The organism is Staphylococcus sp. 231237_7MaSpsaltlick (assembly GCF_043107035.1).
Genome location: NZ_JBICNX010000006.1, coordinates 1 through 115343, shown reverse-complemented (window position 1 = coordinate 115343; position 115343 = coordinate 1). Strand labels below are relative to the sequence as shown.

At 34.1% G+C, this 115343-nt stretch carries 93 protein-coding genes, 1 tRNA gene, 1 rRNA gene, 1 other RNA gene, 1 pseudogene and 2 riboswitches (1 of these 99 running past the window's edge); of the genes and pseudogenes, 57 read left to right on the top strand and 40 right to left on the bottom strand.

All coding sequences use genetic code 11. The annotated features are described in order from the left end of the window. The 5 genes from ssb to rpsR form a co-directional block, all read left to right on the top strand. On the top strand, window positions 1-384 hold the 3' portion of the coding sequence (ssb, locus tag ACF91D_RS13355; protein ID WP_042737620.1) for a single-stranded DNA-binding protein. The gene continues 132 nt to the left of window position 1, outside the view; only the last 384 of its 516 coding nucleotides appear in the window; its start codon lies beyond the left edge, outside the window; the stop codon is at window positions 382-384. Between the two features lie 498 nt (window positions 385-882). Continuing rightward, window positions 883-17682 carry a non-ribosomal peptide synthetase gene (locus tag ACF91D_RS13350; protein ID WP_392437173.1) on the top strand — a complete coding sequence of 5600 codons (16800 nt, stop codon included), beginning with the start codon at window positions 883-885 and terminating at the stop codon, window positions 17680-17682. Window positions 17683-17755: 73 nt separating this feature from the next. Further along, on the top strand, window positions 17756-18388 hold the full coding sequence (locus ACF91D_RS13345; protein ID WP_107527004.1) for a 4'-phosphopantetheinyl transferase family protein: 633 nt from the start codon (window positions 17756-17758) through the stop codon (window positions 18386-18388). Window positions 18389-18399: 11 nt separating this feature from the next. Further along, window positions 18400-19095, top strand: coding sequence for a thioesterase II family protein (locus ACF91D_RS13340; protein ID WP_042737619.1), 696 nt, complete (start codon window positions 18400-18402; stop codon window positions 19093-19095). 287 nt (window positions 19096-19382) lie between these two features. Next, window positions 19383-19625: a 30S ribosomal protein S18 gene (gene rpsR, locus ACF91D_RS13335; RefSeq protein ID WP_042737618.1), complete on the top strand. Its 243-nt coding sequence runs from the start codon at window positions 19383-19385 to the stop codon at window positions 19623-19625. Window positions 19626-19736: 111 nt separating this feature from the next. On the opposite strand, the gene ACF91D_RS13330 is transcribed toward rpsR, so the two are convergent. The 8 genes from ACF91D_RS13330 to ACF91D_RS13295 all read right to left on the bottom strand — a co-directional run bounded on the left by ACF91D_RS13330 (window position 19737) and on the right by ACF91D_RS13295 (window position 25368). After that, window positions 19737-19985 carry a winged helix-turn-helix transcriptional regulator gene (locus ACF91D_RS13330; RefSeq protein WP_158262818.1) on the bottom strand — a complete coding sequence of 83 codons (249 nt, stop codon included), beginning with the start codon at window positions 19983-19985 and terminating at the stop codon, window positions 19737-19739. 45 nt (window positions 19986-20030) lie between these two features. Beyond that, complete coding sequence (locus tag ACF91D_RS13325) at window positions 20031-21182, bottom strand: ATP-binding protein (protein WP_107589734.1); 1152 nt, start codon at window positions 21180-21182, stop codon at window positions 20031-20033. A gap of 167 nt (window positions 21183-21349) precedes the next feature. After that, window positions 21350-22558, bottom strand: coding sequence for a tyrosine-type recombinase/integrase (locus ACF91D_RS13320; protein WP_107589733.1), 1209 nt, complete (start codon window positions 22556-22558; stop codon window positions 21350-21352). 28 nt (window positions 22559-22586) lie between these two features. Beyond that, the gene (locus ACF91D_RS13315) at window positions 22587-23024 is read right to left on the bottom strand and encodes a GNAT family N-acetyltransferase (RefSeq protein ID WP_107527888.1); all 438 of its coding nucleotides are present in this window, start codon (window positions 23022-23024) and stop codon (window positions 22587-22589) included. A gap of 22 nt (window positions 23025-23046) precedes the next feature. Then, window positions 23047-23187, bottom strand: coding sequence for a hypothetical protein (locus tag ACF91D_RS13310; RefSeq protein ID WP_182475106.1), 141 nt, complete (start codon window positions 23185-23187; stop codon window positions 23047-23049). A gap of 18 nt (window positions 23188-23205) precedes the next feature. Beyond that, window positions 23206-23412, bottom strand: a complete 207-nt coding sequence (locus ACF91D_RS13305) for a hypothetical protein (protein ID WP_107527889.1) — start codon at window positions 23410-23412, stop codon at window positions 23206-23208. A 319-nt stretch (window positions 23413-23731) separates the two neighbouring features. Further along, a complete protein-coding gene (locus ACF91D_RS13300) occupies window positions 23732-23881 on the bottom strand; it encodes a helix-turn-helix domain-containing protein (protein ID WP_392437169.1) in 150 nt (49 codons plus the stop codon). A gap of 878 nt (window positions 23882-24759) precedes the next feature. After that, the gene (locus ACF91D_RS13295; protein WP_107589731.1) at window positions 24760-25368 is read right to left on the bottom strand and encodes a stage II sporulation protein M; all 609 of its coding nucleotides are present in this window, start codon (window positions 25366-25368) and stop codon (window positions 24760-24762) included. A 209-nt stretch (window positions 25369-25577) separates the two neighbouring features. Between ACF91D_RS13295 and ACF91D_RS13290 the strand changes: the two genes are divergently transcribed. The 3 genes from ACF91D_RS13290 (at window position 25578) to ACF91D_RS13280 (ending at window position 26271) form a co-directional block, all read left to right on the top strand. Continuing rightward, window positions 25578-25727: a hypothetical protein gene (locus ACF91D_RS13290; protein WP_182475618.1), complete on the top strand. Its 150-nt coding sequence runs from the start codon at window positions 25578-25580 to the stop codon at window positions 25725-25727. Between the two features lie 17 nt (window positions 25728-25744). Continuing rightward, on the top strand, window positions 25745-25933 hold the full coding sequence (locus ACF91D_RS13285; protein WP_107528145.1) for a hypothetical protein: 189 nt from the start codon (window positions 25745-25747) through the stop codon (window positions 25931-25933). A gap of 158 nt (window positions 25934-26091) precedes the next feature. After that, window positions 26092-26271 (top strand): hypothetical protein, encoded by a 180-nt coding sequence (locus ACF91D_RS13280; protein WP_107589730.1) that lies wholly within the window; start codon window positions 26092-26094, stop codon window positions 26269-26271. A gap of 939 nt (window positions 26272-27210) precedes the next feature. On the opposite strand, the gene ACF91D_RS13275 is transcribed toward ACF91D_RS13280, so the two are convergent. The 3 genes from ACF91D_RS13275 to ACF91D_RS13265 form a co-directional block, all read right to left on the bottom strand. Beyond that, window positions 27211-27630 carry a YxeA family protein gene (locus ACF91D_RS13275; RefSeq protein WP_158262817.1) on the bottom strand — a complete coding sequence of 140 codons (420 nt, stop codon included), beginning with the start codon at window positions 27628-27630 and terminating at the stop codon, window positions 27211-27213. Between the two features lie 215 nt (window positions 27631-27845). After that, on the bottom strand, window positions 27846-28592 hold the full coding sequence (locus ACF91D_RS13270) for a poly-gamma-glutamate hydrolase family protein (RefSeq protein WP_107589727.1): 747 nt from the start codon (window positions 28590-28592) through the stop codon (window positions 27846-27848). Between the two features lie 157 nt (window positions 28593-28749). Continuing rightward, window positions 28750-29127 carry a VOC family protein gene (locus tag ACF91D_RS13265; RefSeq protein ID WP_107589726.1) on the bottom strand — a complete coding sequence of 126 codons (378 nt, stop codon included), beginning with the start codon at window positions 29125-29127 and terminating at the stop codon, window positions 28750-28752. 169 nt (window positions 29128-29296) lie between these two features. Between ACF91D_RS13265 and ACF91D_RS13260 the strand changes: the two genes are divergently transcribed. Then, window positions 29297-29701 carry an SRPBCC domain-containing protein gene (locus ACF91D_RS13260; RefSeq protein ID WP_107589725.1) on the top strand — a complete coding sequence of 135 codons (405 nt, stop codon included), beginning with the start codon at window positions 29297-29299 and terminating at the stop codon, window positions 29699-29701. Between the two features lie 103 nt (window positions 29702-29804). Here ACF91D_RS13260 and ACF91D_RS13255 read toward each other — a convergent pair whose 3' ends face one another. Then, window positions 29805-29981 (bottom strand): hypothetical protein, encoded by a 177-nt coding sequence (locus ACF91D_RS13255; protein WP_182475059.1) that lies wholly within the window; start codon window positions 29979-29981, stop codon window positions 29805-29807. A 270-nt stretch (window positions 29982-30251) separates the two neighbouring features. Here ACF91D_RS13255 and ACF91D_RS13250 point away from each other — a divergent pair, with 270 nt between their 5' ends. Next, complete coding sequence (locus tag ACF91D_RS13250) at window positions 30252-30671, top strand: GNAT family N-acetyltransferase (protein ID WP_107589724.1); 420 nt, start codon at window positions 30252-30254, stop codon at window positions 30669-30671. A 40-nt stretch (window positions 30672-30711) separates the two neighbouring features. Here ACF91D_RS13250 and ACF91D_RS13245 read toward each other — a convergent pair whose 3' ends face one another. Then, the gene (locus ACF91D_RS13245) at window positions 30712-30942 is read right to left on the bottom strand and encodes a hypothetical protein (protein ID WP_042737612.1); all 231 of its coding nucleotides are present in this window, start codon (window positions 30940-30942) and stop codon (window positions 30712-30714) included. A gap of 290 nt (window positions 30943-31232) precedes the next feature. Next, window positions 31233-31332, top strand: a riboswitch (guanidine-I (ykkC/yxkD leader). Between the two features lie 53 nt (window positions 31333-31385). Here ACF91D_RS13245 and ACF91D_RS13240 point away from each other — a divergent pair. The 4 genes from ACF91D_RS13240 (at window position 31386) to ACF91D_RS13225 (ending at window position 34493) form a co-directional block, all read left to right on the top strand. Beyond that, the gene (locus ACF91D_RS13240) at window positions 31386-31712 is read left to right on the top strand and encodes a DMT family transporter (RefSeq protein WP_107589723.1); all 327 of its coding nucleotides are present in this window, start codon (window positions 31386-31388) and stop codon (window positions 31710-31712) included. Continuing rightward, window positions 31712-32026 carry a DMT family transporter gene (locus ACF91D_RS13235; protein WP_042737610.1) on the top strand — a complete coding sequence of 105 codons (315 nt, stop codon included), beginning with the start codon at window positions 31712-31714 and terminating at the stop codon, window positions 32024-32026. The genes ACF91D_RS13240 and ACF91D_RS13235 overlap by 1 nt, the downstream gene beginning before the upstream one ends. 284 nt (window positions 32027-32310) lie before the next feature. Then, the gene (locus ACF91D_RS13230) at window positions 32311-32937 is read left to right on the top strand and encodes a LysE family translocator (RefSeq protein ID WP_042737609.1); all 627 of its coding nucleotides are present in this window, start codon (window positions 32311-32313) and stop codon (window positions 32935-32937) included. 215 nt (window positions 32938-33152) lie between these two features. Next, complete coding sequence (locus tag ACF91D_RS13225) at window positions 33153-34493, top strand: PepSY-associated TM helix domain-containing protein (protein ID WP_107589722.1); 1341 nt, start codon at window positions 33153-33155, stop codon at window positions 34491-34493. A gap of 107 nt (window positions 34494-34600) precedes the next feature. Here the strand turns inward: ACF91D_RS13225 and ACF91D_RS13220 are convergent, their stop codons facing one another. Continuing rightward, window positions 34601-34936 carry a DUF4889 domain-containing protein gene (locus ACF91D_RS13220; protein WP_042737607.1) on the bottom strand — a complete coding sequence of 112 codons (336 nt, stop codon included), beginning with the start codon at window positions 34934-34936 and terminating at the stop codon, window positions 34601-34603. A 122-nt stretch (window positions 34937-35058) separates the two neighbouring features. Beyond that, entirely contained in the window at window positions 35059-35436 is a 378-nt protein-coding gene (locus ACF91D_RS13215; protein ID WP_107589721.1) for a DUF4870 domain-containing protein, read from the bottom strand. A gap of 138 nt (window positions 35437-35574) precedes the next feature. Here ACF91D_RS13215 and ACF91D_RS13210 point away from each other — a divergent pair, with 138 nt between their 5' ends. Next, window positions 35575-36159, top strand: coding sequence for a histidine phosphatase family protein (locus tag ACF91D_RS13210; RefSeq protein WP_107527883.1), 585 nt, complete (start codon window positions 35575-35577; stop codon window positions 36157-36159). Window positions 36160-36381: 222 nt separating this feature from the next. Here the strand turns inward: ACF91D_RS13210 and ACF91D_RS13205 are convergent, their stop codons facing one another. From ACF91D_RS13205 to ahpC, 4 genes are all read right to left on the bottom strand, one after another. Continuing rightward, window positions 36382-36597, bottom strand: a complete 216-nt coding sequence (locus ACF91D_RS13205; RefSeq protein ID WP_042737604.1) for a hypothetical protein — start codon at window positions 36595-36597, stop codon at window positions 36382-36384. A 343-nt stretch (window positions 36598-36940) separates the two neighbouring features. Beyond that, window positions 36941-37564: an NDxxF motif lipoprotein gene (locus ACF91D_RS13200; protein ID WP_042737603.1), complete on the bottom strand. Its 624-nt coding sequence runs from the start codon at window positions 37562-37564 to the stop codon at window positions 36941-36943. Window positions 37565-37973: 409 nt separating this feature from the next. Continuing rightward, complete coding sequence (ahpF, locus tag ACF91D_RS13195) at window positions 37974-39497, bottom strand: alkyl hydroperoxide reductase subunit F (RefSeq protein ID WP_107511726.1); 1524 nt, start codon at window positions 39495-39497, stop codon at window positions 37974-37976. 16 nt (window positions 39498-39513) lie between these two features. Then, complete coding sequence (gene ahpC, locus ACF91D_RS13190) at window positions 39514-40083, bottom strand: alkyl hydroperoxide reductase subunit C (protein WP_042737601.1); 570 nt, start codon at window positions 40081-40083, stop codon at window positions 39514-39516. 739 nt (window positions 40084-40822) lie between these two features. Between ahpC and nfsA the strand changes: the two genes are divergently transcribed. Beyond that, entirely contained in the window at window positions 40823-41578 is a 756-nt protein-coding gene (nfsA, locus tag ACF91D_RS13185) for an oxygen-insensitive NADPH nitroreductase (protein WP_107589720.1), read from the top strand. Between the two features lie 88 nt (window positions 41579-41666). After that, complete coding sequence (locus ACF91D_RS13180) at window positions 41667-42254, top strand: hypothetical protein (protein ID WP_107511728.1); 588 nt, start codon at window positions 41667-41669, stop codon at window positions 42252-42254. A 361-nt stretch (window positions 42255-42615) separates the two neighbouring features. Here the strand turns inward: ACF91D_RS13180 and ACF91D_RS13175 are convergent, their stop codons facing one another. The 4 genes from ACF91D_RS13175 to ACF91D_RS13160 all read right to left on the bottom strand — a co-directional run bounded on the left by ACF91D_RS13175 (window position 42616) and on the right by ACF91D_RS13160 (window position 46795). Next, window positions 42616-44001 carry an L-cystine transporter gene (locus ACF91D_RS13175; protein ID WP_042737599.1) on the bottom strand — a complete coding sequence of 462 codons (1386 nt, stop codon included), beginning with the start codon at window positions 43999-44001 and terminating at the stop codon, window positions 42616-42618. A 343-nt stretch (window positions 44002-44344) separates the two neighbouring features. Then, window positions 44345-45385, bottom strand: coding sequence for a RodZ family helix-turn-helix domain-containing protein (locus ACF91D_RS13170; protein ID WP_107589719.1), 1041 nt, complete (start codon window positions 45383-45385; stop codon window positions 44345-44347). 124 nt (window positions 45386-45509) lie between these two features. Continuing rightward, window positions 45510-46178, bottom strand: coding sequence for a hypothetical protein (locus tag ACF91D_RS13165; protein ID WP_107527256.1), 669 nt, complete (start codon window positions 46176-46178; stop codon window positions 45510-45512). 200 nt (window positions 46179-46378) lie between these two features. Further along, window positions 46379-46795, bottom strand: coding sequence for a general stress protein (locus tag ACF91D_RS13160; protein WP_107511731.1), 417 nt, complete (start codon window positions 46793-46795; stop codon window positions 46379-46381). A 225-nt stretch (window positions 46796-47020) separates the two neighbouring features. Next, window positions 47021-47123: riboswitch (purine riboswitch) on the top strand. A gap of 241 nt (window positions 47124-47364) precedes the next feature. Between ACF91D_RS13160 and xpt the strand changes: the two genes are divergently transcribed. The 5 genes from xpt to ACF91D_RS13135 all read left to right on the top strand — a co-directional run bounded on the left by xpt (window position 47365) and on the right by ACF91D_RS13135 (window position 53178). Beyond that, window positions 47365-47946 carry a xanthine phosphoribosyltransferase gene (gene xpt, locus ACF91D_RS13155; RefSeq protein ID WP_042737595.1) on the top strand — a complete coding sequence of 194 codons (582 nt, stop codon included), beginning with the start codon at window positions 47365-47367 and terminating at the stop codon, window positions 47944-47946. Beyond that, a complete protein-coding gene (gene pbuX, locus ACF91D_RS13150; RefSeq protein ID WP_107527257.1) occupies window positions 47943-49211 on the top strand; it encodes a xanthine permease PbuX in 1269 nt (422 codons plus the stop codon). The genes xpt and pbuX overlap by 4 nt, the downstream gene beginning before the upstream one ends. Window positions 49212-49248: 37 nt before the next feature. Continuing rightward, the gene (gene guaB, locus ACF91D_RS13145; RefSeq protein ID WP_392437159.1) at window positions 49249-50715 is read left to right on the top strand and encodes an IMP dehydrogenase; all 1467 of its coding nucleotides are present in this window, start codon (window positions 49249-49251) and stop codon (window positions 50713-50715) included. Window positions 50716-50735: 20 nt separating this feature from the next. Further along, the gene (gene guaA, locus ACF91D_RS13140; protein WP_042737592.1) at window positions 50736-52277 is read left to right on the top strand and encodes a glutamine-hydrolyzing GMP synthase; all 1542 of its coding nucleotides are present in this window, start codon (window positions 50736-50738) and stop codon (window positions 52275-52277) included. Between the two features lie 388 nt (window positions 52278-52665). Then, complete coding sequence (locus ACF91D_RS13135; RefSeq protein WP_107589718.1) at window positions 52666-53178, top strand: YagU family protein; 513 nt, start codon at window positions 52666-52668, stop codon at window positions 53176-53178. A 106-nt stretch (window positions 53179-53284) separates the two neighbouring features. On the opposite strand, the gene ACF91D_RS13130 is transcribed toward ACF91D_RS13135, so the two are convergent. Both ACF91D_RS13130 and ACF91D_RS13125 read right to left on the bottom strand, forming a co-directional pair. After that, window positions 53285-54178: an ABC transporter substrate-binding protein gene (locus tag ACF91D_RS13130; protein WP_107589717.1), complete on the bottom strand. Its 894-nt coding sequence runs from the start codon at window positions 54176-54178 to the stop codon at window positions 53285-53287. 153 nt (window positions 54179-54331) lie between these two features. After that, entirely contained in the window at window positions 54332-54943 is a 612-nt protein-coding gene (locus ACF91D_RS13125) for a hypothetical protein (protein WP_107528074.1), read from the bottom strand. A 263-nt stretch (window positions 54944-55206) separates the two neighbouring features. On the opposite strand from ACF91D_RS13125, the gene ACF91D_RS13120 reads away from it, so the two are divergent. After that, window positions 55207-55773, top strand: coding sequence for a PepSY domain-containing protein (locus tag ACF91D_RS13120; protein WP_107589716.1), 567 nt, complete (start codon window positions 55207-55209; stop codon window positions 55771-55773). 299 nt (window positions 55774-56072) lie between these two features. After that, window positions 56073-56273: a cold-shock protein CspD gene (cspD, locus tag ACF91D_RS13115; RefSeq protein WP_042737587.1), complete on the top strand. Its 201-nt coding sequence runs from the start codon at window positions 56073-56075 to the stop codon at window positions 56271-56273. Window positions 56274-56320: 47 nt separating this feature from the next. On the opposite strand, the gene ACF91D_RS13110 is transcribed toward cspD, so the two are convergent. Continuing rightward, window positions 56321-57499 carry an MFS transporter gene (locus ACF91D_RS13110; RefSeq protein ID WP_107589715.1) on the bottom strand — a complete coding sequence of 393 codons (1179 nt, stop codon included), beginning with the start codon at window positions 57497-57499 and terminating at the stop codon, window positions 56321-56323. A 113-nt stretch (window positions 57500-57612) separates the two neighbouring features. On the opposite strand from ACF91D_RS13110, the gene ACF91D_RS13105 reads away from it, so the two are divergent. Beyond that, a complete protein-coding gene (locus ACF91D_RS13105; protein WP_042737585.1) occupies window positions 57613-58509 on the top strand; it encodes a LysR family transcriptional regulator in 897 nt (298 codons plus the stop codon). 67 nt (window positions 58510-58576) lie between these two features. Here the strand turns inward: ACF91D_RS13105 and ACF91D_RS13100 are convergent, their stop codons facing one another. Next, window positions 58577-59992, bottom strand: coding sequence for an MDR family MFS transporter (locus ACF91D_RS13100; protein ID WP_107589714.1), 1416 nt, complete (start codon window positions 59990-59992; stop codon window positions 58577-58579). A gap of 213 nt (window positions 59993-60205) precedes the next feature. Here ACF91D_RS13100 and ACF91D_RS13095 point away from each other — a divergent pair, with 213 nt between their 5' ends. Then, window positions 60206-60736, top strand: coding sequence for a GrpB family protein (locus ACF91D_RS13095; protein WP_107589713.1), 531 nt, complete (start codon window positions 60206-60208; stop codon window positions 60734-60736). Between the two features lie 167 nt (window positions 60737-60903). Here ACF91D_RS13095 and ACF91D_RS13090 read toward each other — a convergent pair whose 3' ends face one another. After that, the gene (locus tag ACF91D_RS13090) at window positions 60904-62523 is read right to left on the bottom strand and encodes a PucR family transcriptional regulator (RefSeq protein WP_107589712.1); all 1620 of its coding nucleotides are present in this window, start codon (window positions 62521-62523) and stop codon (window positions 60904-60906) included. Between the two features lie 308 nt (window positions 62524-62831). On the opposite strand from ACF91D_RS13090, the gene allW reads away from it, so the two are divergent. Further along, window positions 62832-64322, top strand: coding sequence for an allantoin permease (gene allW, locus ACF91D_RS13085; RefSeq protein ID WP_107589711.1), 1491 nt, complete (start codon window positions 62832-62834; stop codon window positions 64320-64322). Further along, window positions 64312-65679: an allantoinase AllB gene (gene allB, locus ACF91D_RS13080; RefSeq protein WP_107589710.1), complete on the top strand. Its 1368-nt coding sequence runs from the start codon at window positions 64312-64314 to the stop codon at window positions 65677-65679. The genes allW and allB overlap by 11 nt, the downstream gene beginning before the upstream one ends. 188 nt (window positions 65680-65867) lie before the next feature. Here the strand turns inward: allB and ACF91D_RS13075 are convergent, their stop codons facing one another. The 3 genes from ACF91D_RS13075 to ACF91D_RS13065 form a co-directional block, all read right to left on the bottom strand. Beyond that, window positions 65868-66467: a histidine phosphatase family protein gene (locus ACF91D_RS13075; protein WP_107589709.1), complete on the bottom strand. Its 600-nt coding sequence runs from the start codon at window positions 66465-66467 to the stop codon at window positions 65868-65870. Between the two features lie 121 nt (window positions 66468-66588). Continuing rightward, a complete protein-coding gene (locus ACF91D_RS13070; protein ID WP_107526674.1) occupies window positions 66589-67848 on the bottom strand; it encodes a Zn-dependent hydrolase in 1260 nt (419 codons plus the stop codon). Then, the gene (locus tag ACF91D_RS13065; protein ID WP_107589708.1) at window positions 67845-68690 is read right to left on the bottom strand and encodes an alpha/beta hydrolase; all 846 of its coding nucleotides are present in this window, start codon (window positions 68688-68690) and stop codon (window positions 67845-67847) included. The genes ACF91D_RS13070 and ACF91D_RS13065 overlap by 4 nt, the downstream gene beginning before the upstream one ends. A 175-nt stretch (window positions 68691-68865) precedes the next feature. On the opposite strand from ACF91D_RS13065, the gene allC reads away from it, so the two are divergent. The 9 genes from allC to ACF91D_RS13020 all read left to right on the top strand — a co-directional run bounded on the left by allC (window position 68866) and on the right by ACF91D_RS13020 (window position 79500). Further along, window positions 68866-70098, top strand: a complete 1233-nt coding sequence (allC, locus tag ACF91D_RS13060; protein WP_107579353.1) for an allantoate deiminase — start codon at window positions 68866-68868, stop codon at window positions 70096-70098. Between the two features lie 167 nt (window positions 70099-70265). Further along, the gene (gene allE, locus ACF91D_RS13055) at window positions 70266-71054 is read left to right on the top strand and encodes a (S)-ureidoglycine aminohydrolase (RefSeq protein ID WP_392437152.1); all 789 of its coding nucleotides are present in this window, start codon (window positions 70266-70268) and stop codon (window positions 71052-71054) included. Between the two features lie 15 nt (window positions 71055-71069). Then, a complete protein-coding gene (gene allD, locus ACF91D_RS13050) occupies window positions 71070-72101 on the top strand; it encodes an ureidoglycolate dehydrogenase (RefSeq protein WP_107589707.1) in 1032 nt (343 codons plus the stop codon). 246 nt (window positions 72102-72347) lie between these two features. Further along, window positions 72348-73397 carry an ureidoglycolate dehydrogenase gene (gene allD, locus ACF91D_RS13045; RefSeq protein ID WP_107589706.1) on the top strand — a complete coding sequence of 350 codons (1050 nt, stop codon included), beginning with the start codon at window positions 72348-72350 and terminating at the stop codon, window positions 73395-73397. A 15-nt stretch (window positions 73398-73412) separates the two neighbouring features. Beyond that, complete coding sequence (locus tag ACF91D_RS13040) at window positions 73413-75173, top strand: acyl-CoA synthetase FdrA (RefSeq protein WP_107591392.1); 1761 nt, start codon at window positions 73413-73415, stop codon at window positions 75171-75173. A gap of 1 nt (window position 75174) precedes the next feature. Then, window positions 75175-76440: a YlbE family protein gene (locus ACF91D_RS13035; RefSeq protein WP_107579356.1), complete on the top strand. Its 1266-nt coding sequence runs from the start codon at window positions 75175-75177 to the stop codon at window positions 76438-76440. Continuing rightward, entirely contained in the window at window positions 76437-77303 is an 867-nt protein-coding gene (locus tag ACF91D_RS13030) for an oxamate carbamoyltransferase subunit AllH family protein (RefSeq protein ID WP_107589703.1), read from the top strand. Before ACF91D_RS13035 ends, ACF91D_RS13030 begins: the two co-directional genes overlap by 4 nt. Continuing rightward, complete coding sequence (gene arcC, locus ACF91D_RS13025) at window positions 77221-78180, top strand: carbamate kinase (RefSeq protein ID WP_107511750.1); 960 nt, start codon at window positions 77221-77223, stop codon at window positions 78178-78180. Before ACF91D_RS13030 ends, arcC begins: the two co-directional genes overlap by 83 nt. Window positions 78181-78282: 102 nt before the next feature. After that, entirely contained in the window at window positions 78283-79500 is a 1218-nt protein-coding gene (locus ACF91D_RS13020) for a CynX/NimT family MFS transporter (protein ID WP_107511751.1), read from the top strand. A 490-nt stretch (window positions 79501-79990) separates the two neighbouring features. On the opposite strand, the gene ACF91D_RS13015 is transcribed toward ACF91D_RS13020, so the two are convergent. Together ACF91D_RS13015 and ACF91D_RS13010 are read right to left on the bottom strand one after the other, a co-directional pair. Next, window positions 79991-81211, bottom strand: a complete 1221-nt coding sequence (locus ACF91D_RS13015) for a pyridoxal-phosphate-dependent aminotransferase family protein (RefSeq protein ID WP_107589702.1) — start codon at window positions 81209-81211, stop codon at window positions 79991-79993. A 158-nt stretch (window positions 81212-81369) separates the two neighbouring features. Further along, the gene (locus tag ACF91D_RS13010; RefSeq protein ID WP_107589701.1) at window positions 81370-82098 is read right to left on the bottom strand and encodes a poly-gamma-glutamate hydrolase family protein; all 729 of its coding nucleotides are present in this window, start codon (window positions 82096-82098) and stop codon (window positions 81370-81372) included. Window positions 82099-82344: 246 nt separating this feature from the next. Here ACF91D_RS13010 and ACF91D_RS13005 point away from each other — a divergent pair, with 246 nt between their 5' ends. After that, window positions 82345-82866 carry a hypothetical protein gene (locus ACF91D_RS13005; RefSeq protein ID WP_107526683.1) on the top strand — a complete coding sequence of 174 codons (522 nt, stop codon included), beginning with the start codon at window positions 82345-82347 and terminating at the stop codon, window positions 82864-82866. A gap of 186 nt (window positions 82867-83052) precedes the next feature. Next, the gene (locus ACF91D_RS13000) at window positions 83053-83793 is read left to right on the top strand and encodes an alpha/beta hydrolase (protein ID WP_107526684.1); all 741 of its coding nucleotides are present in this window, start codon (window positions 83053-83055) and stop codon (window positions 83791-83793) included. Window positions 83794-83978: 185 nt separating this feature from the next. On the opposite strand, the gene ACF91D_RS12995 is transcribed toward ACF91D_RS13000, so the two are convergent. Together ACF91D_RS12995 and brnQ are read right to left on the bottom strand one after the other, a co-directional pair. Further along, window positions 83979-84350, bottom strand: a complete 372-nt coding sequence (locus tag ACF91D_RS12995) for an iron chaperone (RefSeq protein WP_107526685.1) — start codon at window positions 84348-84350, stop codon at window positions 83979-83981. 313 nt (window positions 84351-84663) lie between these two features. Beyond that, the gene (gene brnQ, locus ACF91D_RS12990; RefSeq protein ID WP_107589700.1) at window positions 84664-85992 is read right to left on the bottom strand and encodes a branched-chain amino acid transport system II carrier protein; all 1329 of its coding nucleotides are present in this window, start codon (window positions 85990-85992) and stop codon (window positions 84664-84666) included. 304 nt (window positions 85993-86296) lie between these two features. Here brnQ and ACF91D_RS12985 point away from each other — a divergent pair, with 304 nt between their 5' ends. Together ACF91D_RS12985 and lip are read left to right on the top strand one after the other, a co-directional pair. Beyond that, window positions 86297-87625 carry a sodium-dependent transporter gene (locus ACF91D_RS12985; protein ID WP_042737561.1) on the top strand — a complete coding sequence of 443 codons (1329 nt, stop codon included), beginning with the start codon at window positions 86297-86299 and terminating at the stop codon, window positions 87623-87625. Window positions 87626-88161: 536 nt separating this feature from the next. Further along, a complete protein-coding gene (gene lip, locus ACF91D_RS12980; protein ID WP_392437147.1) occupies window positions 88162-90294 on the top strand; it encodes a YSIRK-targeted triacylglycerol lipase in 2133 nt (710 codons plus the stop codon). A gap of 923 nt (window positions 90295-91217) precedes the next feature. Here the strand turns inward: lip and ilvD are convergent. Beyond that, window positions 91218-92906, bottom strand: a complete 1689-nt coding sequence (ilvD, locus tag ACF91D_RS12975) for a dihydroxy-acid dehydratase (RefSeq protein ID WP_392437145.1) — start codon at window positions 92904-92906, stop codon at window positions 91218-91220. A gap of 440 nt (window positions 92907-93346) precedes the next feature. On the opposite strand from ilvD, the gene ACF91D_RS12970 reads away from it, so the two are divergent. Then, on the top strand, window positions 93347-94339 hold the full coding sequence (locus ACF91D_RS12970) for a LysM peptidoglycan-binding domain-containing protein (protein WP_042739929.1): 993 nt from the start codon (window positions 93347-93349) through the stop codon (window positions 94337-94339). 109 nt (window positions 94340-94448) lie between these two features. Here ACF91D_RS12970 and ACF91D_RS12965 read toward each other — a convergent pair whose 3' ends face one another. Further along, window positions 94449-94721, bottom strand: a complete 273-nt coding sequence (locus tag ACF91D_RS12965; protein WP_042739930.1) for a hypothetical protein — start codon at window positions 94719-94721, stop codon at window positions 94449-94451. Between the two features lie 194 nt (window positions 94722-94915). On the opposite strand from ACF91D_RS12965, the pseudogene ACF91D_RS12960 reads away from it, so the two are divergent. From ACF91D_RS12960 to ACF91D_RS12950, 3 genes and pseudogenes are all read left to right on the top strand, one after another. After that, window positions 94916-95281: pseudogene (locus ACF91D_RS12960) on the top strand (NUDIX hydrolase); the annotation flags it as partial. A 159-nt stretch (window positions 95282-95440) separates the two neighbouring features. After that, window positions 95441-95800: a GNAT family N-acetyltransferase gene (locus ACF91D_RS12955; RefSeq protein ID WP_332299594.1), complete on the top strand. Its 360-nt coding sequence runs from the start codon at window positions 95441-95443 to the stop codon at window positions 95798-95800. A 108-nt stretch (window positions 95801-95908) separates the two neighbouring features. Beyond that, on the top strand, window positions 95909-97183 hold the full coding sequence (locus tag ACF91D_RS12950) for an ammonium transporter (RefSeq protein WP_042739932.1): 1275 nt from the start codon (window positions 95909-95911) through the stop codon (window positions 97181-97183). A 180-nt stretch (window positions 97184-97363) separates the two neighbouring features. On the opposite strand, the gene ACF91D_RS12945 is transcribed toward ACF91D_RS12950, so the two are convergent. The 3 genes from ACF91D_RS12945 to gltC all read right to left on the bottom strand — a co-directional run bounded on the left by ACF91D_RS12945 (window position 97364) and on the right by gltC (window position 100234). Further along, window positions 97364-98140, bottom strand: coding sequence for a YibE/F family protein (locus ACF91D_RS12945; RefSeq protein WP_107589696.1), 777 nt, complete (start codon window positions 98138-98140; stop codon window positions 97364-97366). Continuing rightward, on the bottom strand, window positions 98140-99249 hold the full coding sequence (locus ACF91D_RS12940; protein ID WP_107589695.1) for a YibE/F family protein: 1110 nt from the start codon (window positions 99247-99249) through the stop codon (window positions 98140-98142). The genes ACF91D_RS12945 and ACF91D_RS12940 overlap by 1 nt, the downstream gene beginning before the upstream one ends. A 97-nt stretch (window positions 99250-99346) precedes the next feature. Then, window positions 99347-100234, bottom strand: coding sequence for a glutamate biosynthesis transcriptional regulator GltC (gene gltC, locus ACF91D_RS12935; protein WP_107526973.1), 888 nt, complete (start codon window positions 100232-100234; stop codon window positions 99347-99349). Window positions 100235-100375: 141 nt separating this feature from the next. Between gltC and gltB the strand changes: the two genes are divergently transcribed. The 12 genes from gltB to ACF91D_RS12875 all read left to right on the top strand — a co-directional run. Further along, window positions 100376-104875 (top strand): glutamate synthase large subunit, encoded by a 4500-nt coding sequence (gltB, locus tag ACF91D_RS12930; RefSeq protein ID WP_107589694.1) that lies wholly within the window; start codon window positions 100376-100378, stop codon window positions 104873-104875. A gap of 20 nt (window positions 104876-104895) precedes the next feature. Continuing rightward, entirely contained in the window at window positions 104896-106359 is a 1464-nt protein-coding gene (locus ACF91D_RS12925; protein WP_042739937.1) for a glutamate synthase subunit beta, read from the top strand. A gap of 58 nt (window positions 106360-106417) precedes the next feature. Further along, window positions 106418-106510, top strand: a tRNA-Ser gene (locus ACF91D_RS12920). A gap of 378 nt (window positions 106511-106888) precedes the next feature. Next, window positions 106889-108316, top strand: a complete 1428-nt coding sequence (treP, locus tag ACF91D_RS12915) for a PTS system trehalose-specific EIIBC component (RefSeq protein ID WP_107589692.1) — start codon at window positions 106889-106891, stop codon at window positions 108314-108316. A 79-nt stretch (window positions 108317-108395) separates the two neighbouring features. Then, window positions 108396-110030: an alpha,alpha-phosphotrehalase gene (gene treC / locus ACF91D_RS12910; RefSeq protein ID WP_107589691.1), complete on the top strand. Its 1635-nt coding sequence runs from the start codon at window positions 108396-108398 to the stop codon at window positions 110028-110030. Window positions 110031-110058: 28 nt separating this feature from the next. Then, on the top strand, window positions 110059-110778 hold the full coding sequence (gene treR, locus ACF91D_RS12905) for a trehalose operon repressor (protein WP_107589690.1): 720 nt from the start codon (window positions 110059-110061) through the stop codon (window positions 110776-110778). Between the two features lie 122 nt (window positions 110779-110900). Next, window positions 110901-111169, top strand: an RNA gene (gene ffs, locus ACF91D_RS12900) — signal recognition particle sRNA large type. A gap of 180 nt (window positions 111170-111349) precedes the next feature. Next, window positions 111350-111880: a GNAT family N-acetyltransferase gene (locus ACF91D_RS12895; RefSeq protein WP_107589689.1), complete on the top strand. Its 531-nt coding sequence runs from the start codon at window positions 111350-111352 to the stop codon at window positions 111878-111880. Window positions 111881-111939: 59 nt separating this feature from the next. Next, window positions 111940-113673 carry a DNA polymerase III subunit gamma/tau gene (gene dnaX, locus ACF91D_RS12890; RefSeq protein ID WP_392437140.1) on the top strand — a complete coding sequence of 578 codons (1734 nt, stop codon included), beginning with the start codon at window positions 111940-111942 and terminating at the stop codon, window positions 113671-113673. An 87-nt stretch (window positions 113674-113760) separates the two neighbouring features. Beyond that, a complete protein-coding gene (locus tag ACF91D_RS12885; protein WP_002484224.1) occupies window positions 113761-114078 on the top strand; it encodes a YbaB/EbfC family nucleoid-associated protein in 318 nt (105 codons plus the stop codon). 4 nt (window positions 114079-114082) lie between these two features. Next, on the top strand, window positions 114083-114679 hold the full coding sequence (gene recR, locus ACF91D_RS12880; protein WP_107512541.1) for a recombination mediator RecR: 597 nt from the start codon (window positions 114083-114085) through the stop codon (window positions 114677-114679). Between the two features lie 537 nt (window positions 114680-115216). Beyond that, a 16S ribosomal RNA gene (locus tag ACF91D_RS12875) occupies window positions 115217-115343 on the top strand; the annotation flags it as partial.

The following is a 115343-nucleotide window of genomic DNA, read 5'->3' as shown; positions in this document are numbered from 1 at the left end:
GAAGCTGATTTCATTAACTGTGTTGTTTTCAGAAAGCAAGCAGAGAATGTAAATAATTATCTTTCAAAAGGTAGTTTAGCTGGCGTTGACGGTCGCATTCAATCACGTAGCTATGAAAACCAAGAAGGACGTCGTATTTTTGTAACAGAAGTTGTTTGTGATAGCGTTCAATTCCTTGAACCTAAAGGACAAAACCAACGTCAACAACAGGATGGAAATAACAATTTCCAAGACTATGGCCAAGGTTTTGGTGGACAACAATCTGGACAAAACACGTCTTATCAAAATAACAACAACCCATCAAATAACAATGGACAATCAGATAATCCATTTGCAAATGCAAATGGTCCGATTGACATTAGTGATGATGATTTACCGTTCTAATCTACAAGTATTGTGTGAATACGAAATGTAGATTTAAAGATTAATCATAATATGTGTGAATTGCATTAAATATGTGTGTGTGAAATGTGTGAATAATAATGCAATAAAGAAGTACACCTTCAGAGATGAGGGTGTATTTTTTTATGCAATTTTATATCGCCAAGTGGAATGCGATGCCTTACGCACTCTAACCAGTATCATAAATTGGTCATTATCATTTGATAGAACTCCTATAAAAATTATATAAAGTTTCACCTTATACAAAAGCCCTTGATACATTAAAATTAAAATATTAATAAAATATTTTTGTATTTAAATTTTAAGTACAAAATTGCTCTATAAAAATATTACAAAAATAAACTTTAAAATGTTTAGAAAGAGTATAAATGGGAATTAATTTATGTAACTGTAACTTATAATAAATATTATACGATTGGTTATAAAATAGAATAATATTATTATATTTTTTTACTGTAGATTGATAGGAGGTTCGCTGCATTGACTGAAACAAAATTATTATCTTATGCACAAAAAGAAATATTACAGATTGAACAATATTATGAGAATACAAGTATTAGTAACATCGCTGGTGTAGTACATATGAAAAATGACGTATCATATGATGAGATTAATGAAGCCTTCAACGAGATAGTGAAGCAACATGATACGTTGCGTATTAGAATTACGAAAGAAGACGGTGTTTACAAACAATATGTAGTAGACTATGAACACGAAGATTTTGAATTTGTTGATTTTTATCAAGATCAAGAAGGCTACGAAAAGTGGATTAAAGAAACAGCTAGCACTAATATCTTTAATCTTGATGATAAATTATATAAGACAGTAGTATTTAAGTATCCTGAAGGATATTATGGTATCTTCCTATTGCAACATCATTTAATTAGTGACGCATGGGGTGTAACGATTGTTGTAAATAATTTAATTAAAAAGTTATTAGGTAAATCTGTATCTGAAGAAGATATTGGGGCTACTTATTTTGAGGCAATAGAATCAGAAGACAAATACGAAACGACAAATCGTTTTAATAAAGACAAGGCCTTCTGGTTAGAAAAGTTAGAAAATTTCGAAGACAACATTTTATTTGATAAATCCACGTTAGATAGCGCTATAGGTAAGAGAATAAGTGTGAAATTATCTGAAGCTGAAACTAAGCGTATCTTCCAATACTGTGAGGCGCATGGAGTTAGTATTAGTAATTTGTTCTCTGCAATTATGCAAATCATCAAACACAAGAACACACTTTCTACAACCAATTCTGTCGGACTACTTATACATAACAGGAATACGAAGAAGGAAAAATCATCAACTGGAATATTCTCACGTGTATTACCAATGATTGTTGATACAGATCCAGAACAAACCGTTCAAGATTACCTTGAAAAAATTCGTAGAGAAAGCTTGAATCTATTAAAGCATAGAAAATATCCATATGACTATATTGTAGAAAACAGTGGTAATAAAAAAGGTCTAGTAGACTGTTTTGTTTCTTTCCAAAACACACAATATGACGCTGAGTTTATCAAAGAGGGTTATACGGATGAATGGTTAGATAATGGAACAAACAATTCGCCACTTAGTGTTAACTTGAGTAACAGAAGTAATGGTGAAGGTATGGATATCGATTATGATTTCCAAATAGATGCTTTAGATGAAGAAGGTATCTATCATTTACATGAAACAATCTTCCACGTATTAAATCATATGATCGAACAACCAGAGTCACAAATTAAAGATATTGAAGTGGTTAATGGTGAAGAAAGAGAGACGATTTTAAATGACTTTAATGATTCATCATTAGCATTAAATAATGATACGACGTTTGTTCAACGATTTGAGCAACAGGTTGCTCAACATCCTAACAAGACTGCAGTTACATTTGAAGGAGAAAGTTTAACGTATGAAGCATTGAATGGCAAAGTTAACCAAATGGCTCGCCAATTACGTGCTGAGGGTGTAACGCCCGATTCTCTTGTGGCAGTTATGTCAAATAGAAGAATTGAAATGATTATAGGGATATATGCCATTCTGAAGGCTGGTGGCGCCTATGTACCAATTGATCCTAATTATCCTACAGAACGTATTAACTATATTTTGGAAGATAGTGCAGCTAAGGTGTTGCTAACTGATCAACCGTTAAGTTCTGAAATAGTCTATAACAATAATGTAATTGATATTACTCAAACACAAACATTTGAAGGGTTGTCTGCAGAAAATTTAGAGCATAATACAGATGTTTCTAACCTAATGTATGTCATTTACACATCTGGTACGACAGGTAAACCTAAAGGTGTGCTTGTACCCGGAGAAAGTGTCATGAACCGATTGAACTGGTTAATTGATAAATATGACATTACAGATGAAGACAAAGTGTTCTTTAAGACACCGTTTACGTTTGATGTGTCTGTTTGGGAAGTCTTCGGTTTTGGTATGATTGGTGCACAAGCGGTACTTTTACCATCAGGAGAAGAAGGTAATCCTGAAAAAATTGTATCTGTTATTGCATCGTCACAACCTACCATGGTTCACTTTGTACCATCAATGTTTAGTGTGTTTATTAATTATATTAAAGCATCGAATCAAGCTGCGTCGGTTTCAAGTTTGAGATATGTCTTAGCAAGTGGCGAAGCATTAAAACCAGAATTGGTAAATCAATTTAATGAATTGATTGCTGAGAAAAATGATACGCTACTTATTAATTTATATGGTCCAACTGAAGCAACCATTGATGTGACAAGCTTTGATTGTGAGGCTGGTACACAATATGACATGATTCCAATTGGTAAACCGGTAGCAAATACGCAGGCATACATTTTAAATGGCAGTAACAACTTGATGGCTATAGGTATCGCTGGTGAATTATGTATTGCTGGTACCAATGTGACAAATGGTTATTTGAATCGTCCTGATTTAACAGCAGAAAAATTTGTCGACAATCCTTTTGGCAAAGGTAAGATGTATCGTACAGGTGATTTAGCCAAATGGGAAACTGATGGTAATATTACTTATTTAGGACGTATTGATGAACAAGTTAAAATCCGTGGATATCGTATTGAGCTCGGAGAAGTTGAAAATGTACTACGTCAACAAAATATTGTTACAGATGTAGCTGTTGTAGCAAAGCCAGTAGTTGATGAAGAATTGTCAATTTGCGCTTATATTGTATCCGACGAGTCTATTGATATAGAAGCTATCAAAGCACAATTGAATAAACAGTTACCTGAATATATGGTTCCTGCATATATTATGCAAGTTGAATCATTACCAGTATCTCAAAGCGGAAAGTTAAACAAACGCGCATTACCAGACATTAAAGTGGACAGTAAAGACTATGTTGCGCCACGTAATGATATGGAACAAACTATTGTGGACATTTTTAGTAGTGTGCTAAATGTTGAACGTGTCAGTGTTTTTGACAATTTCTTCCAAATTGGTGGTCACTCTTTAAAAGCAATTAGTGTTATCAATGAAATTGAAAGTAAGACAGCTACACGTTTGCCTTTGAAGGCTATTTTCGACAATCCAACGGCATCACAATTATCTAGTTTGCTTGAGAATGGTGAAACACAAATTGCAGGTCAAACGATTCCACAAGCAGAAACTAAACCATATTATCTAACATCTTCTCCTCAAAAACGCTTATATGTGTTGAATGAAATGGTTGAAGGTCAGACTGCTTATAATATGGCAAGTATGTTAGAAATTATTGGTGATGTAGATGTTAATCGTGTACAAAGCGCATTCCAAGCACTTGTTGAACGTCACGAAGCGTTGAGAACACACTTTGATACTGTTGATGGTGAACCGGTTCAAATCATAGATAAACAAGGTGAGATTACAGTAGGTTATGAAGAAATAGCAACGTCTGATTATGATCAATTATTAAGTGATTTTGTTAGACCATTTGATTTAGCTAACGCGCCATTACTAAGAGTTAAAGTAGTGAAATGTGATGAAAAACGTTATGTTTTACTATTTGATATGCATCACATAATTTCGGATGGCTTATCTATCAATGTCATTATTAAAGAATTTACGGCGCTATATAAAGGTCGTGAATTAGATGAATTAACTATTCAATATAAAGATTACAGTGAATGGATGCGTTCAAGAGACTTGGATGATCAGCGTCAGTTCTGGTTATCACAATTTGAAGAAGAAGCGCCAGTACTTGATTTACCATACGATCACGGGCGTCCTAACCAACAAAGTTTTACTGGTAAGACGATAAGTCTCGAAATGCCGGAACAAACTAAACGTGCGATTCAGTCATTATCTCAACAGACTGGTAGTACGGATTATATGATCTTACTTGCTTCATTTATGGTGCTATTGCATAAATATAGTCGTCAAGAAGACATCGTTGTAGGTAGCCCAATTTCTGGCCGTACGCATAAAGATACTGAAAATATGCTCGGAATGTTTGTTAATACATTGGCGATGCGTTCAAACCCTGAACGAAATAAATCATTTACGCAGTTATTAGATGAAGTAAAGACAACATCATTAGAAGCATTTGATAATCAAGAATATCCATTAGAATCACTAGTTGAAGAAATCGTAGAAAAGCGTGATTTAACACGTAATCCATTGTTTGATGTGTTATTTACATTACAAAACACTGAAAACGAAAGCTTCCAAATTGATGACTGGTCTACAAGACAAGTAGAGTCGTCAGTTACAAATGCTAAATTCGATTTAAGTATGACAATTTATGACAATGATGGTTATAGTGTGGCGTTAGAATATGCTGAAGAGTTATTTGAACCTGAAACAATTGAACGTATGTTGGAACACTTTATGGAACTTGTAGCTGAAATTACTATGCATCCTGAGTATAAAATTAGTGAATTAGAATTAATTACCGAACAAGAGCAGCACTTAATTCTTAATGACTTTAATGATACTGAGATGCCTTATAATAACACGCAAACATTTGTTGAGCGTTTTGAACAGCAAGTGGCCAAAGCACCTGATAAAGTGGCACTTACCTTTGAAGGGGAAAGTTTGACTTATCAAGCATTGAACGAACGTGTAAACCAAGTTGCGTATAAATTGCGTGATGAAGGTGTCGGTGCAGACACATTAGTAGCAGTCATGACGAATCGACGTATTGAAATGATTGTTGGTATATTCGGTATCTTAAAAGCAGGCGGTGCATACGTACCTGTTGATCCAAATTATCCTGTCGATCGTATTAATTACATTTTAGAAGATAGTGCAGCGCCAGTATTGCTGACAGACAAACCATTAGATGAAAATATTGTGTTTAATCATAAGGTGATTGATTTAACAGCGGATAAATCAATTTGGTCATTGCCAACAGACAACTTGCAACATAATACAGATGTTTCTAACTTAATGTATGTTATTTATACATCTGGTACGACAGGTAGACCAAAAGGTGTACTTGTACCTGGAGAAAGTGTTATGAACCGCTTGAATTGGATTATTGAAACCTATGGTATTACGAGCGAAGATACAATTTCCTTTAAGACACCATTTACGTTTGATGTGTCTGTTTGGGAAGTGTTTGGTTTCGCGATGATTGGTGCACAAGCAGCGCTATTGCCATCTGGTGAAGAAGGTAATCCTGAAAAAATAATGTCACTTATTCATAATAATAAAGCGACTATGGTACATTTCGTGCCGTCTATGTTTAGTGTGTTTATTAACTTTATCAAAGCGACAGATCAAGCACATTTAATTTCAAGCTTGAGATATGTGTTGGCTAGTGGTGAAGCATTAAAACCAGAACTAGTTAACCAGTTTAATGAACATATTGCGACTAAGAATAATACATTGTTATTGAATTTCTATGGTCCTACTGAAACTACTATTGATGTAACAAGCTTTGATTGTGTAGCTGATGTACAATATGATGCTATACCAATTGGTAAACCGATTGCTAATACACAAGCGTATATCTTAGATGCTGACAATCACTTAATGGGTATCGGTGTTGCAGGTGAATTATGTATTGCTGGTACTAATGTAACGAATGGTTATTTGAATCGACCTGAATTGACAGCAGAAAAGTTTGTCGACAATCCATTTGGTGAAGGTAAAATGTACCGCACAGGGGATTTAACGCGTTGGAATGCTGATGGAAACATCGCTTATTTAGGACGTATTGATGAACAAGTTAAAATCCGTGGTTATCGTATTGAATTAGGCGAAATTGATAGTGTATTACGCCAAAATACAGATTTATTAGATGTAGCAGTGGTTACTAAACCTATGTTAGATGGAGAGTTATCGATTTGCGCTTATGTAGTATCTGAACAAAACGTTGATTTAGAGGCAATCAAATTAGAGCTGAGTCATAAATTACCAGACTACATGGTGCCAAGCTATATGATGCAAATTGAAGACATACCAGTAACACAAAGTGGTAAGTTGAATCGTAAGGCATTACCTGAAATCAAAGTAGAAAGCAAGGCCTACGTTGCACCAACGACAGAAATGGAAACAATGCTAGTCGCAATTTATGAAGATGTCTTAAATTTAAAACAAGTTAGTATCACTGACAATTTCTTTGAAATCGGTGGACACTCATTAAGAGCAATTGGCATTATTAACCAAATAGAAAGTCGAATTGGCACACGTTTGCCACTAAAAATTATTTTTGAAAGTCCAACGATTCTACAATTAGCTAAAACGGTTGAACAATATGCGGTAGATGCGAGCACTCAAAGTATTCCGCAAGCAGAGCAGCAGCCATATTATCTGACTTCATCACCTCAAAAACGTTTATATGTGTTAAATGAAATGGTAGATGGTCAAACGGCTTACAATATGCCAAGTATGTTAGAAATCAAAGGTAATGTAGATGTTGCGCGTGTGCAAGATGCTTTTCAAACAATCGTAGATCGTCATGAAGCATTAAGAACGCATTTTGAAACTAAAGATGGCGAGCCTGTACAGGTGATAAATGATTCTGCATCGGTAGTCGTTGATTACGATGAGGTAACGACAGATGATTATGAGCGTATATTAAGTGACTTTGTACAACCTTTCGACTTAAGTAAGGCACCATTAATTAGAGTTAGTATAGTTAAAGTATCAGAACAACGTTTTATCTTATTGTTTGATATGCACCATATCGTTTCTGATGGCTTCTCTATTAATTTGATTATCAAAGAATTTACAGCGTTATATCATGGTCGAGCGGTAGAGCCATTAGATGTACAATATAAAGATTATAGTGAATGGATGCGCTCAAGAGACTTGGATAGTCAGCGTCAGTTCTGGTTAAGTCAATTTGAGCATGAAGCGCCAGTACTTGATTTACCGTATGATCATTCAAGACCCAACCAACAAAGTTTCACAGGTAAAACAGTAACTGTAGATATGCCTACATCTGTTCAGCATCATATTCAACAATTGACTCAAGCAACAGGCAGTACGGATTACATGGTGTTATTATCATCATTTATGGTACTGTTGCATAAATATAGCCGTCAGGAAGATATCGTTGTAGGTAGTCCAATATCTGGGCGTACACATAGAGATACAGAAAATATGATTGGTATGTTTGTTAATACTTTACCAATGCGTGCTTACCCTGAAAGTGAAAAATCATTTGCACAATTCTTATCAGAAGTGAAGGACCAATCGTTAAATGCCTTTGATAATCAAGAATATCCGCTAGAAGCACTTGTCGATGAAATTGTTGAAACACGTGATTTAACACGTAATCCATTATTCGATGTGCTATTCACATTACAAAATAATGAGAAAAATAGTCTGGAAATATCAGATTGGTCAGTTGAAGAAAAGGAAGCCTCTTATACTAATGCTAAATTTGATTTAAGTATGACAATTCATGAGAATGATGGCTATAAAGTTTCGTTAGAATATGCGGAAGAATTATTTGATAAAGATACGGTTGAACGTATGTTAAACCACTTTATTGAAGTGATTGCGAATGCAACGCAGCAACCAGAACAACTTATTAGTGATATTGACATTATAACAACAGCAGAAACTGAACTTATCTTGAACCAATTCAATGATACGGATCAGCCATTGGATAACACTGTGACACTTGTAGAACGTTTCGAGCAACATGCGGCACAATCACCAGACAAAGTAGCAATTACATTTGAAGGTGAAACATTAACGTATAAAGCACTGAACGAACGTGCAAACCAAGTGGCGTATCAATTACGTAATGAGGGCGTTAAACCTAATGACCTAGTAGGTATAATGTCACAACGTCGTTTAGAAATGATGATTGGTATTTATGGCATTTTAAAAGCAGGTGGCGCATATGTACCGTTGGATCCAAATCATCCACATGAGCGTACGAATTTCATTTTAGAAGATAGTGATCCACGTGTATTGCTTACGGATGAAAATATAAGCTATGGTATAAAATACGAAAAGGAAATTATCAAGTTAACAAATAATTCCTTCCTAGATAGCTTACCAACAGATAATTTGGCACATGTTACAGATGAAACAAACTTAATGTATATTATCTATACATCAGGTACAACAGGTAAACCTAAAGGTGTTATGGTTCCATACAGTAGTGTAATGAATCGTCTTAATTGGATGGTTGATTATTTCGAATTAGGTTCTACAGATAAAATATTATTCAAAACACCATTTACCTTTGATGTATCTATTTGGGAAGTCTTTGGTTGGGCAGTTATGGGTGGCGAAATTATCATGCTACGCTCAGGAGAAGAAAGTAACCCAGAGAATATAGCTTCCGTAATCGATGCGTATAATATTACGATGGCACACTTTGTACCATCAATGTTAAGCGTCTTTATAGATTTCATTAAGACAACACACCGTCAAGATGATATTGTTTCGTTAAATCATGTATTTACAAGTGGTGAAACACTAAAAGTAGACTATGTAAATCAATTTAATCACTTGTTAGGTGGACCAAATCAAACATTGCTATACAACTTATATGGACCTACTGAAACAACTGTTGAGGTAACATATTATCCTGTCTTTGCAGGTCAAACTTATACAGAGGTTCCTATCGGTAGACCTATTGCCAACTCACAAGGTTATGTCTTAAATGAAGATAATAACTTGTTAGGTATTGGTGTACCTGGTGAATTGTGTATCGGTGGTGCAAATGTCACACAAGGTTACTTGAATAGACCAGATTTAACTGCTGAGAAGTACGTTGATAATCCATTTGGTTCTGGCAAAATGTATCGTACAGGCGATTTAGTAAAATGGAGAAAAGATGGACAATTAGAATATCTTGGTAGAATTGACGAACAAGTCAAGATACGCGGTTACCGTATTGAATTAGGTGAAATTGAAAGTTTGATTGCTCAAGTCGATGCAGTATCTGAAGCTGCTGTAGTCACTAAAGCACCACAAGGTAGTGACGAAGCAATGATCGCTGCATACCTTGTTTCAGATCGTACGATAGATTTTGACGCAGTCAGAGCGGTCCTATCTAAGAAATTACCTGAGTATATGATTCCAACATATATGACGCAAATTGAACAATTACCAGTTACAGCTAACGGTAAATTAGATAAAAAAGGACTTCCAGATATTGAATTAGAGGCAAAAGCCTATGTTGAACCACGTGATGAAATGGAAGAGACAATTGCGACAATCTTTGGCAACGTGTTAAATATTGAACGCGTAGGTGCAACAGATAACTTCTTTGAAATAGGCGGACATTCACTAAGAGCAATTAGTGTTATTAACGAACTAGAAAGCCAATTATCTGTACGTGTACCGTTGAAGACGATTTTTGAAAATTCGACAGTGGCACAATTAGCTAGAGCTATCGAAAATGAAGCGACTGCATCATCAACTCAAGAGATACCATTGGCTGAAACTAAGACACATTATCTAGCATCATCACCACAAAAACGTCTATACGTATTGAATGAAATGATGGACGGTCAAACATCTTATAATATGCCAAGTATGTTAGAAATTAGAGGGACTGTTGATGTTGAACGTGTTCAAAATGCATTCCAAAAATTAGTGAACCGTCATGAAGCATTGCGTACACACTTTGATACAGTTGAAGGTGAACCGGTACAAATTGTCGAAGATAAAGTTCAAATAAATGTAGAGTATGAAGTTGCTTATACAGAAGATTATGAACCACTATTAAATGCGTTCATCAGACCATTTAACTTAGAACAAGCACCTTTACTGAGAGTAAAAGTGGTTAAATGTGCAGAACAACGTTATGTACTTTTATTTGATATGCATCATATTATCTCTGATGGATTCTCTATTAATCTTATTATTAAAGAATTTACAGAGTTGTATCATAATCAAACTTTAGAACCATTAAATGTACAATATAAAGATTACAGTGAATGGATGCATACACGTGACTTAAATGAACAACGTGAATTCTGGTTGTCTCAGTTTAAAGATGAAGCACCAGTACTTGATTTACCTTATGATTATTCACGTACAAACCATCAAAGTTACACAGGTGAATCAGTTAATGTATCTATTTCTGAAGCAACAAGAAATGCAATCCAACAATTAGCGCAAGATACCGGTGCAACGGATTATATGATCTTGTTATCATCATTTATGGTGCTATTGCATAAATATAGTAGACAAGAAGATATCGTTGTAGGTAGTCCGATCTCTGGTCGTACACATAAAGAAACAGAGCAAATGTTAGGTATGTTTGTTAACACGTTAGCAATGCGTGCCTACCCAGAGCGTGACAAATCATTTAAACAATTGCTCGAAGAAGTGAAAGCAACATCATTACAGGCATTTGATAATCAAGAATATCCATTAGAAGAACTTGTAGATGAAATTGTTGAGACACGTGATTTAACACGTAACCCATTGTTCGATGTCCTATTCACGTTACAAAATAATGAAAAAGAAAGCTTGCAAATTGATGACTGGTCAGTAGAACACAAAGAACCATCAACGACTAATGCTAAATTTGATTTGAGCATGACAATATTTGATGATAATGGTTATAGCATTGCCCTTGAATTCGCGCAAGAACTCTTCGATCGTGACACGGTTGAACGTATGTTGGCGCATTATGTTGAAATCTTAGAGCACAGCGTACAACAACCTGAACAAAACATCAGTCATCTAGAAATGATTACACAACAAGAACAAGATATTATATTTAATGAATTCAATAATACCGATGTCCCATTAAATAATACAAAAACGTTTGTAGAAAGATTTGAAGCACAAGTCGCTAAAACACCAAAACAGACAGCCATCACATATGAAGGGGTTAGCTTGACTTATCAAGCACTCAATGCGAAGGCAAATCAATTAGCTAATTATTTACGTGTGGAAGGCATTGTACCTGATGCGCCAGTCGGTTTACTGACAAATCGTAGTTTAGAAATGATGATTGGTATATACGGTATCTTAAAAGCGGGTGGTGCCTATGTACCGATTGACCCTAATTATCCAAGTGATCGTATTAACTATATCTTAGGTGATAGTCAACCAAGTGTACTACTGACAGATCAAGCATTAGATGAATCAATTGAATTTGATAATAAAGTTGTTGATTTGACTGAAGACACGATGATTGCAACACAAGCAACAGACAATTTAGAACCTGTAACTACAGTTGATAACTTGATGTACATTATCTATACATCAGGTACAACAGGTAAGCCTAAAGGTGTAATGGTACCTTATAAAGGTGTCATGAATCGTCTGAACTGGATGATTGATAAATATCATATTAGTAGTGAAGATACGATTCTGTTCAAGACACCATTTACATTTGATGTGTCGGTATGGGAAATCTTTGGATTCGCTATGATAGGCGGTCAAGCCGTGCTATTACCATCTGGAGAAGAGAGTAATCCAGAAAAAATTACTGATCTATTAGAACAACATCAAATCTCAATGGTACACTTTGTGCCATCTATGTTAGGTGTGTTTATTGATTTTATAAAATCAACTAACAAAGTAGAGAACATTGCGACAGTTAATTATGTATTGGCAAGTGGAGAAGCATTGAAACCAGAACAAGTAAATCAATTTAATGCAATCATTGGTAAGCAAAATGATTCATTGTTGATTGACTTATATGGACCAACAGAAGCTTCTATTGAAGTAATCTATTATCCATGTACTGCAGATCAAACATATGACACGATTCCTATTGGTAAACCAATTGCTAATATTCAAGCTTATATCATGAATGAAGATAATAATCTGATGGGTATTGGCGTTCCTGGAGAACTCTGTATCGGCGGTGTTGGTGTGACAAAAGGTTACCTCAACAGACCAGATTTAACAGCAGAGAAATTTATCGACAATCCATTCGGCGAAGGAAAGTTATACCGTACAGGCGACTTAGCTAAATGGAGTGCGAACGGTAATGTAGAATATCTTGGTCGTATTGATGAGCAAGTTAAGATTAGAGGTTACCGTATTGAGTTAGGTGAAATTGAAAGCTTACTTGGACAAATTGATTACATTTCAGATGTAGCAGTCGTTGCTAAACCAATGGCAGGAGAAGAGTTAGCAATTTGTGCATATCTCGTATCTGATAAAGCAGTCGATAATGATGATGTAAAAGCTATATTAAGTCAAAAATTACCAGACTATATGGTACCGTCATATATGATGCAAATTGATCAGTTACCTGTGACTTCAAACGGTAAATTAGATAAGAAAAAATTACCTGAAATCAAAGTGGAAAGTAAAGCATACGTAGCACCTACGAATGATACAGAAGTAATGCTAGCAACTATATATGAAGCTAATCTTAATATCGATCAAGTAAGTATTCACGATAATTTCTTTGAAATTGGTGGCCATTCATTAAAAGCGATTGGTATTATTAATAAGATTGAAGCTACAAACGGTGTGCGTTTACCATTGAAGGCTATGTTTGAAAATCCAACAATAGCTCAACTAGCTAAAGTTGTTGATGAACATGCGAATGAAACAACGGCACAACATATTCCAGTAGCAGCAGAACAGCCATACTATACAACTTCATCACCACAAAAACGACTTTATGTCCTTAATGAAATGGTGAAAGGTCAAACCGCATATAATATGCCAAGTATGTTAGAAATTCAAGGTGAAGTTGATCCTGAACGTGTGCAAAATGTATTCCAAACATTAATAGAACGTCATGAAACATTGCGTACTCACTTCGAAACAATCGATGGTGAACCTGTTCAAGTGATTAACGATTCAGCTGAAATCAATGTAGAATATGCTGAAATTAGTACAGATCATTACGAAACATTATTAGATGATTTCGTACAACCATTTGATTTAAGCCAAGCGCCATTGCTAAAAGTTAAAATTGTTAAAGTAGCAGAGTCACGTTATGTATTATTATTTGATATTCACCATGTTATTTCAGATGGTTTTTCAATTAATTTAATCATTAAAGAATTTACGGCTTTATATCACGATCAAACATTAGAAGAGTTGAAAGTACAATATAAAGACTATAGCGAATGGATGAGTACACGTGATTTAAGTGAACAACGTGAGTTCTGGTTATCACAATTTAAAGAAGAGGCACCTGTATTAGACTTACCGTATGATTTCACAAGACCGAAATCACAAAGCTTTACTGGTAAGACAGTAAGTGCACAAATACCAGCAGAAACTAGACATGCAATCAATCGTCTAACACAAAAAACAGGTTGTACAGACTTCATGATTCTATTGTCTTCATTTATGGTGTTATTGCATAAATACAGCAGACAAGAAGATGTTGTTGTCGGCAGTTCAATTGCTGGTCGTACACACCAAGATACTGAAAATATCGTCGGCATGTTTGTAAATACATTACCAATGCGAGCATATCCTGAAAGTAATAAATCATTTAAACAATTGTTAAATGAAGTGAAAGATGTTTCATTGAAGGCATATGACCATCAAGAATATCCATTGGAAGAATTAGTCGACGAAATCGTAGAAAAACGTGATCTAACAAGAAATCCATTATTTGATGTGTTATTCACACTGCAAAATAATGAAAAAGAAAGTCTAGATATCGAAGATTGGATTGTTGAACCGAAAGAAGCAACAAATATCAACGCTAAGTTCGACTTAAACATGATGATTGAAGATGATGGCGATTATAAGGTTTCTATTGAATACGGTGCGGAACTTTTCGAACATCAAACAGTTGAACGTATGTTGGCACATTACATTGAACTATTAGCTAATGTCGTACAACAACCAGAACATAATATTGGCGATATTAATATGGCAACAGCCGATGAGCGAACGTTAATCCTTGGTGAGTTCAATAATACGCATGAAACTTTAGATAATAGACGTATATTTATGGATCATTTCGAAGCACAAGTTGAACAAACACCGAATCGTACTGCCATCGTTTATGAAGGAGAAAGTTTGACGTACCAAGAGTTGAACGATAAAGCAAATCAACTTGCATATAAATTACGTGCTGAAGGCGTAAAACCAAACATGGTAGTTGGAATGCTGACTCAACGTAGTTTAGAGATGATGATTGGTATTTACGGTATCTTAAAAGCAGGCGGCGCATATGTACCAATTGATCCTCACAATCCAACGGATCGTATTAACTATATGCTAAACGACAGTCAACCTAAGATATTATTGACGGATGCGACACTAGACGAGCAGATTGAGTATGAAGGTCACATCATTAACTTAGCTGACAAGTCTAAATTAGAACATCTGCCAACTGAGAATTTACCAAGTGTTGTCACTGCCGATGATTTAATGTATATCATTTACACATCAGGTACAACAGGTAATCCAAAAGGCGTAATCGTATCATACGAAGGTGTTATGAACCGAATTAATTGGATGATTAAAGAATTCGATATTAATAGTGAAGACAAGGTACTATTCAAGACACTTTATACATTTGATGTGTCTGTTTGGGAAATCTTTGGATTTGCTATGGTAGGTGCACAATTAGTACTGCTACCATCTGGAGAAGAAGGTAACCCAGATAAACTAGCAACAATGATTCAAGAACATGAAATTACAATGGTTCACTTTGTACCGTCAATGCTAGGGGTATTTATTGATTACATTAAGTCCACAAATAGAATGGATGATATTGCGTCAATAAACTATATTCCATCAAGTGGTGAAGCGTTGAAACCAGAACAAGTTAATCGATTTAATGACTTGCTGGGTAGACCAAATAATTCTCTACTTATAGATTTATATGGACCAACAGAAGCATCGATTGAAGTGGTGTGTAATCCACTATATCCAAGTGAAACATACGATATTATTCCGATTGGTAGACCAATCTCAAATGTTCAAATTTATATTTTAAATGAGAAGAATAATCTAATGGGTATTGGTGTTCCTGGCGAGCTTTGTATCGGTGGCATTGCAGTTACACATGGTTATTTAAACCGTCCAGGCTTAACAGAACAACAATTTATCGACAATCCATTTGGTGAAGGTAAATTATATCGTTCTGGTGACTTAGCAAAATGGAGAGCAGATGGTGAACTTGAATATATTGGACGTATCGATGAACAAGTTAAGATCCGTGGTTATCGTATTGAGCTTGGAGAAATTGCGAGTCATTTACGTAGAATTGATGGTATATCAGATGTAGGTGTAATTGTTAGACAAATGGTTGGAGATGATTTATCTATTTGCGCTTACTTAGTTTCAGATCAAGAAATCTCATTCAGTGATATCAAAGCTGAATTAGGGAAGAAAGTACCTGACTACATGGTTCCTGCATATATGATGCAAATCGAGCAATTACCATTGACTGCAAATGGTAAATTGAATAAACGCGCATTACCTGAAATTGAGGTAGAAAGCAAGACTTATGTTGAGCCTAGAAATGCAACTGAAGCAACAATAGTTGAAGCAGTTAAGCATGTCTTGAATGTAGAGCAAGTTGGCGTGTACGATAACTTCTTTGAAATTGGTGGCGATTCAATTAAAGCGATCAAGTTAACTTCAGAGTTATCTAAGACATATAATATTTCTATTAAAGACTTGTTTGAGCTACAGACGATAGAGCGCATCAGCGAAGCGTTAGATGATAGTGCTGACACGAACTTATTGACTAAGTTAGCATCGTTAAAAGAGTTTAACTTAGAACAGCCACATCAATTCAGCAATGATTTCATTCAAGAAATTGAAAGCTATAAAGAAAATAGTGCAGCAAATTATGAGGTTATTGATGTTGAAGCGGTTAAGTCTAATAAAAATGTATTACTCACAGGTGCGACTGGATTCTTTGGTATTTATTTACTAAACAACTTACTAGAAGATACTGACTTTGATATCTATGTGATGGTTCGAAGTAATAAAGACATTACTGGAGAAACGAAATTGCATAACAACTGGGTTTACTATTTTGAATCTCAAATTGATGAGTCATTTGCAAATAGAATTCACATTGTTGAAGGTAATATCGAATCACCTCAATTAGGTATGGGTGAATCAACATATGCAGCATTGTCAGAAGAAATTGATTTAATTGTTAATGCTGCAGCCAATGTAAATCACTTTGCAACAAAAGATGCATCATATGGTGCCAACGTTGGTGGTATTGAACAAATTATCCAATTTGCACAAGATGGTAAAGCAAAAGAAATTCACCATATGTCTACCATTTCAATTGCTTCAGGTAAAGTTGAAGACAAGGCACAATTAACATTCTCTGAATACGATGTAGATATTGGTCAAAAACCAAACAACGTGTACTTAGATGGTAAAATTGAAGCTGAAAAAATATTGATCGATAGCCGTAAACAAGGCGTAGAAACAAATATTTACAGACTGGGTAACTTACAGTGTGATTCTCGAACTGGTTTATTCCAGAAAAATGAAGAAAATAACGCCTTCTATAGCGTTATTAAATCATTCAAGAAACTGGAAAAATTCCCAGACTTACCAGATGATAGCTTAGAGTTCACACCAGTAGACCAAGCGGCTGAAGCTTGTAGTACATTGATTAAAAACAACCAGTTGACGAATGAGATTCATCACATTTACAACACACATCATCTTACATTAACGCAATTGATGAATGTTTATAATCAACATGATTATCACATCGAGAATATTCAATGGAATGACTTTATGGACTTCTTAATGGAATGTATTGAACAAGGTATTAAGAGTGATGAAATAAATGATTTCTTATTACACACAGGCATCCTAGATAACAATATGTTTAACAAATCTCACTTTGAAGTATTAGACTTTAAGACAAATTACATCTTAGAAAAACTAAACTTCGAGTGGAAACCGACAGATAATGAAATACTTTCAAAAATGATCAGTCATCCAAAAAATAATTTCTAAGCAACAACTGAGGCAGCAAATACTTATTTGCTGCTTCAATTGCTTTGCTAATACAAAATGTGGAAGTGATACAGTGGAAGTTACTGTATATTTATTAGATACCAGTGATTCAATTTATCAAAATAAACGACGTAATGCTAAATACTCAGAATTGTTTAAGTGTTTTTGTGTTAAAGCGGCAACTGGTCATGAAATTGACGATATTGCGTTTAAAACAGGCGATTATGGGAAACCTTTGTTGTATAGGCCATATAACAAACACTTAAATATTTCGCATACGGATGGTTTTTCGGTTTGTATCGTTAGTGACATGAATGTAGGTATTGATATAGAAAAAGTAGAACCTATCGACTTAACGATTGCCAAAAATTATTTTGCGCAGGCTGAATATCAATACATCATGAAAGATAACAATGAACAAGCACAGTTGAACCGTTTTTTTGAAGTGTGGACATTGAAAGAATGTTATATCAAGATGCTTGGAACTGGAATATATAAAGCGTTAGATAGCTTTTCAATTACGCCAGAAGGACACACTTATAAGATGATTGAATTAGTAAATAATCAAGAACAACGTTTATCCAGTTTTCATAAATTATTATTTAATCAATATGCATTATCAATAATTTTAGAAACTGCTAATCAAGATATAAAAGTAAATTTCACAGACATCACACATACATTTAATGCAGAATGTATATGTTAAGGGGCGAGAATATGGCAAAGACAACATTATTTTGTATTCCGTTTGCAGGGGGAAGCAAAACCTTATATTATCCGTTGAAAGACAAATTACCGAGCCACATCCAATTTAAACCATTAGAGTTACCTGGTCGTGGTGAAAGACTGATTGAAGATGCACTAGATAGCATCGAAGACATGGTTGATGATTTAGCAAATCAAATTGTTAAAGAAGAGCCAGAAACATTTATCCTACTTGGTTATAGTTTAGGAACTATTTTAGCTTATGAATTATATTACAAATTAGATGAACTAGGTTATAGACCTGAGCATATGATTCTCTGCGCAAGTGAACCTATAGGCTGTATAGACCGCAACAATAATATTGCGAATATGACTGACGAAGAATTCAAGCAATTTATTAAAGATAAAGGCGGCACACCAGAAGAGGTATTAGCTCACGAAGAACTATGGGAACTTGTAAAACCTTCTCTAAAGAATGACTTCTTAGCAATAGATTACTACGATAATAAGCCTAAAGCTGAAAAAGTAAAAGCAAATATTTCTGTCTTTGTTGGAAAACAAGATAAGATTTGTGATCAAGATATCTACAAGTGGTCAGATTTAACGAGAGGCCAAGTTGATTATCAATTTTTCGATGGCGGACATTTCTTTATCAATAACCAATACGATGGTTTCAGTGAAAAAATCAAACTCGTCTTAAATCACTAATTGTGATGATTGAGTGATATGTGATATTTTATGCGTTGAATTGTTGAAAGATGAAAATATTACTATGAAATGTGTATTTATAGTTTAGAACATATTGACAAATGTCATATAATTTTATACTATTAGTGGTGCACATATACACACACGTAAAGATTTAATACAATATTTCACACATATTATAAATCTTTTAATAATAGAAACGTATAAACATGAATCGCCATAGAGTGATTGATAAAGAACGCATATGAACGTTATAAAAAAATAATCAACAAGGGAGGCAGTTAACCATGGCAGGTGGACCAAGAAGAGGCGGACGTCGTCGTAAAAAAGTTTGTTACTTCACAGCAAACGGAATTACACACATCGACTATAAAGACACAGAATTATTAAAACGTTTTATCTCAGAACGCGGTAAAATTTTACCACGTCGTGTAACAGGCACTTCAGCTAAATATCAACGTATGTTAACTTTAGCTATTAAACGTGCTCGTCATATGGCATTATTACCATATGTTAAAGAAGAACAATAATAGTTATTGTATCTGAAAAACCCCGTAAGCATAGGCTTACGGGGTTATTTTTGTGCATTTTCATTTGGAAAGTTCGCAAAAAATTCGCAGAGTGTGAGTTTTTCTCTATATTTATAATTTGAAAATATAATGTTGGTGCGGATCTGTTGGTGAATTTGCTATTTTAATCAATCCACCTTTTTGCTCTAATGTTTCCAAGTATTTTCGAGCTGTAGGGTTTGCAATGTTTAATTGTTTAGCAACATCAGCGGTTTTTATCTTTTCTGTTTGATACGCTAATTCCATTATTTTTTGTTCATAACGATTCAATTCATTCCAATTAACATCTGAATTAAACTTTATACCTTCTTGTCTTCTCATGCTTCGCATTACTATATTATTCTTTAAAGTTAATAGTATAGAATTTTATTTTTGTTCGAATTGTGGCTCTTCTAAATAGAAATTAGCCATTTCTTTAAACATACGATTGACGCCTTCGCCAAATTCTCTAACATAACCCCAATCATTTAAGTTTTTGGCAATTTGAGGATTTCTACTATAGTGAATTTCTTTTATATTCTCTGGTGTTACTATAGAAGGGAATTTACCAGGACTATGGAATTCTAGTCTATCATCAAACATAATTATTCTTATGTCATCACCGCTTATACTATAAGAACGATGAGTAACTGCATTAACTAACCCCTCTAGCCATGCCTCTTTTGGGTATTCGGAAACTTTAACAAATTGTCCTCTTTCGGCATCTAAAAAATTGAAATCTCTTAACTGTCCTTCAATTATAGATGAAACAGTATCTATTAGAATCGGCAGTGGAGCTTCTACGCTTTCATTTTTAATAACGTTCATCTCTGAACCTGTTTGTTCTTTTATGCCATCATATCGAATGAATCTTACACGAGCGTTTGGTAAAAATATTGTAGGTGTTTCTGCTAAGCAGAGTATCCCTGCTACTGTTAATGTATAATTTTTATTTTCGTCTCTTTTGGCTAAACCTTTTGAATATAATAGTTTCCATACATTTTCGCCCTCGAAATTATGTAATGATTTATAATTATTTAATAGGTTTTGGTCTAAATCTTCTAATAAACAATCATTGACTAACTCTGATTCATAACGCCGAATGTCTTTTTCGTATTCTAAGTCTTTTCTCATTTCAAATGATAATTTTTTAGTCTCATCTCCCACTCTTATGAATGCTTCATCATTTTTAGTAGTGTAAACTTTGTCAATGCTAGGATCAACGCTTAATAATAGTATCTGGTCATCTTGGTTATATTTATTTATAACATCAACGAACTTGTGTTTAATTTTTAATACAGGGCTACAATGATCAAAACCAATTTGTAAAAAATCATTTATTTTTTCATCTTTTAGATTTTTTAAACCTGTTATTTCATTATTAGTTATACCTATAGAAACCATGCCACCAGATGAATTTGCAAAGGCAACTAATATCTTTGCTATATCTCTAGGCTTTATCATCTCTGATTTTCTGTCATAAAAATCATTTTCTCGTGCGTTTAGTATAGAGTCAATAGTGAAATTGTCTAAGTCCATAATCTTATCCTTTCTAGTAGTTTTCTAGTAGTTTTCTAGTAGTTTTCTAGTAGTTTTCTAGTAGTTTTCTAGTAGGTTACTAGCAACAACGTATTTATGGTATTAAAGACTAGTATACTAGAAAAAGATTTTTTCTAGTAATTTTCTAGTAATTTTCTAGTGAGAAATTAAAGTGAATGTTTTTCTAGCTTATTCATCATATCTTTAGCCATCTGATCTGTAACGTGGGTATATATATCTAGTGTGGTTTTGTAGTCACTGTGTCCAACTCTATCTTGTATAGCTTTTAGGTTGATTCCTAACTGTGCAAGTGTAGATATATGTGTATGACGTAATGTGTGCGTTGTGACACACTTGCTAATTGAACTAATATCAGTAGCTTCTTTAATTATATTGTTCACCTTGTTTAAGTCAATAGGACTCCCAGCAGTATTAGTGAATATATAACCTCTATCAATAAATTTATCATTCCATTGATTCTCTTTTTTATTTTCTAGCATAAGTGTTTTAAGTAAATTAATGCTTTGAGATGTGAGTCCGATTGTTCTGTAACTCTTACTTGTTTTAGTGGTTTCTTTAATCCCAAATGCTCCTGTTTTTGCATCAGTAACCCAGTTAATTGTGCCATCTATTTCTAATGTTTTATTCTCAACGTCTACATTGTCTGTCTTGATTGCAAGTAACTCGCCAATACGCATACCATTGTTAATTTGAAACTCTACTAATGCTTTTACCATTTCATAGTTACGTTTACGTGTAGCATGGCTTTTATGCTTAATCAGGTAGTCGAAACATTCTAGTAATTCTTTTACTTCACTATCTTCTAAGTAGTTATTACGTTTAGCTTGAAGTTCATGTCTAGTTTTAGCTTTCTTAGGTATATCTATTTTATCTAAAATACTAATATCGTGTAGATCATAATATTTAAATGCATATTTGAAAACGGAACGGCTAACAATAACAAGGGATTGAACATGGCCAATACTATGTGATTTAGCCCATTCATTTATGATGTCTTGTAAATAGGTGTGTGTAATCTTACTGATGAGTACTTTACTATCAATAGCATTTTTGACTGTATTAACATTACTTGTCTTTTCTTTAATGGTCGTTGGTTTTGAGCCTGAATGTGTCTTGTAATGCTCTAACCATTCATCGCACGCATCGTGAAACGTTAAGTTTTCAAGTTGTTTCGTACTATTATGTTTAAGACGTTGTTCAATTATTTTATTTAACTCTAATTGAGCATCCTTCTGACTGCGTACATTGTTCTTGTTACGTGTAACTGATACTGTTTTATACTTACCAGTTAAAGGGTCTGTATAGCGCTCTAAATAGCGATAGGCAGTACTATTGTTTTTAGTGATTTCACGCACTCACACTTGTCATATCTCCCAACAATACTTATTTCTCTTTTTTATTCCATGACATTAAGTACTCTATATTATTAGTTTCATCTATCTCTTGACCAGAAATTTGAAAATCTAATAGCTTATAAAAAGCTACTGCCCTTATGTTATCCTTATAGACTTTTAGACATAAGGAAGCATAAATATTTTGAAGATATTTAATTAAAAGAGAGCCTATACCTTTACTTTGCCACTCGTTTTTAACGAATATCCCAGCTATATAACCATTTATTACACCGCAAAAGCCTTTAATTTCGTCGGATTCTTTAAAAATAAAGATATCAGCACTTTTAAATGCTTTTATAACGTCATTTTGATTATCTATCCAATAACTTTTGTCAATGAAATTATGAGTTTCTATATTGGTTTTTAACCAAATATCTCCTAATATGTTTAACGTTTGATTAGATTTGTCTTCCAGTTTGAATATCATAGACAATCCCCTTTGTTAAATATTAATCTTCTACTTTCTCAAATCCGTAAATCAAACAAATAATAAATGCAATAAATACTGCGGGTGCAAATATAGATACTACTAAAAGTGGTAAAGATAGAATTATATAGTTGTAATCATATTTGTACTTACCGAACTTCATAATAATCCTCCAATTTAATTACTTCTTCTTATAGTCATCAATAGTAACGCCATCTCTTTCAACTTTCTTTCTGTTTGCTCTGATTAATAAAGCAGCATTAATAGTAATGATCAATGCCAATATTATAGAAACTGCCAAATTACTAATGTTGAAGTAATTCAATGCTACTAACCCCATTACTAAAACTAAATTGATTATATGATGTATCGTCATTGCTTTGCTCATTTGAATCTCTCCTTTTTATACTATTTAATTAATATCTTACTATGTATCATGCAACCTTAAAATAGGGCGTACGTGTACAAGAACACGTATGTGTAAGTTGAATCGACATTACATATAAATAATTATTTAATGTGTTGTTAAAATTTATACACATTATTTAAATGTGTATTCTATTTCCTCTATAAATTCAAAATTTTTTTAGAGATTTCACTTGATAGAAAACTTTCTAAAATATACTTTTCGATTTTGTTACTTAATGGGGTTCTAAGTACTCCATTAATGTTTAAATCGTCTGCAATAAATTGGTTGTCACATTTTTCTAATTTAATGTATCGAATTTAATATCGTCACTATAACCGTTGTAAAGATTTGAAATTGTGGTTCTAGATAGATTTGTTCTTTCGTGGACATCTCTGATTGAATAACTGAGCTCTGCCATTTTAACCCGTAAGTTTGAAGTGATAATCATATAGAGATTCCTTCTTGTTTATATTATAACCAAGAAGCTTGTTAAATTGAATAATGATCTGTTTGTCATTGTACGTAGACTATTATATTCTATTTTGCAACCAATAAATTGGTTATAAAAAATACTTTGAAGGTTAGAGGGTATGAAATGATGAAAACAAGCTAACTATGTTGATTGCGAAGAATAAGATTTCTGATTCGGCTTTAAGTGATGTTACAGGTATTTTTCCAAATACTTTATATGCTCTATATCATGAGTGAACTAAAAATACTGATACAAAAACTATTATGAAGTTATGTAAATATTTCGATGTGACACCGAATAATGTTTTGGAATTGAAGAATATAAGGAAGTTAAGCAATGGGAATTCAAAGAATACATGTAGAACCAACAAAGGAAATACAATTACTGAAACTACTCAAGTAATAGTTAATACTATATACTGCGCACCTAAAGCCATTGGAGAATTGTTTGGCTATAGTAGATCAACTATTTCTCGTTTGTTTAATAAGTACATAGAAAATGATAGAGGTGTTGAAGATTTATACTTAAACCTCGATTCTACTTTAGTAGTTATTAAGATAGCTAAATATGAGGAGTAGCTCAAATTAAAAATGGAGAGTGATTGTAATGAAATTATATTCAATGTTTATAACGTTCATAACTATAATAGCTATTTTAATTGAACTTACATTTTAGGATACTTATTCATCATTTGTAATCTTTGGATTGTTGAGCATTATTGCTATGCCAGTTTCTGACCAATTACAAATAAATGAGAATAAATAAAATGAATGAAGAGATTGCCAAAGTATTTGAAGATTTCATGATGGAGAATTAGAAGTAAGCCTACTATTAAGAATAGTGGGCTTATTATTTTAAGTGAGTAAATCAAATATAATTTTAGATAAATAGTTTTCAACAAATGCTGCTACTATAAATAAAGGTAAAGCAATAAAAAAATAAATTTTTATTAAATTAGTTATTGCTAGTTTGATAGAAAATTTCTGTTTCTTGCTTTTTCTAAAAAGATTTGTAAACTTTCTAATAATAGATTGATTTACTTTTAATAAGCTACTAGCAACAAAGCAAAATGCTAATATTTCTATGATGAAATGAGGAATTGCGGATATACTCAATATGATTCCTTTGTGTTTATCAAAGTTAATTGCAAAACCTAAAGCTATTGCTGGAAGTATTGTTGTACTTATTATATTTAAGTAATATAAAAAAGGAATTGGAATGATAGCTAGTATTAGCATTTGAAAAGGAACTTTAAAACCATTATTTAATATATATTCCCAAACTTTTTTTAAGCCTTCCGCATCGTCCACATTATTTGGGACACTATTAAATATGTTTTTAATAGTGTCAGCAGAAGGGCTAAATATAATGGCCAAAATAAAAGTGATTATGAAAATAGATAATGTTGTAGTTAGAAATCGTAATGTTCTTTTTACGTAAGTATCATCTTGAATTTTAAGCATATATTCCTCCGTTTAATAAAGACTTTTTATATAACTAACATTACACTATCAAAAATATATAAATATTAATAGGTTATTTGAATAATGTATGGTTTCTAACTTCCACCCATCAATATATATGTTGGAGGGTTTTTGTTTTATGAAAAATTTTCAGGGAATTTGTATTTTATATAATTGTATTTCTGACAATATAAATAGAGGTGGATTATATGGGGTTTCTAAGAAAAATGTTCGCTACAATAGTATCATTGATTGTAGATATTATTGGAGGTAGTTTATTAAGCTACTTAGCAGATATCACATTCTTGAATAAAATATTTTATAACAAAAGAAATAAGGAAGAGAAAAATAAATCATAAGGTAAGGGGTGTTTGAAATGAATGATAAATTTGGTCAAGGATATTTCATCTCAACTATTTTAAATGTTTTTTTCTTACTTGGACTTATTTTCATAATACATTTAGATAACTTATTTATATTAGTACCTTATGCAATATTAATGGTAGTAAATGCTATTTATTTAGTTGTTAAGTCAATAAAAGTTAGAAATAATCGGAGTTTATAATATGTCTGATTAATAAACTTATGACCTTTATCCACCCACACTAGTCACTGGGTGGGTGTTTTTTTATGTTAAAATTTAATTGTAAATTTCAATTGCGAAAAATAGATCTCTAAAGTAATAACTATTGTGATGAAGTTTGCTATGAAGGAGTTTTTATTTTGAAAATTATTTTGTATTTCATATATTATTTTGTTTCATTTTTTATTTTGTATTCTTTTTTTAATTTAGTATTTTTTAAGAAATTTAATGTATATCAAATTTTAATTGCTACTTTAATTTTTGCAATACTTATGACGCTATATGTATATGTATTAAAAGGGAATAAAAACAAAAAGTAAACGGTGAATTTATGCCGAGAAAATTTATTGAGCTTTAAGTGTTTCGAGCCGCAACGTCAATAAATCAATTGGAATAACACTTGTTGAAAAGGAATGGTTTTTTGATGTGGAACATAGTATCGTTATATTAACTGCACAATAAAACGCTATTCATCATAGTCTAGATAAATGGATTCCTTATGTCATTTTTCTAGGTGAAGTACAAAATGATATAGATAATGAAAAATATAGCTACACCAAAAAATCCCCCTGCTATCGAAAATAGCGAGGGGGATGTGGCATAACGATTTAATGTTCTTTGCTAAATACAGTATGATGCCCTAGTGAGAAGGATTACAAAATGATTATCGAAAGAAGTTATTTTGTGATGAAGCATTGTTTTGGTTTAGTTAATACGTTTTTTATTTTCAAATATATTTCTAAGTGCTAACAAAAACATTGTTGCAAAGATGATGAAACAAACCGCTGAAATACTTTTAGCTATTAAACCATCTTTAGTCAGAATAGTGTGAATTGTTATGAAAAAAAAGTATATATAGATAGGTAAGACTGCTAACAATTTTTGGAGCTCTGTTTTAGTTGATTTTTGTAATTGGTGATTATACTGCATTGTGTATGGTCCCTCCGGTTACTTATTGCTATTCTTGATTTTTTATTAAAATCAGAAACTTTATTTTCGTTACTAATTTATAAAATCTTTATAATTATTATCTCATTTTAAGTAATGTATTTAAAGGGTATCATGTTGTCTTGTCTTAATGAAATGGATTTTTGATAGTAGAATGATTTTAAGGTTATGTTTTGAAAGCAAGAGACCATCTTTAAGGATAAATCATTTTTATAGCAACTAGCTGTATTCGCGTTAATAAATGAAATATACATAGCAGATTCGCTCACTCGTTTTTAGAGCGGATCTGCTATGTTCGTGTATTGATTCAATTAGTTGTCTATCTTGTCTAATGCGGCTTTTGGTACTTGTTGTTTCTGTACTTCTTTATAACTTTGGGTATCACCTAAACGTATTTCTAGTTTTAAGTAATGATTTAATTTTAATTTATGCTCATTAAATGAGTTGAACTTAATTTCTTTTGTGTTACCTTGATGATTGGCTGAAGTTTGTTGATAAGTATAGCTAATAAATTTTTGACCATTATCTGCATAATTAACGTTTTTTTTGATTGGTTGTTGTATTTTGACGTAATAATATTCGTTGTGAATTAAAGGGTTAAACTTAGCGTAATCGCGTACTTTATTATTATCTTGATGATTTTCTGCATACAGTTTCCATCCAAATAATGCTAAAAAGATGAAAATGAACAATAATAAGCTAGGTAATATGAGCTTGTAGAGTAATCTCAAATATAATTCCTCCTTAGAGAGATTTATAATTATATTTTAGAGATTTGTATATATGATATCTACAATTTAATGTGACAATATACCTTACAAAAATGTAATTAATATGCTGCGTATTGTTATTAATAAAAAAGACAATTTCTATATAATTAAAATAGCAATTGTCTTTTTATGCGAAAGCGTGCTTTGTGTAATGAACGTTTCATGTTATAAAGTTGTTATTTTTTATTTGTCTGTTCCTTGATACCTTTAGTTACAGCTTCGGCAAAATCATAAATGTTTTGTCTGTAGTGACTTGTGTTTTCACGTGTTGAACGATTTAACTTACCATCTTCAAAAAATTGCTTTCTGTATTTAGTCGATATTTCTATTTGTACACCAGAACCGCTATCATTTTTGTTTATAATGTTATGTTCTGAATCGCCATTAACGTAGCGTGGACTTTTTTTAACATTAAATCCTTCCTTTTCAAGGTGCTTAGTAATAGATTTTGCCATTTTCTTATCTTTTCCACCAATATAAACGGCTTTGTTGTCTTCTTCAATACCATGAATAGAAATGGCTTCGTTTGATTTATACACCATTTCCGTTAACTTAGGGTCGTCAAAGTTTGTTGAGGTGATGTGGAGTTTCTTATTGTTTGATGGTAATAAACCTTCGAAACTATATAAATTATAATCACCTTTTTTAGAAATGATTTTGGCTAATTCTGATGTGCCTGGTTCAATACCTCCACCGTGAATTGCGGTGATAAGAATGTCTTTATTATTCGTTGTTTTAGTATTAATTTCCCAGTCTTTATGTGCTTTCGTGTCTGCTTTGAGTGCTGCAAAATCTTTGTAATAGTCGTTATTTGCTGGTTGGTCTTGTTTCCAGATATAGAGCATATATAATACTAAACAAATGATTATTACAATAGTTAACATGATTACATAATATAGGTAATCCTTTATAATACTTCTCATTTAAAGCTCCAAACGATTTAGAATGATTGATTACAAGATTATAACAAATACAATTATAATAAGATATTGTTATTTGTTTACAGTTAGGTTAAATCGATTATTATATTGAGAAGTATGTGTTTAAGAATAATACAGTTTATAGATATCCTAAAGTGTATTATTTAACTTCTTTTACCGCAAAATAATTATCTTCTGGATCAGCAAAGTTAAACACTCTACCCATTGGTAAAGTCATAATATCGCCGACTGTAATAGCATTATCATTTAAGTGTTGATACAGTTCGTCGAATTGTGTAGTTGCAAATATCAGTGATGGAGTTGCAGTACTTACGCCCATATCCATTTCATCAACCTTTTTCTTGTCTTGGAGGACAATAGCAGTTTCTGCTTGATCTTGTGGTAATAATTTAACTACACGCATGCCCATCTCTGCTGTGTCTTCTGAAACGGTGAAATTCAAGTGTTCAGTCCAAAACTGCATCACTTTATCATGATCGTAAACATAAATCATTACTTCATCTAATCTTTTTAACATATAAATCATCTCCTAAAATATATAGTTGTAATTACAAATTAGTATATAAAATTAGTTCAGTTTTACAAAATATTATGAGGGTAGATTTATTAATATATTGTCACTTTTATAAAGAAGCAAAATAGTTTAACTTAAATATAGTTAGAAATAAAGAAGGGATAGTGGATATATGGATATTCAAACTCAGATGCAAATCAATGTTCCAGCCAATAAAGCTTATGAAGCATTTGTTAATCCGGAGGAAATCTCAGGATTTTGGTTTTCTCATAGTTCTGAAAGATGGGAAACAGGAAAAACTATTACACTAAAATATGCTGAATATAATGCAGAATTAGATATTGAGATTGTTCATATGGAAGAAAATCGCTTAATTCAGTTTACGTGGGGAAATCATCCTGTCGACATACATTTTGAGGAAAATGACAACGGCGTTATTGTGACTACAATTGAACAAGATTTTGACAAAACTGAAGTAGAGCAATTGTTAGGACAAAAAGAGGGCTGGGTCTATATGTTAAGTTGTTTGAAGGCATATCTAGAGTATAATGTGAAAATTAGAGCAGCACTGTTATAGTTAAATATGAATCAGGAGTTGAGCAGAATTGATCAATGTATGAAAATACGGAAGGTCATTCTACAGAAACTCCTGATTTTTTAAATATAAATAATTAATCCTATTAGAGGTTCATTTTGATGATAGCACCAATAAGCCAGAATACGCCGACAATCAAACAAATAACGCCAAAACTAATATAACTTTGTTTCTTACTCACATCTTTGCGCTTAGGTGTTAATTTATTAATGATTAATAATACGACACCAATAATGATCAATAGAATAGCAAAATATAACATTGATATCCCTCCTTACTGCATAGGTGAGAGCAAGGCTATTTATTATACATGTACCCGTTAAAATATATAGATAACTTATTAAAGGTTTACATATAAAAAAGTGCTTCTGAATCAGTTTTACTGTAGTGATTTTAACAGGAATTTTTTATTAACCATGTTAAACTGTTATTAATCAATGCATAGTCATTAAATAATAAATTTATAATGTCAATTTTAAATAATGTGAAATGTGTATTTGATTCAAATGTAAGGATAAGGTGGTTGTTTGATATGGTATTGCAATACGAATATCAATTTAATATAAATGATGTGGAAGATATGATGGAGGTATACCATTCTAATGGTTGGGAAGGGCATTCGCAAGAAGATATTATCAAAATATTTAATATTAGTACACATGTTATTATCGCAAAAAAAGATGCTAAAGTAGTTGGATTTATACGTGCATTGTCAGATGGTGTGTTCAATGCAGCGATATATGATTTAGTGGTTCATATAGATTATCAACAGCAAGGGATAGGTAAAGCAATGATTAATCTGATGCTTGAACATCTAGGGGAATTGTCATGTGTGCATTTAATTTCTACTACAGGTAATGAAGTTTTATATGAGAAAATGGGCTTCAGAAAATTGAAAACTGGCATGGCGATTTATCAAAATCAAAAATTAAAAGATGAGTATACTGTGTAAGATTTACAGCAATACTCATCTTGGATAAATAACTTTATGATTATGATAAGGCATGGTGACGACTCACGTCCTCATATGTGAATGTTTTCAATAAAGAGCAACCTAATGGATGTTGACCGTTATCTACATGCTCATTTATTTCTTCTAAAACATCCAAAATTTCATATTCAGGTGTAGTCACATCGAAACTATATTTAAAAAGTTGTTTTTTATCTGATAATACCGTAGCGACAAGTTCGTCATTGTGCATTTTATAATTTAATAGTTGCATATTAATTCCCTCTTTCTCTAAATTTTATAATTCTAATTGATAAATTGAATTTGAAGTAGAAAACTAATACAATCATCACTTAAATTAGAATTATTATAATGTAACTCTTATTATACATGAAAAAGTACAAAATGTAGAGAGTTTTGCTTAAATAAATTAAAATAATTTTAATCTAGAGTATGTAAAGTGCGTGAAACGCTTTCATTAAATTAAAATAATTATAATGTATGAAATTGGATGATACTAGGTTGAATTATAAATAACTATTTGCTAAGATATAATGAAATTTAATAATAGCTTTCTAGGGTTCCGCAATGTAATTACAATTGGTCTGGTCCGAGAGAAAGCCACATTTTAAGTGTGACACGGAAGGATAAAAGCCTGGGAGATAGTAATTTTTACTGTTTCCCAGGCTTTTTTTATTTATTTAAGGAGGAATTGAGATGAATTGGATTAAGATTGTTATTGCAGCTATGTTTGAGGTAGGTTGGGTTGTTGGTTTAACGCATGCATCGTCAGCAATTGAGTGGTTATTGACTGCAATTGCTATTGTGCTGAGTTTTTATCTATTAATCAATGCGTCCAAAAGTTTGCCTGTTGGTACGGCATATGCAGTATTTGTGGGATTAGGAACAACAGGTGTTACGATATTTGACGTTTTAGTGTTTGCGCATGGTTTGAATATTGGAAAAGTGATTCTAATTTTCACTTTATTACTTGGCGTAATTGGATTGAAGTTGGTTACAACAAATAAAGGAGAGGAAGTATAATGATGTGGATTATTTTAGTTTTTGCTGGGATATTTGAAATGTTAGGTATTAATTTTTTGAATGCTTATGTCAGTTATCGTAAGAAAGTTAACTTATTAATGATGTGTGTAACATTTATATTAAGTTTTATTCTACTTTCAGTAGCGATGAGTGAGTTACCTATGAGTACAGCATATGCTGTATGGACTGGAATAGGTGCTGTAGGTGGAACTTTGTTGGGGATGATATTTTATAAAGAGTCTAAGGATATAAAGCGAATATTATGTATTGTGGTAATTCTTGCAAGTACTGTAGGATTAAAATTATTAAGTTAAGATAGTTAATAAGATATAAAAAGGCTATCAAAATAGGAAAAAGCGACGCCTTAAGGCATCGCTTTTAGAGTAATATGTTCATGAATATAAAAGACTAGTAGTCGGTTCCCAACTACACTTATAATATATCAAGTTTTAAACAAATACACAATGTAAACGCTACAATTTTTTTAATTAATTTTATTCAACTTTTTGAAAATATAATTGATTTCAGCATGATTTTTCAGATACTATTGCACCAGTATGGGTTGATTGATAGGATAAATGAATAGGAGGTGTATATGATGGAAGGACTCGCAGCATTTATAACCATCACACTAATGATCATTATTGTTCCTGGTCCTGATTTCTTTGTAGTAATGAAGAATTCTATTACATCAGGTAAAGGAAATGGCGCAATGGCAGCATTAGGTATAACGAGTGCACATGTATGTTATTCTTTATTAGCAGTGTTTGGAATTATTTTTATCTTAGCGAATATGTATTATGTATTTTTAGTTATTAAGGTACTTGGTGCATGTTATTTAATTTATTTAGGTATTAAAAGTATTATAACTGCAAGGCAAGGGATGGACTTCTCCCAGGATCATATGCAAGCTAAACAAATTAGCTATTTAAACTCTTATCGACAAGGATTTTTAAGTACATTATTAAATCCGAAAGCTTTATTATATTACATAAGTATTTTGCCGCAGTTTATTACGGCTGGTGATGGTGTTTCTACACAAATTGCCATTTTATCAGCAATAGTGACTACAGTTATATTGGTGTGGTTTATTTTCTGTGTATATATTTTTCAATATATTAAATTATTATTTAACAACAGAAAAGTAAAAGCTATATTTGATTATGCGGTAGGTGCTATATTAATCACGTTATCAATCAATTTATTATTTAGTAAAAGTAGTTAATCATTGTTATATATTATTAATTATGTGACTAAGTAGTCGATCTTTGTAAGTCAAAGTATGGACCGCTTAGTCTATTTTTATATTTGCTAGTGGTAAACTGAAAATGAAATAATTTAATTATAAAAAATAAAGCACTATATTATTAAAAAGTCACAATTTATCTACATATTAATTTTCATAGTTATTTATAATGTTGAAAGAGAGGGGGTAATAGGTTGAAGAATACATTTAATCCACTACAAAGATTGCACTTTTACGCGGCATTATTTATAACACCATTGCTGATTACCTTGACGATATCAGGCATTGGTTATTTATTTTATCAAGAAGTTGAAAATAATATTTATAAAACTGAATTTTTCGGAGATAGTTCGAATAAGACACATCAATCTATGAATCAAGCTATTGATGATGTGGAGAAAAAATTCGATGGCTTTTATGTTAGTAAGGTTAGTATACTAGACGAACCTTATAATAAGAGAATTACATTAGATGATATGGCAGGTAACCAAAGATATGTCTTTCTAGATCATAATAATCAAATTGTTGCTGATCAGAATGCCAAACATACATACGCGAATGTCCTTAGAAATATACATAGTTCTTTATTTACAGAGAATACTATTATTAATTATTTAGTTGAATTAACAGCATGTTGGACGATCTTTATGATTATCTCGGGGACTTATTTATTAATTAAGAAAAAACTCATTAGTACTAAAAGTAAACAATTAAAGTTTCAAAAATGGCACGGCATTATTGGCGTAATTATTGCAATACCTATATTTGTACTTGTCTTGACTGGTTTGCCATGGTCAGGCTTTATGGGAGCTAAAATTGCAGATGTTATGAATAATTCGGGTAGTTTAGGTCAATCTGAATTGGCAATTAATCCACCTAAGTCAGATGTCAATGAAATTCCTTGGGCGACAAGAAGTAACAAACAACCAGCATCTGGTGAGCATGCAGCACATCATGGTGGAGGTGCTATGCCACAAACAGATTTGAAGCATCAAATTTCTTTAGATAAAGTAATCAAAAATGCTGAAAATGATGGTTTTAACAAACCTTTTTCAATCGTTTATCCATCAAGCGTAGAAGGTACATTCACTATTTCTAAGGGGAGTAATACAGGTGTTACAGGTCTAGATGTTTCTCCATATGATGAAAAAACATTATATATGGATCAATATAATGGCAAAGACTTAGGACAAGTGAAATATCAAGAATATGGTATTATTGGTAAATGGTTTACTTGGGGAATTCCTTTGCATGAAGGACACTTATTTGGTGTTGCTAATAAAGTGATTAATCTATTGGTTTGTCTTGCATTACTAGTAGCTATTGGCTTTGGATTTACTTCATGGATCAAGCGTTTGAAAGGAAAGGCGGTTAAAGTGCCTCATAGAGTTAAAAAGCCAATGTCATTACCAGTAATTGTATTATTAATTATTTTAGGAATTTTAATGCCATTATTTGGCTTTTCACTTATTATTGTCTTTATTATTGAATTGTTATTGTATATGAAAGATAAGAAAAAACAATCAACAAACTAATAAGTTAAATAAAAAAGAACCAATATCTAAGCACAACGTAACTAAACATTGTTGAATTCCAACAGTATGTTGTAGACGTATTATGAGCTATTGGTTCTTTTTAATATTTACATTTTCATATCCATCTCGTGAATCTTCATCATTAGACCATGAGGAATATCATCGTGCTTTACGACTTGCATTTTGTAAAATGTCTTGCCATCATCTTTTGAAACGAGTTTAACAAAATCGCCTTTCTTAGGTTTGAAATCGCTATTCGTTTTTAGCTTTACATTATGTGTTACAAGGCCATCTTTTTCACTTACAACCTTTTCAGCTGTGTTACTATTTTTCATATAACCGTAGTATGTGCTTTTCTGACTTGAAACGACCATAGTAATCGTCACGACAATTCCGATGATAACGAGTACACTTATTAAAGCTAAAGTAAGTTTATTTTTCATTATAATCCGTCTCCTTTTGTTCATCATAATAGATATTAAAGGATTCGTATATAATGATTTTTAAAGTTTTAAATATTGTCAAATTTAGTTAATTACAAAGTTTATTTGAAATGATTTTCAATTTAAGGATTAAAAAAGCTTGATTCAGAAGTTAGTACACTTACACCTCTATATACATTTTTAATAGTATACCACACTGTCGCAAATGCCAGTAGGCACGCAATGATTATCACAATAATAGTGATCCAATTATTAGTTTCATTTTGCATTAATGATATCCCAAATGAACCAGTTAATAATGCAATGATTGGGCCTAAATACGTAATGATATGATAAACAAGAGACTTAGATGCATGTTGTGAAGTTGGCTTATCTGCAAAAATCCAAACAATAATAGGAACTATGATAGGAGCAAAAAATAAACTAAAATAACTGATAGATGCTAAGACATGATTTCCTTGGGGTGCAGATTTATAGTGATTACTGCTAATTTTTTCCATTTAATTTCACCTCGTGTTAAAGATTATCAAGAATATAAGACTAAATATAGTGTTTGGAAGTAATATTACAATTCTGTTAGTTTTAAATCGGTTAAATGTGACAATAGAATAATATATTGAAAATGGAGGAGTAGAAATATGAAAATATATTTAATAAGACATGGAGAATCACAATCTAATTATGATAAGAAGAACGGTAATCATTACTTTTGTGGTCAAATGGATGTGCCATTAACGGAAAAGGGTGAACAATCTGCTGTTGATTTACAAACGTATTTTGCAGATAAAGAGATTGATCATGTATACTTTTCTGATTTGACGAGAACTAAACAAACGGCTCAAGGTATATTTCCTAATGATAAAGTGCCTAAAACGGAAACGCCTTTATTGAGAGAGCGTTCATTAGGAAAATTTGAAGGAGAAATGGTTGATGAATTAGAACAATCGACAGAATTTGCGCAATATTTTAATGATGAAGCATATAAATATTTCCGCCATAGCTTTAGTCAAAAGGCGCCAGAAGGTGAAAGTTATGCTGATGTCTTATATAGAGTGGAACAGTTTTTCAAAAATGAGGTACAAGCGCAAGATGATAATATTGCTATTGTGGCACATCAAGTCGTTATTCGTTGTATCCTTGTTTATTTTGGTTATGAATCTAAAGAGAGTGCCGTTGATACAAAAGTAGAGAACTGTGTGCCTTATGTCTTAGATATTAAATAATGTTATACAGAAAGTATGGGTATATCCCTTTCTAATTTTCCAAATGAGGGAAGGGGTTGTTCTGATGAGCTGTTTCCTTAGGGGATAGGACGAGCTGACAATTATAAGCTGAGTTGTCCCAAAGGAAAGCGAGCCAATAATTCGTAATATGAATAAAAAGAAGCACTCAGATAAATTGAATTATCTAAGTGCTATTTTTCTGGAATTTATGTGCCAGAGTGTTTAATATTTTTTAGCTGCTGTTAAGCTTTCATGAAATCCTTGGAATATCGTGTTTATATTGTCTAAAAAACTACCAACTATTACAGCAAGTATGACATAAGTAATGCTTAGTGCAATTGATTTAAATGATATAACACCATATTTTTCTTGTTTCTCAAAGAGATAATAAGCTATGAAGACAGCAGCCATTGCTCCAAATAAGATAGTTAAAATCATAATTATGGAACCTCCCAATTTTTAATACGATCGGCTGTGCTTCTCATTAAATAATTAATTGCCTAACTTGCCATTATCATAACAAATTACTATTTGAGAAAAAAAGGGATATTGTATTAAAAAACCTTACAATCATGTAAGGTTTTTTACGAATATAAGACAACGAAGATTGTTAAAATATACATATTTTAGGCTTGAAGCAATGTATATCTAGGAATCTCCGTTGTCATCATTTTGTAATTAATCTGTCAATAAACATTTTTCAGCCAACACAACGTTGTTAATCGTTACTTTTTAAGTAATAACTTACAATGTTATTTAGTTGATTGTCACCATTTAGCCATTATTTGTCGATTGCTTTTGTAGGTAAATCTTTTGATTTTAGGAATTTTTTGATTTTATCTTGTTGTTTCCCGTTTACATCACCAGCAAATTTTGTTGAAACATCGACAACATTGAGTTCATTTTGAGGTTGATAATCTAATTCTTCGATAGCTTCATCGGCATCTTTAATTGTACTGTTTAAGGCAGTGAAATATTTGTGAATACGCTCTACATTTTCTTGATAACCTTTAGGTAGTGTGTTGTTCTTGATAAATTTCTCGAAACGTACATCATTTTTAACTGCTAAATGTGATAAGTTTGATAAACGTTTTGCTTGTGCATCTGTAATTTTTTTATCTGAGTTTGATTGTTTATCTAATTTATACTGAATTAAGTATTTATTATCCAAAATATCTGAATTGACAGCTAAATACTTTTTGATTGCTGCATTCATTTCTTGTTCGCTAATTTTTTGGCCCTTTTTATCTGTTTGGAAAATATCTTTTTCAGTTAGTGTTTTAACATTTTTTGGCGCGTGTCTTTCACTATGTTGGTGGTCGTTATCTTCTGAATCACTATTTGAACATGCCGCAAGCATCATAGTTAAGACTAAAACTAACGATAATAGTATGCTTTTCTTCATAAATTAATACTGCTCCTTTGAAAATAATGGTACGTATATAAACAACGAAGTTCAATGTTTAAACGCATTTTATAAAATTATAACTTAAGCGTATCATGTAGTGCTATTTATTTGAATATGCTATGAAATAATAAATGCACAATCTCTTGAACAAATAAGAAGATGTGCCATCTTTATAACAAAGTGAAGATTCTAGAATGAATTTATCATTAAAGAAATAGTATGAATAAAGTGGTATATTAAAGTGCAACAACTGCATAACTCATTACGTATACGCGTAGTCTTATAAAATAATTTATGTATATAACAAGAAGAGTCGGTGAAAATTAAATTTATAATTTCCATCGACTCTTTTGTGATAGGATTTAGTTCCTATATTTATTTATATTTAAAATTGATAGGGTGATGATTAATGTCGAATGATATAATCAAATGCGTTTAATGCTGCATTGGCACCGGCACCCATTGAAATAATAATTTGTTTATTTCGATCATCGGTAACATCACCAGCGGCAAAGATACCTGGGATGCTCGTCGCATTTTTACGATCAATCATAATTTCGTTAGCTTGGTTTAACTCAACGTAATTGTCGAGCCATTCAGTGTTAGGCAATAAGCCAATTTGTACAAAAATACCTTCTAATTCAAGTGTTTGTTCTTCGCCACTATTCTTATCTTGGTATTTAAGACCTGTAACAGCACCATCTCCAAGAACTTCTGTTGTTTGGGCGTTCTTGATTACTGTTACATTTGGTAAAGAAGTCAGACGTTCTTGTAAGACTTTATCGGCTTTTAAGTTTGCATTTCTTTCTAGTAAGGTAACGTGTTTAACAATACCTGCTAAATCGATTGCTGCTTCAACGCCTGAGTTACCACCGCCGACAACGGCTACGTCTTTGTTCTCGAATAAAGGACCATCACAGTGCGGGCAGAATGCAACGCCTTTATTGATTAATGCTTCTTCACCTGGTACCTCTAATTTACGCCAACGCGCACCCGTTGAAATAATTACAGTTTTACTTTGTAATTGTGCGCCATTATCTAACGTAACATCGATACCGTGGTCTGTCTTTTCTATTGCACTTGCGCGTATACCAGTCATCACATCAACATTATATTGATTGATATGGTCTTCTAGCGCAGATGAGAACTTCGGTCCATCGGTTTCTTTAACAGTGATGAAGTTTTCAATTGCGGCAGTATCATTAACTTGACCACCAATGCGGTCAGCTACGATGCCCGTACGCAATCCTTTTCTTGCAGTATAAATCGCTGCACTACCACTAGCAGGGCCACCACCGATGATTAAGACATCGTATGGATCTTTATCATTAAACTCTGCTGGGTCAGCCTTACTACCTAAACTAGATAAGATATCTTGAATCGTCATACGACCATTACCGAATTCTTCGCCATCTAGGAAAATAGCTGGTACAGCCATGATATTTTCAGATTCTTCTCTGAAAATAGCACCATCAATCATTGTATGAGAAATATTAGGATTTAATAAACTCATCAAGTTTAAAGCTTGGACAACGTCAGGACATTTTTGACAAGTTAAACTAATATAAGTTTCAAAATGTAGTGGACGGTCTAATGCTTTGATTTGATCAATAACTGCTTGTTCTTCTTTAGGAGCACGGCCACTCACTTGTAACAATGCTAATACGAGTGAATTAAATTCATGTCCCATTGGAAGACCTGCAAACGTAATGCCAGTTTCTTCAGTTGGTTTGTTCACTGAGAAACTAGGTGTACGTTTCAGTGTTGATTCTTGTATTGAAATGCGGGGTGACATTTCAGCGACTTCTTCTAATAATTGCTTTAATTCCTTAGATTTGTCATCTGATCCAATGCTTGCATTGAGTACAACGTCACCCTCCATTAATTGAAGTAATTGTTGTAATTGTGATTTAAGTTGATCATCAAGCATTTAAATCAATGCCTCCTTAGATTTTACCTACTAAGTCAAGACCAGGTTGCAATGTTTCTGAACCTTCTTCCCATTTAGCTGGGCAAACTTCACCTGGATGTTGACGCACGTATTGTGCTGCTTTAATTTTGTGTACTAATGTGCTAGCGTCACGACCGATACCGTCAGCATTGATTTCTGCTGCTTGAACGACACCATCAGGGTCAACGATGAATGTACCACGTTGAGCAAGACCAGCTTCTTCATCTAATACATCAAAGTTACGAGTGATAGTTTGAGAAGGGTCACCAATCATAGCATATTGGATTTTGCTGATTGCATCTGAATGGTCATGCCATGCTTTGTGTACGAAATGCGTATCAGTTGATACTGAATAAACATTAACGCCTAATTCTTGTAATTTATCATATTGTCCTTGTAAATCTTCTAATTCAGTTGGACATACAAATGAGAAGTCTGCTGGGTAGAAGCAAACAACACTCCATGAACCTTTTAAGTTTTCATCTGAGATTTCGAAGAACTCATCTTTCTTTGGATCATAAGCATTTGCTGTAAATGGTAAAATTTCTTTATTGATTAAAGACATAAAAACATCCTCCTGATTATTTTCTTAAAATTTGATTAGAATTACTGAAAAGTAGATTGTTATGATTACTTAATTATAATAATTCTAATCTCTATGTTTTACATTATTGCATTTATTATATGTTTCGTCAACAATGTAAGCTCGTAAGTGAAAAGAGTAAAATAACGCCATATAAATAGAATTTAATATAAAATGGCTAAGTCAGATTAGATCGTTTTACAGTGTGTTTCACACTACTAATACTAGACTTATAGTTCATAAATAACCAAGTTATTCTCAACTAAACATATAAAATTGAGAACTAAAAGTAATGATTATTATCATTTTAAAGCTATTGTGTCATTTGAGTTGTTATTCTCGAGTAATGATGAGTTGGCAAAGTGATTATTAAAAGAAAGGCACTTATTTAGTGATTATATAATGTTCAATTAAGGGCATCAGCATAGTTGAAAGAAAGTCACTGGAAATGTGAACAAAAAATGAAAATTTATATAAGTATTCGTATTATAAATTACCTATATAAATAAAGGAGGAAGTGAATTATGGAATGAGATAGACGTTAAATGTTATAAAAAGCGAATATATAGCGTTCCGTTTAATGGTAATAAATCACTTATTATTTCATTAATTGATTTATTATCTTTTAAATCATAGGAAAACGGGGTAAACAGAATATAAGCAATCCATATTTATGTCTGTTAAGCTATGTGTACAAAAACACAAAAGAGGAGCGGATGACATGTCTGAACATGTTTATAATTTAGTGAAACAGCACCATTCAGTAAGAAACTTTAAGAAAGAACGTATTTCAGAAGAACATATTAAACAACTTGTTGAAGCAGGGCAAAGCGCTTCAACGTCAAGTTACTTACAAACATATTCAATTATTGGTGTAGAAGATCCTGAAATTAAAGAAGAATTAAAAGAAGTTTCTGGTCAACCATACGTGGTAGAAAACGGTTATTTGTTTGTCTTTGTAATTGATTATTATAGACATTCTATTATAGATGAACATACAAAGGTTGATATGGCTACTTCATTTGAATCAGCTGAAGGGCTCTTAGTTGGTACTGTAGACGCGACATTAGTAGCACAAAATATTGCAGTAACTGCTGAAGATATGGGTTATGGCATCGTATACTTAGGATCATTAAGAAATGATATTGAACGAGTGAGAGAAATATTGAATTTACCTGATCATACTTTCCCATTATTTGGTATGGCATTAGGCATTCCTGAAGATGGGGAAAATGGTAGCCCGAAACCACGTTTACCATTTGAAAATGTCTTCCATAAAGATCGTTATAACCAAGACAAAGAAACGCAACAAGAAGCGCTTGATAAATATGATCAAGAAGTAAGTGATTACTATAAATCACGTACGAATGGTGAACGTAGTGAAACATGGTCAGAACAAATTGCACAATTTATGAGTTCGAAACAACGACTAGATATGTTGGATCATTTAAATAGTTCAGGCTTTATACGCAAGTAATACTAACTCAAACTATTTTAGTGTGAATTGAGAGAAGTATTAAATTTGCTCAATAATTATCTTGAGTGGAAAAAAGGAGTTGAAGAAGATGAGTATGTTTGAAAAGCTATTTCACAAGAAATCTAATGATGATGATAAGCAGAAAGATTCAAGCGATAGATACATTTACTCTTCTTCTAGTAAACTGACTCCGAACGAGGCTCAAGCGTATTGGGTCAAGATGGCACAAAAAATAGTTGTTGGAACAATTAAGTCAGTCGAACATACTGCTGAAAGGGTCTTTATTCTAATCTCTTTTGATGATAAAGCATCAACGATAGATATTTTCTTTCAAATGAATGGACAGTTAAGAATGTGGAATGATTTAGATAACGAAGATTACAAACGTACGATTTCACAAAATTTAATTACACAGGCACCCAATTTAGTTAAGCAAGTTAACTGTTTATATGACAGTGTAAATATGTCACGAATCGCGTATTCACAGATTCAATTTGAATTTGAAAGTAAGACTTGGTATTTACATGATATTACTGAGGATAGCGTTGAAGCACAGTTAGATAAAGAACCAGCATTTTTAAAGTGGTTCGATGATGTGGCTAGATCTGTAGAGTCATTGCCATTAGACAGTAAGGAAAAGGTGACGTGGGGGCCATTTAAGCCAGAAGAATACTAACGTGAATATGACGTAGTTTAATCATTTTAAAGTAAATAATGCGCTCTATAAAAATTTAGACTGTTGAGGATATTGTCTCAGCAATCAAATTTTGATGGAGAACCATAAAAATAATATAGCGCACATCTCCTTATATAGATTGGAGGTGTGCTTTTTTTGTGAATGATGTCGTTACTGCCTTTCTATATTTACTGTATCAATGTTGAGGTTGAATCATTATCACGTTATCACGAAAGAATACTTATTAAATATAAAAAATATGCCACATTTTCATCTACCAAGCATACTGCATGGTAGAGAAAATGTGACATGTATTATAAATAAACTTTATTTATTGCATTGAAATAAGATGTTTAATCATTTAGTTGCTTGCAGTTACTTCTGCATATTCGTTTGAATCATAGACATCTTTGTCTAAATGATTTGTTAATTTAGCTGTACCTGTACCTGCTAACATAGAATCATTAACGTTTAATGCAGTTCTTCCCATATCGATTAATGGTTCTACTGAGATGAGTACACCTGCTAATGCGACTGGCAAGTTCAATGTAGAAAGCACTAAGATTGATGCGAATGTTGCGCCACCGCCTACACCAGCTACACCAAATGAACTAATAACTACAACTCCGATAACAGTTAAGATAAATTGTAGATTGATTTCAACATGTGCTACAGGTGCGACCATAATTGCTAACATCGCTGGGTAAATACCAGCACAACCATTTTGTCCGATAGATAAACCAAATGATGCAGCGAAATTCGCAATACCATCAGGTACGCCTAATCTATTTTTCTGTGTCTGAACATTAATTGGCAAAGTACCTGCACTTGAACGAGAAGTAAATGCGAACAGTAATACTTCGCCCGTTTTTTTAATGAAGGTAATTGGGTTTAATCCTAATAATGAAATAATAATTAAATGTATGATATACATTGCGATTAATGCTACATATGAAGCAATAACGAATTTTCCTAATGTCCAAATAGCTCCAAAATCACTTGTAGCAATAGTTGAAGTCATAATTGCAAGAATACCATAAGGTGTTAAACGTAATACGAAAGTTACAATAGCCATAACTAAGTTGTAAAGTGCGTCAATACCACGTTTAAGGACGCTACCACTTTCTGGTTGCTTGCGCATTACACGTAAAAATGCAAAACCAACAAATGCAGCAAATATAACAACTGCAATCGTAGAAGTAGTACGTTGACCTGTGAAATCTAAGAATGGATTACTTGGAATTAATTGTAATATTTGTTGTGGTAACGTATTTGCTGTCATATCCTTAGCTTCTTTAGCAATTTCACTACCACGTGAACTTTCTGCATGACCTAAATCGATAGAAGAAGCATCCAAGTTAAATACCAATGCTGAAATGATACCAATAATAGATGCAATTGCTACTGTACCAATTAAGAAGATGAAAATATACATCCCAATTTTCGCGAATTTTTCACCAATTTTAATTTTTGTGAATGCTGAAACGATTGAAATGAAAATAAGAGGCATAACAATCATTTGTAATAATGCAATGTAGCCGTCACCTACGATGCTAAACCAATCTGTTGTTTGCTTCGTAACGCTTGAGTCTATCCCATAAATTAAATGTAAAACGACGCCATATACAATCCCAATGCCTAAAGCAGTGAATACGCGTTTAGGAAATGATACATGTCGTCTTGTCATTGCATATAACAGAATGAGAAAGGCCACAAAGATAATAATGTTAAGTATAGTTAATAACATAAAAAAGGACCTGCACTTTCTATAAAAAATTTTGTTTTATAATCCGATACGCATACTAAGGATAGTAGCTAATGAAATATTATTCAAGTCTATTACTCAAAATAATTTATAAAATTGAAATGATTTTATTTTCTGACAATAATTGAATTGTATAAATGATAAATAATGATATGAGACAGAGTGAGTAAGGAAGGTGAGTGTTACTTAATGATAAATGTACAATGCAAGAGTTTAAAGTGTAGCGTAGGACGAGGGATGAATGGGGTATAAATCAAAGGAAGTTAACAAAAAAATAGCGACTCTAATTGTTAGAGTCGCTCCGTTATAATCTAATCTTTGAATCTTATAAATTGAATAGTCTAGCGAAGAAACCTTTTCGCTCTTCTTTAGGTTCGCTATGCGTTGCTTGTGAAGTATATGTTTGAGTTGTCTCTTTATTATCATCTGAGATAGTTGCTTCTTTGTCAGTTTCCACAGATTGTTCTACCTTTTCATCGCGTGTAGCAGTAGAATCATTCGTTGTTACTTGTTTACTCGTATCGGTAGTACTGTCGGAAGTGGTTGTCGTCGCTACTTTGTTAGCGTCACCTTTATCATCAAATTTAGTTGTTGTTGTGTCAGCAGGTTTGCTAACTTGAGTGATCTCATCTTTCTCAGTCTTTGCTTGTGCTGAGTTGTTCGAATTAGCAATCGATTTATCGACAGCTTTATCATCTTGTTGTGCGCTAGTCTCTGTTGTTTGTTTACTAGGTTCAGTACGTTGTTCAGTCGAACTTTCAGTATAGTTACTTTCTGAATCGCTTGTAGTTGTACTTTGATTAGCGGGTATTTGTTTTGATTCAACGTTAGACTGAGCAATCGATTGTTGTTCGATTTGAGCTTCTTGAATCGCACTTTGTGTTGTCTTGATTTCATCCGTAGATGTTTGGATTGCCTTTAATGATTCAGTATTATTGTTTAATTGAGTAGTGATTTGATTTTGCATTTCATGTAATTCACGTTGTTGTTGGTGTACTTGATTGATCATTTGACCTAACATTTGTCGTTCGTCACGCATTTTTTGAATTTCATTACGCAAATCTTCGACTAAATGTGAAACATTTTGATCGGTTGGTAGATTGCTACCTTCGTCCTTTACAAGTACTTGTAAGAAGTCCTTCTCTTTTTCTAACTCATCAAATGCTAAATCATAACTATTTGTTTGTTTAACTTTATCTGCAATATCTTGGAAAAGTTCGATATCTTCTTCTTGGAAATCAGTTGCTTCACGGCCTCGGTATTCAGTTTTACTAAGTTGGTAACCGCGTTCTTCTAAATGTTGAACGATCTTGCGGACTTGTTTTTCACTTAGTTCCACACGTTGTGCAAATTCTTTGGTTAACATAGAAATAAGTCCTTTCATAATTAATTATTAGTATATGTATACTGACGTTTGTCTCCGGTTAGTGAAACGTCAGTCTTACCTCTACGTCATTTTAACCTGTTTAACCAGTGATTTCAAGTGCCTATCACAATCGCTTGCGCAGATCCATCTCTTCTAATAACGGGTAAATTATACTTCTAGAGATTTTATTGGCAAATACATATTTAAGAATATAGTTGGATTTGATACTAGGTCCATAGATATCTTTGGTAAGTTCGATGTTTGATTTAATAAATAAATCCATTGGTACACCATCGGCATAACCATATATACTTGGAGCTAAATAATCGATGTCAGTTTGTTTCTCAAAACCATGTTCAAATAAGAATTCTCGTCTGTTTTCTAAAATTTGAATATCCTTTTCTTCGACTTCAGCAGGTTCCTTTTCTACTTCAAGCATAATGAAATTAACATCATGTGCGTGTAATTGATTTGATAGTTTATTGATTTCAAGTTCGACTTGATCCAAAGTTTGTGTAATGAGTTCACTATGGTTAGACTGATTGACGGCTATAAGATAGATTAAAAATGCTGAGTTAGTTGTCGCTTCATAATGGGCGGTAGCGAGACTGACTGGTTGACCGTCTTCTAAACCTACGATGAATAAATAATCATCTTTAGTATGGACATTCTCTAATGATTGCTTGAAGATTTGTTTGTCTTCTGATAAACCAATATCAAACCTTTCATCATATATTTTCAATGCGGCTTCAAATAAAGGGTCATCAATAGATGTGACAGTCTTAAACTCCATGGGTACACCTCCAAAATTATTGCGTTTATTATAACATAGATGATGAGTTTGTAATAAATTGTAGATAAATAGCCAATATAAATGAAAGAACATTTTAGGTGCCATAATTAGTGCGGAAATGAAAGCACCAACCCACAGTACATATCACAAGGGTTGGTGCTTTCATTGAAATATTAATTTGTTAAGGTGTGCGTAAGTAATTACGACTTAGGGCCATGCGTTTCTTCGGCGTAATGTGTTACGCCTGGTTTAGGCTTTGGGTCGTAAGCGGCATTATAATCCTCCACCTCTTCGTGTGTAGAAGTATCTTTCTTCGCTACTACTACATACTTGCCATCTAGGATTGCGTCTTTATAGCGTGTCTTTTCTTCATCTGAAATATGATAATAAGATAAGACAATTTCTTCACCGTCTTCACCAGTTAACAGCTTAGCCATCTTATCACTGAACGTACCGCTCGTTGATGTTAGATTCACCTCTGAATCGTGTAACTCATCAATGTGAAGTTTGGATTTGCTTAATACAGAAAGTTCTGAAGCTTTATATCCTTCACTTAGCTTTTGTTCAATCGTGTTTAAAATTTCTTCCTTGCTTTGTACAACTGTGAAATCTGACATTTAAAGTCCCTCCATCCGATGTTGTGTGATTAGTAATATTTACCCACATACAAAATTAATAAAACGAATATACTATTATTATATAACTACGTGATAGTACTGACAATTACTATTTAGGTGAATTATGAAACGCTTTCACATACTGTTGTAGTTTTAATAGGATAATTATATAAAAACGATTACATAAAATGACATATTGAAAATAATCGTGAAATTTGCTATTATCAGTTAATAATTTATCTAACTCATATAATCTAAAGGATACGGCTTTAGAAGTTTCTACCATGTCGCCATGAACGATGTGACTATGAGTAACCTATACAATACACGAGACTAAAATTCATATTGTTTTATGCCTTTGCGGTTGCTAAAGCTAAAATAATAATGACATTACGATTAATACGACCTTACATTTTTATGAAAAGGGAAATGGATGTAAGGAACCAAGTTAGCGCGTAATCGTTATAAGATGGAGAATGGCTTCTTTTGGTATTGCACGTTCACTCATAGATCCTGAAACTAAGTTAGTTTAGGATTTTTTTTGTATACAAAATGAGGAGGTTTTTTGAGTGGATTTGTTAAAACAGAAGGTTGCAGATGACGGCGTAGTCATTGATGAAAAAATCCTTAAAGTAGATGGATTTTTAAATCATCAAATTGACGCTAAGTTAATGCATAGTGTGGGGCAGACCTTTTACGAACAATTCAAAGAAGAAGGTATCACAAAAATTTTAACGATTGAAGCATCTGGTATAGCACCGGCAATTATGGCAGCTTTACATTTTGATGTACCTTGTCTATTTGCTAAAAAAGCAAAGCCAAGTACATTGACTCAAGATGTTTACCAAGCTTCAATTCATTCATTTACTAAAAACACTACAAGCACGGTCATTGTGTCTAATGAGTTTTTAAATGAAGATGATCGCGTGCTAATCATTGATGATTTCTTAGCAAATGGTGATGCATCATTAGGGCTAAATGAGATTGTTGAACAAGCACAAGCTAAGACAGTTGGTGTTGGTATTGTCATTGAAAAGAGTTTCCAACCAGGTAGAGAACGTTTAGAACAAGCAGGATTAACGGTATCGTCATTATGTAAAGTTGCGTCATTAAAGGGTAACGAAGTGACATTCGTAGGTGACGAGGCATGAAGACATTTATCTTAAGTCTTCAACATTTATTAGCGATGTATGCCGGTGCGATATTAGTTCCGATTATCGTGGGTACGAGTTTGGATTTTACACCAGAACAAATCGCATTTCTAGTCACAGTAGACATCTTTATGTGTGGATTAGCAACATTCTTACAAGTGTGGAAAGGTACGGGGACCGGCTTACCGATTGTATTAGGTTGTACCTTCACCGCAGTGGCACCAATGATCTTAATCGGACAAACGAAAGGTATTGGCGATTTATATGGCTCATTATTTCTCTCAGGGATATTAGTAGTCATTATTGCTCCGTTTTTCTCTTATTTAGTTAAATTCTTCCCACCAGTAGTAACGGGCAGTGTAGTAACGATTATTGGTATTAATTTAATGCCAGTTGCTATGAACTATTTAGCAGGTGGAGAAGGTGCTAAAAATTATGGAGATGCTAAAAACATCATCTTAGGAGTGACGACATTAATCGTTATACTTGTCGTACAAAGATTGACGACAGGATTTATGAAATCCATCGCCATATTAATTGGTTTGATTGTTGGGACAGTACTCGCATCATTCTTTGGTGTCGTAGATGTGAAACAAGTGGGTGATGCGCATTGGTTTGCATTGCCACAACCCTTTAGATTTTCGACATTTAGTTTTGATTTTGGTGCGACATTAGTATTCTTTATCGTCGCACTAGTCAGTTTAATTGAATCTACTGGTGTATATCACGCTTTGAGTGAAATCACTGGTAAGAAGCTAGAACGTAAAGATTTTAGAAAGGGTTATACAGCAGAAGGTATTGCAATTATTTTAGGCTCTATCTTCAATGCATTTCCTTATACGGCTTATTCACAAAACGTCGGACTCGTATCTTTATCAGGGGCGAAGAAGAATAATGTAATTTATGGCATGGTCATTATGTTGCTTGTTTGTGGATGTATTCCCAAAATAGGCGCAATGGCTAATATGATTCCACTTCCAGTATTAGGCGGTGCGATGATAGCTATGTTTGGCATGGTCATGGCATATGGTGTTAGTATATTAGGTAATATTAATTTTAAGAATCAAAATAATTTATTGATTATTGCTGTATCAGTTGGACTAGGAACGGGTATAAGTGCAGTACCACAAGCATTTAAAGCACTAGGTGATAACTTCGCTTGGTTAACCCAGAATGGTATTGTACTTGGAGCAGTTTCGGCGATTGTTTTGAATTTCTTTTTTAATGGCATAAAGTATCAACAAAAGTCAGAAGTTATGGAATAATGTAACTATAAAACAAATATTAGGAGGCTGTACGAGTATGTGGGAAAATAAATTTGAAAAAGAATCACTAACATTTGATGATGTGTTATTGTTACCAGCGGAATCTGATGTGTTACCAAAAGAGGTAGATTTAAGTGTGCAATTATCAGAAGGTGTAAAATTAAATATACCCGTATTATCTGCAGGTATGGATACGGTAACTGAATCAAAAATGGCTATAGCAATGGCGCGTCAAGGTGGTTTAGGCGTTATTCATAAAAATATGAATATCGAAGATCAAGCAGACGAAGTACAAAAAGTTAAGCGTTCTGAAAATGGTGTCATCACTAATCCATTTTATTTAACTCCTGAGGAAAGTGTTTATGAAGCAGAGGCATTGATGGGTAAATATCGCATCTCTGGTGTACCTATCGTTAATAATACAACGGATAGACAATTCGTAGGTATTATCACAAATCGTGACTTACGCTTTATCGAAGATTTTTCAATTAAAATTTCTGACGTAATGACTAAAGAAGATTTAGTAACTGCGCCAGTTGGTACGACATTGGACGAAGCAGAAGAGTTACTACAACAACATAAAATTGAAAAGTTACCATTAGTTGAAAATGGACGCCTAGAAGGTTTAATTACAATTAAAGATATCGAAAAAGTACTTGAGTTCCCTAACTCAGCTAAAGATGCTCACGGTAGACTCTTAGTTGCAGCAGCAATTGGTATTGCGAAAGATACAGATATCCGTGCACAGAAATTAGTAGAGGCAGGCGTTGACGCACTTGTTATCGATACTGCACATGGTCACTCTAAAGGCGTATTAAGCCAAGTAAAACACATTAAAGAAAAATTCCCACAAGTTACATTAATAGCAGGTAACGTAGCTACTGCAGCAGGAACAAAAGCGTTATACGAAGCTGGTGCAGACGTGGTTAAAGTTGGTATTGGTCCTGGATCAATTTGTACAACACGTGTCGTTGCTGGTGTTGGTGTACCTCAAATTACAGCAATCTATGATTGTGCTACAGAAGCACGTAAACATGGTAAAGCGATTATCGCAGATGGTGGAATTAAATTCTCAGGTGATATTATTAAAGCATTAGCTGCAGGTGGACATGCTGTTATGCTAGGAAGCTTATTGGCTGGTACAGAAGAAAGCCCAGGAGAAACAGAAATTTTCCAAGGTAGACAATATAAAGTATATCGTGGCATGGGCTCATTAGGTGCCATGGAAAGTGGTTCAAATGACCGTTACTTCCAAGAAGACAAAACACCTAAAAAATTCGTTCCAGAAGGCATCGAAGGCCGTATTGCATATAAAGGATCTTTACAAGATACAGTTTATCAATTAATGGGTGGCGTAAGATCTGGTATGGGCTATACTGGTTCAGCAAACTTAGAATCATTAAGAGAAGAAGCTCAATTTACACGCATGGGACCTGCTGGTTTAGCAGAAAGTCATCCACATGACGTTCAAATTACAAAAGAATCACCAAATTATTCATTCTAAGTTAAAGGAGATTTAAAGTTATGGAAATGGCGAAAGAGCAAGAATTGATACTTGTTTTAGACTTTGGTAGCCAATACAACCAATTGATTACACGACGTATTCGTGAAATGGGTGTATACAGTGAGTTACACGATCATGAAATTAGTATTGAAGAAATAAAACGTTTAAATCCTAAAGGTATTATCCTTTCTGGTGGACCAAATTCAGTATATGAAGAAAATTCATTTACAATCGATCCTGAAATTTATAATTTAGGTGTACCTATTTTAGGTATTTGTTATGGTATGCAGCTAACTACTAAATTACTAGGTGGTAAAGTTGAGCGTGCCAATGAACGTGAATATGGTAAAGCTGTAATTAATGCTAAGACAGACGAGTTATTCTTTGGTTTACCTGAAGAGCAAAACGTTTGGATGAGTCATTCGGATAAAGTAATCGAAATTCCTGAAGGATTCGAAGTAATCGCTGATAGCCCTAGCACAAATTATGCTGCTATCGAAGATAAATCACGTCGCATTTACGGCGTACAATTCCACCCTGAAGTACGTCATACAGAATACGGTAATGATTTATTACGTAACTTTGTGCGTCGCGTTTGTGATTGTACTGGTGAATGGTCAATGGAAAACTTTATTGAAATTGAAATTGAAAAGATTCGTGCCCAAGTAGGAGACCGTAAAGTACTTTGTGCAATGAGCGGTGGCGTGGATTCATCAGTAGTTGCAGTATTATTACACAAAGCAATTGGTGATCAATTGACATGTATCTTCGTTGACCACGGTTTATTACGTAAGGGCGAAGGCGACATGGTTATGGAACAATTCGGTGAAGGTTTCAACATGAATATTATTCGTGTAAATGCACAAGATCGTTTCATGAGCAAATTGCAAGGTGTTTCTGATCCAGAACAAAAACGTAAAATCATCGGTAATGAATTTGTCTACGTCTTTGATGATGAAGCATCTAAATTACAAGGCGTTGATTTCTTAGCGCAAGGTACATTATATACAGATGTAATTGAATCAGGTACTAAGACTGCACAAACAATTAAATCTCACCACAATGTTGGTGGATTACCAGAAGATATGGAATTCCAATTAATCGAGCCAATCAACACATTGTTTAAAGATGAAGTGCGTGAATTAGGTATTGAATTAGGTATTCCAGAACATTTAGTTTGGAGACAACCGTTCCCAGGTCCAGGTTTAGGTATCCGTGTACTTGGAGAAATTACTGAGGATAAACTAGAAATTGTCCGTGAATCAGATGCGATTTTACGACAAGTCATTCGTGAGGAAGGTCTTGAACGTGACATTTGGCAATACTTTACAGTATTACCGGGTATCCAATCAGTAGGTGTAATGGGAGACTACCGTACGTATGACCACACAGTGGGTATTCGTGCCGTAACTTCTATTGATGGTATGACAAGTGATTTTGCGCGTATCGATTGGGAAGTCTTACAAAAGATTTCAAGCAGAATCGTAAACGAAGTAGACCACGTAAACCGCGTCGTCTATGATATTACTTCTAAGCCACCAAGTACAATTGAGTGGGAATAATAGATAGGCATTAAAAAAGAGTTGGAAACGTTGCTGTTATGCACTTTCTAGCTCTTTTTATTTTGCCTTGAATACGTTTTGAATACGTTCAGTCTAAAAACTGAAGTAATCAATAAATGAGTTAAGTTAAGTTTAGTAATGTGCAATTTTACTTTATAAGTTGGGGGTAAAATTAAAGTGTTTAAATCATCTGCAATTGGGTCAGTCTCCTATGTCAGTAATTATATGAACTTTTAATTTTAGCGAAAGTATCACTAAATAAGACATCTACTCTTTTAATGTGAAAATGTTCACAAAATATTAATATTCACAATCTAAATCATATTGAATTGAATAAATTTGCTTTGGTAAAATTTTGTTGTGGAAATAATATAAGGAGGATGTATTTATGAAAGGAAAAAATAAATTATCCCTTATTCAAATTGTGTATGTTGCACTTGTGGGTGGGATATTATCTGGCATCGTTAAGTTTGGTTGGGAAGTTATGTTTCCACCAAGAACACCGGAACGTAATGCTACAAATCCACCACAGGAATTGTTGCAACATTTTGGTTTCAGTTCTGATTTTACACATTCAACATATCAATTCTCTGAGCAATCAATGCCTTGGGTGAGTTTTATTATACATTTTAGTTTTGCTATTGCATTTGCGCTCATTTATGCGATACTCGTGAATTATTCTACAAAGGTGGCAATGGGTTATGGTGCTGTATTTGGTGTCATAGTTTGGATTGCATTTCATTTGATTATTATGCCTTTGATGGGTGTGGTGCCTAATGCATTACAACAGCCTTTGCATGAACACTTATCTGAGTTATTCGGCCATATCGTTTGGATGATGGTTATTGAATTTGTGAGAAGATATTTTGTTTATAAAAATAAGGCTTTTATTGAAAAATAATCATATTAAATATCGCTAACTAAAAAACGTCAATTTCTGTTGTAATAGAAATTGACGTTTTTTGCGAAAGTATATAGTTATATATAATTGAAGATAGATATTTAGGCTAGTGTGTCAACATATCTTTAAAGTGACTAGATAGTTTTTCTAATGAAGTTGGGTTTGAATATGTTGCTTCATCCTTTGAATAATAATAAACATGTTTGTTTTTATATGCTTCTTGATTTTTCCATAGTTCAGATTTTGTAAAATCATTGCTTTCAGCTTTGCCAGAATCAGTTGGAATCAAGACGTAATCGGCTGCATATTTATTGTATTGTTCATAAGGAATTTTTTTAAAGCCATTTTTAGCTAAGCCATCTTTGGCACCTTTCGGGAAAGGAAACTTATATTCTTGGTAGATAATCGGTGTACCTCTACCGAAATTTTCACCGAAAATGGATAGTTGTTTTGGCTGAATTTCCATAACTGTAAATGTTTTGTTTTTACCAATTTTTTGTTTGATATCTTGTCCATCTTGCTGTAATTGATTTTCTAAATCTCTAATTTGATCTTTCGCTTTTTGTTCTTTATTTAAAATCTTACCAATTGCTAAGTGCATTTCTTTATAAGAGTAATCGGTGTATTTGATAGGAATGGTCGGAGCTATCTTTTTATATTTCTTGATTTTAGTATTAACGTCATAAGTTAAAATTAAATCTGGTTTGAGTTTTGCGACACTTTCTACATCTTCTGAACCAACACGTTTAGACCCTTTTTCATTAACATACTTTGATTTGGGAAAATCTGCATCGATGCCAACGGGTGTTACACCTAGGTCTTTGAAGTTTCCGCCATTTGAAGTTAATACGACGACACGCTTTGGATTTTTAGGAATCTTAATCTTTTCTCCCGATTTTGTTTCAAAGGTTTTTGTGTCCTTTGAGGATGTTGACTTGTCTTGGCTGCATCCAGTGAGTACGAGTAATACAGCTATAAATAAGAAGATGTACTTCTTCATATAATCATTCCTTTTATTCTATATTTTCCTTAACATCAATTATGAATTAATTGGGAATCATTATCAATTTGAATTTTAAAAATACTATTAATTTTTCTATTGTATTGTAATAAAAAAGAGACCACATTGTTTGTAGTCTCTGAAAAGTGTAAATTATTTTTCATTAATAATACCGTCTTTGTCTCGATCACGACTTGCATCGTAACCAGGCATTCCTGAAGTAATCTCACCTGGTTTAGGCGTATCGACACCAGAATTATTATTTGAATTATTATTTGAATTATTATTCGAATTATTATTCGATGAATTAACATTTGGTGTGCTAGGTATATCATTCTTTTCTGGAGCATCGACATCAACATCTGCATCTGGATCAGCGTATGCAGCATTAGATTCATTGGTTGATGATGATTGTGAGTTAGCTTTTTGTGTATTAGATTGGTTTGAAGCATTATTATGAGATGATGACGTTTTGTCTGTATCATTATCATTTTCGTTGGTACTTTCATCACTTGCTTCTGTATTTTCTGTGCTTTCGCTTTCCATCGTATTTGCATCTTGCTGGTCGTCGTCATTTTTCTTATCTTTGTGCTTTTTATCTTTATCAACTTTGTGTGTTTTCTTATCTTCGGTATCTGAATCATTATTTTGGGTTTTATCAATAATCATTGCACAACCGCTAAACAATACGATGATTAAAATGATTAACCCAAAGCAACCTAAACATCCAAGACAGCCAAAGATTCCTGCCTTTTTTTCGTCCATGAAATATCCTCCGCTATTCAATTTTTTGATAATATCTATGTATTTTGTCTACTTAAATAATAATATCTAAATTGCGTAAAATATAATAATTGATTTAAGTTATTATTAGATGAATATTGATAACTTATTCTTATACTTAATTATTTTGTTGAAAAGTATGTTTTATATGTTTTTGTGGTTGAATAAGAAAAATATATTTTTGCATTGTTTTCTAATTTATATTTCGGGAATTTAATAATTAATGAATGCAAGGAGGTTTTGATATGAAGTTGAAGTATATATCGGGAATTGTTTTAACGAGTGTATTATTAGTAGCTTGTGGTAACAGTGATGAAAGCAAAGAGGATAAAGACGAAGCAACAGGGGGCAATAAAGGAACGAGTGACAAAGTTATTGCTATTAATAAGGTGAAGACCAACCCTACAGATGCCATTAAAAAGGCGCAGCAAACTTATACTAATCAAGACTTAAAAGGTATATCATTTGAAAAAAGTAATGGCAAGTGGCGTTATAAGGTGGAACAACAAGGGCAAAATGAAGAATCTGAAGTGGCGATCGCCGATAGTAATGGTAAAATGCTTCATAAAGAAAGCGAAAAAGAGAATGATATTGATAAACGAGAAGCATTTCATTATGATGATGTAATAGATTATAAAAAAGCTATTAAAAAAGGACAAAAGGAATTTGATGGTGAGATTAGAGAATGGTCTCTCGCTAAAGATGATGGACAGCTCGTTTATGATATGGATTTAAGTAAAGGTCAAGAAACACATGAAATTACAGTAGATGCTAAAAATGGTAAAGTATTACAAAACGAAACAGATAATTAAGTCTTTCCAATAATAATAAACTGTATATAACAAGGCTTTATGCATTGAATCATTAATTTTTAACGATAAGTTTTACTTAAAAAATTATATCGTTTAATGCAATATAATAAAGCTACTGATTAAAATTTAAAATTTATTATCCGAAAAAGGTGTACAAATGGAACTACTATCTTTATAATAGTAATTAAGTAATTTAGTTCGTGAAATTGATTTGTAGTTTTATTCTTTTGAATTTACTCCTTTTGATTTTTTAAGACAGATTACGAATATTCGTGCAAAAGCACATGGAGGAATTTAATATGAATAACGGTACAGTTAAATGGTTTAACGCAGAAAAAGGTTTTGGTTTTATCGAAGTTGAAGGTGGAAACGACGTATTCGTACACTTCTCAGCTATCGCTCAAGAAGGCTACAAATCATTAGAAGAAGGACAAGCTGTTGAATTCGAAATCGTTGATGGCGACCGCGGTCCTCAAGCAGCTAACGTTGTTAAATTATAATAACGAATAAAAAAGACGAGCATTGCTCGTCTTTTTTTTGTGCTTTTTTAAGTTTGAAGTTCAGTAAATGAATCAGCACTGGCTGTATATTTTTGGTTTCTCACGGTAACTAAGTAAATACTTAGTATGCTTGCTAGAATTCCAACAAGTAATACATAATTTGAACCTAACGTACTGATAAACACGCCTCCAATAAATGTACCAACTGTTGTGCCAAGGTTCACTGCGGATAGGAAAATGCCATTTGATAAATCTGGTGCGTCAGGTGCTGCGCTAGTGATAATATATTGTGTTGTGTTAGAGGAAATGCCTGCAACAATACCCCATATTAATGTCAATATGAACATTGGGATGAGTTGAGAGCCAAATACAAACATTGCGCTATAAATCATAATTAATGTAAAGGGTAGGCTAAATATAGCTTTTTGTGGAATGGTAGTTAATAATTTTCCGCTTAATATATTACCAATTATATTTGCTGCACCATATATAAAGAGTGCGATAGATGTGATGTAATGTGTTGCGCCTGTTACGTTATTTAAGAAATCTGTGAGATAGCTATAAACACCAAATATCCCAGCATTAAATAACAATGAAACGATAATGGAAATCCAAGTTAACGGTCGCTTTAACATTTGTAATTGACTACCGTAAGATGCAGTTTTGTTGTTGGCCATTTTTGGAATAAAGTTTAAAGTCATAATCAAGACTATCATGTTGATTACTGCAAAGAAGGACATTGCGATTGCTAATGAAAATTGAGATGCCAAGAAATTGACGATAGGTACGCCGATTACCATACCAGCAGAGACGCCTATAAATACACGTGACACAGCTTTTGGAGCATCTTTCCTTTCAACAGAATCGGCAGCTACAGAAAATGCTAAGGCTATATAAACCGGATGGAATATGGCCGGAATAATTCGGGCAATCAGTAGTATAGTGAAACTTGTAGTAAATATAGAGATCACATTACTGACAACAAAAATGGCTAGGACAAGTAGCATAATACTTTTACGTTCTAATTTAGACATTACTAATGGCATGACAGGACCAGAAATAGCGATGCCAATTGCGAATGCTGATACAAGCCATCCCGCAGTAGAGGTTGATACATTAAATTGTGTTGCAATATTGGGGATTAGTCCAATAAAACCCATTTCAGTATTTAAAATACCAAAGACACCTAAAGTCAGAATGAAGATAATTAGTCTATTATTGTTCAATATTGTCACTCCTAAAATAATTGTTATCAGTAGTGTAATGTGTATAATGAGTTATAACAATTACTTAATAACTATGTCTAGATATGCTTAATTAACATAACAGGAGGTTCAAAATGGATTTAAGAACTTTATTCTATTTCGTTACAGTAGCAAAGGAAGAAAGTATTACTAGAGCTGCAAACTCATTGCATATTACGCAACCTACACTCTCTAGACAGATTAAAGATTTAGAGGAAGAATTGGGCGTTAAGTTATTTACCAGAAGTAACCATCATATTCATATAACTGAAGCAGGTGTGTTATTGAAGCAACGTGCTCAAGAGTTGTTGGATATGTCGCAAAAGTTGCAAGACGAGTTTAAGTATATCGATAAACAAATTGAAGGTAATGTTTATGTTGGGTGTGGAGAAACGATTGGAATACAAATTATTGCTGAGATATTTAAAGAGATTCAACAGGAATACCCTAATGTGTATTTTCATATTTATAGTGGGAATGCAGAAGACATCGAGTATCGTTTAGATAGGGGATTGTTAGACTTTGGTATCTTAATTCAACCTGCGAATTTAAATAAGTATGAAGCTTTGAATTTACCCTCTTCGGATAGGTGGGGACTAATTACGCAAAGGAATAGTAAATTTGCGCACTATAAACAAATTGAAAGAAAAGTACTTAGTAATGAACCACTTATTTGTTCGAGACAGGCGATTGACCAAACAATACCTAATAATGAGTTTTTAGATTGGCTTGGTGACAGTTATGATGAAGCGAATGTTGTAGCAACTTTCAACTTGGCATTCAATGCTGGTTTGATGGTCAAGGCAAACATTGGTCATGCAATTTCATTGGAAAATTTAATCGATACATCCGAGGAGAATGATCTTTGCTTTATTCCATTATATCCAGTGTTAGAGGCTAAACATAATATTGTTTGGCGTAAGGATCATACCTTTTCCAAAGCGGCGCAATTGTTCTTAGATAGAGCGACTGCTGTTTGTAAAGATAATTAAATATTAATATAAAAAACACCCTTACGTGCCCGTAATAGCGTAAGGGTGCTAGTATTATGACGCAATGTTATCTTTTTTGAGTACGAATCATTAAAGTTAAAACAAAACCAATAATCAACAATACTGTAGTGAATGCAAAGGCTGCATCTACACCGAGTACGGTTGCATGTTGCATGATTTCAGTCTTGGATTGGTGTGTAGCATGGTTGGCATAATTTGTTCTAACGATAGCCATAATTGTAATCATTATCGCAGTACCAATAGCGCCAGCGATAATTCTTAATGAATTCATGATAGCAGTACCGTGTGAAATATTTTTAGTATCTAAAGCATTAATGCCGATTGTATTTAAAGGCATAATAATCAATGCTACTGCGAACATTCTTACGGCATAAATGACTACGACATACCAATATGGCGTATCTACAGTTAAGAAACAATGTAAGATAGTCATAATAATTAATAAAATAAAACCAGGTATAGCAAGTACTTTCAAACCATACTTATCAAATATCTTGCCGGTATATACTGACATAAATGCATTTACGACAGCACCAGGTAAGATAACTAGTCCAGATAATATAGCTGATAAGCCTAAACCAGTTTGAATATACATTGGTATTAATAAAGCGGGTCCCACAATTCCGATAAATAATACCATTGACGAGAATGCAGATAATGAAAATGTTCGATTAGCAAACACGCGCATATTCAATAAAGGATTGTCGATACGAATTTGTCTAGATACAAATACACCGACAATAATTATACCGAGAATTAACGAAATGATGACAATCGGAGAAGAAAATCCAAGGTTACCGGCACTACTAAATGCATAGAGCATTAAACCAAACCCAAATGTTGAATAAACAACTGAAGTTTTATCTAATTTCGTTAATTTAGTTTCATTATTACTTTCGACAAAAATAGCACCAATGATAAATGCAATCAAAGCGATTGTAGCGACTACAAGGAATGGCGCTCTCCAACTAAATGAATCAATTAAAAATCCTGTTAAAGTTGGTCCGATTGCTGGTGCGGATTGGGCTACGATACCAGTGAGCCCCATTGCGAACCCACGTTTTTCAGCTGGGAATAACGTGAAGACGGTAAACTGCATCAGTGGTAATAGTATACCTGCACCTATAGCTTGGATAACACGTGCAAACATGAGTAACCCAAACGATGGTGATAATGCAGCAATAATAGATCCAATCAAGAAAGCACTCATAGAGAATATATAGAGTGGTCTGGTATGGAATCGGTCCATTAGAAATGCTGTTAACGGAATCATAATCCCATTAACTAACATAAATCCCGTAATAAGCCATTGAGCAGTTGTTTCAGTTATTTTTAAACCTGTAATAATTGCAGGTAAAGCTGTGTTCAGTAGTGTTTGGTTAAGCATTGCTACAAATGCACTACTCAGCATAACTAAAATAATCGTATTTCTCTTTTTACTCGATAAAGCAATCTCCGACATTACAAATACATCTCCTTTTATAACATCCCAACAATAAATAGTAACGAATTTAAGTTAGCAAAGCAAACCATTTGTTTATAAAATCTAAATTCATTTGAATATATTCTTTTTAAAAACATAAACAAATTAAGCGTAATAGTGATGAAAACAGGGGATATAGTAATCGAAGTACAGTAGTTATATTGTATAGAGCGTAGATAAGGAGTAATGAACATGAGAACAATAGAAGTGATGCCTTATGATGTTGCTTGGAAGGAAGCTTTTAGTAGGGAGCAGGTGCAATTAGCAAAGTTGTTTAACAATGAAGTCGTTGATATATATCATATTGGTAGTACATCCGTACCCAATTTATACGCAAAACCCATCATTGATATATTGGTTGTAGTTAATAATATTAAAGCGGTAGATCATTATAACCCAGAGATGTTTGAATTGGGATACGCTGCAAAAGCTGAAAATGGTATTAAAAACCGTAGATTCTTTATAAAGGGGGGAGACCAAAGAACGCATCATGTCCATGTATTTCCTAAATCCGAACGGGCGCAAATTGAACGACATTTGGCTGTAAGAGACTATTTATTGGCGTATGACAATATGGTTGAACATTATGGTGAATTAAAGCGAAAATTGGCGAAGTCATTCAGATTTGATAGCGAAGGTTATTGTCAAAGTAAAGATGCGTATATGAAACGCTTAGAATCTATGGCGTTACAGTGGTATAACAACAAGAATAAGCACCAGTAGCTACTTGTAAATGTGAAATTTACAGGTCGACTACTGGTGCTTTAATTGATTTCAGTATATTAATTATGAAGTTATTTGAAGTAGAGAGATGTCTAAATGTTGCAACATAGGCACATTTAAACGAGTTACATACTTCGAGTTTTGAGAGCAACGCCGTGTTAGCTACACTATTCAAAGTCCATGATTTCAGAAACATATAATGCAATTCTGATATTTAAGGAATGAATTGGATCCTCGATATTGGTACCAATCATATTACTACATTTATTAATCCTGTATTTCACTGTATTACGATGGATATAAATTTTTTCTGCTGTCTTTGTAATGTCGCATTGGCTATCCATGTAGACTTGTAATGTTTGTTTAAGTTCTGAATCCTTCTTAGTTGAAGGATGACTTAGTGGTCCAAGCGTGTGTTTTACAAAGGGTTGTAGTTTCTCTTTAGGAATCAGTTGAAGTAACTCTTTGATATCCTTTGAATGATAGTCAGATATAAATTCTCGTTGATTATTTAATAAGGCATTTTCGTAAGCTTCATTTGCTTCAAAAAATGAAGATGCCAGTTGGGTGAATTCAGTGACCTCATTACCGATACCAAAGGAGATATTACCGTCAAAATGCTTAGGATATTCTTGTTGTATTTGTTGTAAATAATCATAATAATATTGATGCTTGCTTTGTAATAATATTGCGAAGCGATCGTTACTCGGTAATCTATAAATACTTGTATAGGAATCGATGTCTGTCAGTTTATGCTTAAGCCAATACAGTGTGAGTTGTTGACGCTCATTTATATAGTAACTATTTTCTAATGTATTCTCCGAATCAATGGCACAAATAATAATTTGATAATAATTAGAGCGATATATGTGATATTGCTGTAATAAGTCCGCATGCTTTTTGATAGATAATGCTTGATCTGACCGATTATTGACAAGTGACTCGAAAAAGCGATTAATGTCATTTTGTTCAGCTTCTTCAATTTTAGTATTTTTATATAAAGCAAAACTTAACACGCTTACAACCTGTTCGATCGTCAATAGACTAAACGGATAGGACAATTTGTCGACTTGAGAGACCATAAGGTAATAAGGGAAATAAGTATAGCCTAATACTTTAAAGATAATATGATCTTTATTTTCGAATACTTGCTTATTTTTATCTTGTTCTAGGTATTCGTGATAATGATTATGAAAATAGTTAATATGCGCGCGAGTCAATTTTTTGTTTTGTTGGTAATGATGACTGACCGCTTCTGGTACTTTGAAGGGATCAAATAAGATGATTGGAACACCTAATAATTTACTCATACGTTCTATCATCGATTTGATGCTGAATCCTTTAATCAACAATTGATTGAGTTCTTGTTGAATATGCAAAGCATAATTTAATTTGCCTGTTTCTGAATCAGAAATAAATGAGGAAATTTCATGTGTAATTTCTCCTAAATTCCACCCCTCTGGTATCTCAATTAATGGGAATCCGAGTTCATCTGCATATGCAATAACTTCTGGATCTATTTCGTGTAGAAACCTAGAAACTTTAATTCCCAGTCCTGCCGTGTGTATGTCATTTAAATCTTTGATTAATCTCTTTAAGCCTGCTTGACTCTCTTGGAATAAAACGCCAGTTGTTAATATAAATGAATTTTCTGAGGTGAAATTTTTAATATCGTTGTTCTCAGTTATATCTAAATTGGTAACCTCAGACGACAAGTCCCCATTTTTATTTATAAGTTCTAAGCCTTTAAATTGAGGAACGGATAGAATTTCTTTAAGTGTAGTCAATGTGCTTACCTCCGTCTCCATAGTAGTTAAAATTTTTAGAAAATTTGCAAAAATAATTGCGTTTCTCTGTGAAAAAAGTAATAATATAGTATATTTATAAGAAAATTTTACATATTAATAACATTAGTAAATGAGATAAAAATAACTCTATACATTATGAATTATACACTTTTTTGTTCGAAATATATAATTTTTGTTAGAAGATATGTCATAGTCAACAAAGAAAAACGCTTACACTAGATATAAACTATTAATAAAGCATTATACAAAAAAGTTATAAGTTTATTATAGCAAAGGAGTTTTAAATAATGGGAACAGTGGGGAAGGCTACGTCGCATGACCAAAGCTTTTTCGAAAAGCGCGGTTACAACAAAGACATCATACCGAAGACGCCGGCACAAAGAAACAATTCCGCATTCAACTTTTTTACTTTGTGGATGGGTGCCGTGCATAATATACCGAATTATACAGCGGTTGGAGGGTTTTTATTAATTGGTTTATCGCCATTGCAAGTCATCATTGCATTAATCTTTAGTTCTTTCTTTATTGCATTACTATTAGTCGCAAATGGATATGCCGGTTCTAAATATGGCATACCTTTTTCTATGCAATTACGTTCTACATATGGTGATGTCGGTGCGAAACTGCCAGGCGTATTACGTGGTGTGATTGCTGGTATTGCATGGTTTGGATTACAAACATTTGCTGGTTCGCAAGCGTTACATATTTTATTAAATAAGATCTTTCCAGGTTTTAGTGATATTGGACATGGGATGACAATTTTAGGAATTACAATTCCAGCATTGATCGCTTTCCTTATATTCTGGGCAATTAGCTTTGCAATTGGCTTTGGTGGTGGTGAGATTCTTAATAAATTCACAGCCATTTTAAATCCATTAATATACATCGTGTTTGGAGGCATGGCGATATGGGGCATCACTGTTTCGGGTGGCGTCAGCAATATCCTAAATTATGATATTTCGACTAAGACAGATGGCATACTTTATCCAGCAATCTTATCATTCTTCTTGATATTTAACTCGTTGTTAGGTGTATGGGCTGGTCCTGGTTCCAGCGTTGCAGATTTTACACAAAATGCAAAATCTACTAAAGCTCAAGTTATCGGTCAAATATCAGGTATTGTTGTAGCGCATGTTCTCTTTGCGTTTGCGAGTGTCTTTATTATCATTGGTGGTTCTATATATCTTGGACATCAAGAATGGAATATTTTAACTATCATCAATGAATGGAGCAATTTCTGGGCAATACTTATTGCTACGGGTGTATTGTTGATGACTACGATTTCAACTAATGCGACAAGCAATATTATTCCGGCAGCTTATCAATTGAGTGCATTGATGCCTAAGATTGTGAATTACCGTAGAGGCGTCATTATTGCTTGTGTAGCAAGTGTACTTATTATGCCTTGGAAGATGATGGAAAATGAAGGCAGTATTGTAGTATTTCTAAATGCAATCGGGGCATTTTTAGGTCCGGTAGCAGGTGTGATGATTGTGCACTTCTACCTTGTGACACGATGTCAAATTAATTTAGAAGAATTGTATTTTGATATGTTTGATAAAGAAATCAATATTCAACGTATTAACATTTCAGCATATATAGCAACTATTGTTGGTGTCGTAATTTCATTATTAGGATTTTTACCAGCATTTAAGGTTATTTCTGATTTTTCATGGTTTATCGGTTTCATAATTTCTAGTGTGATTTATATTATTTTGCACTATTTATTAAAGGTATTTTCTAAAGAAAAAGAAGGAGTGAAGTATAATGAAGTTTGATTTAATTATCAAAAATGGTTTAGTAATTTTAGAAAATGGAGAGCAAAATGTCGAGGTAGGAGTTAAAGATGGAAAAATCGCTGCAATTGGACATGACTTAGGCGAGGCTACGAAAGTCATCGATGCCGAAAATCAAATAGTATCTCCAGGTATGGTCGATGCACATGTGCATATTACTGAACCAGGTGGTGGATACCGTGATGGTTGGGAAGGTTATGAAACTGGAACTAAAGCCGCTGCTAAAGGTGGGGTAACTTCATTTATCGAAATGCCGTTAAACCAAGTACCAGCGACAACAGATAAAGCTTCTATTGAAGTGAAATTTGAGGCAGGTAAGGATGAACTTGCAGTAGATGTGGCAAGTTATGGTGGGTTAGTGCCATACAATTTAAATGGTGGTATTCAAGAGTTGGACGAAGCAGGTGTCATTGGTTATAAAGCGTTTATTGCTACTTGTGGAGACCGTTCTATTGAAGGAGACTTCCAAGATGTAGATGATTATTCATTGTATGAAGGAATGAAACAAATTGCTAAGACAGGAAAAATCTTATCAATTCATTCTGAGAATGCGGCCATTACAGATCGTTTAGGACAAATTGCTAAAGACAATGGCGAAACAACATTGAGTGCTTATGTAGACACAAGACCAGTATTTACTGAAGTTGAACCAATCCGTAAAATTATCTTATTTGCGAAAGAAACAGGTTGTCGTGTGCATATTGTTCACGTTGCATGTGAAGAAGGTGTAGATGAGGTTGTTAAAGCACAGCAAGAAGGTGTTGATATTACCTGTGAAACATGTACACATTACCTTTACTTCTATAAAGAGGAGTTAGATGATATTGGTCCTGTAGTAAAATGCTCTCCACCAATCCGTGAAAAATCACGTCTTGAAGGTATGTGGAATCGTGTATTAAATGGTGATATCGGATTTGTTACATCAGATCATTCACCGTGTACACCAGACTTGAAAGCAACTGATAATGCCTTTGAAGCATGGGGTGGCATTGCAGGATTACAAAATAATGTCGATGTACTCTATGATGAAGGTGTACAAAAACGTAATATGACATTGAAACTTTTCGCAGAAATTATTGCCACTGAACCAGCAAAACGCTTTGGAATGTATGATAAGGGTAGTATAGAAATTGGTAAAGATGCAGACTTTGTATTTATCAAACCTGATTCACCTTATACTTTGACAGAAGCAGATTTAGAATATCGTAATAAAATGAGCCCATATCTTGGTAGAGAAATTGGAGCACAAGTGACTCGAACAATATTAAGAGGTCAAGAGATTTATAATCAAGAAACAGGCGTCGCAGATATCAGAAGCGGTCGTTTCATTAATTATTAATATATAGTGAAAAATCCTTTAATAACACACATTATGTGTGGGTATTAAAGGATTTTTTGTATACATTACATTGACTGTTGATATGATGTAACTACAAGAATATCTTAAATCGATCGATATCACAGGCTAGTTTATTACATTGTGGTTAACAATACGCAATTGGCTTATACGTAGCGGATTCTTAATTATTATATTTTGCTATCATTTGTTAGTGTTTGAGGGTTTAAATGACTGATTTCATTATAACTAATAATTTCACCTGAACGCTCACTTAGATGTAATGTTGTGATACCACCATTATTTAAACGTGTCACTCCGGTACCCATTTGTCCGTTCGTATAGTGATAAACAATTGCATTGATAAAGGCACCATGTGAAACAATCAAAATATGTTGGTCTTTGTATTGTTGAGTTACTCTATCTAATCCCTTTAAAAAGCGAGCAGTCACCATGTTAGAGTGTTCTTTTTTAGGGTAGTTGCGTTCAGGGTATAATTGATCTCGCTCTGCAAATGTTAAACCTTCTGCTTCTCCAAAACCAACTTCTATAAATTCTTCCATTTCAATAAGAGGGATGTTGAGATGGTCTTGAATAATCTCAGCAGTCTTACGTGCTCTTTTTAAAGGACTTGTAATAATGATATCCCAATCATTTGGATTTAGAAATGTTCCGCATGCTTTGGCTTGTAGTTCGCCATTTTGATTTAAAGGGATATCTGTGCGCCCTTGTAGTCTGCCTGCAGTGTTCCATGCAGTTTCTCCATGTCTTATAAAGCTAATATATGTCATTATCATCAACCTCGTAATATGATTATCTATCTGTTACTCTATGATTCATAGTGTCTCACTAGTTTGTAATATTTTCAAAAATAAAAAACCGAGTCTCAATAATGGGACTCGGTTTTTTATATTAGGATTCATGTGTGGCTAATGTAATGTCTAACTTTGATAATTCAATCGTTGTATCGATAAGTACTTGTATGCCTTTTGCTATTTGCTCAGATGTGACGGATTCCTTTGGAGAATGACTGATTCCGTCTTTACAAGGTATGAAAATCATACTGGTTGGACAGATTGGAGCGAAATTCATTGCATCATGACCAGCACCACTATACATATAACGATAACTATAATCTTGAGTTATACAACTGTGTTCAGTAATTTTTGCGATGTGTTGATTAAAGCTACGTGGCTGATCCTGCCCTAAATCGTCTAATTGATAGCTTTGTAAACGACGTTCAGTAATTTCTGTTATTGCTTGCTTAACCTCATTTACAACTTGTTCTCTGATAGCTTGCTTTTTACCACGGATATCTATAAGTAATGTAACTTCACCAGGAATGGCATTCATCGTATTAGGATATACTTGGGTATATCCTACAGTTGTAACGATACCTTGCGCATGATAAGTCCTACCAATGGATTCGATTGTTAGAATGATTTCTGCAGCAGTGGTCAATGCATCACGTCGCATGGGCATTGGTGTGGAACCTGAATGACTTGTCACGCCTTGAATTTGTAATTTGAAACGGTGCGGAGCGGCAATGTCAGTAACAATACCAATATCTTTGTTATTATTTTCTAAAATAGGACCTTGTTCAATGTGTAATTCTAAAAAGGCTTTGATTTTATTGCGTTCAAATAATGCTGTTTTTCCATTCATATCTTGTGCCAAGGGTGCAACAATATCGTACAAAATATTGCCATCATTATCATGTATATCTTTCATGTCTTCTTTAGTCATTTTGCCGGTTAAATATTTACTACCTAAAGTAGCTTCATTGAAACGTGTCGATTCTTCACAAGCGAAAGCGATAATAATCAATGGGTGGTCTGTTTCAATTTGATGTTCATTTAAATGTTCGACTACTTCAAGGGCACCTAAAACCCCCAATAATCCATCATATTGTCCGCCATCTTTCACCGTATCGATATGCGAACCTAATACAATGGGTTTTAAATGAGGATATTTACCCTCTCTGCGAGCAATTACATTTCCAAAAAAGTCAAAATATACATCTAATCCAGCCTTTTGACAGAGCATTGAAAATTTAAGTGCTGCTAACCGTTCAGGATGACTAAAAGCAATCCGGTTGATACCACCATTCGACGTATTACGTGCAAAGTTATTAAATGTTTGGAAATTATCAATTACGTTATCTATATTCATTGGTTATCTCCTCCATAATGTTGGACAACTTGATTAAGAAATTGAACTACTTTGTGGTAAATTGCGATGCCTTTTTCCTTAAATGTTCTATCAAAATCATGCTCATTTAAGGATAGGGATTCGAAATGACTTTCTTCTATAAAGCGATGAATATGTTCACTTTCACTATACGGCACATCTGGATCTCCAGTACAATGAACAATAAAGGTAGGTGGAAAAGACTCTAATTGTTGTGGTGAAATATTAAATTGCTGTTGTGAAGACGATTGAATACCCAAATAATTAATCCATTCAGCTTGTCCTCTAGCATATAAATAAATTGTATATCTCGCTTGAATTGGTCCAGTGACTAACGGCTCCTTTTGAATAAGTTGATTGATGATATTAGGTGATAATTGTGATGATAGTGTTTGAAATTGTTTATTAGCTGTTAAAAAAGCAGGTGTATGTATGCGTGCATATCCATAAAAATCAATTACACCTGCGACTGTTCTTTTTAAGGCGACGAGCATCGCCAAGTATGCTCCGGCTGAACGACCGAAAGTGAACAGCGGTAGTTCTGGATAAGTTGCTTGTACATGATCAAAGTTGAGCAACGCGTCGCTGATAATGGTTTCTAAATTACTTTCCGGAGCTAAGCGATAAGAAACAAGTATTAAGTGATAATTTTCAGTGAGTATATCAATATATGCCTGTTCTAAATCATTTGGTTGTCCAAAGATCAGACCACCTCCATGATAATAAACGATAACCCCTTTAACATCATCTTGCTTAGCAGTAATAGTAGTGTATGGTAATGAAAAACCATCTGTCGTTAGACAGCTTGATGTTTGTTGAGTCAAAGTGATGAGCCCCCTATTTTAGATATATTTAGCTAATTATAGTATCTCAAAGAAAATTGTAGAAGTATTTGTATAAATCGAATAAAAGTAGTGCTTATTATTGTAAGAATTGTGAATGATAACAAAAATGTAAACGCTTATAATTAAATATGACATAGCAAAGGAGTTGAAATACATGGACATCCGATCTTCTTTTGAAGCTTTAGACAAAAAAATCACTAGTTATGGTGGATTGGCAGGCGGTGGCATCACACGCTTACTCTATACGAAAGAGTGGTCAAATGCTGTACATGGTTTAAGAGAATCACTAAATGAAAAAGGTTTCGACACACGTTTTGATAGTGTTGGAAATTTAATTGGTCGTATCGAAGGTAGTAAATATCCAGAGGAAATAATTATGTCGGGATCACACATCGATACAGTTGTTGAAGGTGGCCATCTCGATGGACAATTCGGTGTCCTCGCAGCAACAGTTGCGATGGAATCATTGAAGGCAACACATGGTCAACCATTACGTTCATTAGAAATATTAGCATTAGCAGAAGAGGAAGGCAGTCGTTTCCCGTTTGCATTTTGGGGAAGTAAAAACTTTTTCAATTTAGCAGAAAAGTCAGAAGTAGAATCTATTGCAGATGCAGAAGGTGTCAAATTCGAAGACGCAATGCATCAAGCAGGGTTCGATTATCGAACGGCTGACAATGATTATAGTGACGTGAAGTCATTCGTAGAAGTACATATTGAACAAGGGAAAGTGCTTGAAACTGAACAGAAAACGATTGGTATCGTAGAAGGCATTGTAGGTCAAAAGCGCTACACAATTAATTTAAAAGGTGAAGCAAACCACGCAGGAACTACACCTATGGGATTAAGAAGAGATGCTGTAGTTGCATTCAGCAAGATAGCCGTTGCGTTAACAGAACGTGCCGAAGAGATAGGCGATCCGTTGGTGATTACCTTTGGTCGTGTTGATCCTGTCCCTAATACAGTTAATGTAGTACCAGGAGAAGTAACGTTCTCTATTGACTGTAGACATATTAATCAAGCTGAGCTTGATCAATTTGCAGCGGAAATTGATACATGTATTAAGCAGATTTCTAAAGAGCAAGGCGTGGCGTGTGACATAGACTTATGGATGGACGAAGCGCCGACATTGATGGATGAACGTTTAGTAGGAGAAATTACTAAGGCAGCAGAACAAGTTGTTGGTCAAGCGGACTGTAAAGTAATGCCGTCAGGTGCAGGTCACGACTCTCAAATATTTGCAAAATATGTCCCTACTGCAATGATGTTCGTTCCTTCAATCAATGGTGTAAGTCATAACGTAGAAGAAGAGACAAAGTTAGACGATTTAGTTAAAGGTATAGAAGTATTAAAGCAAGTATTGTATCAGTTGGCTTATGAAGAATAATTAATAGTCACACTTTGCAATATTTTAACGATATATGAAGCGTTTATAGTTCAATTTATAAGCGCTTTATATATTAGAATTCAAGAGATATATAAGAAATAGAATGTAAATAACACGCAACAATAATAACTAGGTTTTATCAAAAAGACAAAGGAGCATGAATATTTATGGGTTATATCAATCATAATCAAGGATATAGAGAAGGTTTATTAGAAACGCGCTCAGTAATTAAGAAAGATAATTATGCAGTAATTACACCGGATGGGCTAGTAAATAATGTCGTTCCCGGATTTGAAGATTATGACGTAACAATTATGGGTTCACCAAGATTAGGTGCGCGTTTTGTAGATTATATTGTCACACTTAAAAATCAAGGCGGTAATAAACAAGGTTTCGGTGGCGATGGCGTACAAACATTTATCTATGTTGAATACGGAAATATCAAAGCATATGCTGGCGATAAAAAGTATGAATTAAGTGCGGGTGGCTATTTATATGTTCCACCACATTTAGTAATGACATTTGAAAATAGTAATCAAAATAATGATAGTCGTGTATTTTTATACAAAAAACGTTATCAACCATTAGCAGGTTTCGAGCCTGAAATCGTGACAGGTAATGTGAATGAAATGAAACAAGAACCTTATGAAGGTATGGCTGAAGTGAAAGTTATAGATTTACTTCCTAAAGAACTTGCTTATGACATGAATATTCATATTTTATCATTTGAACCTGGTGCTTCTCATGGTTATATCGAAACGCATGTTCAAGAGCATGGCGCATATATTTTAAGTGGACGTGGCATGTACAACTTAGATAATGAATGGATGCCAGTCGATAAAGGTGATTATATTTTCATGGGGGCTTATTCACCACAAGCAACATACGCAGTAGGGTTGGATGAACCTTTTGCTTACATCTATTCAAAAGATGCTAATAGAGATATAGAAATTTAAGAAAGGTTGTTAAGGATGGATGAAGAGTCATTAGTATACGTTGAGCGTGAGCAATTACGTCAGTTATTTATAGAGAAATTGACCAAAGCTGGTTTGCCAGCGATTTATGCAAATAAGACAGCAGATTTAATGGTGTTTGCAGATGAGCGGGGCATACATTCTCACGGCTCTGTCAGAATGCAATATTATGCTGAGCGTATTATGAAGCAAGGAATTAATTTGTCACCTGAGCTCAAATTCACGCAAACTGGACCTTCAACAGGTACGTATTTCGGTGATAATACAGTTGGTCATTATGTAGCGTATGAAGCAATGAAAGAAGCAATTTCACTTGCGAAATCAAATGGTATTGGTGTCGTAGGTGTTCGAGAAATTGGTCATAGTGGCGCAATAGGTTACTATGCTCAACAGGCTGCATACGAGGGAATGGTAGCGTTGACTGTGTGTCAATCAGATCCAATGGTTGTGCCTTTTGGTGGCACCAAGCCATACTTCGGTACCAATCCAATTGCCTTTGCGGCACCACGTCAGTCGGGTGAACCATTACTATTTGATATGGCGACAACAGTACAAGCGTGGGGGAAAATATTGGATGCCCGTTCTAAACATAAATCTATACCTGAGACATGGGCAGTAGATGAGCAAGGTCAGCCGACGACCGATCCATATAAAGTATCCGCGTTACTGCCAGTAGCAGGGCCGAAAGGTTACGGCTTAATGATGATGATTGATATCCTTGCAGGCAGTCTCTTAGGTTTACCATTTGGCAAACACGTCAGTTCAATGTATGAAGATTTGAGTCAATATAGACGGTTAGGGCAATTTCACATTGTGATTAATCCAGCTTTCTTTGGTGATGAACAACAGTTCTTGAACCAAATTACTGAAATGGTAAATGAATTACATGCTATCGATCCGGCGCAAGGGTTCGATCAAGTATATTACCCAGGTGAAATACAAGAAACAGTAAAGCAGCGTTACGCTGAAAGTGGCATACCGATTGCACGAAGTATTTATGAATACTTGATTTCGGATGAAATTTATTAACTTAAAGCATATAGAAGTGACCAGGATGATTTAATGAATTTTATCTTTTGATAGTAAATGATTGAACATCCTGAGTAACTTCTTTTTTATTGCATGCGTGTTAGAGATAGCTATTAACGTTATAGCATATGTAGATAAGCGATCAGTATTGCAAGTTAAGCGACAATAACTGAACTTGTCTAGTATTGCATAAAATGAAATTTATGACGATTAATGATTAACCAAATGATTGAAGGAGGTAAAGATGTGCGTTTAACTAAAGAAACTTTATTTGATTTAATGAAACAAAAATTGCAAAAGGCAGGTTTAAACGAGGATGCAGCTAGTGATGTTGCTGATGTTCTAACATTTGCAGATCATCGAGGCATTCATTCGCATGGTGCAGTCAGAGTAGAATACTACGCCGAACGTATCGCAAAAGGTGGTATCACGACAAATCCAAACTATCAATTTGAACAGACGGGACCGTCATCAGCAGTATTTGAAGGAGATAATGGTCCGGGACATCAAGCTGCCAAGCAAGCGATGGAACATGCCATTGAGATGGCCAAGGAAAATGGCGTTGCAGTGGTTGGTGTTAAGCATATTTCTCATAGTGGCGCATTAGGTTACTTTGTCGAAATGGCTGCCAAGAAAGATATGGTTGGTATTAGTATGTGTCAATCAGATCCTATGGTAGTGCCGTTTGGTGGAACAGAGCCATATTTTGGTACGAATCCAATTGCGTTTAGTTCACCTTCAAATGACGAACGTATCATTACGTTCGATATGGCAACGACTGTACAAGCATGGGGCAAAGTGTTAGATGCGAGAGCGAAACATCAATCTATACCAGATACATGGGCTGTAAATGCTAAAGGTGAACCAACTACTGATTCGAGAGATGTTCACGCGTTATTACCTGTAGCAGGACCAAAGGGTTATGGATTGATGATGATGGTCGATATTTTGTCAGGTAGTTTATTAGGTGTGCCACATGGCGTCCACGTGTCATCCATGTATAAGGACTTGACTAAAGGGCGTGACTTAGGGCAATTACATATCGTTATTAATCCAGCATTCTTTACAGATTTAAATGAATTTAAAAAGAATATATCTACAATGTTAGATGAACTTAAAGCGCAACCTGCAGCTGAAGGATATGGAGAAATTTTCTATCCAGGCGAAAGAGGAAGATTGCGCAGTGACAAGTATGATAAGGATGGCATCGAAATTGTCGATGACATTTATGATTATTTAGTCTCAGAAGATGTACATTACGATAGATATCACGGCAAAAATAGATTTGCAGAATAATAATGGAGGAATAAAATGTTACACACAATTATTAAAGAAAACACGTACCAAGATTCGATTGTGCTTATGTTGTTATCGAATAAATTATCAGCGATAGAAGGCGTAAATAAAGTTTCAATAATGATGGGAACGCCTGCTAATAAAGATATTTTCAAATCATCAGGTCTAGGAACAGCAGAATTAGAAAATGCTAAGCCGAACGATATTGTAATCGTCATTGACACTGAAGATGCTGCAAAAGTTGAAGAAGTCGATCAAGAAGTTGAGGCAGAACTAAAAGGTAAGGCAGAAAGTAATGATCAAGAGCAAAAGCACAATGAAGCTTCGAATTGGTCTCGTGCATTAGAGTTAGCTAATAATCCGAACTTAGCGTTGATTTCGATTCCAGGTCAATATGCAGCTATGGAAGCTGAAAATGCGTTAAATCATAATTTAAATGTCTTTATGTTTAGTGACAATGTAGCAAAAGAAGATGAAACACGTTTGAAAAATTTAGCACATGACAAAGGGTTACTCGTTATGGGTCCTGATTGTGGTACAGGTATTATCCATGGCTTACCACTCGCATTTACGAATATTGTTAACGAAGGTGATATTGGTATTGTCGGTGCTTCTGGAACTGGTATTCAAGAAGTGACAACAATCATTGACCGCGAAGGTAAAGGTGTTACAAATGCTATCGGTACAGGTGGAAGAGATTTATCATCTGAAGTCGGGGCAATTACTATGTTAGACAGTATAAAAGCATTGAATCAAGATCCTACTGTAAAGGTTATAACAGTAATTTCTAAACCACCAGCTAAAGAAGTAGAGGAACAAGTACTTAATGTGTTACGAAATATAGAAAAACCAGTAGTTACTTTATTCCTTGGAGCAAAACCAACTTATACGGAAACAAATATTTACCATGCTTATACATTAGAAGAAGCAGCACGTGTATCAGTGCAACTTTCAAATGGAGAGACACCAAACTTTAAACCAAGATTATTTGAAAATATATCAGCTAATCTAACAGCCAAGCAAGATGGTATCAAAGGTTTCTATTCTGGTGGGACATTAGCATCTGAAGCTGCAATGCTCGTTAAAGATACATTAGGTGATTTGTCTAGTGGCGAAACACCGGAAGGATTCGCATATAAAGGCGGTAACCACGAGATTATTGACTTGGGTGATGACATCTACACTCAAGGCAAACCACATCCAATGATTGATCCTTCAAAACGTATTGAAATGTTGGAAACATCTTCAGACGATCCTGCTACTGCAGTTATTATGTTAGACAACGTGATTGGTTATGGTAGTCATGATGATATGGCGAGTGAACTTGCACCTACAATTCAAAAGATCTTAAACAAAGTTAAAGCAGACGGTCGTTCTCTTGTAGTATTAGCGACTGTAGTGGGTACAGAACATGATTATCAAGGATATCACGCTCAAATTGAAACATTAAAAGCTGCAGGGGCTATCGTTTGTGATACAAATGATCAAATGGTACGTACAGCATTAAATTTAATTGGAAGTACAGTTGAGCAACCACAATTAGAAGTGAAACAAATTGATGCAGATCCAGTTGATTTATCTGTAGACGATAAAATTATGAATTTAATCAATGTTAAACCTAGTGTGATTAACATTGGATTGAAGAGTTTTACTGAAGCAATTCAATCAAGCGATGCACAAGTTGTCCAATTTAATTGGAGACCTATTGCTGGTGGAAATGAAAAATTAATGAAAGTACTCCAATACTTAAATAACTTCGAAGGAGAGACGGTATAAGATGGGTTACAAAACAATAGATGAAGCAAACCAAGCTGTAATAGATAAAATGATTTCAGCAGCACCTTTCTTAGTGGATGTTGTGCCTGCAAAATCAAAAATTCCAGAATTGACTGATCACGTATTATTACATGCTGGACCGCCAATCAAATATGAAAACATGACGGATCCAATGCAAGGTTCGTGTGTAGGCGCTATTTTGTTCGAAGGTTGGGCTAATAATGAGCAAGAAGCGAGACAATTATTAGAAGGTGGAAAGATTACATTAATTCCATGTCACCATGTAAATGCCGTTGGGCCTATGGGTGGTATCACTTCTGCGAATATGCCAGTTCTAGTCGTTGAGAATAGAGAAAGTGGAAATGAAGCATATTGCCAAATGAATGAAGGTATTGGTGCGGTTTTACGTTTTGGTGCTTATAATGAAACAGTCGTGAATCGTTTGCACTGGATGAAAGATGTATTAGGTCCAGTATTGAGTAAAGCTTTAAGACAAATGGATGAAGGTTTAAACGTAAATGTGTTAATTGCCAAAGCAATTGCAATGGGAGATGAATTCCATCAACGAAACATTGCTGCCTCTTTAGCATTCTTGAAGGAAGTTACGCCAATCATCAGTTCGTTGGAAGATGTAGAGCCAGCACAACGTACTGAAGTGCTGCAATTTTTAGCAGATACGGATCAGTTCTTCCTAAATATTGCAATGGCAACAGGTAAAGCTATGATGGACGCAGCACGTCAAATTGAACATGGTACGGTTGTTACGGCAATGTGTCGTAATGGTGAAAACTTTGGTGTTCGTATTGCTGGAATGGGCGATGAATGGTTTACAGCACCTGTTAATACACCACAAGGATTATATTTTACAGGTTATTCTGCAGATGATGCTAATACAGATATTGGTGATTCAGCTATCACTGAAACGATTGGTGTAGGTGGTATGGCAATGATTGCAGCTCCTGCTGTAACAAGATTTGTTGGTACTGGTGGATTTGAAGATGCATTAGAAATTAGTAATGATATGACTGAAATTTGTATTGGTGAAAATCCGAATTTCGTTATTCCAACATGGAATTTTAAAGGTGCTTGTCTTGGAATTGATGCTCGTAAAGTTGTTGAAACAGGCATCACACCTGTTATCAACACAGGTATCGCACATAAAATTGCTGGATACGGTCAAATTGGAGCAGGTACAGTACACCCACCAATTGAATGTTTTGAAAAAGCAATCACTGCTTATGCAGAAAAATTAGGCTTTAAGGCGTGATTTATAGAGCGCTTGCAATTGGGGGTATTGCCCAGGAAATACTAGAAGAACGTGAGACATTTTATGTGCATAGTATTTTTAAAAAAGGATTTAATATCGTTAATCATAGACAGGAACTTATATTTATTGGAACAGATGACAATGGTACATTCCCATTTGGTATTCAAATTGATGCGCAAACACGTGATCAATTACTAGGTAAAGTACATCAACAGCAAACAATTAAAGTGAGTGCGAATACGATTTATATCGATGCTGAATGTCAACTTGTTTGGAAAGTGAAGCAACTCGCTTCATTTGAAGCACATATGAGCGATCAGGTGACACAACTACGATCATGTGTTGCTAAATATGATTTCTCTGAATATGAGCAAGGTGATTTTAATAGTTCATATTTAAGACGCTTTATTTACGCTTTAGCACATGGGAGTTCTGAAGAAGTGGAACGTTACTATCGCTTTATTATCGGTAGAGGACAAGGGTTAACGCCAACAGGTGACGATATTTTAACAGGTATGTTGTTCATTCATTTTATCAATCCGTATATTAGAAATCATAATTTAATTATTTTAAAGCAACTACTGAGAGAAACATTAACGACACTTGTCAGTGAAACTTTCTTAAAATGTGCACAAAAAGGTCTATTTAGTTCGAAAATATCAGTGTTACAAACAGAACCAACACCAGACAATATTGATCGCTTAATACAAGTAGGGTCATCATCAGGGAAAGATACATTGTATGGTGTGTTTGTAGCATTAACGTTAAGGAGTGGAACGTATGGGGAAGCGAGTAGTACTTGCTTTAGGTGGAAATGCAATCTTACAACCAAAGCAAGAAGCGACATACGAAAATCAATATAATAATATCAGTGCTGCTACTAAAAAGATGGCAGAATTAAAGCAACAAGGACATAATGTAGTCGTTACTCACGGTAATGGACCACAAGTAGGTAATATCATCGCTCAAAATGAAGCGGCTAAAGATATTGTAGAACCTTTACCGATCAATGCTTGTAACGCAGAATCACAAGGGTTTATTGGATATATGATGGAAGAAGCGTTAAAGAATCATCTTGAGACTTTAAATATAGAAAGTAATGTAGTAACGTTATTGACAATGGTAGAAGTTGACAAAGATGATCCAGCATTTAAAAACCCAACAAAACCAATTGGTGTATTCTTTGATGAGGCCGAAGCGAAACGTTTAGAAGAAAAGCACGGCTTTGTTATGGCAGAAGATGCGGGAAGAGGATATCGCCGTGTTGTTCCATCACCAGAGCCACTAGTGATTCATGGTGTGAATCAAATCAAGGCGCTTATTGATCAAGCGATTGTTATTTCATCTGGTGGTGGAGGTATACCTGTGTATCGTGATATCCAAGGTAAGATACATGGTGTCGAAGCTGTCATTGATAAAGATCGCTCTGGTTTAAAGTTAGCACAACAAGTTGATGCTGATACCTTTGTAATGCTGACTGATGTATCTAACGTCTATGTGAATTACGGTAAACCGAATGAAGAAAAGCTAGAGACAATTTCAGTAGAACAGGCTAAACAATATGTAAGTGAGGGGCAATTCCCAGCAGGTAGTATGTTACCTAAAGTTGAAGCAGCGATTCAATTTGCAGAAATGGGTAAAGAGGCCATCATTTGTTCATTAGATGATGCAATTGAAGCATTAGAAGGAAAAGCAGGTACACGCATCGTGCTAGAAGCGAGTACTGAAGTTGTAAATTAAACTTAAGTAAAGTTAATTTGGATACGAATCGGTCAAAGTATATGTATTTGGTCGATTCGTTAACTTATTATATGACAAGATTACAAAGAAAGGTGATATAAAATGACTGATCCTTCTCATGTAAATAAGATAAATAAGAATTGGGGCGTGATTATAGCGATAGTATTTATCGCTTCAACACTTCGTGCACCACTTACTTCCGTAGGTCCAGTAGTAGATGAGATAAAACATGTGATGGAGATAAATAATAGTGTTGCAGGTATACTTACAACGATACCACTTGTTATTTTTGCTATTGTATCACCGGTTGTCTCTAAAGTAACAGCACGTCTAACGATGTCGCGAACGATATTGTACTCAACAATTTTACTCATATTTGCTCTTTATCTTCGTGTTGCAGGTGATTTTACACTGTTTATTATTGGTACAGTTGTATTGGGTATTGCCATAGCATTTGGGAATGTGATGTTGCCTAGTTATGTAAAATGGTATTTTCCTTTGCAAATTGGTGTGGCGACGGGAATTTATAGTGGGACGATGAATTTTACTGCAGGTTTAGGCGGAGGATTGAGCTTTCCATTATCACAAATATCACCTTTAGGATTTAGATTGTCTTTAGCATTTTGGATTGTTTTGGCAATTATTGCCATTATATTATGGTTGCCAAAAGCTCGAAAAGGGGCAACATTAGAACGTGCAGCTATGGATTCTAATGAGACGGTTAAACCAAAAAAAGTTAAAATCACTCGCTCTAAATTAGCGTGGATGGTGGCATTAACTATGGGCTTCCAATCAATGGTGTTTTATACCGTTGTTGCATGGGTGCCATCAATATTAGTAGATAGAGGCTTAGATCCATCAACTGCGGGTTATTTACTCATGTTAAATCAGTTCGCACAAGTACCAATGACCTTTACTTTTCCGATTATTGCTTCTAAGTTAAAGGATCAACGCATATTAGTAATTATTATTACGTTACTATTCATAGTAGGATTTAGCTTATTCTTCACACAATCTTTAGTACTACTTATTATAGGGATTGTTATTGCTGGTCTTGCGATGGGCGCTTGTTTCAGTTTATGTATGACATTCTTTTCAATTAGAGCGAAAACAAGTGAGGGCAGCATCTCTTTATCTGGTTTTGGTCAATCAGTAGGTTACTTGATAGCTGCCGTAGGTCCATTTTTAATCGGCTATCTTCATGATGCAACAGGAAGTTGGATTTCTGGAATCATTGCCTTGCTTGTAATGTCAGTGCTATTCTTTGCATTTGGTTATCCTGCTTCTAAGAGACGTGTCATAGAAGATGAATCATTATAACAAAAGAGTCAAGTTGATAAATTAATTAGTTTGTAATGTAATAGCGATATTACGTCGAAGTAAGGTTGTTGTGATTCGATAGGGTTACTGTACAACTTATTAAGCCACCCACTTTCTAAAGATTGTAATGCACCCCAAAAGTTAGATTTTTAGTCCAACTTTTGGGGTTCACATCAGATACTTGGAAGTGGGTGGCTTATTTATTATGTGTAATTCACAAGAAGCATCACTATACAATACTACAGTAGCTCTTGGTGAGCATTTTTTACCGTGAATGGTAATAGTATGATCAGTATTAAAATCATGTTTGGTTTAGCTTTTGGTTAGACATTGTTGAGCATTGTTCAGTTGATATGTATATTATAGCTCTAAAAGCGCCCTTAAATGAACGATTAATTTCATTTAAGGGCGCGTATTATTTTAAATTTAAAACGGGTAATTCACATAATTAATCTACGAGACGTACATGTGTGATGTAAATCAAAAATGATTAATCTTGTGTTGCGTAATGTTGTAATAATGTAGTAAGTGCTTTTTCAGGTTCTAAATTAGTTACACCTTGTTGTGCTAAATAAAGTGAAAATACTGATAAGAAAGTTAATATATTTTGCTTTTCTACAGCATAACCCATTATGCCAATTCGCCAAATCTTACCTTGTAGATCTCCGAATGAACCAGCGATTTCAATACCATAGTGCTTTAATAAACCTTCTCTAAAGGTAGCATCATCTACACCATTTGGTATCTTTATACAGATTACCATTTTCATTTCATTTTCCTCATCGCCATAAATCTCAAGTCCGAGTGCTTTAAGTGCAGCTTTCAAACCTGTTTGATGGAAAGCGTGACGTTGTGCACGAGCTTCGATGCCTTCTTTAAGTGCAAGCTTCAATCCTGTGTTCAATGCATAAATTGAAGTTGTAGATTCTGTGTGATGATTTAAGCGTTTAGGGCTCCAGTAGTCTTGTAATTGGGTTAAATCTAAATAGTTACTGCGGATGAAAGGTTCTTGTTCGACTACTTCATCAGAACGTATACCAAGTTCGACACGTTTACGACGATTAATTGCTTCGCTAAAGCGCTCATTAAAGGTAATTGGTGTTATGCCTGAAGGGATAGATAAACATTTTTGAACGCCTCCAACAACTGCATCAAGTTCCCATTCATCAACAGGGATAACCATGCCTTGATACGTTGCTACTGCGTCTACTACTGACAAAATACCACGTTCTTTACATGCACGACCAATTTTATCAATAGGTTGAAGACGTCCCGTAGATGTTTCACCGTGTACAATAGCCAATACTTTTGGTTTGATTTCATCTAATGCAGCTATTATTTCAGATTGTTCAAATACTTCGCCCATAGGTTTTTGAATGTTATGTACAACACCACCTGCTCTAGTGACAAGTTCAGTGAATAAATAACCGAAACGTCCGATAATCGGGACGAGTACATCATCACCAGGTTTAACAACACTAGAAATGACAGCTTCTAGTCCAGCACGACTTGTACCGTCAATTGGGAATGACCATTGATTGTTAGTCAAAAAAGATTGGCGTATCAATTCCATTGTTTCATTCATTATGCCAACAAACTCATAGTCGAACTGACCTAATATAGAATTAGACATTGCTTGAGAAACACGAGGGTCTACACTTACAGGACCTGGTGTCATAATTAAACGTTTATTAATCTTCAAATCATCCATATTTATAACCTCATTTTCTTTAAATTCCGTCATTTTATATTATACATGAATGGTAACAAGCATTATTCGTCAAAATTGATGAATTAATAAGGTTTATTTGTTTGAATATTACAAAAATGATATACACACGTATATGACGAAGTGAATGAAAAATATTATTAATTTTGCAAAATAGCTACAGTTATCGCGTCAGCAAATTCATGCATGATAGGGCTCCAATTTGTTTCATCTTCTCTTGAAAAGCGTGTTAAATCCCCATTATTAAAAAATGAAGCACGTAAACCTAATGATAGTTCTAACTGTACGCCTGCATTTTTAGCATTACGATTCGCAATATTGGCATCGGAATCTCCTTCTAAATATCGAGGGGGAGGTTGGACATTAAATCCTCTGAGTTCTAATTGCTTCTTGATTGAGCTCTTTAAAGGCTCGTCCTTTCCTCCTATGTAAACAACTGAGTCTGAACCACTAGCGCCATGTATCATAACGGATTTAGTCATTTGTTGTTGCATATCTAAAATAGTGGGTTCGTCATAATTTGTAGACGTTACGTGCAATTCCCCGTTATTTGTCGTTCTAATACCTTCAAAACTATAATAATTATAAAATCCATTGTTGGCGATTAATTTAGAAAGCTCTGTTGTACCAGGTTCAATATTGCCACCATGTACAGCTGCAATTATTGTATTGCCAAAACGCTTGTCATACGATAAATTCCAGTCAATCCCCTGTTCCGTATCATTCATCAGTTCGGTCATTGAAGCATAACTGTCAGCATATACAGGTTTAGAAAAGACTGATAAAAGGTAAATGAACATACAAGTGAAAGTTATAATATATAATTCTTTTTTAAAAAACCATTTGAAAAAATAAGTATTTTCTGCCATTGAATTCTCCTGTATTTTAAAATTTAATTACACATTAAATATGTTATCATATTATTATTAAATTAATAAATTATTTTTATTTTAAAAGGTATATGTTGATTCTTTCTACAAATGATAATGATATATGGTGTGTAGCATGGTAACGTACAAATTAACCATGTTTTTAAAAAAGTAAGTTCTAAAAAGTGGGGAACGCTTGATTTTATAATGAATATTAGAAAATTTATGTCATGGAGGTAATAATAAATGATTAATATTATATCGGCGATTGGCTCGATTGGAACTTTTGTCATGGCTTTGTTTTACTTTGTATCAGTAAGTATACAACTTTATCAAATGAAGATTAGTTTTATACCGGCGTTAAGCTTCAATCAGATTCTTGTTACACGTGAGAAGGATCAATTACAACTTACCAATACAGGTATTGATAGTGAGTCTGAACAAGATTATATGAAATTATATAATCTTGGTGGTGGGGCTGCTAAAAATATAAAAGTTGAAATTTACCTAGGTGATGATGATGTATTGCAACGTAAATATATTAATATATTACCTAGTAAAGAGGGCTATTTATTGCCAATAAATAAAGATGTATATTCTGAAATAGAAAATACTATAAAAAATGAAGGCTATGATTCAAATTTAAATATCAAGATAACATATAAACATAATGTGAGTAGAAAGGAACAACATTTACACTTGAACGGGAAGATTGATAGCTTTAATACGTATAATGATAAATCTGTTTATGAATTACAATTTTTCTAGTTTTTAAGTCTTTAAAATAATTTGTATTAAAACATTTCAATATATCGTTGCTTTAATTTAGTGTGAACATTCAAATTGAAGCAACGTTTATTTATTGTCATATCAATAAATGATGTGAATTGTTTTGTGCGATTGAATTTTTTAGCTTAAACTTGTATATGAAATTAATATTTGGAGTGACAAAAGATGATAAATGTAAAAGCACCAAATTCTTTATTTTTAGAACAACAAGAGGCAAGTCATGCGATATTGTTGTTACATTCTTTTACCGGTACGATAAGAGATGTGAAATTATTAGCGAATAAATTACATAAAGTAGGCTATACGTGCTATGTACCTGCATATGAAGGACATGGTTTGTTGTTAGAAAATTTACTGGAGTACGATACGGATGATTGGTTGAAAACAGCACAAGCAGGCTATCGCTTTTTAAAAGAGCAAGGGTATCAACAAATCAGTGTTTGTGGTGTGTCGTTAGGTGGTATCTTATCGTTGAAATTAGCGGAAACGACTGATGTACACTCAGTAGTCGTCATGTCGACACCATTTAGTAAAGATGACGCAGGATTAGAAGCACGCTTAACATATTATTGCCAACGTATGGGTGATTTAGTAGGGTTATCTGAGGAAGAGGTAACCAGACAATTGACGATGATTGAAAGTTATCATGCACAGTTACAGAAATTTAAATTGCTCGTAGATGAAGTGATGGCAAATTTAGAAGATATTACTGCACCGATTGCAATTAAATATGGAGAACAAGACGAGCAGTCCTATGCAAAGAGTGCAAATTACATTTATGAACATATTCAACATAATGACAAGGAAATTTCTGGATATCCACATTCGAAACATCTTATGACGCATGGAGAGGGGCGCGCAGATGTAGAACGGGATATTATTGCTTTCTTAGAAGATTATGAATAAAAGATACAAATGAGTATAAATATCATGGATTTTAATGGTTTGAATCTAAGCTTAACAAAAAGACAATTACTATTATCGGTGAAGATAAAGTAGTAATTGTCTTTTATTTATTAGTAGCGTATTTTTGCCTTTAGCATGTTAAGTGTGAAATATCCATTACTTAGCATTTAAGACGCTATACTGCTTTACTTTCTCCAAAACGTATCACAGTTCTGTTTATCATCAATATTAAATTGGATAATATCTTGTAATAAATTAAAATCAATATCCTGTGTCCATTTTATTTTGAATAAATTATTGGTTTGTGAATAACCTGCATTTGTAATGCGTTCAGAAAAATGGGACATAGTTTTCGCTTCAGGTGCGATTGAGAAATGTTGTTTGGCCTTACTAAACGCTATGATAAATGTGCCATGATCAGTATACATAGGTTGGTTCCACTTCACAGTTGTCTCTAGTTTTGGAAATGAGTCATTCATCCATTGAAATACTTGAATCATGGTGTCTTTTTGAGAATCTGTTTCTAAAGTATTGAGAAATGATTTAAATAAGTCCAAGTAAATGTCAGCTCCTTTTAAAGTGAAATAATTATATTTTTACATGTAAATGTGTAATATTGCTTTGATTATAGCATAACAGAATGGGCTAGTGACAATGCTTATGGTAAATAGCGTGATTTCAAATAATGTAGAGCAATCATGTTGTTTAAATTAATTCATAATAGATAGACAAAAGGTATCAAGTCTTGAATATGTTAAATGAGTCATTCAAGGATCTTGATACCTTTAAGAGTTGCTCTAAATGCCACGGTTAAGTGCTTTGTTTTGCGCACTAGTTTGAGCGTGTTACCGAAATAGACAGTTAGATAAGCTATTGTGTTGTTGTGGTGGTTAAACCGTTACTTTTCTTTTTTTTATGTTGAAATAATGCATCAATAATTAAGCCGATAATAAGTAATATGATAAATGGCAATAACCATGCGAGTTGGATATCGGCTAATGGTAATGCATGATATAAATTTGAGATGGCTGAACTTAACTTAAAGTCACTAACAATTTGTAATACTGAAATAATTAAAGTGACTATAGTTGGTAAAATATACGCAAATTTTAAATCAAATGGTATGAAAATGCTCACTAATGAAATAATTACCAATACGATAGAAGTTGGGTAGATGAACGTCAATAGTGGTACTGCAATTTGTAAAATTAAGTCTAAACCTAGTGTAGAAACTAAGAAACCTAATAATGAAAAGATCAGTACAAACATTTTATATGAAATTTTAGGCAGTTTTTTCATGGCGAAAGCCGCACATGCATTGACTAGACCGACGCAAGTTGTTAAACATGCGAGTATAACAATGATACCGAAAATTAAATTACCTAGTGAGCCAAATACACGTAATGAGTTGAAAGTTAAAATGCCAGTGCCATCTTTGAAACCAGCCTGACTCGTTGTTGCTCCCACATAAGCAAGTGCAAAATAGATTAATAATAATAAGATAGCAGAAATAAGACCTGCTTTAATTACATTTTTTACTAATGTACGATGATCTTCGATGCCATGCATTTTAAACATTTGTACAATCACAACTGAAAATGCTAATGCGGCTACGAGATCCATTGTGAAATAACCTTGTAAGATCCCTGATACGACTGGTGTTTTCGCATAGTCACCAGTTGCTTGTCCGATTGATCCTTCTGGATTAAAAATAACGAGTATGCACAGGATCGCAATTATAATAATTAATATGGGTGTTAAATATTTTCCTAAATTATCTATAATTCGGCTAGGATATAATGCGATAAAGTACACAACAAAGAAAAATATAACAGAGAATATGATTAAAGTTGCATGGTTATGTACAGGTAAAACATGGTTCGTACCTATTTCATATGCTACATTGGCAGCTCTTGGGATGCCGTAAAGTGCACCTATTGATAAATATATACATACTGCAAAAATAGTGCCGAATATTGGATGTACTTTATTACCAATACTCTCCACACCACCATTCATATATGCGACAACAATGACGGTTAAATAAGGTAATAAAATACCAGTTATTGCAAAGCCGCCCATCGCAATCCACATATTATCTTGGGCAGTGTAGCCAAGCATCGGTGGGAAAATTAAATTTCCAGCCCCAAAGAAAAATGAAAATAACATGAGACCAGACATTAATATTAGTTTATTCATTATGATTACCTCAATTTCAAGGATATTTACTTGCGCAAAACACAAAATACTTTAACACAGAATACCATTTAATTCAATGAAGTTTCAGACAATTTCTAATATTTAAAGTATTACAACTACATATAGTCACAAATTGTACATTTTCAGCGAGAATTAGGGCTATAAAAGAGTAAATGAAGGTATGTCATTTTTGTGATAATAAAAACGCTATTGAGCCGAAAGTAGAAAAATGATATAGTATAATCTATATCGCTAAAACGCTTTAACGCAATAAAGTTTTGTAAAACATAAAGGATGTAGGGTTATGAGTAAACAATCACAATGGAAGTCTTCGACTGGCTTTATATTAGCTAGTGCAGGCTCTGCAATAGGACTAGGCGCAATGTGGAAATTCCCATATATGGCAGGTATATATGGCGGTGGCGCCTTTTTATTAATGTTTTTAGTATTTACAATTTTTGTAGGTTTACCATTATTAGTTATGGAATTTACTGTTGGTAAAATGGGACAAACATATACCACTAAAATTTATGAGAAATTAACACAAAAAAGATGGTTGAATATCATTGGTTGGAACGGTAATTTAGCTGTTTTTGTATTGTTTGGTTTTTACAGTGTTATTGGTGGATGGATTATCATTTATATATTTAATGTAGCACTGCAATTATTATCATTCCAAGGTGGTAAACTTGGAGATATTCAATTTGAATCCATTATTGGAAGTCCGTTATTGACGATAATAGGACAAGGTGTGTTTATCTTGTTAACTATGATTATAGTCATGATGGGCGTTGAAAAAGGACTAGAAAAAGCTTCGAAATTTATGATGCCTTTACTATTTATCTTCTTAATTGTCATAGTTATAAAATCATTGACGTTAGGTGGTTCAATGGAAGGGTTGAAATTTATATTACAACCTCGTGTTGAAGATATCACTATGGAAGGTATCTTGTTTGCTTTAGGTCAATCATTCTTTACACTTTCACTTGGAACTACAGGTATGATTACGTATGCGAGCTATGCTTCAAAAGAGATGCCGATTAAAACATCTGCAGTATCTATTGTAGCGATGAATATATTGGTGTCAGTACTTGCAGGGCTAGCTATTTTCCCAGCAATTGCAGCATTTGGTTACAAGCCAACGGATGGCCCAGGTTTATTGTTTAAAGTATTGCCAAAAGTATTTGATCAAATGGCTCTTGGTTCTACATTCTATTTTATCTTCTTGATACTATTCTTGTTTGCTGCGTTAACGTCTTCTATTTCATTATTAGAGTTGAACGTATCTAACTTCACTAAAAATGATAACAGTAAAAGAAAATCGGTATCATTTTACGCTAGTTTATTAGTATTTATTATCAGTATTCCAGCAACACTATCCTTCAGTAGTTTGAGTGGTATTCATTTTGCAGCGGGTACAATTTTCGATAATATGGATTTCTTAGTATCAAATATTTTAATGCCATTAGGTGCATTAGGGACAACGCTCGTTGTAGGTCATGTGCTTAGCAAAGAAGATTTAGTTGAACACTTTGGTAAAGATAAATTTAAATTGTTTGCACCGTGGTATTACTTAATAAAATTTGTATTGCCGATTGTAATCATTTTGATATTTGTTGTTCAATTTATTTAACGATAACACTCTATTTTATTAATAGTTATAGGTAGGTGCCGACAAAGTATTGCGCTTTGTTGGCACTTTTTTATATGCAGTTAATGACGGTTAAATGCGACTAAAACTTTGTAGTAGTTTATTAATAAAGAATTTACTTCAGTAAAATGATTATGAAGTATATTGAATCAATCGTTGCAAATGAAATTAGCTAAATATGTTGTTTCAATCAGCAATAAACAGGTAATAGTTGTATAAAATTAAATTGTGTCATTTTATTGACATTTAACTATCAGTTTAGTACAATTTTAATAAATTATTTATTAGAAGTGATTAATTGTTAATTATAGTATACGAATATATAAATTATAGATTAACACTTTTAATAAATAAAAATTTTCTTTGTAAATGTAAGCGTTTTCTAAAGGAGGTAAAATTATGGAAGCTCTCATCGGAAAGTTTTTTGAATTATTACCACGCTTCATCGTTAATTTATTTATTTAAAATGCGTTGGGTTTTAAGAGTGTAATTTTGAATATTTTTAAGAGGTGTCTAAGATGGAGAAAAAACAAAATAAATACAGTATCAGAAAATTTAGTATTGGTGCATCGTCAATCCTCATTGGAGCTTTATTATTTTTAGGGGCAGGAACTGCACAAGCTGCTGAAGAAGAAGGCCAACAACAAGTTGACGCTACACCATCTAAGCAAGAAGTGAATACTAATACTTCTTTATCAGACGAATCGAATCAAAATAATACGCAAGCTATAAACCAAGAAAACAGTAAAGATGCAACTACTGAGTCATCGTCACAAAAGGATGTACATAATGCACAAGATGTGGCTACAGAAAGTGATTTAACCACTAACGATGTAAATCCAAAATACAACGAACAAGATAAAGCAGATACAGCAACAAAAGATCAACAGACAGAAGGAACATCAAAAGAGGATCAAACAAAATCAACAGAATCACCAGTAGATCCAGAATACAACGAACAAGATAAAGCAGATACAGCAACAAAAGATCAACAGGCAGAAGGAACAACAAAAGAGGATCAAACAAAATCAACAGAATCACTAGTGGATCCAGAATATAACGAACAAGATAAAGCAGATACAGCAACAAAAGATCAACAGGCAGAAGGAACAACGAAAGATACACAAGAGCAAACTTCAACTAACCAACAGAGTAAAGTAGAACGTCCACAAAATGTAATTCAAGATAATAAATTAACTCAAACAAATAATGCAAATGTAGCTAATGAAGATATAGTTGCGACCCAAGATAATACTGCCGTGGAAGCAGATAACCAACAAGTTATGTCAGAAAAGGTTGATAGTGATCAACAAAATGATACTGTATCACTTGAACAACTTCAAAGTGAATTACAATCTACAGATAGCCCACAGGATAATAGTAAAGATGAAGATTCTACTTCAACACTAAAAGCACTCAAAGACAGTGCAGTAGCTACTGTACCAAAACAAACACAACAAACAAGTGAACAAACAAATGAACAACCTACTAAAACAGCAAAACAAGGTCAATATAAGAATGATGATCCAATTATTTTAGTGCATGGTTTCAACGGTTTCACAGATGATATAAATCCACCAATCCTTTCACATTATTGGGGTGGAGATAAACTAAACATTAGACAAGATTTACAAGACAATGGTTATGAAACGTATGAAGCAAGTATTGGGGCGTTGAGTAGTAACTATGACAGAGCTGTTGAATTGTATTATTACATTAAAGGTGGAACAGTAGATTACGGTGCTGCTCACGCTGAAAAATATGGACACGAACGTTACGGAAAAACATATGAGGGTGTCTATAAAGATTGGCAACCAGGGCAAAAAGTACATTTGGTAGCGTATAGTATGGGTGGTCAAACAGTTAGACAATTAGAAGAATTACTGCGCAATGGTAATCCAGAGGAAATTGCTTACCAGAAAGAACACGGTGGTGAAATTTCACCACTTTATCAAGGTGGTAATGATAATATGATTACTTCGATTACTACGCTTGGTACGCCACATAATGGAACAGTTGCGTCAGATGAATTAGGTAATGAAGCATTTATTAGACAGGTTGTTTATGATTATGTGAAATTTAAAGGTAATACAGATTCACATTCTGATTTTGGTCTAAACCAATGGGGATTAAAACAAAAAGAGGGCGAATCTTATTTAGATTACGTTAAACGTGTACAAAATAGTAAATTATGGAAAACGCAAGACAATGGTTTATATGATTTAAGTACAGAAGGTGCTGCAAAATTAAATGCTAATACTTCTCTCAATCCAAACATCGTCTATAAAACATATACAGGTGAATCTACAAGACCGACATTATTTGGCCGTCAGAAATCTGATTTAAATATGTTCTTACCATTTACGCTTACTGGTAATATCATTGGTAAAACAGCCAATACGTCATGGAGAGAAAATGATGGGCTTGTATCTGTTGTTTCATCTCAACATCCAAATAATCAAGCATATGTTGATGCTACTGATGAAATTCAAAAAGGTGTTTGGCAAGTAACACCAGTAAGACATGGTTGGGATCACGTTGACTTTGTTGGACAAGATGCTACTGACCCAACTCACGATAGCGTGGAATTACAACAATTTTGGCATGGTATCGCCGATGAATTAGTAAGAAGTGAACAATTAGACGCCTAAAATAACAAATATAAATTAAGAGAGAGGGATTAACATGACTGGAGATATTTTCGAATTATTAGGTTCATTATTTAATGTACTTAAGACATTATTTTCATAATTATAATCGGTAGGGTAGCTAATCACAGCTACCCTATTTTTATTGAGTATCTTCGTATTGTTGGCTCGCTTTCCTAGGGGACAGCTTCAGCCTGTAGTCTTCAGCTTGTCCTGTTCCCTCAGGAGTCTCACCAACATACTTTAAAATGATTTGTGATGTTTAATTACCATCTGCTTAAATTTTCTTACTAAATTTAACTTTATAGTGATGCCATACCAATTATTAAATATTTGAAATATTATCTACTACCAATTTTATTCAATATCTAGTATTGTTGGCTCACTTTCCTAGGGGACAGCTTCAGCCTGTAGTCTTCAGCTTCTCCTGTTCCCTCAAGAGCCACAGGAGTCTCACCAACATACTCGTGGTATTAATCCGTATCATTTCAAAATAATATTGAAAAAGGCAATTTCTATATTATTTCAATAGAAATTGCCTACTTATACTTGTCCGAAAACTTTATGTCTCAGACACTTGCATAGTCGAGAAACAAAATGTGTCAGCTATTTAAGTATGATTAACTATAAATTATTTAGAGAAAGTTTCGATTAATTTTTTGATGATATCGATGATGAATTCCATTATTGTTTCACCCCTCTTTATCTTTGTTAACTTAAGTCTAATATAATTGAGTTTTATTGTGTTGCATACTTCTTAAGATGTGATATTTTATGCGAAATTGAATAAAATTTACATTTTTTTACAGTTTTGAATTCGAAACTGTATTGTTCTAAATTTATTTAATAAAAAAACACATTAACTACAACCGTTGGAAGGCGATAGTTAATGTGTGATGTTGAAAGTATATTGATTATAAAGGTAATTATTCTGTTGTTGCACCTTTGGATGCAGAAGAGACAAGTTTAGCATATTTTGCTAGAGAGCCCTTAGTTGCTTTCAGTGGTGGTGCTTGCCATTTTTCGCGACGGCGCTTGAGTTCATCTTCGCTAACATCAAAGCTAATTTCTAATCGTTCGGCATCAATTGTAACGATGTCATTTTCTTCAAGTAATGCCATAGGTCCACCTACTTGAGACTCAGGTGCGGCATGGCCGATAACTAAGCCGTGGGAACCACCAGAAAATCTACCATCTGTAACCAATGCTACAGATTCGCCTAATCCTTTTCCTACTAATATTGATGAAGCAGATAACATTTCAGGCATACCAGGTGCTCCTTTTGGACCAGCATAACGAATGACGATAACATCTCCTTCATTAATTTGATTATTTAAGATTGCTTTCGTCGCAGCTGGTTCAGAATCGAATACACGAGCAGGACCTTTAATATATGTGACACTTAAACCAGAAATTTTTGCTACAGCACCTTCAGGAGCAAGGTTACCCTTTAAAATAACAAGTGGACCGGTTGGATATTTTGGATTGTCGAAATCAATAATTGATTTATTGTCCGTTAATGGCTCTTGGTCAGCTAAATTTTCTGCTACTGTTTTACCTATAACAGTCATACAATCACCGTGAATCAAGCCTTTGTCGTAAAGTAACTTCATTACAGCTGGGATACCGCCAACTTCATCTAAATGCGCCATTACATACTTTCCGCTAGGACGTAAGTCGGCAATATGTGGCACACGTTTACGAACCTTTTCGAAATCATCGAGTGTTAAATCAACATCTGCTGATTGTGCGATTGCAAGTAAGTGTAGAATTGCGTTGGTTGAGCCTCCTAACGCCATTACAATTGTTATAGCATTTTCGAATGCTTCTTTAGTCATGATATCTTTTGGATAGATTCCTTGCTCTAACAATCGGTAAACTGCTTTACCTGCAGCGCGACTGTCCTTTGCTTTATTTGCAGAAACAGCAGGATGCGAGGCACTTCCAGGTAAGCTCATACCCATCGCTTCAATCGCAGATGCCATTGTATTAGCAGTGAACATACCGCCGCAAGATCCAGCACCAGGACAAGCTGCACATTCTACTTTATGCAGTGCTGCGTCGTCAATTTCTCCGTTATTATATTGTCCCACACCTTCAAATGCGGATACTGCATCTACATCTTTGCCATCTAATTTTCCAGGTAAAGTGGTGCCTCCGTAAACAAATACGGCTGGTAAATTCAAACGCGCAATGCCTATCATACAGCCAGGCATATTTTTATCGCAACCACCAATCGCAACTAAAGCATCTAAGTTTTCAGCGCTAATTACTGTTTCGATAGAATCTGCAATTATTTCACGACTTGGTAATGAAAAACGCATGCCATCTGTACCCATCGAGATACCGTCGGACACTGTAATTGTGTTGAAAATAAGTGCGGATGCATCCGATTCATTGACACCTTGCTTTGATGCGCGTGCTAACTTATCGATATGCATGTTACATGGTGTTACTTCACTCCATGTACTCGCAATGCCTATCATCGGTTTATTGAAATCTTCATCTTCGAAGCCTAATGCCCGTAAATATGAACGATTTGGCGTTCTACTAACACCTTCACTTATAGCTTTACTTCTAATACGTAAATCTTTATTTGCACTTTGTTCAGTCAAATAATTACCCCCCAGTAATGATTCGAGTTATATCTGCAAAAGTTTAATTATTTTTAAGATAAGTAAAAACATAATGCAAGTTGTTATTCTTTCTATTGATGTTATACATTTCTTTACCCGTATCTGTTTTTATTAAAGGAAAATGAAAGAATCGATAGTCAAATTATTGTTTTTTATAATTGAATTTAAAAATGGAAATTAAATTGTGATAAAGATATTCGGAATTATATTACAAAATGCTATGAAATTAGTGTAATATTTTGAAATGAAGCATAGACAAAGTTAATCGTGGTGTATGTTTAGTGTGAATTTAGAATAATTCATCTTTGTAATAATAATGTCATATAAAATTTATACTAAAATACAATTTCTAGTTGTATAATTAAGTAGTGAAAAATTGTACACAAGATGAAAGAGATATATTGGGAGGTTTACAATTAGTGCGTAAAAAAATTCTTGCAACGGTAATTGGGAGTAGTGCGCTAGCTGCGGTTGCTACAACATCAAACGCAGAAGCTGCTACAACTTATAAGGTGAAGAGCGGAGATTCACTTTGGTCAATAGCGAATAAGTTTAATATTTCAGTATCTAAATTGAAATCATTAAATAATTTATCTTCAAATGTTATATTCCCTAACCAAACATTAAAAGTTTCGGGGACTACAAGCTCAAGTACATCATCAACAAGTACTTCATCAGGAACTACATATACAGTAAAATCAGGGGATTCATTATCTGCAATTGCTGCAAAGTATGGTACAACATATCAAAAAATAATGAGTTTAAACAACTTATCAAACTATAACATTTACCCAGGTCAGACATTAAAGATTTCAGGTAGTACGTCAACATCTACAGGAAGCACTGGCGGAACGAGTACAAGTGGTTCAACGACGTATTATACAGTAAAATCAGGAGACTCATTATCTGCAATTGCTGCAAAATATGGCACAACATATCAAAAAATAATGAGCTTAAATAACTTATCGAATTATAATATTTATCCAGGACAAAGATTGAAAGTTTCAGGTACAGCTACAAGCGGTTCATCAAGTTCAGGTTCGACATCAGGTTCAACTAGCTATAATACCCCTATATTTAACCATTCTAATTTGTATGATTGGGGTCAATGTACTTGGCACGTATTTAACAGAAGAGCAGAAATTGGTAAAGGTATTAGTACTTATTGGTGGAATGCAAATAATTGGGATACTGCTTCTGCTGCTGATGGTTACACAGTAGATCATAAAGCGACAGTTGGTTCAATATTACAATCAGATGCTGGATATTATGGTCATGTTGCTTTTGTAGAATCTAAAAATTCTGATGGCAGCATTACAGTTTCAGAAATGAATTACAGTGCTTCTCCAGGTATTAAAACGTATAGAACGATTCCTGCTTCACAAGTGAGCGCTTATAAATATATTCATTAATTACTATATATTTAAGAAAGACTCCTAACTACTAGGTGAATGATGTATTCACTTAGTGCTAGGAGTCTTATTTATTGTTATGCTCATTCGAATACATAGTTGTTTAGAGTTAAGATGTTTGCTTACGTAGAGATTTAATACGTCTAGCAGTTGTGAATAATGTGCTAGTTAAAGTAAATGCTGAAAATAGTTTGGCGAATTTCTTCGGTGATTTTAAGGCAGTATAAAAATCAAGTACAGCACTGACGCTCGAAATTGCCATGCTCGCATAAATTAATTTTTTATTTTTAGATTGATATGCATACCAATTAAATCCTTCGACAGCTACGCCAACAAAATTGACAGTATTAGAAATACGATTAAGTTTAGTTTTTTTAGCCATTCTAGAAGCCTCCATTGTTTGTATTAATAAGTATCGCTCAATATTATAGCATTTTTGCTATAAAATAAGTTTGATAATTAAGGTTATTTTAAAAAACTTGCTACGTGTGAATATTGAAGTATGATAACATAAGCTAGAATTGTTTAAAAATACTTTGTCTAATAAACCTAGGATGTATGAAGGAGTGTAAAGTGATGATTAGATGTGTGTGCTTAGTCATAGAACAGGATGACCAACTATTACTAGTGCAAGCTAGGCATCGTGAAAAATATTATTTTCCGGGAGGTAAGATCGACCCTGGAGAATTACATATTCAGGCATTGCAAAGAGAAATACAAGAGGAATTACAAATGACGCTTGCAGAAACTGATATAGAGTATATGACTACGATTATAGGTGATGCATATCCTCAGCCGAATACGCAAACAGAGTTGAACTTATTTAGACTTATAGCAGATGTAGATTGGGAGAAATTAAATCCTGCTCAAGAAATTACTGATATGCAATGGGTTGATGTTACGGCACGAGATCAAATTGCACCTGCAGTATTGAAATGGATTGATTATTCTAGAGAAAGCAACAATGTTGTAGCGGCACCAAGTGGCATTGCTTTAATACCGTATAATGAAGATTTATATGAAGCGGTTGAAGGTATAACATTAAAAGCTGAAGACAATCAATTTACAAAAACGCCTATAGAAAATATTAGACTTGCACAAATGGATTCAGAGCGACATCCAACCTTGGTTTTTAATGCGCAACAGCAATGTGTTGGGTTCTTTACGTTACACGAAGGTGATGGTGTACGTCCGTATTCAAGCAATGTTGCTGAAAGCATCTTCTTTAGATCGTTTAGTATTGATGTACGATATCGAGGTATGGGGTATGCCAAATGCATAATAGAAGAACTTGAAAGGTATGTACTTAGCTATTTCCCACATGTTAAATCTATTTATTTAACTGTTAATAATGATAATGAAATCGCTCGAAAATTATATGCTGCTTGTAATTATGAACACGTAGGTGACAGTTTATTAGAAGGGCGACCAGTCTATAATATGATGAAAAAAATAGTATAATTCGTTAAAGTGCGTCATGAAATCTAACACATAGTGTTATTTTACATGACGCATTTTTGCTATTGCTTTAATTTGGGGGTATGATGCATTGCAAAGGAGTGATGTAAATTGAATCTAAATGATACGCTGTTTTTATTCTTATGTACTTTATTGGTTTGGTTGATGACGCCTGGGTTGAGTTTGTTTTATGGTGGATTAGTCCAATCGAAAAATGTCTTGAATACTGTAATGCAAAGTATGTCGGCGATTGTTGTGGTGACTTTTGCTTGGATTATACTTGGCTTTAGTTTAGGGTTTGGTTCAGGAAATCGAATCCTAGGGGATGTTACATATTTAGGATTACAACATGTTGGCTTTAACACACAAGCAGATATTTCACCGCATATACCATTGGCATTATTTATGTTATTTCAATTAATGTTTTGTACGATTGCGGTATCTATATTGTCTGGGTCTATTGCTGAAAAGATGAAGTTTATTCCGTACTTAATATTTGTATTTTTATGGGTTATCTTAGTTTATAGTCCAGTTGCTCATTGGGTCTGGGGCGGCGGTTGGATTGATGAATTAGGTGCTATAGATTATGCGGGTGGTACAGTGGTTCATATTACATCAGGTGTATCTGGGTTGGTATTGGCGATTATGATAGGTGCAGGGAAAAACTTTGATAAACGTCCGCCACATAACCTAATCATTACACTGATAGGTGCCATTCTCGTTTGGGTCGGTTGGTATGGATTTAATGTAGGAAGTGCTTTGACATTTGATAGTATTGCGATGACATCGTTTGTGAATACGGTCATTGCTGCCAGTGCAGGTGCACTTGGCTGGTCTGTAATGGAGCATATCATGAAAAAGACAACAAGTTTAATTGGAATGTTATCAGGAATGTTAGCTGGTTTGGTAGCAATTACGCCAGCTGCAGGCTTCGTTGGCTATATGAGCGCAATTATTATCGCACTTATTGGAGGAATTTGTTGCTACTTTGCAATTAATTATATAAAGGTTAAATTGAAATATAATGACGCTTTAGATGCATTTGGCATTCATGGTATCGGCGGAGTGGTAGGCGCTATATTAACGGGCGTATTCCAATCACATAAAGTGAATGAAAGTGTGACTAATGGTTTGGCATTTGGTGGGGGAATTGAAACGGTGTGGGTACAAATTGTTGCAGTTGTCGTAACGATTATATTTAGTGGTGTACTCACATTTGTTATTGCAAAAGTAATCGGGCTATTTAGTGCTTTAGGAACAGATGAAGTGGAAGAAGCTCAAGGCTTGGATTATGTAGTTCATGGAGAGCGTGCATATTTTAGTGGTGAATTTGGAGAAAGGGATTATTTCAGTGGAGAGTTGAATAAGTTTAATAGACGACCATAAATATATGAAATGTAAAAAGGGAATATTCTACCTAATGGACAGTATTACAACGAGCGCATTCAAATAAATACGGGAATCATAACGGGAGTATGGTGACGGAACAATACAAAATAATACAACATGAACAAAATCGTCTCTCGAGCATAAGGAATAAGCTAGAGAGACGATTTTTTATTATAACTAAGATTCACTTTCTTGTTCATGGCGTTGTTGCTGCTTGATTAATATTGCAGATAACCATGCAGTGATAGGAATGCTGATTGCAACAGCGATACCACCAAGTAAGATTGAAATAAATTCTTGAACAAAGATTTTTGAGTTGATGATATGTCCAAATGAATAATTTAGTTTGAAGAACCAAAAGAACAATGTCAGTTGTCCGCCAAAATATGCTAGATAAATTGTATTTGCTGATGTGGCTAATATTTCACGTCCTACACGCATACCAGAATGGAATAAATCGCTTTGACTGAGTGTAGGGTTCGCTCTATTCAACTCATACATTGGAGAACTAATAGTTATGGCTAAGTCGATAACAACTGCGATTACGGCAAGCACAATGGTAAATACCATAAATTTCACCATATCAATACCGATATTCATGGAAAAGATATAAGTTTCATCTTGTTGTTCGGTTGCGAAACCTTGCAAATGGCCAATAGCAACTGAAAGATAAATACCGATGATTAATATCACTGTAGTTAGGATCGTGGCATAGAATGCAGCCTTTGTTTTTGTATTGTAACTATTGAGTACAAATAAATTACAACAAGCGATAACGATACAGAAAACCAATGTAACGATATAAATGGGTGCGCCAAACATAATGACAATAATCGATAATAATAAAATGACAAAATTTAAAAATAATGTCAGATAAGATACGAGTCCTTTTTTACCGCCGAAAACCAACATCAAAATCAATAATATAATACCTAAAATTGTAGTGACACTCATCACTTCGCACCTCGCAGTTTAAACCATAATTGCATCAATACAATGGTTATTGGGATGGTCAAGACAATTCCAATTCCGCCTGTGATCGCTCTCGAAATTTCTAATGACCAGTTCATAGAAATTGTATAGGTAATCGTATTACCATTTTTTAAATAAATGAGGAGCATTGCTAAGCTGCCTGACAAATATGAAAATAATAGAATGTTTGTCATGGTGCCCATAATATCTTGCCCGATATTTCGGCCAGCCAATGCCCATCTAGTCATGCTGATATCAGGTGTTCGACGCAAGATTTCATGCATGCCACTTGCAATAGTAATGGCGACATCCATTACTGCTCCTAGAGAGCCTATCAGAACTGAAGAAAGAAATACTTCTTTAGGTGGTAAGGTTAAAAAACTCATTGTTTCAAATTTCAATCCCTTACCATCTGTCAGTTCGATAACTAACTGAGTAATACCAATACAGATGAAAGTACCAAGCAAGGTGCTGACTATGGTGATTAAGGTTCGCCATTGCCATCCGGTAACCAGTAGTAATGTCAAAGTTGTAGATATAATAATGCCAATGCTTACTAATAAGAATAAACTGACATTTGGTGAATGATTGTGAATCATAATAGCTAAGATGACTACGGCAGAGTTGATTACTAAAGATACTAAAGATTGTAAACCAATCTTTTTACCAACAAGCAATACGGTTAACAAGAAGATGCCAGTAACTGCAACTGTGAGACTGTCGCGTTTCTTCTCAGTAATATAGGCATCATTTGGCTGTTTATCAATGTGCAATAGTACTTTATTATGCTTTGAAAATGCTTCGCTATCGGCTTGAGAAGCTATGTAAGTATTTTCAATGGTTGCTGTTTTACCTTCGAACTGTCCATTTAAAATTTTAATCGTCAATAATTGCTTGTGTTTGATATCACGATTGTGATGTTCATCGGTTACTTTGGAAGTTGATTTGTTTTCCACTTTCGTAATTTCTCCAATTGTATTGTGGTAGAATTTATCATTTACAAAAGTAAATAGAAATAAGCCGATGAAAATGACACAAAACACTAAGATAACCCAGTTGAAGGGGTGTTTAAAAAATGAATTCATCTTCATAGTTGTATTCCAATCCTCTCTCTATAGACAATGTGATTATACGCCCGTAAAAAAATGAATTCAAAGATTTATATGTTCGATTAATCGTTATAATAATTTAATGATAGGTTGCACTTCTACTCAACAATTGTTCGATTGTCGATTGCATCAATTGTATATCATTCTTTCGATTATCTTTACGCATCACGCTACAAATTGTACGTTTAAGTTCGGTGTGATTCAATGGTATATCAACCCATTTGCTAGGGTTACGCTCTAAAAAATGATACGTTGCAGTGATAATATAACCACGTTCGTGATTTAATAAATATTGAGCGAGTTGCGGATGTGTTACAGTTCGGATTGGCTTTTCTACTATATTGCTTAATGTTTGTCGAATATTGTTTGGTAATGGATATAATTCATAAATTGATTTAGTTGAAAATTGAACTAACGGTGGATTGGTTGCCATTGTGATGGGGTCATCTTTAGGTGCGTAGATATGATAGTTCTCTTCGAACAATGGATTAGTCTTTAGGCGTTGATTCTGTTTGATGTCGTTAGTTAAATCCGTAAAGCCAATATCGATTTGATCTGTTAATAAGGAGCTAATGATTTCACCTTCTTCCATTAAGATTGGTTCGATAATGGATTCACTTTTATTCTCAAATGATTGAATTAATAAAGTTAATACTTGAGAGATATAACTTTCGACATAGCCAATACGAATTATATAGTGGTTTGAGCGTGACTGTTCATGAAATAGGCGTTTTGTTTCATCTAATTGTTCAATAATTTTCGTGGCTTCTGAAAATAATTGTTTGCCAGAATCTGTGAGATAAATGTTACGACCTTCTCTTTTAAATAATGTAACTTGCAATTCTTCTTCTAACTGAGTAATTTGCCTGCTAATTGCGGATTGTGCGATATCTAATTCAAGTGCTGCCTCAGATAAATGTTCACGTTTGGCAACTTCTATAAAGTACTTTAATTGCTTTATCTCCAATATTTAATCCCCCATTAATTAACTATTGTTCTATTAATTAGAATGATATCATCTAATTTATATATTGAACAGATTAATTTACTGCTATATAGTTTACTTACTTATTTAATATTCAGAATTTTCGTAAAAGAGGTGAACATCATGCTCGAATATAATAAAAAATTGGGCTTATATGATAGTCGTGAAGAACATGATGCATGTGGTATAGGATTTTATGCCAATATGGATAATAACAGAAATCATGATATCGTTGAAAAATCATTAGAAATGTTACGTAGACTAGATCATCGTGGCGGTGTTGGAGCTGACGGCGTTACAGGTGATGGGGCAGGTATTATGACTGAAGTGCCTTATGACTACTTTTCAAAATATACAGATTTAGAATTACCAGCAGAAGGTCATTACGCAGTAGGTATGTTTTTTGCTAAAGAAAAAATAGCCGGTTCTAATCATGAAGCACAATTTAATGCGCATTTTGAAGCGGAAGGTTTATCAGTAATTGGCTATAGAGATGTGCCAGTAGATGTGACGGCGATTGCACCACACGTTGCAGCAACAATGCCGCATATTCAACAAGTATTCGTTGCTTTAAATGATGTTTCACATGTAGAACGCATGCTTTTTTTAGCTCGTAAACAAATCGAAAATTATGCAAATCAACAAGATTTGGATTTATATTTTACTAGTTTGTCTAATAGAACAATTGTATATAAAGGTTGGTTACGTTCAGACCAAATTAAAGCATTATACTTGGATTTAAATCATGAAGCTTATGTTTCTAAGCTAGGTTTGGTGCATTCTAGATTTAGTACTAATACATTTCCAAGTTGGAAACGTGCGCATCCAAATAGATTATTAATGCACAATGGTGAAATCAATACGATTAAGGGTAACGTCAATTGGATGAGAGCAAGACAAAACGAATTAATCGAAACTGTATTTGGTGCTGAAAAAGATAAAGTTAAAGAAATAGTTGATGAAGATGGTAGTGACTCTGCTATTGTAGATAATGCATTAGAATTCTTATCATTAGCTATGGAACCTGAACGTGCTGCTATGCTGATGATTCCAGAACCATGGTTATATAATAAGGCAAATGATGCGAATGTACGTGCATTTTATGAGTTCTATAGTTATTTAATGGAGCCTTGGGATGGACCGACGATGATTTCTTTCTGTAACGGGGATAAAATTGGTGCATTAACTGACCGAAATGGTTTGCGTCCAGGACGTTACACAATTACGAATGATAACTATATCGTCTTTTCATCAGAGGTTGGTGTAATTGATGTACCGGAGGAAGATGTTGCCTTTAAAGGTCAATTAAATCCAGGTAAGTTATTACTAGTAGACTTCAAAGAAAATAAAGTCGTTGAAAATAATGAACTTAAGGCACGTATCGCAGATGAATTGCCGTATGAAAGTTGGTTGGAGCAATTTTCCGTAGATTTAAAATTAGATCAAGTGAAATATGAATCTTCTCAATGGTCAGAAGAGACATTAACTAAATTACAAAAGCAATTTGTTTACACTAAGGAAGAAATGGACAAATACATGACCGAATTGGTAGAAAGTAAGAAAGATCCAATCGGTGCGATGGGCTACGATGTGCCGATAGCTGTGTTAAATGAAAAGGACGAGTCGTTGTTTAACTACTTTAAACAACTTTTTGCACAGGTTACCAATCCGCCAATTGATGCTTATCGTGAAAAAATAGTAACAAGTGAGTTGAGCTATCTTGGTAGTGAAGGTAATTTATTAGAGCCAAATGAAGATGTCTTGAACAGAATTCAACTGAAAAAACCTGTCATTACTGAAAGTCAATTAGCAACGATTGAAAATAGTAGATTTAATGTGAAACATTTATCTACTATATATAATGAAGATCTTGAAACAGCATTGGAAAAGTTAGGTGAACAAGCAATTCATGCTGTCCAAGAAGGTAATGAAATCTTGGTGCTAGACGATAGAGTACTTGCGTCTGAAGATGGCTACGCAATGCCTATGCTGTTAGCACTTAGCCATATTCATCAGTTGTTAATAAGAGAAGGCTTACGTATGCGTACAAGTTTGGTTGCTTTATCAGGTGAAACAAGAGAAGTGCATCATGTTGCTTGCTTATTAGGTTATGGGGCAAATGCAGTCGTACCTTATTTAGCACAAAGAACGATAGAACAATTAGTGCTAAATAAACGTATCGATGGTGAAGTTGCTGAAAATGTACAAGCCTATACCGATACATTATCTGAAGGTGTCATTAAAGTGATGGCTAAGATGGGTATATCAACAGTGCAAAGTTACCAAGGTGCTCAAATTTTTGAGGCTATTGGTTTATCTGATGAAGTAATTGATAAATACTTTACGGGAACACAATCTAAATTATCTGGTATTTCAATAGATATGATAGACCGTGAGAATAAAGCGAGACAAACGCCGAAAAGTGAATATATTGAATCAGGTAGTACATTCCAATGGCGTCAGCAAGGTCAACATCACGCGTTTAATCCGACTTCAATTCATTTATTACAACATGCTTGTCGCTCGAATGACTATGCAAAATTCAAGCAATTTTCAACTGAAGTAAATCATAAACGTACAGACCATATCCGACATTTAATGGAATTTAAGACACAAGAACCAATTGATATTAGTCAAGTAGAACCGGCAAGTGAGATTGTTAAGCGTTTCAACACTGGAGCGATGAGTTATGGTTCTATTTCGGAAGAAGCACACCAAACATTAGCAGAAGCTATGAACCGTATGGGTGGTAAGAGTAATAGTGGTGAAGGTGGGGAAAACCCAGAACGCTATACTATAGATGAAGAAGGTCGCGATCATTCAAGTGCCATCAAGCAAGTTGCATCAGGTAGATTCGGTGTTACAAGTGATTATTTACAACATGCAAAAGAAATACAAATCAAAGTAGCTCAAGGTGCGAAGCCAGGTGAAGGTGGACAGTTGCCAGGCACAAAGGTATATCCTTGGATTGCTGAAGTTAGAGGGTCAACACCTGGTATTGGTTTGATTTCACCACCACCACACCATGATATTTATTCAATAGAAGATTTGGCTCAGTTGATTCATGATTTGAAAAATGCGAATAAAGAAGCGAATATCACGGTGAAACTTGTTTCTAAAACAGGTGTCGGCACAATAGCTGCAGGTGTTGCAAAAGCCTACGCCGATAAAATTGTTATCAGTGGCTATGACGGTGGTACAGGTGCTTCACCTAAAACAAGTATTCAACATGCTGGGGTGCCATGGGAAATTGGTCTTGCTGAAACGCATCAGACTTTAATGATGAATGATTTAAGGTCTAGAGTGAAAGTGGAAACAGACGGTAAATTGCTGACTGGTAAAGATGTTGCTTATGCTTGTGCGCTTGGTGCAGAAGAATTTGGTTTCGCAACGGCACCACTTGTGGTGTTAGGTTGTATTATGATGCGCGTATGCCATAAGGATACATGTCCAGTAGGTATAGCAACACAAAACCAAGACTTGCGTGCTTTGTATAATGGTCGTGCAGATCATGTCGTTAACTTTATGCACTTTATCGCTGAAGAGCTAAGAGAAGTATTAGCAGAATTAGGTTTGAAATCAGTAGAAGAATTAATTGGTAGAACAGATTTGTTACAACGTACAGGCAACTTGGCTTCGCGTCGACCTAAAGCTGCGGCGATGGATGTTGAAGCATTATTGTATCAGCATGAAGGTGATCGCTTTAAGAAAATTGAACAAGATCATCATCTTGATGTCAGTCTAGACATGACGAGACTATATCCTGAAGCGCAAGAGGCAATTGAGCAAGGTGGTACATTTACAGGTGAATATGTATTAAATAATGAACAGCGTGACGTTGGTGTAATTACGGGCAGTGCAATAACAAGAGTGCATGGTACAGCAGGATTACCTGAGGATTCTATTTATGCTAAAACAACTGGCCATGCTGGTCAAAGTTTAGCGGCATATACACCAAAAGGCTTTACAGTGCATCATACTGGTGATGCCAATGACTATGTAGGTAAAGGCTTATCTGGCGGTAAAATTATTATCAATGCACCTAATAAACAACGCGAACAAGAAATTATAGCCGGAAATGTTTGTTTCTATGGTGCTTCTGAAGGTAAAGCATTTATCAATGGTAAAGCAGGAGAACGTTTCTGTATTCGTAATAGTGGTGTCCAAGCAGTTGTCGAAGGCATAGGAGATCATGGTTTAGAGTATATGACTGGTGGACGTATTGTGATCCTTGGTGATGTTGGTAAGAACTTTGGCCAAGGTATGAGTGGAGGCGTAAGTTATATCTTCCCATCAGACGTTAAACAGTTTAAGAGAGAACATAAGTTAGATACGCTTGATTTCGATGCTATTACGGTAAAGGAAGAACGCTCAGTATTAAAAGAGATGCTAGAAGCACATGTTAAATATACCGATAGTACCAAAGCGAAAGAGATATTAGCAGATTTTGATAATATTGCTGATAAAGTTGTAAAAGTGATACCTAAAGATTACAAATTAATGATGCAAAAAATAGATTTACAAAAACGTAATTCAAGTCAATTAGATGAAGCTTTATTAAAAGCATTTAATGACAAACGCACACATATTGAATCAGAACAACAATTGAGTGCCGTTTATTAATCGTAGAGGGGGGATTTATCATGGGTGAATTCAAAGGATTTATGAATTATGAAAAACAACAACTACATGAATTGTCACTAGTTGATCGTTTAAATAATCACGAAGCTTTTCAACAAAGATTTACCAATGAGGAAGCGGCTGAACAAGGGGCACGCTGTATGGATTGTGGCACACCATTTTGTCAGACAGGTGAACCATTTGGTAGAGAGACGATAGGTTGTCCTATTGGTAACTATATTCCTGAATGGAATGATCTCGTGTATAGACACGATTTTAAAACGGCATATGAACGTTTGAGCGAAACAAATAATTTTCCGGAATTTACAGGGCGTGTTTGTCCAGCTCCATGCGAGCAGTCATGTGTCATGAAGATTAATCGTGAATCTGTAGCTATTAAAGGTATTGAGAGAACAATTATTGATGAAGCTTATGAAAATGGATGGGTACAACCGACAATTCCGACTGAACGAAAAAATGAAACGGTCGCAATTGTTGGGAGTGGTCCAGCTGGTTTGACTGCTGCAGATGAGTTGAATAAATTAGGTTACAATGTAACTGTTTATGAACGTGCGCATGAAGCAGGTGGTCTATTGATGTATGGTATACCAAATATGAAATTGGATAAAGATGTGATTCGTCGTAGAATTAAAATTATGCAAGATTCAGGTATTGAGTTTGTAACTGATACAGAAATTGGTGTCGACATCAGTAGAGAGGAATTAAATGAACGTCACGATGCTATTATTCTTTGTACAGGATCGCAAAATGCAAGAGATTTACCATTAGAAGGACGTATGGGTCAAGGTATTCACTTTGCTATGGATTATTTGACTGAACAAATGCAAGTATTGAATGGTGAATTGAGTGAACCTACAATCACAGCTGAAGGCAAAAATGTTATTGTTATCGGTGCCGGTGATACAGGGGCAGACTGTGTTGCAACTGCATTACGTGAAAATTGCAAGTCAATTGTTCAATTTAACAAATACACAAAACAACCAGAAGAAATAGAATTTGATGAAAATACGTATTGGCCATTGGCAATGCCGGTATTTAAAATGGATTATGCACATAAAGAATATCAATCACGCTTTGGTTTTGAACCACGTGCATACGGTGTACAAACAATGCGTTATGATGTGGATCACATTGGTAACATTAAAGGTGTCTATACTCAAATTTTAGAAGAAACGGATGAAGGCATGGTCGTTGTTGATGGTACAGAACGCCATTGGCCTGCTGACTTAGTATTATTATCTATTGGCTTTATTGGTACAGAAACAACAGTTCCTCATGCGTTTGATATTCAAACTGAACGTAATAAAATCGTTGCTGATAATAAAGATTTTAGAACAAATCAACCTCATATCTTTGCTGCTGGTGATGCACGAAGAGGTCAAAGTCTTGTCGTATGGGCGATTCAAGAGGGTAGAGCTGTAGCGAATTCAGTTGATGAATATTTGAAAGAAAAAACACTGGTGTAACACAAAAAATGTTTGACTTTTATGACGGGCTATAATATTATAATTATTGTGTTCGTTTGGAGGAATACCCAAGTCCGGCTGAAGGGATCGGTCTTGAAAACCGACAGGGGCTTAACGGCTCGCGGGGGTTCGAATCCCTCTTCCTCCGCCATTGTTTTTTAAAACCAAGACTAATAAATAGATTTGACCACCACTTAATATTGTATTAAGTGGTGGTCTTTTTTTGTCTGCAGTGAAAGATGTATAACAAATTGAACACGTCTATGAAACGAACTATCCATGTTAAAGCTATTACATTCTATAGTCGAAGATATCGTTAATCATATTATTTACATTTGAGCTTTTTATTAAGTGTCGTAATCTTGATGGTTCCAGTTGCGCTTAAAAAGTGTTTATACATTATAAATTGTTATTGTTTTACAATAGGTTTATTTTAATAAGTAAAACATTTTCAAATGAAAGCCTTTACAAAACTTGTATAGACAAGTTATACTTTGGTTAATTACAAAATGTAAGGGAGTGGATCATCATGGCTGTGAAAAAGAAAGATGTAGAAGATATAGTCGAAGCGGTTGGGGGCAAAGAAAATTTGGACACAGCAACGCATTGTGTCACACGCTTAAGATTAGTCTTAAAAGATGATGATAAAGTGGATAAAGATAGATTGAGTAACAACGATTTAGTTAAAGGGCAGTTTAAGGCGGACAATCAATACCAAATTGTTATTGGTCCGGGAACTGTTGATGAAGTATATAAACAGTTTGTTGAAGTAACAGGTACGACTGAAGCTTCGAAGGAAGACGCAAAGTCAGCAGCAGCTAAAAAAGGTAACCCGGTTCAAAGATTGATTAAACTGTTGGGAGATATCTTTATACCAATCTTGCCGGCAATCGTTACTGCAGGTTTGTTAATGGGAATAAACAACTTATTGACGATGAAGGGTTTGTTTGGTCCAAAACCATTAGTTGAACAATTTCCGCAACTTGGCGACTTTTCTAATATTATAAATGTGATTGCAAGCACAGCGTTTATCTTCTTACCGGCACTTATTGGGTGGAGTAGTATGAGAGTGTTTGGTGGCAGTCAAATTCTAGGTTTGGTACTCGGATTAGTATTAATGAACCCGCAACTTGTGTCACAGTATGATATCGCTAAAGGTCATATACCAACTTGGCATATCTTCGGTTTAGAAATTAAACAATTGAATTATCAAGGACAAGTATTGCCGATACTGTTGGCTTCTTATGTATTAGCGCAGATTGAAAAGGCCTTAAATAAAGTAGTGCATGATTCTATTAAAATGCTAGTCGTTGGGCCTGTTGCATTATTAATAACAGGATTTTTGTCATTTATCATTATTGGGCCACTTGCATTATGGTTAGGAACTGGAATCACAAACGGTGTGACATTTGTTTTTGAACATGCAGGTTGGTTAGGCGGAGCGATTTATGGTCTGTTTTACGCGCCGCTAGTAATCACTGGTTTACATCATATGTTCTTGGCAGTGGATTTCCAATTGATGGGAAGCGAACTTGAAGGAACGTATTTATGGCCAATCCTTGCTATTTCTAATATCTGTCAAGGTTCTGCGGCATTTGGTGCATGGTATATTTATAAAAAAAGAAAAATGGGTAAGGAGCAAGGCTTAGCAATGACTTCAGGTATATCTGGTTTCTTAGGAGTGACAGAACCAGCGATGTTTGGTGTGAACTTGCCATTAAAATATCCATTTATTGCATCTATCATTACATCAGGTGTATTGGGTGCGTTTATAGGCGCTAATAGAGTGCTAGGTAATGTAGGTGTCGGAGGTGTACCGGCAATTATTTCTATACAAAAAGAATATTGGTTAGTATATGGTATTTGTATCATTATAGCGATATGTGTACCATTTATACTTACAGTCTTTTTATCAAGATTTAGTAAAGAAGAAACGAAAGAACTTGTCGATGAATAGGGCGTGACAGCCAACAATTAAACTCGCTAAATGATATTAGCGAGTTTTTTTCAAATAATAACTTAAGGTGGTTTTAAATATGGAACAAAATGATTGGAGAAAATCAGTCGTCTATCAAATTTATCCGAAGTCTTTTAATGATACAACGGGTAGTGGTGAAGGAGATATTCAAGGCATTATAGAAAAGTTAGACTACTTACAATATTTAGGGGTCGATTATTTATGGCTAACGCCAGTGTATGAGTCTCCGATGAATGATAACGGATACGATATAAGTAATTACTATAAGATCAATGAGCGATTTGGGACAATTGAAGATTTAAAGACACTCATTGCAAAAGCGCACCAACGTAACTTGAAAATCATGATGGATATTGTAATCAATCATACTTCTACGGATCATGAATGGTTTAAAAAAGCCTATGAAGATCAAGAAAGTCCATATAGAGATTATTATTTCTTTAGACGCTCTGCAGACAATAAACCACCGACAAACTGGGAATCTAAATTTGGGGGCAATGCCTGGAAATATGATCCTAAAACAGAATCATATTATTTACATCTGTTCGATGTGACGCAAGCAGATTTAAATTGGGATAATCCGGAAGTAAGAAAGGCACTATATGACATTATAAATTATTGGATAGACTTTGGTGTTGATGGCTTTAGATTTGATGTCATAAACTTAATTTCTAAAGGTGAATTTAAAGATTCGCAATATATTGGTAAGGAATTTTATACTGATGGACCGCGTGTACATGAATATTTACATGAAATGAACCAGCATACTTTCGGTAATCGAGAGATGATGACTGTCGGGGAAATGTCTTCTACAACTATTGAAGATTGTATTAAGTACTCTAACCCTGAACGTCAAGAATTGAGCAGTGTATTTAACTTCCATCACTTAAAAGTAGATTATGTAAATGGTGAAAAATGGACGAATGCAAAGTTAGACTTTCATAAATTGAAAGAAATTTTAATGGAGTGGCAACTCGGTATATTTGATGGGAATGGTTGGAATGCTATATTCTGGTGTAATCATGATCAACCTAGAGTTGTTTCTAGGTTTGGTGACGACTCGACACCACATAATCATCGAGAAAGCGCCAAGATGTTAGCAACGGTCTTGCATATGTTACAAGGAACACCATATATTTATCAAGGTGAAGAAATTGGTATGACCGATCCTCATTTTAATGATATTAATCAATATAGAGATGTTGAGTCGCTAAACGCATATGATAATATGAAAGAACGTGGATTTGAAGAAAGTGAAATACTTGAAATATTAGGTCAAAAATCACGAGATAACTCTAGAACGCCAGTGCAATGGTCAAATTTAGAAAATGCAGGATTTACAACTGGACAACCGTGGATTGATATCCCTGAAAATTATCATAGCATTAATGTAGAAGCTGCCATAAATGATGAGAATTCAGTGTTGCATACGTATAGAAAGTTAATACAATTAAGACATGAACACGATATTGTGACTTATGGCAGTATTGAGCCTTTGCATATGGAGCACGATAAACTATTTATTTATAAACGTCACTATAATGAAGAAACGTGGTTAATTATTGCTAATTTTTCTAAACAATCATGTGAAATACCTGCAGATATCAATTTAGAAGGAGAAGTGATGATTACTAACGGTACAATAACTGGTAATCAGATTACCGGGTTTGGTTCTATTGTGATACAACAGTAATATTAAAAAGGTAAGAGAGTGGAAGACAATGGTACAGAAAAAATTTATTACGATATATGAAACCCTTCGTAAAGACATCTTGGAATCAAATTTAGTGTACGGTGCTCAATTACCGTCAGAGAACGAATTGGTAGAACAGTATCAATCATCACGAGAAACCGTACGTAAAGCACTGAATCTATTAGTACGTGATGGGATGATACAAAAAATTCGCGGCAAAGGATCTGTAGTGATATATCAAGGATTAACTGAATTTCCTTTTTCTGACCTTATTAGTTTTAGTGAAGTTCAACAGGGTTTAGGTTTACAACATGAAACGACTGTTGAAGTACTGGAAAGTATAACAGCGAATGAGGTTCCTTATGTTAAGTCAGCTTTAGAAATTAGTGGTACGACGAGGTTGTGGCATTTAATTCGGACAAGAAGTATAAATAATCAAGTGAAAATTATTGATGAAGATTACTTTGTTAAAGATATTATTCCGGGCATTACTGAGTCGATTGCACAACAATCATTATATGCTTATATTGAAAATGAGTTGGATTTAGTTATAAGTTATTCGAATAAATCTATCACCTTTGAGCCGTTTGGAACATTAGAATACGATATATTTGGGGATGATGTTGCACCTTATACTGCAACAGTGAGAGGGATAGTTCATTTAGAGGATACAACTAAATTTCAGTATAATATCTCTAGACATTTAGCTACTGACTTTAAATTCAATGACTTTTCGAGAAGGCATTAAGATGAAATGGATGTGTTTAATGCACTTCATATTAAATAAGAAAATAGTTGAAATAAAAATAATATAATGAATGAAAGCTTATACTTGCATTTCAGTGTCTGATTATAGTATGATATATTTTGCCGTGCTAGGTGGGGAGGTAGCGGTTCCCTGTACTCGAAATCCGCTTTATGCGAGACTTAATTCCTTTGCTGAGGCTGTGTTTTTGTGAAGCAGCCCGAAGCACGTAGTGTTTGAAGATTTCGGTCCTATGCAATATGAACCCATGAATCATGTCAGGTCCTGACGGAAGCAGCATTAAGTGGATCATCATATGTGCCGTAGGGTTGCCGAGATTTAGCTGTCGACTTCGGTAACGTTTATGATACACACTCGAAGCGAAGGTGCACGGCTTTAATTATTAATATAATGATTTACATATAGAGTGAGTGACTTGTCTTTTGATAGCAGTCACTCTTTTTTTATATTAAAATATAATAAATAGTTTGTTATTATAAGGAATAGTTTGTGAATGAAGATTAAAGGTGTTATTGAAACAATTTATTTATGGTATAGCTAAGAGGAGGCGCCAATGCAAATTTATTTGAGTTCTTTAACAGAAAATGACTATGACACGAGTTTACAGGCGATAAAGACAGCGTTTGAAGATGTGGTTGAATCGAATCATGACGAGCAAGAATTAGTAGTGAGATTAAGAGAAGCTCCAGAATATAATTATGAATTAGAAGTTGTAGCGAAAAATGAAAATGGAGACGTTGTAGGACATATAATGTTGTCAGAAGTTAAGATTGTAAGTGATGATACAACATATACTGCCTTAGCCCTTGCACCATTGTCTGTATTGCCAGAATATCGTAACAAAGGTTTGGGAAAAGCGTTGATTCAAGCAGTAGAAGAACGTGTGAAAGCATTAGACTATACAACGATTGTTGTGCTGGGCGACCCAAATTACTATGGTAAATTTGGGTATGAGGAAGCAAAAGATTACGACATTGATAGTCCTTTTGACGTACCATCCGAATACTTTATGGTGAAATTTTTGTGGGGTCAACTTATAGATAGACCTGTAGGTACCGTGGTCTATCCTGAATCATTTAATTGATATTCACAATGCCGAAATAAAATGTATAATAACTGTTGAACGCTATTGGAGGTGCGAAAGTGAATTATCAAGCATTATATAGAATGTTTCGTCCGCAAAGCTTTGAAGATGTTGTCGGACAGGAACACGTAACAAAGACGTTGCGCAATGCGATATCAAAAAACAAACAATCGCATGCCTATATTTTTAGTGGGCCGAGAGGAACAGGAAAGACGAGTATCGCGAAAGTATTTGCGAAAGCGATTAATTGTTTAGAACGTTCTGATGGAGAGCCTTGCAATGAATGTGCGATTTGTAAAGGTATTACGCGAGGTACAAATTCAGATGTTATTGAAATTGATGCTGCGAGTAATAATGGTGTAGATGAAATAAGAAATATAAGAGATAAAGTTAAATATGCCCCTAGTGAATCAAAATTCAAAGTTTATATTATTGATGAAGTGCATATGTTAACTACAGGTGCATTTAATGCATTATTAAAAACATTAGAAGAGCCACCAGCACATGCAATATTTATCTTAGCGACAACAGAACCACATAAGATACCTCCAACAATTATTTCTAGGGCACAGCGATTTGATTTTAAAGCGATTGGGCATGATGAAATTGTTGAACGACTAAGATTTGTAGCACAATCACAATCTATAGAATATGATGATGCAGCGCTGGAATTTATTGCAAAAGCCTCTGAAGGTGGTATGAGGGATGCGTTGAGTATCATGGATCAAGCGATTGCATTCGGAGACGACCATCTTACATTGCAAGATGCACTGAATGTGACTGGGAGCGTAGATGCGAGTGCACTTAATGATTTGTTTAAAGAAATAGCAAGTGGAGATGTGAAGTCTGCATTTGCGATATACCATCAATTTGTTTCAGAAGGTAAAGAAGTCAATAGGTTGATTAATGATATGATTTACTTTGTGAGAGATACAATTATGAATAAGACTTCGAATCAAGAAGGCGCACATGACGCACTTTTACATTATGATTTAGATACATTGTATAAAATGATAGATGTTATAAATGACACGCTTGTATCAATTCGATTCAGTGTGAACCAGAATGTGCACTTTGAAGTACTATTGGTAAAAATTGCTGAAATGATAAAAGCACAACCAGAGCATGTACAAACAATTGCTACAACAAGTGTGGCAGCAGAACCCAACAATGATGTGTTATTGCAAAGAATGGAACAACTTGAAAATGAACTTAAAGCAATAAAGGCGCAAGGTGTATCCGTAAGTGGAGCACCACAACAGCAAACTAAAAGATCAGCGAATAGCAGGAATAACCAAAATAAGAATGCTTTTTCAATGCAACAGATAGCCAAAGTGTTAGACAAAGCTAATAAAGACGATATTAAATTGTTGAAAGATCACTGGAATGAAGTAGTGGATCACGCTAAAACAAATGATATGAAATCATTAGTTAGCTTATTGCAAAACTCAGAACCTGTTGCTGCGAGTGAAACGCATGTGCTAATTAAGTTAGAAGAGGAAATTCATTGCGAAATTGTAAATAAAGATGATGAAAAACGTACAAATATAGAAAATGTAGTATGTAAGATAATAGATAAGACGGTAAAAGTCGTAGGCGTACCTGCCGATCAATGGATGAGAGTGAGAACGGAATACATTCAAAATAGAAAAGGTACAAGTGTTGGTAATACTCAAGAAGGAAGCGAAGAACACAATACATCGCAGCAGAAGGAAAGTGAAACTGTAGACGTCGTTCAAAAAGCGAAAGACCTTTTCGGTGAAAGTACAGTGAATGTATTAGATGAAGAGTGATACATGACAATGATTAAAAAGGTATGTATAATAAAATAAAAGCAAATAATTAATGACTTTATATAGAAGATTTAAGGAGGATATATTATGCGCGGTGGCGGAAATATGCAACAAATGATGAAACAAATGCAAAAAATGCAAAAGAAAATGGGCGAAGAACAAGAAAAATTAAAAGAAGAAAAAGTACAAGGTACAGCTGGTGGCGGAATGGTAACAGTAACTGTTTCTGGTCATAAAGAAGTATTAGACGTAGAAATCAAAGAAGAAGCTGTAGATCCAGATGATATCGAAATGTTACAAGATCTTGTAATTGCTGCAACTAATGAAGCGATGAATAAAGCTGATGAACTTACACAAGAACGTTTAGGTAAGCATACGCAAGGCTTAAACATTCCAGGTATGTGATAATATGCATTATCCAGAACCAATTTCTAAACTCATTGATAGTTTCATGAAACTGCCAGGCATTGGACCGAAGACGGCTCAACGTCTGGCGTTTCATGTATTAGATATGAAAGAAGATGACGTAGTACAATTTGCTAAAGCCTTAGTTGATGTAAAGCGAGAGCTTACTTATTGTAGTGTTTGTGGTCACATTACAGAAAATGATCCATGTTATATATGTGAAGATAAACATCGAGACCGTTCGGTTATTTGTGTGGTAGAAGATGATAAAGATGTTATTGCAATGGAGAAAATGCGAGAGTATAAAGGACTATATCATGTATTGCATGGTTCGATATCACCTATGGATGGCATTGGTCCAGAAGATATTAACATTCCATCATTAATAGAACGTTTAAAAAATGATGAAGTAAAAGAATTGATTCTAGCAATGAATCCTAACTTGGAAGGCGAATCGACAGCAATGTATATCTCTCGTCTAGTTAAACCGATTGGCATTACTGTTACTAGATTGGCGCAAGGTCTTTCAGTTGGGGGAGATTTAGAATATGCAGATGAGGTAACGCTATCCAAAGCAATAATGGGAAGAACTGAAATGTAAGTAATAGTGTTAAGACAAGGTTACTAAACTAAAATAGAACTACCTATAAAGGTAGTTCTATTTTTTTATTAAGAAAGTTAAAAAAATGTAAAATAAATTAAAGTTTGTTTTATAGTGCGTTTTCTATAATTGTAGTGAGATTCAGAGGGGTTAATGTATCATAATAAGAACTTGGATATGCAAAAAGGTTATAAAGTTCGTGTATTGAGTTGAAAAGGTTTGTTAATGATAGAAATAGTGTAATTTTTAGCGTTGTTAAAGTGTTGATAAGCGTGTATAGTATTTACTTGTCGGACGAAGCAAACGACATAAACAAACAAAATGCTTTAAACAAACAAAAAAATTAATTTTAAAAAGTTGTTGACTTTTCAAGTTAAAACCTGTAAAATTAATTCTTGTGTTGAAGAAATGAACATTGAAAACTGAATCGCAATATGTCAACGTTAATTCCGAACACAACGATAATCGTTGGTTCAAAAAAACGTGTTAATGATAACACAAATTAGTATTTTATGAGCTAATCAAACATCATAATTTTTTATGGAGAGTTTGATCCTGGCTCAGGATGAACGCTGGCGGCGTGCCTAATACATGCAAGTCGAGCGAACAGATAAGGAGCTTGCTCCTTTGACGTTAGCGGCGGACGGGTGAGTAACACGTGGGT

Bases quoted from the DNA above. Each gene is read 5' to 3' on its own strand.
- ACF91D_RS13340 (WP_042737619.1), top strand. From the start codon at position 18,400: ATGGCAAAGACAACATTATTTTGTATTCCGTTTGCAGGGGGAAGCAAA.
- rpsR (WP_042737618.1), top strand. From the start codon at position 19,383: ATGGCAGGTGGACCAAGAAGAGGCGGACGTCGTCGTAAAAAAGTTTGT.
- ACF91D_RS13330 (WP_158262818.1), bottom strand. From the start codon at position 19,985: ATGAGAAGACAAGAAGGTATAAAGTTTAATTCAGATGTTAATTGGAAT.
- ACF91D_RS13325 (WP_107589734.1), bottom strand. From the start codon at position 21,182: ATGGACTTAGACAATTTCACTATTGACTCTATACTAAACGCACGAGAA.
- ACF91D_RS13315 (WP_107527888.1), bottom strand. From the start codon at position 23,024: ATGATATTCAAACTGGAAGACAAATCTAATCAAACGTTAAACATATTA.
- ACF91D_RS13310 (WP_182475106.1), bottom strand. From the start codon at position 23,187: ATGAAGTTCGGTAAGTACAAATATGATTACAACTATATAATTCTATCT.
- ACF91D_RS13305 (WP_107527889.1), bottom strand. From the start codon at position 23,412: ATGAGCAAAGCAATGACGATACATCATATAATCAATTTAGTTTTAGTA.
- ACF91D_RS13300 (WP_392437169.1), bottom strand. From the start codon at position 23,881: ATGATTATCACTTCAAACTTACGGGTTAAAATGGCAGAGCTCAGTTAT.
- ACF91D_RS13295 (WP_107589731.1), bottom strand. From the start codon at position 25,368: ATGCTTAAAATTCAAGATGATACTTACGTAAAAAGAACATTACGATTT.
- ACF91D_RS13290 (WP_182475618.1), top strand. From the start codon at position 25,578: ATGGGGTTTCTAAGAAAAATGTTCGCTACAATAGTATCATTGATTGTA.
- ACF91D_RS13285 (WP_107528145.1), top strand. From the start codon at position 25,745: ATGAATGATAAATTTGGTCAAGGATATTTCATCTCAACTATTTTAAAT.
- ACF91D_RS13270 (WP_107589727.1), bottom strand. From the start codon at position 28,592: ATGAGAAGTATTATAAAGGATTACCTATATTATGTAATCATGTTAACT.
- ACF91D_RS13265 (WP_107589726.1), bottom strand. From the start codon at position 29,127: ATGTTAAAAAGATTAGATGAAGTAATGATTTATGTTTACGATCATGAT.
- ACF91D_RS13260 (WP_107589725.1), top strand. From the start codon at position 29,297: ATGGATATTCAAACTCAGATGCAAATCAATGTTCCAGCCAATAAAGCT.
- ACF91D_RS13255 (WP_182475059.1), bottom strand. From the start codon at position 29,981: ATGTTATATTTTGCTATTCTATTGATCATTATTGGTGTCGTATTATTA.
- ACF91D_RS13250 (WP_107589724.1), top strand. From the start codon at position 30,252: ATGGTATTGCAATACGAATATCAATTTAATATAAATGATGTGGAAGAT.
- ACF91D_RS13245 (WP_042737612.1), bottom strand. From the start codon at position 30,942: ATGCAACTATTAAATTATAAAATGCACAATGACGAACTTGTCGCTACG.
- ACF91D_RS13240 (WP_107589723.1), top strand. From the start codon at position 31,386: ATGAATTGGATTAAGATTGTTATTGCAGCTATGTTTGAGGTAGGTTGG.
- ACF91D_RS13235 (WP_042737610.1), top strand. From the start codon at position 31,712: ATGATGTGGATTATTTTAGTTTTTGCTGGGATATTTGAAATGTTAGGT.
- ACF91D_RS13230 (WP_042737609.1), top strand. From the start codon at position 32,311: ATGGAAGGACTCGCAGCATTTATAACCATCACACTAATGATCATTATT.
- ACF91D_RS13220 (WP_042737607.1), bottom strand. From the start codon at position 34,936: ATGAAAAATAAACTTACTTTAGCTTTAATAAGTGTACTCGTTATCATC.
- ACF91D_RS13215 (WP_107589721.1), bottom strand. From the start codon at position 35,436: ATGGAAAAAATTAGCAGTAATCACTATAAATCTGCACCCCAAGGAAAT.
- ACF91D_RS13210 (WP_107527883.1), top strand. From the start codon at position 35,575: ATGAAAATATATTTAATAAGACATGGAGAATCACAATCTAATTATGAT.
- ACF91D_RS13205 (WP_042737604.1), bottom strand. From the start codon at position 36,597: ATGATTTTAACTATCTTATTTGGAGCAATGGCTGCTGTCTTCATAGCT.
- ACF91D_RS13200 (WP_042737603.1), bottom strand. From the start codon at position 37,564: ATGAAGAAAAGCATACTATTATCGTTAGTTTTAGTCTTAACTATGATG.
- ahpF (WP_107511726.1), bottom strand. From the start codon at position 39,497: ATGCTTGATGATCAACTTAAATCACAATTACAACAATTACTTCAATTA.
- ahpC (WP_042737601.1), bottom strand. From the start codon at position 40,083: ATGTCTTTAATCAATAAAGAAATTTTACCATTTACAGCAAATGCTTAT.
- nfsA (WP_107589720.1), top strand. From the start codon at position 40,823: ATGTCTGAACATGTTTATAATTTAGTGAAACAGCACCATTCAGTAAGA.
- ACF91D_RS13180 (WP_107511728.1), top strand. From the start codon at position 41,667: ATGAGTATGTTTGAAAAGCTATTTCACAAGAAATCTAATGATGATGAT.
- ACF91D_RS13175 (WP_042737599.1), bottom strand. From the start codon at position 44,001: ATGTTATTAACTATACTTAACATTATTATCTTTGTGGCCTTTCTCATT.
- ACF91D_RS13170 (WP_107589719.1), bottom strand. From the start codon at position 45,385: ATGTTAACCAAAGAATTTGCACAACGTGTGGAACTAAGTGAAAAACAA.
- ACF91D_RS13165 (WP_107527256.1), bottom strand. From the start codon at position 46,178: ATGGAGTTTAAGACTGTCACATCTATTGATGACCCTTTATTTGAAGCC.
- ACF91D_RS13160 (WP_107511731.1), bottom strand. From the start codon at position 46,795: ATGTCAGATTTCACAGTTGTACAAAGCAAGGAAGAAATTTTAAACACG.
- pbuX (WP_107527257.1), top strand. From the start codon at position 47,943: ATGAAGACATTTATCTTAAGTCTTCAACATTTATTAGCGATGTATGCC.
- guaB (WP_392437159.1), top strand. From the start codon at position 49,249: ATGTGGGAAAATAAATTTGAAAAAGAATCACTAACATTTGATGATGTG.
- guaA (WP_042737592.1), top strand. From the start codon at position 50,736: ATGGAAATGGCGAAAGAGCAAGAATTGATACTTGTTTTAGACTTTGGT.
- ACF91D_RS13135 (WP_107589718.1), top strand. From the start codon at position 52,666: ATGAAAGGAAAAAATAAATTATCCCTTATTCAAATTGTGTATGTTGCA.
- ACF91D_RS13130 (WP_107589717.1), bottom strand. From the start codon at position 54,178: ATGAAGAAGTACATCTTCTTATTTATAGCTGTATTACTCGTACTCACT.
- ACF91D_RS13125 (WP_107528074.1), bottom strand. From the start codon at position 54,943: ATGGACGAAAAAAAGGCAGGAATCTTTGGCTGTCTTGGATGTTTAGGT.
- ACF91D_RS13120 (WP_107589716.1), top strand. From the start codon at position 55,207: ATGAAGTTGAAGTATATATCGGGAATTGTTTTAACGAGTGTATTATTA.
- cspD (WP_042737587.1), top strand. From the start codon at position 56,073: ATGAATAACGGTACAGTTAAATGGTTTAACGCAGAAAAAGGTTTTGGT.
- ACF91D_RS13105 (WP_042737585.1), top strand. From the start codon at position 57,613: ATGGATTTAAGAACTTTATTCTATTTCGTTACAGTAGCAAAGGAAGAA.
- ACF91D_RS13100 (WP_107589714.1), bottom strand. From the start codon at position 59,992: ATGTCGGAGATTGCTTTATCGAGTAAAAAGAGAAATACGATTATTTTA.
- ACF91D_RS13095 (WP_107589713.1), top strand. From the start codon at position 60,206: ATGAGAACAATAGAAGTGATGCCTTATGATGTTGCTTGGAAGGAAGCT.
- allW (WP_107589711.1), top strand. From the start codon at position 62,832: ATGGGAACAGTGGGGAAGGCTACGTCGCATGACCAAAGCTTTTTCGAA.
- allB (WP_107589710.1), top strand. From the start codon at position 64,312: ATGAAGTTTGATTTAATTATCAAAAATGGTTTAGTAATTTTAGAAAAT.
- ACF91D_RS13075 (WP_107589709.1), bottom strand. From the start codon at position 66,467: ATGACATATATTAGCTTTATAAGACATGGAGAAACTGCATGGAACACT.
- ACF91D_RS13070 (WP_107526674.1), bottom strand. From the start codon at position 67,848: ATGAATATAGATAACGTAATTGATAATTTCCAAACATTTAATAACTTT.
- allC (WP_107579353.1), top strand. From the start codon at position 68,866: ATGGACATCCGATCTTCTTTTGAAGCTTTAGACAAAAAAATCACTAGT.
- allE (WP_392437152.1), top strand. From the start codon at position 70,266: ATGGGTTATATCAATCATAATCAAGGATATAGAGAAGGTTTATTAGAA.
- allD (WP_107589707.1), top strand. From the start codon at position 71,070: ATGGATGAAGAGTCATTAGTATACGTTGAGCGTGAGCAATTACGTCAG.
- ACF91D_RS13040 (WP_107591392.1), top strand. From the start codon at position 73,413: ATGTTACACACAATTATTAAAGAAAACACGTACCAAGATTCGATTGTG.
- ACF91D_RS13035 (WP_107579356.1), top strand. From the start codon at position 75,175: ATGGGTTACAAAACAATAGATGAAGCAAACCAAGCTGTAATAGATAAA.
- arcC (WP_107511750.1), top strand. From the start codon at position 77,221: ATGGGGAAGCGAGTAGTACTTGCTTTAGGTGGAAATGCAATCTTACAA.
- ACF91D_RS13020 (WP_107511751.1), top strand. From the start codon at position 78,283: ATGACTGATCCTTCTCATGTAAATAAGATAAATAAGAATTGGGGCGTG.
- ACF91D_RS13015 (WP_107589702.1), bottom strand. From the start codon at position 81,211: ATGGATGATTTGAAGATTAATAAACGTTTAATTATGACACCAGGTCCT.
- ACF91D_RS13010 (WP_107589701.1), bottom strand. From the start codon at position 82,098: ATGGCAGAAAATACTTATTTTTTCAAATGGTTTTTTAAAAAAGAATTA.
- ACF91D_RS13005 (WP_107526683.1), top strand. From the start codon at position 82,345: ATGATTAATATTATATCGGCGATTGGCTCGATTGGAACTTTTGTCATG.
- ACF91D_RS13000 (WP_107526684.1), top strand. From the start codon at position 83,053: ATGATAAATGTAAAAGCACCAAATTCTTTATTTTTAGAACAACAAGAG.
- brnQ (WP_107589700.1), bottom strand. From the start codon at position 85,992: ATGAATAAACTAATATTAATGTCTGGTCTCATGTTATTTTCATTTTTC.
- ACF91D_RS12985 (WP_042737561.1), top strand. From the start codon at position 86,297: ATGAGTAAACAATCACAATGGAAGTCTTCGACTGGCTTTATATTAGCT.
- lip (WP_392437147.1), top strand. From the start codon at position 88,162: ATGGAGAAAAAACAAAATAAATACAGTATCAGAAAATTTAGTATTGGT.
- ACF91D_RS12965 (WP_042739930.1), bottom strand. From the start codon at position 94,721: ATGGCTAAAAAAACTAAACTTAATCGTATTTCTAATACTGTCAATTTT.
- ACF91D_RS12955 (WP_332299594.1), top strand. From the start codon at position 95,441: ATGGATTCAGAGCGACATCCAACCTTGGTTTTTAATGCGCAACAGCAA.
- ACF91D_RS12945 (WP_107589696.1), bottom strand. From the start codon at position 98,140: ATGAGTGTCACTACAATTTTAGGTATTATATTATTGATTTTGATGTTG.
- ACF91D_RS12940 (WP_107589695.1), bottom strand. From the start codon at position 99,249: ATGAAGATGAATTCATTTTTTAAACACCCCTTCAACTGGGTTATCTTA.
- gltB (WP_107589694.1), top strand. From the start codon at position 100,376: ATGCTCGAATATAATAAAAAATTGGGCTTATATGATAGTCGTGAAGAA.
- ACF91D_RS12925 (WP_042739937.1), top strand. From the start codon at position 104,896: ATGGGTGAATTCAAAGGATTTATGAATTATGAAAAACAACAACTACAT.
- treP (WP_107589692.1), top strand. From the start codon at position 106,889: ATGGCTGTGAAAAAGAAAGATGTAGAAGATATAGTCGAAGCGGTTGGG.
- treC (WP_107589691.1), top strand. From the start codon at position 108,396: ATGGAACAAAATGATTGGAGAAAATCAGTCGTCTATCAAATTTATCCG.
- treR (WP_107589690.1), top strand. From the start codon at position 110,059: ATGGTACAGAAAAAATTTATTACGATATATGAAACCCTTCGTAAAGAC.
- ACF91D_RS12895 (WP_107589689.1), top strand. From the start codon at position 111,350: ATGCAAATTTATTTGAGTTCTTTAACAGAAAATGACTATGACACGAGT.
- ACF91D_RS12885 (WP_002484224.1), top strand. From the start codon at position 113,761: ATGCGCGGTGGCGGAAATATGCAACAAATGATGAAACAAATGCAAAAA.
- recR (WP_107512541.1), top strand. From the start codon at position 114,083: ATGCATTATCCAGAACCAATTTCTAAACTCATTGATAGTTTCATGAAA.